122 protein-coding genes and 1 other RNA gene (1 of these 123 running past the window's edge) are annotated in these 113891 nt (G+C 42.6%); 50 read left to right on the top strand and 73 right to left on the bottom strand.

Translation table 11 applies throughout. From position 1 onward, the window contains the following. Window positions 1-4049, bottom strand: the 5' portion of a protein-coding gene (gene gltB / locus GVN16_RS17265; RefSeq protein ID WP_166565179.1) for a glutamate synthase large subunit. It extends 508 nt beyond the left edge of the window; only the first 4049 of its 4557 coding nucleotides appear in the window; the start codon lies at window positions 4047-4049; the stop codon falls past the left edge of the window. A 668-nt stretch (window positions 4050-4717) separates the two neighbouring features. On the opposite strand from gltB, the gene glgB reads away from it, so the two are divergent. Continuing rightward, on the top strand, window positions 4718-6667 hold the full coding sequence (gene glgB, locus GVN16_RS17260) for a 1,4-alpha-glucan branching protein GlgB (RefSeq protein WP_166565178.1): 1950 nt from the start codon (window positions 4718-4720) through the stop codon (window positions 6665-6667). 137 nt (window positions 6668-6804) lie between these two features. Further along, complete coding sequence (locus tag GVN16_RS17255; protein ID WP_166565177.1) at window positions 6805-7380, top strand: ribonuclease HII; 576 nt, start codon at window positions 6805-6807, stop codon at window positions 7378-7380. Between the two features lies 1 nt (window position 7381). Here GVN16_RS17255 and GVN16_RS17250 read toward each other — a convergent pair whose 3' ends face one another. The 6 genes from GVN16_RS17250 to GVN16_RS17225 all read right to left on the bottom strand — a co-directional run bounded on the left by GVN16_RS17250 (window position 7382) and on the right by GVN16_RS17225 (window position 15391). Further along, on the bottom strand, window positions 7382-8539 hold the full coding sequence (locus GVN16_RS17250; protein WP_166565176.1) for a glycosyltransferase family 4 protein: 1158 nt from the start codon (window positions 8537-8539) through the stop codon (window positions 7382-7384). 1 nt (window position 8540) lies between these two features. Continuing rightward, a complete protein-coding gene (locus GVN16_RS17245) occupies window positions 8541-9620 on the bottom strand; it encodes a DegT/DnrJ/EryC1/StrS aminotransferase family protein (protein ID WP_166565175.1) in 1080 nt (359 codons plus the stop codon). A 75-nt stretch (window positions 9621-9695) separates the two neighbouring features. Further along, window positions 9696-10937 carry an ABC transporter ATP-binding protein gene (locus GVN16_RS17240; protein WP_166565174.1) on the bottom strand — a complete coding sequence of 414 codons (1242 nt, stop codon included), beginning with the start codon at window positions 10935-10937 and terminating at the stop codon, window positions 9696-9698. Between the two features lie 12 nt (window positions 10938-10949). After that, a complete protein-coding gene (locus tag GVN16_RS17235) occupies window positions 10950-11786 on the bottom strand; it encodes an ABC transporter permease (protein ID WP_166565173.1) in 837 nt (278 codons plus the stop codon). A 16-nt stretch (window positions 11787-11802) separates the two neighbouring features. Further along, on the bottom strand, window positions 11803-12888 hold the full coding sequence (locus tag GVN16_RS17230; RefSeq protein ID WP_166565172.1) for a hypothetical protein: 1086 nt from the start codon (window positions 12886-12888) through the stop codon (window positions 11803-11805). A gap of 7 nt (window positions 12889-12895) precedes the next feature. Further along, complete coding sequence (locus GVN16_RS17225) at window positions 12896-15391, bottom strand: SLBB domain-containing protein (RefSeq protein WP_166565171.1); 2496 nt, start codon at window positions 15389-15391, stop codon at window positions 12896-12898. Window positions 15392-15585: 194 nt separating this feature from the next. Between GVN16_RS17225 and GVN16_RS17220 the strand changes: the two genes are divergently transcribed. Further along, complete coding sequence (locus tag GVN16_RS17220) at window positions 15586-17466, top strand: DNA topoisomerase IV subunit B (protein ID WP_166565170.1); 1881 nt, start codon at window positions 15586-15588, stop codon at window positions 17464-17466. Window positions 17467-17547: 81 nt separating this feature from the next. Further along, window positions 17548-18621, top strand: a complete 1074-nt coding sequence (pheA, locus tag GVN16_RS17215) for a prephenate dehydratase (RefSeq protein WP_166565169.1) — start codon at window positions 17548-17550, stop codon at window positions 18619-18621. On the opposite strand, the gene GVN16_RS17210 is transcribed toward pheA, so the two are convergent. From GVN16_RS17210 to GVN16_RS17160, 11 genes are all read right to left on the bottom strand, one after another. Then, window positions 18618-20339 (bottom strand): hypothetical protein, encoded by a 1722-nt coding sequence (locus GVN16_RS17210; protein WP_166565168.1) that lies wholly within the window; start codon window positions 20337-20339, stop codon window positions 18618-18620. The genes pheA and GVN16_RS17210 overlap by 4 nt on opposite strands. Beyond that, the gene (locus GVN16_RS17205) at window positions 20329-21264 is read right to left on the bottom strand and encodes a bifunctional riboflavin kinase/FAD synthetase (RefSeq protein WP_166565167.1); all 936 of its coding nucleotides are present in this window, start codon (window positions 21262-21264) and stop codon (window positions 20329-20331) included. The genes GVN16_RS17210 and GVN16_RS17205 overlap by 11 nt, the downstream gene beginning before the upstream one ends. Beyond that, the gene (gene truB, locus GVN16_RS17200) at window positions 21248-21952 is read right to left on the bottom strand and encodes a tRNA pseudouridine(55) synthase TruB (RefSeq protein WP_166565166.1); all 705 of its coding nucleotides are present in this window, start codon (window positions 21950-21952) and stop codon (window positions 21248-21250) included. Before truB ends, GVN16_RS17205 begins: the two co-directional genes overlap by 17 nt. Further along, a complete protein-coding gene (locus tag GVN16_RS17195) occupies window positions 21952-22737 on the bottom strand; it encodes an undecaprenyl-diphosphate phosphatase (RefSeq protein WP_166565165.1) in 786 nt (261 codons plus the stop codon). The genes truB and GVN16_RS17195 overlap by 1 nt, the downstream gene beginning before the upstream one ends. Before the next feature lie 7 nt (window positions 22738-22744). Continuing rightward, the gene (locus GVN16_RS17190) at window positions 22745-23002 is read right to left on the bottom strand and encodes a DUF3098 domain-containing protein (RefSeq protein WP_166565164.1); all 258 of its coding nucleotides are present in this window, start codon (window positions 23000-23002) and stop codon (window positions 22745-22747) included. Between the two features lie 10 nt (window positions 23003-23012). After that, entirely contained in the window at window positions 23013-23891 is an 879-nt protein-coding gene (locus GVN16_RS17185; protein WP_166565163.1) for an ABC transporter permease, read from the bottom strand. Between the two features lie 75 nt (window positions 23892-23966). Further along, window positions 23967-24815: a 1-acyl-sn-glycerol-3-phosphate acyltransferase gene (locus GVN16_RS17180; RefSeq protein WP_166565162.1), complete on the bottom strand. Its 849-nt coding sequence runs from the start codon at window positions 24813-24815 to the stop codon at window positions 23967-23969. An 83-nt stretch (window positions 24816-24898) separates the two neighbouring features. Next, window positions 24899-25483 (bottom strand): bifunctional nuclease family protein, encoded by a 585-nt coding sequence (locus GVN16_RS17175; RefSeq protein ID WP_166565161.1) that lies wholly within the window; start codon window positions 25481-25483, stop codon window positions 24899-24901. A 46-nt stretch (window positions 25484-25529) separates the two neighbouring features. Beyond that, window positions 25530-26402, bottom strand: coding sequence for an aldose 1-epimerase (locus GVN16_RS17170; protein WP_166565160.1), 873 nt, complete (start codon window positions 26400-26402; stop codon window positions 25530-25532). 100 nt (window positions 26403-26502) lie between these two features. Further along, window positions 26503-27279 (bottom strand): TIGR02757 family protein, encoded by a 777-nt coding sequence (locus GVN16_RS17165; protein ID WP_166565159.1) that lies wholly within the window; start codon window positions 27277-27279, stop codon window positions 26503-26505. 30 nt (window positions 27280-27309) lie between these two features. Then, a complete protein-coding gene (locus GVN16_RS17160; RefSeq protein WP_166565158.1) occupies window positions 27310-28203 on the bottom strand; it encodes a LysM peptidoglycan-binding domain-containing protein in 894 nt (297 codons plus the stop codon). Window positions 28204-28340: 137 nt separating this feature from the next. Between GVN16_RS17160 and kdsB the strand changes: the two genes are divergently transcribed. From kdsB to GVN16_RS17145, 3 genes are all read left to right on the top strand, one after another. After that, window positions 28341-29090, top strand: a complete 750-nt coding sequence (gene kdsB / locus GVN16_RS17155) for a 3-deoxy-manno-octulosonate cytidylyltransferase (RefSeq protein ID WP_166565157.1) — start codon at window positions 28341-28343, stop codon at window positions 29088-29090. Between the two features lie 90 nt (window positions 29091-29180). Next, window positions 29181-30746 carry a PglZ domain-containing protein gene (locus GVN16_RS17150; protein ID WP_166565156.1) on the top strand — a complete coding sequence of 522 codons (1566 nt, stop codon included), beginning with the start codon at window positions 29181-29183 and terminating at the stop codon, window positions 30744-30746. A 1-nt stretch (window position 30747) separates the two neighbouring features. Beyond that, complete coding sequence (locus GVN16_RS17145) at window positions 30748-31458, top strand: hypothetical protein (protein ID WP_166565155.1); 711 nt, start codon at window positions 30748-30750, stop codon at window positions 31456-31458. On the opposite strand, the gene GVN16_RS17140 is transcribed toward GVN16_RS17145, so the two are convergent. From GVN16_RS17140 to ffs, 3 genes are all read right to left on the bottom strand, one after another. After that, window positions 31442-32125: a cell division ATP-binding protein FtsE gene (locus GVN16_RS17140; protein WP_166565154.1), complete on the bottom strand. Its 684-nt coding sequence runs from the start codon at window positions 32123-32125 to the stop codon at window positions 31442-31444. The genes GVN16_RS17145 and GVN16_RS17140 overlap by 17 nt on opposite strands. A gap of 47 nt (window positions 32126-32172) precedes the next feature. Beyond that, entirely contained in the window at window positions 32173-32829 is a 657-nt protein-coding gene (gene fsa, locus GVN16_RS17135; protein WP_166565153.1) for a fructose-6-phosphate aldolase, read from the bottom strand. Window positions 32830-32869: 40 nt separating this feature from the next. Further along, an RNA gene (ffs, locus tag GVN16_RS17130) (signal recognition particle sRNA small type) lies at window positions 32870-32956 on the bottom strand. A 126-nt stretch (window positions 32957-33082) separates the two neighbouring features. On the opposite strand from ffs, the gene GVN16_RS17125 reads away from it, so the two are divergent. After that, on the top strand, window positions 33083-33421 hold the full coding sequence (locus GVN16_RS17125) for a transmembrane 220 family protein (RefSeq protein ID WP_166565152.1): 339 nt from the start codon (window positions 33083-33085) through the stop codon (window positions 33419-33421). Between the two features lie 6 nt (window positions 33422-33427). Here the strand turns inward: GVN16_RS17125 and thrC are convergent, their stop codons facing one another. Next, the gene (gene thrC / locus GVN16_RS17120) at window positions 33428-34738 is read right to left on the bottom strand and encodes a threonine synthase (protein WP_166565151.1); all 1311 of its coding nucleotides are present in this window, start codon (window positions 34736-34738) and stop codon (window positions 33428-33430) included. 110 nt (window positions 34739-34848) lie between these two features. Here thrC and GVN16_RS17115 point away from each other — a divergent pair, with 110 nt between their 5' ends. Next, a complete protein-coding gene (locus GVN16_RS17115; protein ID WP_166565150.1) occupies window positions 34849-35994 on the top strand; it encodes a class I SAM-dependent RNA methyltransferase in 1146 nt (381 codons plus the stop codon). On the opposite strand, the gene carA is transcribed toward GVN16_RS17115, so the two are convergent. Further along, a complete protein-coding gene (gene carA, locus GVN16_RS17110) occupies window positions 35991-37118 on the bottom strand; it encodes a glutamine-hydrolyzing carbamoyl-phosphate synthase small subunit (RefSeq protein ID WP_409013176.1) in 1128 nt (375 codons plus the stop codon). The genes GVN16_RS17115 and carA overlap by 4 nt on opposite strands. A gap of 184 nt (window positions 37119-37302) precedes the next feature. On the opposite strand from carA, the gene GVN16_RS17105 reads away from it, so the two are divergent. Continuing rightward, window positions 37303-38121, top strand: a complete 819-nt coding sequence (locus GVN16_RS17105; protein ID WP_166565149.1) for a universal stress protein — start codon at window positions 37303-37305, stop codon at window positions 38119-38121. A gap of 56 nt (window positions 38122-38177) precedes the next feature. On the opposite strand, the gene rplQ is transcribed toward GVN16_RS17105, so the two are convergent. From rplQ to rplC, 29 genes are all read right to left on the bottom strand, one after another. After that, window positions 38178-38786, bottom strand: coding sequence for a 50S ribosomal protein L17 (gene rplQ / locus GVN16_RS17100; RefSeq protein WP_166565148.1), 609 nt, complete (start codon window positions 38784-38786; stop codon window positions 38178-38180). A gap of 103 nt (window positions 38787-38889) precedes the next feature. Then, entirely contained in the window at window positions 38890-39879 is a 990-nt protein-coding gene (locus GVN16_RS17095) for a DNA-directed RNA polymerase subunit alpha (protein WP_166565147.1), read from the bottom strand. A gap of 98 nt (window positions 39880-39977) precedes the next feature. Beyond that, a complete protein-coding gene (gene rpsD, locus GVN16_RS17090) occupies window positions 39978-40583 on the bottom strand; it encodes a 30S ribosomal protein S4 (RefSeq protein ID WP_166565146.1) in 606 nt (201 codons plus the stop codon). A 76-nt stretch (window positions 40584-40659) separates the two neighbouring features. Beyond that, window positions 40660-41055, bottom strand: coding sequence for a 30S ribosomal protein S11 (rpsK, locus tag GVN16_RS17085; protein WP_166565145.1), 396 nt, complete (start codon window positions 41053-41055; stop codon window positions 40660-40662). 64 nt (window positions 41056-41119) lie between these two features. Beyond that, window positions 41120-41494, bottom strand: coding sequence for a 30S ribosomal protein S13 (gene rpsM, locus GVN16_RS17080; RefSeq protein WP_166565144.1), 375 nt, complete (start codon window positions 41492-41494; stop codon window positions 41120-41122). Window positions 41495-41499: 5 nt separating this feature from the next. Further along, window positions 41500-41616, bottom strand: a complete 117-nt coding sequence (gene rpmJ / locus GVN16_RS17075; protein ID WP_096194912.1) for a 50S ribosomal protein L36 — start codon at window positions 41614-41616, stop codon at window positions 41500-41502. Between the two features lie 35 nt (window positions 41617-41651). Next, complete coding sequence (infA, locus tag GVN16_RS17070; protein WP_166565143.1) at window positions 41652-41870, bottom strand: translation initiation factor IF-1; 219 nt, start codon at window positions 41868-41870, stop codon at window positions 41652-41654. Between the two features lie 2 nt (window positions 41871-41872). Further along, window positions 41873-42676, bottom strand: coding sequence for a type I methionyl aminopeptidase (map, locus tag GVN16_RS17065; RefSeq protein WP_166565142.1), 804 nt, complete (start codon window positions 42674-42676; stop codon window positions 41873-41875). Window positions 42677-42682: 6 nt separating this feature from the next. Further along, window positions 42683-44008 carry a preprotein translocase subunit SecY gene (gene secY / locus GVN16_RS17060; RefSeq protein WP_166565141.1) on the bottom strand — a complete coding sequence of 442 codons (1326 nt, stop codon included), beginning with the start codon at window positions 44006-44008 and terminating at the stop codon, window positions 42683-42685. 100 nt (window positions 44009-44108) lie between these two features. Beyond that, complete coding sequence (gene rplO / locus GVN16_RS17055; RefSeq protein ID WP_166565401.1) at window positions 44109-44573, bottom strand: 50S ribosomal protein L15; 465 nt, start codon at window positions 44571-44573, stop codon at window positions 44109-44111. A gap of 54 nt (window positions 44574-44627) precedes the next feature. Then, complete coding sequence (gene rpmD / locus GVN16_RS17050) at window positions 44628-44807, bottom strand: 50S ribosomal protein L30 (protein ID WP_166565140.1); 180 nt, start codon at window positions 44805-44807, stop codon at window positions 44628-44630. Between the two features lie 25 nt (window positions 44808-44832). Next, complete coding sequence (rpsE, locus tag GVN16_RS17045) at window positions 44833-45339, bottom strand: 30S ribosomal protein S5 (protein ID WP_166565139.1); 507 nt, start codon at window positions 45337-45339, stop codon at window positions 44833-44835. 19 nt (window positions 45340-45358) lie between these two features. Then, window positions 45359-45706, bottom strand: coding sequence for a 50S ribosomal protein L18 (gene rplR / locus GVN16_RS17040; protein WP_166565138.1), 348 nt, complete (start codon window positions 45704-45706; stop codon window positions 45359-45361). A 29-nt stretch (window positions 45707-45735) separates the two neighbouring features. Continuing rightward, window positions 45736-46293 (bottom strand): 50S ribosomal protein L6, encoded by a 558-nt coding sequence (rplF, locus tag GVN16_RS17035; RefSeq protein WP_166565137.1) that lies wholly within the window; start codon window positions 46291-46293, stop codon window positions 45736-45738. A 47-nt stretch (window positions 46294-46340) separates the two neighbouring features. Then, window positions 46341-46742 carry a 30S ribosomal protein S8 gene (gene rpsH / locus GVN16_RS17030; protein ID WP_205748897.1) on the bottom strand — a complete coding sequence of 134 codons (402 nt, stop codon included), beginning with the start codon at window positions 46740-46742 and terminating at the stop codon, window positions 46341-46343. A gap of 112 nt (window positions 46743-46854) precedes the next feature. Further along, window positions 46855-47124, bottom strand: a complete 270-nt coding sequence (rpsN, locus tag GVN16_RS17025; protein ID WP_166565136.1) for a 30S ribosomal protein S14 — start codon at window positions 47122-47124, stop codon at window positions 46855-46857. Between the two features lie 26 nt (window positions 47125-47150). Continuing rightward, window positions 47151-47696 carry a 50S ribosomal protein L5 gene (gene rplE / locus GVN16_RS17020; RefSeq protein ID WP_166565135.1) on the bottom strand — a complete coding sequence of 182 codons (546 nt, stop codon included), beginning with the start codon at window positions 47694-47696 and terminating at the stop codon, window positions 47151-47153. 39 nt (window positions 47697-47735) lie between these two features. Then, the gene (gene rplX, locus GVN16_RS17015) at window positions 47736-48074 is read right to left on the bottom strand and encodes a 50S ribosomal protein L24 (protein ID WP_166565134.1); all 339 of its coding nucleotides are present in this window, start codon (window positions 48072-48074) and stop codon (window positions 47736-47738) included. Window positions 48075-48105: 31 nt separating this feature from the next. After that, window positions 48106-48474: a 50S ribosomal protein L14 gene (gene rplN, locus GVN16_RS17010; RefSeq protein ID WP_166565133.1), complete on the bottom strand. Its 369-nt coding sequence runs from the start codon at window positions 48472-48474 to the stop codon at window positions 48106-48108. 39 nt (window positions 48475-48513) lie between these two features. Further along, a complete protein-coding gene (gene rpsQ / locus GVN16_RS17005) occupies window positions 48514-48771 on the bottom strand; it encodes a 30S ribosomal protein S17 (protein ID WP_166565132.1) in 258 nt (85 codons plus the stop codon). A gap of 63 nt (window positions 48772-48834) precedes the next feature. Next, window positions 48835-49017, bottom strand: a complete 183-nt coding sequence (gene rpmC / locus GVN16_RS17000; RefSeq protein WP_166565131.1) for a 50S ribosomal protein L29 — start codon at window positions 49015-49017, stop codon at window positions 48835-48837. A 31-nt stretch (window positions 49018-49048) separates the two neighbouring features. Beyond that, on the bottom strand, window positions 49049-49468 hold the full coding sequence (gene rplP / locus GVN16_RS16995) for a 50S ribosomal protein L16 (protein ID WP_166565130.1): 420 nt from the start codon (window positions 49466-49468) through the stop codon (window positions 49049-49051). A 32-nt stretch (window positions 49469-49500) separates the two neighbouring features. Then, window positions 49501-50298, bottom strand: coding sequence for a 30S ribosomal protein S3 (rpsC, locus tag GVN16_RS16990; protein ID WP_166565129.1), 798 nt, complete (start codon window positions 50296-50298; stop codon window positions 49501-49503). 48 nt (window positions 50299-50346) lie between these two features. Next, the gene (rplV, locus tag GVN16_RS16985) at window positions 50347-50706 is read right to left on the bottom strand and encodes a 50S ribosomal protein L22 (RefSeq protein WP_166565128.1); all 360 of its coding nucleotides are present in this window, start codon (window positions 50704-50706) and stop codon (window positions 50347-50349) included. A 36-nt stretch (window positions 50707-50742) separates the two neighbouring features. Then, window positions 50743-51021, bottom strand: a complete 279-nt coding sequence (gene rpsS / locus GVN16_RS16980; RefSeq protein WP_166565127.1) for a 30S ribosomal protein S19 — start codon at window positions 51019-51021, stop codon at window positions 50743-50745. A gap of 10 nt (window positions 51022-51031) precedes the next feature. After that, window positions 51032-51856 (bottom strand): 50S ribosomal protein L2, encoded by an 825-nt coding sequence (gene rplB, locus GVN16_RS16975; protein WP_166565126.1) that lies wholly within the window; start codon window positions 51854-51856, stop codon window positions 51032-51034. Between the two features lie 60 nt (window positions 51857-51916). Continuing rightward, a complete protein-coding gene (rplW, locus tag GVN16_RS16970) occupies window positions 51917-52204 on the bottom strand; it encodes a 50S ribosomal protein L23 (RefSeq protein WP_166565125.1) in 288 nt (95 codons plus the stop codon). Between the two features lie 22 nt (window positions 52205-52226). Continuing rightward, window positions 52227-52856: a 50S ribosomal protein L4 gene (gene rplD / locus GVN16_RS16965; protein WP_166565124.1), complete on the bottom strand. Its 630-nt coding sequence runs from the start codon at window positions 52854-52856 to the stop codon at window positions 52227-52229. A 44-nt stretch (window positions 52857-52900) separates the two neighbouring features. Beyond that, window positions 52901-53518, bottom strand: coding sequence for a 50S ribosomal protein L3 (rplC, locus tag GVN16_RS16960; protein ID WP_166565123.1), 618 nt, complete (start codon window positions 53516-53518; stop codon window positions 52901-52903). A 687-nt stretch (window positions 53519-54205) separates the two neighbouring features. Between rplC and GVN16_RS16955 the strand changes: the two genes are divergently transcribed. The 5 genes from GVN16_RS16955 (at window position 54206) to GVN16_RS16935 (ending at window position 60521) form a co-directional block, all read left to right on the top strand. Next, window positions 54206-55255 carry an agmatine/peptidylarginine deiminase gene (locus GVN16_RS16955; RefSeq protein WP_166565122.1) on the top strand — a complete coding sequence of 350 codons (1050 nt, stop codon included), beginning with the start codon at window positions 54206-54208 and terminating at the stop codon, window positions 55253-55255. 75 nt (window positions 55256-55330) lie between these two features. After that, complete coding sequence (locus GVN16_RS16950) at window positions 55331-57667, top strand: peptidylprolyl isomerase (RefSeq protein ID WP_166565121.1); 2337 nt, start codon at window positions 55331-55333, stop codon at window positions 57665-57667. Between the two features lie 37 nt (window positions 57668-57704). Continuing rightward, the gene (locus tag GVN16_RS16945) at window positions 57705-59030 is read left to right on the top strand and encodes a peptidylprolyl isomerase (protein WP_166565120.1); all 1326 of its coding nucleotides are present in this window, start codon (window positions 57705-57707) and stop codon (window positions 59028-59030) included. A gap of 12 nt (window positions 59031-59042) precedes the next feature. Then, a complete protein-coding gene (locus GVN16_RS16940; RefSeq protein ID WP_166565119.1) occupies window positions 59043-60014 on the top strand; it encodes a MoxR family ATPase in 972 nt (323 codons plus the stop codon). Window positions 60015-60161: 147 nt separating this feature from the next. Then, window positions 60162-60521 carry a hypothetical protein gene (locus GVN16_RS16935; RefSeq protein WP_166565118.1) on the top strand — a complete coding sequence of 120 codons (360 nt, stop codon included), beginning with the start codon at window positions 60162-60164 and terminating at the stop codon, window positions 60519-60521. A gap of 9 nt (window positions 60522-60530) precedes the next feature. Here GVN16_RS16935 and GVN16_RS16930 read toward each other — a convergent pair whose 3' ends face one another. Further along, window positions 60531-62219: a DNA polymerase/3'-5' exonuclease PolX gene (locus GVN16_RS16930; protein WP_166565117.1), complete on the bottom strand. Its 1689-nt coding sequence runs from the start codon at window positions 62217-62219 to the stop codon at window positions 60531-60533. 144 nt (window positions 62220-62363) lie between these two features. Here GVN16_RS16930 and GVN16_RS16925 point away from each other — a divergent pair, with 144 nt between their 5' ends. The 21 genes from GVN16_RS16925 (at window position 62364) to GVN16_RS16825 (ending at window position 82765) form a co-directional block, all read left to right on the top strand. Further along, the gene (locus GVN16_RS16925) at window positions 62364-64028 is read left to right on the top strand and encodes an amino acid permease (RefSeq protein ID WP_166565116.1); all 1665 of its coding nucleotides are present in this window, start codon (window positions 62364-62366) and stop codon (window positions 64026-64028) included. Window positions 64029-64108: 80 nt separating this feature from the next. Next, complete coding sequence (locus GVN16_RS16920; RefSeq protein ID WP_166565115.1) at window positions 64109-65488, top strand: MATE family efflux transporter; 1380 nt, start codon at window positions 64109-64111, stop codon at window positions 65486-65488. A gap of 5 nt (window positions 65489-65493) precedes the next feature. Continuing rightward, on the top strand, window positions 65494-66000 hold the full coding sequence (gene lspA, locus GVN16_RS16915; protein WP_166565114.1) for a signal peptidase II: 507 nt from the start codon (window positions 65494-65496) through the stop codon (window positions 65998-66000). 123 nt (window positions 66001-66123) lie between these two features. Beyond that, complete coding sequence (locus tag GVN16_RS16910) at window positions 66124-67272, top strand: FAD-dependent monooxygenase (protein ID WP_166565113.1); 1149 nt, start codon at window positions 66124-66126, stop codon at window positions 67270-67272. 3 nt (window positions 67273-67275) lie between these two features. Next, a complete protein-coding gene (locus tag GVN16_RS16905; RefSeq protein ID WP_166565112.1) occupies window positions 67276-67881 on the top strand; it encodes a TetR/AcrR family transcriptional regulator in 606 nt (201 codons plus the stop codon). A gap of 76 nt (window positions 67882-67957) precedes the next feature. Beyond that, window positions 67958-69232: a TolC family protein gene (locus tag GVN16_RS16900; RefSeq protein WP_166565111.1), complete on the top strand. Its 1275-nt coding sequence runs from the start codon at window positions 67958-67960 to the stop codon at window positions 69230-69232. A 14-nt stretch (window positions 69233-69246) separates the two neighbouring features. Further along, entirely contained in the window at window positions 69247-70197 is a 951-nt protein-coding gene (locus tag GVN16_RS16895; RefSeq protein WP_166565110.1) for an HlyD family secretion protein, read from the top strand. Window positions 70198-70274: 77 nt separating this feature from the next. Then, window positions 70275-71246, top strand: coding sequence for an ABC transporter ATP-binding protein (locus GVN16_RS16890; RefSeq protein ID WP_166565109.1), 972 nt, complete (start codon window positions 70275-70277; stop codon window positions 71244-71246). Continuing rightward, window positions 71243-71986, top strand: coding sequence for an ABC transporter ATP-binding protein (locus tag GVN16_RS16885; protein ID WP_166565108.1), 744 nt, complete (start codon window positions 71243-71245; stop codon window positions 71984-71986). Before GVN16_RS16890 ends, GVN16_RS16885 begins: the two co-directional genes overlap by 4 nt. A gap of 36 nt (window positions 71987-72022) precedes the next feature. After that, the gene (locus tag GVN16_RS16880; protein WP_166565107.1) at window positions 72023-73129 is read left to right on the top strand and encodes an ABC transporter permease; all 1107 of its coding nucleotides are present in this window, start codon (window positions 72023-72025) and stop codon (window positions 73127-73129) included. Window positions 73130-73155: 26 nt separating this feature from the next. Beyond that, window positions 73156-74274, top strand: coding sequence for an ABC transporter permease (locus GVN16_RS16875; RefSeq protein WP_166565106.1), 1119 nt, complete (start codon window positions 73156-73158; stop codon window positions 74272-74274). Then, window positions 74274-74747, top strand: coding sequence for a GNAT family N-acetyltransferase (locus tag GVN16_RS16870; RefSeq protein WP_166565105.1), 474 nt, complete (start codon window positions 74274-74276; stop codon window positions 74745-74747). Before GVN16_RS16875 ends, GVN16_RS16870 begins: the two co-directional genes overlap by 1 nt. Window positions 74748-74826: 79 nt before the next feature. Beyond that, window positions 74827-75450 carry a GyrI-like domain-containing protein gene (locus GVN16_RS16865; RefSeq protein WP_166565104.1) on the top strand — a complete coding sequence of 208 codons (624 nt, stop codon included), beginning with the start codon at window positions 74827-74829 and terminating at the stop codon, window positions 75448-75450. Between the two features lie 75 nt (window positions 75451-75525). Next, complete coding sequence (locus GVN16_RS16860) at window positions 75526-77079, top strand: serine hydrolase (protein ID WP_166565103.1); 1554 nt, start codon at window positions 75526-75528, stop codon at window positions 77077-77079. Window positions 77080-77142: 63 nt separating this feature from the next. Then, on the top strand, window positions 77143-77571 hold the full coding sequence (locus GVN16_RS16855; protein ID WP_166565102.1) for an antitoxin Xre/MbcA/ParS toxin-binding domain-containing protein: 429 nt from the start codon (window positions 77143-77145) through the stop codon (window positions 77569-77571). Then, on the top strand, window positions 77568-78041 hold the full coding sequence (locus GVN16_RS16850) for an RES family NAD+ phosphorylase (RefSeq protein WP_166565101.1): 474 nt from the start codon (window positions 77568-77570) through the stop codon (window positions 78039-78041). The genes GVN16_RS16855 and GVN16_RS16850 overlap by 4 nt, the downstream gene beginning before the upstream one ends. 106 nt (window positions 78042-78147) lie before the next feature. Further along, the gene (locus tag GVN16_RS16845; RefSeq protein ID WP_229244220.1) at window positions 78148-78612 is read left to right on the top strand and encodes a YciI family protein; all 465 of its coding nucleotides are present in this window, start codon (window positions 78148-78150) and stop codon (window positions 78610-78612) included. 60 nt (window positions 78613-78672) lie between these two features. Continuing rightward, a complete protein-coding gene (locus GVN16_RS16840; RefSeq protein ID WP_166565100.1) occupies window positions 78673-79218 on the top strand; it encodes an adenylate kinase in 546 nt (181 codons plus the stop codon). Window positions 79219-79240: 22 nt separating this feature from the next. Beyond that, on the top strand, window positions 79241-80233 hold the full coding sequence (locus GVN16_RS16835; protein WP_166565099.1) for a phosphotransferase: 993 nt from the start codon (window positions 79241-79243) through the stop codon (window positions 80231-80233). 101 nt (window positions 80234-80334) lie between these two features. Further along, window positions 80335-81105, top strand: a complete 771-nt coding sequence (locus GVN16_RS16830; protein ID WP_166565098.1) for a TSUP family transporter — start codon at window positions 80335-80337, stop codon at window positions 81103-81105. Between the two features lie 67 nt (window positions 81106-81172). After that, entirely contained in the window at window positions 81173-82765 is a 1593-nt protein-coding gene (locus GVN16_RS16825) for a M1 family metallopeptidase (protein WP_166565097.1), read from the top strand. Between the two features lie 20 nt (window positions 82766-82785). Here GVN16_RS16825 and GVN16_RS16820 read toward each other — a convergent pair whose 3' ends face one another. The 7 genes from GVN16_RS16820 to GVN16_RS16790 form a co-directional block, all read right to left on the bottom strand. Beyond that, window positions 82786-84168, bottom strand: coding sequence for an alkaline phosphatase family protein (locus tag GVN16_RS16820; protein WP_166565096.1), 1383 nt, complete (start codon window positions 84166-84168; stop codon window positions 82786-82788). Further along, window positions 84168-85364 carry a metabolite traffic protein EboE gene (gene eboE, locus GVN16_RS16815; protein ID WP_166565095.1) on the bottom strand — a complete coding sequence of 399 codons (1197 nt, stop codon included), beginning with the start codon at window positions 85362-85364 and terminating at the stop codon, window positions 84168-84170. The genes GVN16_RS16820 and eboE overlap by 1 nt, the downstream gene beginning before the upstream one ends. Then, window positions 85361-86521 carry a 3-dehydroquinate synthase gene (locus GVN16_RS16810; RefSeq protein ID WP_166565094.1) on the bottom strand — a complete coding sequence of 387 codons (1161 nt, stop codon included), beginning with the start codon at window positions 86519-86521 and terminating at the stop codon, window positions 85361-85363. Before GVN16_RS16810 ends, eboE begins: the two co-directional genes overlap by 4 nt. A gap of 38 nt (window positions 86522-86559) precedes the next feature. Then, entirely contained in the window at window positions 86560-87444 is an 885-nt protein-coding gene (gene eboC / locus GVN16_RS16805; protein WP_229244219.1) for a UbiA-like protein EboC, read from the bottom strand. Between the two features lie 3 nt (window positions 87445-87447). Next, window positions 87448-88464 carry a TatD family hydrolase gene (locus tag GVN16_RS16800; protein WP_166565093.1) on the bottom strand — a complete coding sequence of 339 codons (1017 nt, stop codon included), beginning with the start codon at window positions 88462-88464 and terminating at the stop codon, window positions 87448-87450. A gap of 86 nt (window positions 88465-88550) precedes the next feature. Further along, the gene (locus tag GVN16_RS16795) at window positions 88551-89369 is read right to left on the bottom strand and encodes an EboA domain-containing protein (RefSeq protein ID WP_166565092.1); all 819 of its coding nucleotides are present in this window, start codon (window positions 89367-89369) and stop codon (window positions 88551-88553) included. A gap of 87 nt (window positions 89370-89456) precedes the next feature. After that, the gene (locus GVN16_RS16790; protein WP_166565091.1) at window positions 89457-92096 is read right to left on the bottom strand and encodes a T9SS type A sorting domain-containing protein; all 2640 of its coding nucleotides are present in this window, start codon (window positions 92094-92096) and stop codon (window positions 89457-89459) included. A 148-nt stretch (window positions 92097-92244) separates the two neighbouring features. Here GVN16_RS16790 and GVN16_RS16785 point away from each other — a divergent pair, with 148 nt between their 5' ends. From GVN16_RS16785 to GVN16_RS16765, 5 genes are all read left to right on the top strand, one after another. Further along, a complete protein-coding gene (locus GVN16_RS16785) occupies window positions 92245-94125 on the top strand; it encodes an ATP-dependent DNA helicase RecQ (RefSeq protein WP_229244218.1) in 1881 nt (626 codons plus the stop codon). Window positions 94126-94325: 200 nt separating this feature from the next. Continuing rightward, a complete protein-coding gene (locus tag GVN16_RS16780; RefSeq protein ID WP_166565089.1) occupies window positions 94326-94661 on the top strand; it encodes a hypothetical protein in 336 nt (111 codons plus the stop codon). Next, window positions 94651-95409 (top strand): geranylgeranylglyceryl/heptaprenylglyceryl phosphate synthase, encoded by a 759-nt coding sequence (locus GVN16_RS16775; protein WP_166565088.1) that lies wholly within the window; start codon window positions 94651-94653, stop codon window positions 95407-95409. Before GVN16_RS16780 ends, GVN16_RS16775 begins: the two co-directional genes overlap by 11 nt. Window position 95410: 1 nt before the next feature. Further along, window positions 95411-95890 carry a 2-amino-4-hydroxy-6-hydroxymethyldihydropteridine diphosphokinase gene (folK, locus tag GVN16_RS16770; RefSeq protein WP_166565087.1) on the top strand — a complete coding sequence of 160 codons (480 nt, stop codon included), beginning with the start codon at window positions 95411-95413 and terminating at the stop codon, window positions 95888-95890. Beyond that, on the top strand, window positions 95841-96275 hold the full coding sequence (locus tag GVN16_RS16765; RefSeq protein ID WP_166565086.1) for a DUF2141 domain-containing protein: 435 nt from the start codon (window positions 95841-95843) through the stop codon (window positions 96273-96275). Before folK ends, GVN16_RS16765 begins: the two co-directional genes overlap by 50 nt. Before the next feature lie 11 nt (window positions 96276-96286). Here GVN16_RS16765 and GVN16_RS16760 read toward each other — a convergent pair whose 3' ends face one another. The 7 genes from GVN16_RS16760 to GVN16_RS16730 all read right to left on the bottom strand — a co-directional run bounded on the left by GVN16_RS16760 (window position 96287) and on the right by GVN16_RS16730 (window position 101436). Further along, complete coding sequence (locus GVN16_RS16760) at window positions 96287-97081, bottom strand: thymidylate synthase (protein ID WP_166565085.1); 795 nt, start codon at window positions 97079-97081, stop codon at window positions 96287-96289. A 42-nt stretch (window positions 97082-97123) separates the two neighbouring features. Next, window positions 97124-97300: a hypothetical protein gene (locus tag GVN16_RS16755; protein WP_166565084.1), complete on the bottom strand. Its 177-nt coding sequence runs from the start codon at window positions 97298-97300 to the stop codon at window positions 97124-97126. A 37-nt stretch (window positions 97301-97337) separates the two neighbouring features. After that, window positions 97338-97757, bottom strand: a complete 420-nt coding sequence (locus GVN16_RS16750; protein ID WP_166565083.1) for an OsmC family protein — start codon at window positions 97755-97757, stop codon at window positions 97338-97340. Between the two features lie 93 nt (window positions 97758-97850). After that, a complete protein-coding gene (locus GVN16_RS16745) occupies window positions 97851-98204 on the bottom strand; it encodes a heavy-metal-associated domain-containing protein (protein ID WP_166565082.1) in 354 nt (117 codons plus the stop codon). A 19-nt stretch (window positions 98205-98223) separates the two neighbouring features. Further along, window positions 98224-98784 (bottom strand): AraC family transcriptional regulator, encoded by a 561-nt coding sequence (locus GVN16_RS16740; RefSeq protein ID WP_166565081.1) that lies wholly within the window; start codon window positions 98782-98784, stop codon window positions 98224-98226. Between the two features lies 1 nt (window position 98785). Beyond that, window positions 98786-100984, bottom strand: coding sequence for a TonB-dependent receptor (locus tag GVN16_RS16735; RefSeq protein WP_166565080.1), 2199 nt, complete (start codon window positions 100982-100984; stop codon window positions 98786-98788). Between the two features lie 47 nt (window positions 100985-101031). Then, window positions 101032-101436, bottom strand: coding sequence for an HYC_CC_PP family protein (locus GVN16_RS16730; protein ID WP_166565079.1), 405 nt, complete (start codon window positions 101434-101436; stop codon window positions 101032-101034). 151 nt (window positions 101437-101587) lie between these two features. Here GVN16_RS16730 and GVN16_RS16725 point away from each other — a divergent pair, with 151 nt between their 5' ends. From GVN16_RS16725 to GVN16_RS16695, 7 genes are all read left to right on the top strand, one after another. Then, window positions 101588-102538: a Fic family protein gene (locus GVN16_RS16725; protein WP_166565078.1), complete on the top strand. Its 951-nt coding sequence runs from the start codon at window positions 101588-101590 to the stop codon at window positions 102536-102538. 146 nt (window positions 102539-102684) lie between these two features. Beyond that, entirely contained in the window at window positions 102685-103269 is a 585-nt protein-coding gene (locus GVN16_RS16720; RefSeq protein WP_166565077.1) for a hypothetical protein, read from the top strand. Continuing rightward, window positions 103266-104003 (top strand): hypothetical protein, encoded by a 738-nt coding sequence (locus tag GVN16_RS16715; RefSeq protein ID WP_166565076.1) that lies wholly within the window; start codon window positions 103266-103268, stop codon window positions 104001-104003. Before GVN16_RS16720 ends, GVN16_RS16715 begins: the two co-directional genes overlap by 4 nt. Beyond that, the gene (locus GVN16_RS16710) at window positions 104000-104761 is read left to right on the top strand and encodes a hypothetical protein (protein WP_166565075.1); all 762 of its coding nucleotides are present in this window, start codon (window positions 104000-104002) and stop codon (window positions 104759-104761) included. Before GVN16_RS16715 ends, GVN16_RS16710 begins: the two co-directional genes overlap by 4 nt. Next, on the top strand, window positions 104758-105030 hold the full coding sequence (locus GVN16_RS16705) for a hypothetical protein (RefSeq protein ID WP_166565074.1): 273 nt from the start codon (window positions 104758-104760) through the stop codon (window positions 105028-105030). Before GVN16_RS16710 ends, GVN16_RS16705 begins: the two co-directional genes overlap by 4 nt. Continuing rightward, window positions 105015-105710 (top strand): DUF2306 domain-containing protein, encoded by a 696-nt coding sequence (locus GVN16_RS16700; protein WP_229244216.1) that lies wholly within the window; start codon window positions 105015-105017, stop codon window positions 105708-105710. The genes GVN16_RS16705 and GVN16_RS16700 overlap by 16 nt, the downstream gene beginning before the upstream one ends. A 73-nt stretch (window positions 105711-105783) precedes the next feature. Next, a complete protein-coding gene (locus tag GVN16_RS16695; RefSeq protein ID WP_166565073.1) occupies window positions 105784-106641 on the top strand; it encodes a hypothetical protein in 858 nt (285 codons plus the stop codon). A gap of 4 nt (window positions 106642-106645) precedes the next feature. On the opposite strand, the gene GVN16_RS16690 is transcribed toward GVN16_RS16695, so the two are convergent. Further along, window positions 106646-107215, bottom strand: coding sequence for an NADPH-dependent FMN reductase (locus GVN16_RS16690; protein WP_166565072.1), 570 nt, complete (start codon window positions 107213-107215; stop codon window positions 106646-106648). Window positions 107216-107459: 244 nt separating this feature from the next. Between GVN16_RS16690 and GVN16_RS16685 the strand changes: the two genes are divergently transcribed. Beyond that, entirely contained in the window at window positions 107460-107849 is a 390-nt protein-coding gene (locus GVN16_RS16685) for an RDD family protein (protein WP_166565071.1), read from the top strand. Window positions 107850-107863: 14 nt separating this feature from the next. On the opposite strand, the gene GVN16_RS16680 is transcribed toward GVN16_RS16685, so the two are convergent. From GVN16_RS16680 to GVN16_RS16670, 3 genes are read right to left on the bottom strand one after another with little or no spacing between them, the layout of a single operon-like run. Continuing rightward, window positions 107864-108352 (bottom strand): YdeI/OmpD-associated family protein, encoded by a 489-nt coding sequence (locus GVN16_RS16680; protein ID WP_166565070.1) that lies wholly within the window; start codon window positions 108350-108352, stop codon window positions 107864-107866. A 3-nt stretch (window positions 108353-108355) separates the two neighbouring features. Further along, window positions 108356-108805 (bottom strand): GNAT family N-acetyltransferase, encoded by a 450-nt coding sequence (locus GVN16_RS16675; RefSeq protein ID WP_166565069.1) that lies wholly within the window; start codon window positions 108803-108805, stop codon window positions 108356-108358. Between the two features lie 4 nt (window positions 108806-108809). Continuing rightward, window positions 108810-109844, bottom strand: coding sequence for an RluA family pseudouridine synthase (locus GVN16_RS16670; protein WP_166565068.1), 1035 nt, complete (start codon window positions 109842-109844; stop codon window positions 108810-108812). A 32-nt stretch (window positions 109845-109876) separates the two neighbouring features. Here GVN16_RS16670 and GVN16_RS16665 point away from each other — a divergent pair, with 32 nt between their 5' ends. After that, on the top strand, window positions 109877-110770 hold the full coding sequence (locus tag GVN16_RS16665; RefSeq protein ID WP_166565067.1) for a 1-aminocyclopropane-1-carboxylate deaminase/D-cysteine desulfhydrase: 894 nt from the start codon (window positions 109877-109879) through the stop codon (window positions 110768-110770). A 45-nt stretch (window positions 110771-110815) separates the two neighbouring features. On the opposite strand, the gene GVN16_RS16660 is transcribed toward GVN16_RS16665, so the two are convergent. Together GVN16_RS16660 and GVN16_RS16655 are read right to left on the bottom strand one after the other, a co-directional pair. Further along, window positions 110816-112039: a WG repeat-containing protein gene (locus GVN16_RS16660; RefSeq protein ID WP_166565066.1), complete on the bottom strand. Its 1224-nt coding sequence runs from the start codon at window positions 112037-112039 to the stop codon at window positions 110816-110818. Window positions 112040-112482: 443 nt separating this feature from the next. Then, window positions 112483-113703: a WG repeat-containing protein gene (locus GVN16_RS16655; RefSeq protein ID WP_166565065.1), complete on the bottom strand. Its 1221-nt coding sequence runs from the start codon at window positions 113701-113703 to the stop codon at window positions 112483-112485. Window positions 113704-113891: the final 188 nt, after the last annotated feature.

The following is a 113891-nucleotide window of genomic DNA, read 5'->3' as shown; positions in this document are numbered from 1 at the left end:
GGATAAACTATCAGTTCAGCACCGCAAAGGCCTTTTCCGAAGTAATCGTTGGCATCGCCTTCCAGTTCGAATTTCAAACCTTTGGTTGAGAACGCTCCGAAAGATTGTCCGGCCGTACCCCTGAATTTATTGTGAATGGTTCCTGCAGGCAGGCCTTCTCCGTTATAAACCTTAGAGATTTCGTTAGACAACATCGCACCGATAGACCTGTTCAGGTTATTTACCACGTATTCAGAAGAAACTTTAGTCTGATTTTCAAGGGCCGCCTTAGCGTCCTCAATCATCCGGAAGTCAAGCACGCCGTCGATGCCGTGATCCTGTTCTTCCTGCTTGTATTGTGCCACATCCAGGTCAGAGGCTTCTCTGTGCAGGATTCTTGACAAATCAAGGCTCTTATACTTCCAGTTATTGATATCTGTTCTCTTCTCAAGCATCTGAACCTGCCCTACCATTTCATTGATGGTTCTGAATCCAAGTTCTGCCATGATTTCTCTTACTTCCCTGGCCAGGTACTGGAACATGTTCACCACGTGCTCAGGTTTTCCGCTGAACAGGGCTCTTAGTTCTTTGTTCTGTGTAGCCACACCCACCGGACAGGTATTCAGGTGGCATTTTCTCATCATGATACAACCCACGGCCACCAAAGCAGCTGTAGCCACCCCGAATTCCTCAGCTCCCAGAAGGGCCGCAATAACGATATCGCGTCCTGTCCTGATCTGACCGTCTGATTGTACAGTGATTCTGCCTCTCAGTTTGTTTTTAACCAAAGTCTGGTGCGTTTCAGCCAGTCCAAGCTCCCATGGTAAACCTGCGTGACGGATAGACGATAAAGGAGAAGCTCCCGTACCCCCGTCGTGTCCTGCAATAAGCACCACGTCCGCATGAGCCTTGGCCACACCGGTTGCTACAGTACCCACACCTGCTTCTGATACCAGTTTAACAGAAATACGGGCTGCACGGTTAGCGTTTTTAAGGTCAAAGATCAGCTGGGCCAGGTCCTCAATAGAATAAATGTCATGGTGAGGAGGTGGTGAGATCAGACCTACACCCGGTGTAGAGTGTCTTACCCTTCCGATCCAGTCGTCTACTTTATGTCCCGGCAGCTGTCCACCTTCACCAGGCTTGGCTCCCTGTGCCATTTTAATCTGAAGTTCTTTGGCATTGGTCAGGTAGTAAGAAGTTACCCCGAACCTGCCTGAAGCCACCTGTTTGATGCTTGAAGAAAGATTATCTCCGTTTTCCCTGACCTGGTACCTGATTTCATCTTCCCCGCCTTCGCCTGAATTCGATCTTCCGCCGATACGGTTCATCGCAATAGCCAGCGTGGTGTGAGCTTCCCATGAAATCGAACCGAATGACATCGCACCGGTGGCAAATCTCTTAAGGATCGATTCAATCGGTTCTACCTCGTCAATCGAAACAGGGTTTCCTTTTTTAAACTGAAGTAAACTACGCAAAGTCAGAGCATGCTCGCTTTGTTCGTTCATCAGTTTAGAATATTTTTTAAATATTTCGTATCCTTTTTCCTGGTCTTTTTCACCCACGCGGCTTGACTGCTGCAAAAGGTGTATCGAATCCGGGTTGAAAAGGTGCTTCTCTCCTCTTTGTTTCCATTGGTAAACCCCACCTACTTCCAGTCTTTTCACACTTTCCACAGGCACTTTAGGGTAAGCCACAAAATGTCTGACAAGACACTCTTTCGCGATATCACCCAATCCAAGGCCACCGATTCTTGAAACCGTTCCGGTAAAGAACTTATCTACCACCGTCTGGTTCAGACCGATACATTCGAAGATCTGAGCTCCCTGGTATGACTGAAGCGTCGAAATTCCCATTTTAGAGAAGATCTTCAGCAATTCTTTGTCTACCGCTTTGATATAGTTTTTGTGTAATACTTCATCTTTAAGCTCTTCACCTTCGATCAGGCCTCTTTTGTTCATGTCCGAAATGGTCTCGAAAGCCATGTAAGGACAGATTCCGGAAGCACCATAACCGATCAGCGTAGCAAAATGATGGGTTTCCCATACATCGCCTGACTCTACGAGGATACCGACTTTACCTCTCAGACCTTTTTTGATCAGGTAGTGATGAACGGCCGCAGTAGCCAGCAATGAAGGCACCGGAGCATGGTCAGAGTCAATAGCCCTGTCAGAAAGTATCAGGATTTCAAAACCATCATAAATGGCATCTGCAGCATACCTGCAAATCCTTTCCAAAGCAAATTCAAGTGATTTGCCCGGATTTTCATGATGAGCATTGAAGTAAGTATTGATCGTTTTGGCCTGGAAACCCTGGTGATCCACAAATCTGAGTTTATCAAACTCTTTGATGGTCAGTACAGGTTGCTCCAGCTGCACCTGGCGGCAGTGCAATGGCGATTCTGTCAGGATGTTCTCAGCCGAACCCACGAATGAGATCAGCGACATGATAGAACGCTCTCTGATCGAATCGATCGGCGGGTTGGTTACCTGGGCAAACAACTGCTTAAAATAATAGGAGATATGCTGGCTTTGCTCAGAAAGGATGGCCAGAGGGGTATCAATACCCATAGAGCCGATCGCTTCTTTACCTGATGAGGCCATTGGTCCGAGAATCATCCTCAGGTCTTCTGAAGTGTATCCGTTGGTAATCTGGCGTTTCAAAAGGGCCGCACTGTCATATTTGGTATATGGCCTGATAGAATCAGGCAATTCTGCAATCTTAATTTTGTATTCGTCTAACCATTCCTGATAAGGTTGTCTTGAGCAAATTTCAGCTTTTAATTCTTCATCGGGGATGATTCTTCCCTGTTCCATGTCAACCACGAACATTTTGCCCGGTTGCAAACGGCCTTTTGATACGACTTTCGACTGATCAACATCCAATACCCCGGCTTCAGAAGCCATGATCACCGTGTCGTCATTCAGAACCCAGTATCTTGACGGACGCAAACCGTTCCTGTCCAGTGTGGCACCCACAATCTTTCCGTCAGTGAAAGAAAGAGAAGCAGGACCATCCCACGGCTCCATTATGGCCGCATGGTATTCGTAGAATGCTTTTCTGTTCGGATCCATCTGGTCGTTACCGTCCCAGGCTTCGGGCACCAGCATCATCATCACATGCGGAAGCGATCTGCCCGACAGGTACAGAAGCTCAATGGCGTTATCCAGCTGAGCTGAATCAGAATTGCCTTTATCACAGATCGGAAGAATCATGTTCATTTCTTCTTCCGTAAAAAACTCAGAGTAGAAAGTACTTTCAGCCGCCCTGATCCAGTTCACGTTACCCTTTACGGTGTTGATCTCACCATTGTGAGCGATATATCTGAAAGGTTGGGCCAGTTTCCAGGATGGGAAAGTGTTGGTTGAGAATCTTGAGTGTACAATGGCGAATGCAGAAACCACATTCTTGTTGGTAAGATCAGGGAAATAATATTTCAACTGATTGGTAGTCAACTGTCCTTTATAGGATACAGTACGACAGGAAAGTGAGGAGAAATAAAAATGCTCTACGGCTCCCAAAACAGACTCCCTGATGATCCTGGTGGCATATTGCCTTAAGACATAAAGCTTTCTTTCAAAGCTGATGTCGTCCGTCAGGTCAAAAGGTTTTTTAATAAACACCTGCTCAACCCACGGCTCAACAGAACCGGATCCTTCGCCCAGTGTTTCGTTTTGAGTAGGAACCTTACGATAACCCAGCAACTCCATGCCGAATTTCTCAATTTTGCGGTTCAGAATCTCTCTGCACTCTTCTCTTTCTTTCTCATCATGAGGAAAAAAGATCATCCCCAAACCATAATTACCCAGGGCCGGAAGCTTGAATCCGGTCTTCCTGCATTCGTCTAAAAGGTATTCATGGGGAATTTGTATAAGAATTCCCGCTCCGTCACCAGTGTTCGGGTCACAACCGCATGCTCCGCGGTGATCCATCCTCTCGAGCATCACGATAGCATCCGCTACAATCTGATGTGATTTTCTTCCCTTGAGATGAGCTCTGAATCCGATGCCACAGGCATCATGCTCGAAGTCTGGATGGTAAAGGCCAGGATTTTCTTGAATTTCAATCATTTTTTTACCTTTTAAATGATAATTATATTGTACTCTTTTGTTTTGCAAGATTCTTCTTTTGTATAATCAGAAATCACTTACAAAAAATTCTGATTTTCGCTATTTTTAAGTATATTATAAAAGTAGCCTCGCAATTTAATAATAATTTTAAATGGTTAATACACAATAAACCAAATTTTATGCAAGCGGCGAAAACTTGTGAATTAAATAATAAATTCTATTGAAATTATACAATTCAAAAGTGTTTTACGGCTCAATAGTGCAAAAAAAATCAGGCCGTTTGTTAAGTTTTTGTGCAGTCTGTATCAACATTTTGTCATCATATGTTCACACTCACCAAATATAATCAATTTAACAATCAAAATCCATAAAAAATACGTTGAAAAATGTCAGAAAACCTGCCAATCCCCTCTTCTGAGACTGAATTTCATCCGCTCATAAAAGGCCCCGCTGATCTTAAAAGCATGAAAGACAACGATCTGTCCGAAATTCACCGGACCTCTTTATTTCAACGCGAATCAACCCTTTATCATTCAGTAAATATAATTTCATTTGAACCATTACTTTTTGTTTCATTTTTCTTAATTTGCCTCCGGTTGCATCAGCGTACTTTGGAGAACGACAATCAAACCATTAATTAAATCAACCTTTAACATCTACTTTACCCTATGAGTAAGAAACAGACAACCGGGCCTGAAGCACAGATTTCTTTTATGAATGTTGAACCTTATTCACTTTTCACCGATTTCGATATCAGTCTTTTCAAATCCGGAAAACACTATCGTCTTTATGAAAAACTGGGCTCGCATGTACTTGAAAATCAAGGGGTAATCGGCACGTACTTTGCGGTTTGGGCTCCCAATGCCAATTCGGTTTCTGTAATAGGTAACTTCAACGGATGGGAAAAAGGCTCACATCCGCTCAAGCCGCGGTGGGACGGTTCGGGCATCTGGGAAGGCTGGGTTGCCAATATAGGCAACGGAGAGGTATATAAATATTTCATCAAATCAAATATCGGAGGTCAGGAACTGGAAAAAGGTGACCCTTTTGCCCTTAGATGGGAAGAGTCCCCGAAAACCGCCTCTGTCATCTGGGATACCTGGTATGAATGGACAGATTCAGACTGGCTTGGCAAACGCAAAAAGCACAATGCCCTGAATGCACCTATGTCCGTATATGAAATACATCTCGGTTCATGGAAACGTGATCCGTCTGATAATGAAAGAAGGCTGAGTTACCGCGAAATCGCGGAAACGCTTGTACCATATATCAAAGAAACCGGCTTTACGCACGTCGAGTTTATGCCGGTCATGCAGCACCCTTACGAACCCTCATGGGGATATCAGATCACCGGGTATTTTGCGGCCAGCAGCCGTTTCGGCACCCCTCAGGATTTCATGTACCTGGTAGAAGAACTGCATAAGAATGACATCGGGGTGATCCTGGACTGGGTTCCTTCTCACTACCCTGGAGATGCCCACGGACTGTACCGTTTTGACGGGTCGGCCCTTTATGAGCATGAAGATCCGAGGGAAGGCTATCACCCGGACTGGAAAAGTTACATCTTTAACTACGGCCGTTTTGAAGTACGTTCATTTCTGATCAGCAATGCCCTTTTCTGGCTTGACAGGTTCCATGTCGACGGCTTACGTGTAGATGCCGTAGCTTCGATGCTCTATCGCGATTATTCAAGAAATCATGGCGAATGGGTACCCAATGTCTTCGGAGGACGCGAAAACCTCGAAGTTATTTCCCTTTTCAAAGAATTAAATGAGGAGATTTATAAGAACTATCCTGATGTTCAGACCATTGCAGAGGAATCAACGGCATTTCCGGGGGTTTCAAGACCGGTTTATACCGGAGGTCTTGGTTTCGGCATGAAATGGATGATGGGCTGGATGAACGACACCCTTCGCTATTTTGCGAAAGACCCGATGTACAGAAGATGGCACCAGGACGACCTGACCTTCAGTACTGTTTATGCTTTTTCTGAGAACTTTATGCTGCCGCTGTCGCATGATGAAGTAGTGTACGGCAAAGGCTCTCTTCTGGACAAAATGCCAGGCGACGACTGGAAAAAATTCGCCAACCTCCGGTTGCTTTATACCTATATGTATACCCATCCCGGCACAAAACTGCTGTTTATGGGGGCCGAATTCGGTCAGAGGGCTGAGTGGAACTTCAAACAAAGCCTTGACTGGAATTTACTGGAACACGACAGCCACAGAGGCGTAAAATCGATGGTTTCAGACATCAACAGGGTTTACAGATCAGAGCCGGCCTTATCCGACAAACAATTCAGTCCTGAAGGGTTCCAGTGGCTTGATACTTCGGACCGTGAAAACTGCGTATTGTATTATACCAGGAAAGGGCTCAACAGCAAGGAAAACCTTCTGGTCCTTCTTAATCTCACGCCTTTGCCGCGTCATCAGTACAGGATTGGTGTGCCTGAAAAAGGAAGCTACCAGGAAATCTTTAACTCTGACCTGGGTCAGTACTGGGGTTCAGGGATTTCGAACCCTGTATTGCACACCTCTGATGTGCCTTGCCATGGTTTTGCTCAATCTGTAGAAGTAACCCTTCCTCCCCTGGCAGGTGTTATCCTGAAACTGGCCTGATTGTCAGATCTATATTAAAAAAGCAGGCTTTTCAGAAGCGTGCTTTTTTTGTCTTTAAAATTTTCCGTTTTCTCTCCGGCTGATCCGGAATAAACACAGGAAAACTTACGATTTTTGTGTCAACTATTTCTTATTTTATGTTATTACCTTTCTTTAACCGGGATTTTGTAGAAGCCGGGCTTGATGAAGCCGGCAGAGGCTGCCTGGCAGGCCCTGTGGTAGCAGCGGCTGTAATTTTACCACCTGGCTACGAAAACCCTGCCCTGAACGATTCCAAGCAACTTCTGAAGTCGGAAAGAAATCAACTGAGAGAAGAAATCATGAGAGACGCTATTGCCTGGGCTGTGGGCTCTGCCAGTAATCATGAGATTGACCAGATCAACATTCTGAAAGCCAGCATTCTGGCCATGCACCGGGCAGTGGAACTTCTGCACACCTGTCCTGAACATTTGCTGGTAGACGGCAACCGCTTTTACCCTTATCAGCAAATCCCGCATACCTGTATCATCAAAGGAGACACCAAATACCAGTCTATCGCCGCGGCGTCCATACTGGCCAAAACCCACAGGGATGAGTTGATGGAGCAGCTTTCTTCAGAATTTCCGGTTTATGGCTGGCAAACCAACGCAGGATACCCCACCATTTTCCACAGAAAAGCCATCAGGGAATACGGCACGACCCAACATCACAGAATGACGTTCAGGATGTTATAAATCATAGGTTATCAACCAGAATGGTTTTGATTTTATTGACAGAAACCTCAAAATTGTAGGAGTTCTGCACTTTTGCCCTGGCATTCTGACCCATTTTAAGCTGGTCTTCAGGAGAATTTTTAATAGCCAGTATCTGATCGGCAATGCGATCAATGTCCAGATAAGGAGCAAGCAGACCACAATCATCTTCTATGAATTCAGCAGCCCCTCCGGTGTTTTCAAACCCGACGATAGGCTTCGCACACAAAGAGGCCTCCAGCATCACCAGCGGAAACGGATCTTCACGCGAGCTCACCAGGAAAATATCGGAAGCATTAATGATTTCTATGGATTTATCAGTCGGAGGAATCAGCGTAACCTGCTCACCAATCCCCATTCTTTCGATATCAAAAATAATATGGTTATAAAGGTCACCTTCATTCTTGGCCCCTACCCAGACGAAATGCACACCAGGGTCATTTCTCAGCACCTGGTTGGCTATGAGAATAAAGATATCCAGTCCCTTACGCCAGTCGGCATTTCCGCAGGCAGCCACAATAAACTTGTCTTCAGGAATTTCAAAGTTCTTCCGGATTTCGGCTGAGTCAGAATTCTCACTGATTTCTGTCACCGCCCAGTTGTTCACAAAAGAATGAACGACCTCAATCTTGTCTTCATCAATGCTGTATTTATTATGAAGGTTTTCGCCTACCGCTTTTGAACAGGCAATGATCCTGCGGGAATTGGCATCCAGTTTCTCAAAATCCTCTTTTGTAGAATAAAGGCTGAGTGAATAAGACAACTCATGGATGTGAGAAATAATCGGTTTATTGATCTTTTCCCTGACTTCATCAAGCACACAGGCTGAAGCTATGGTGTTGGCATAGACAATGTCTATCGAATGTTGGTCTGCCAGCAGAGAAATTACATCCACCCACTTGCTTTCTTTTTTCAGCAAAGACGAAAATCTCCCTTTGGTATCCTCTTTCTTTTTTGAATAATAAAAAACCTCAAATTCTTCATTAAACTCAGCAGTTAACGGCCCCCAGCTGTTGACCAGGAGTAATTTAATACCAAAACCATCGGCCTTAAAATACCGCATAATATTCAGTAAAAACAGCTGAGCCCCCGCCCTGTTGGCATCGTGGCTGATAAATAATATGGTGGGTTTATTATTCAACTTAAGCGTATTGATTGATAATTTCTGAAACCTTGGTCACGACTTCCGGTTCAAGTTCCGGATGCAATGGAAGTGAAATTACTTTAAGAGAAATTTCTTCTGAGACCGGGCAGCTGGCCTGGTCGGTCAGATATGGCAATTTGTTAAGTGATGGATAAAAATACCTGCGGGGATAAATATTCTCCTTGTTCAAGGCCTCTATCACCTGCAAAGTAGTGGCTTCATCTTTCAAAACCACCGGGTAGTATGCATAGTTATATTCAAAATCCTCACTTTCAAAGCGGGGACGATACATTTTATCAAAATCAAGCTGGGCATCATACCCATTGAAAACCTGCTTCCTGCCTTCAATAATCTCACTCAGATGAGGAAGGTTAGCCAGCCCCATAGCTGCATGGAACTCAGAGTTTTTGCCGTTAATACCGACAGAAAAATACTCATCGCCCAGGTGTCCGAAACTCCTGTACAACAACATTTTTTCGTGTAGTGCCGCATCTTTTGAGATGATACAGCCGCCTTCAATCGTATGAAAGACCTTAGTAGCATGAAAACTGCAGGTAGAAACATCACCGTAATCAAGCAGCGACTTGTTCTTATATTTCACGCCAAAGGCATGGGCAGCATCATATATAACCCTGAGGTTGTATTTGTTCGCAATTTCTTCTATCCTCTCCACATCACACGGCAGTCCGTACACATGGGTAGCCATAATCGCCGTCGTTTTTTCAGTAATGGCTTCCTCTATCAGATTCACATTGATATTGGAATCTGAAGCATTGATATCCACAAAAACAGGCTGACAGTTTTCCCAGAGAATAGAAGTCGTGGTGGCACAGTAGGAAAATGGTGTGGTAATGATCTCACCTTTCAACTCCATGGCTTTGATCGCAATCTGCAGGGCGATCGTGCCGTTTCCGACAAATAACAAATTCTCAGTATTGAGATATTCTTTTAATTTGTCTTCAAGCTCCAGCAAAAGCGGCCCGTTGTTGGTAAGCCACTTATTATCCCAGATTTTTAAAAGGTATTGTTGGTATTCCTCTATAGGAGGTAAAAAAGACTGTGTTACGTTTATTCTCACTAAATATGGTTTTGAAATATTTTCTCAAATTTAGTCGAATTGAGGTATTCTTACAATGAAAACTTGAAATTAGAATTATTCAAGTTCCAATTGTGAAGATTTTATGATCAGATTCTTAGGCCTTACCGCACCAGGCCATTTGCCGTACCAATCTGTCCCTTCCCGAAAATCCTGGATATCAAATACCAGGGCATCTTCAAAGAAAAACGCAGGGGCAACACCGTCTTTCACAACCATTACCGATATATAATAGGAACCGTCATTCAGGAAATCGCCCGGAATAAGGCATTCCGATCTTACGATACCTTTCTTGAAAGTCTGCAATTCATTGGCGATATTGAAGATACACTCACCGGCCATAGAATAAAGGAACAAACTGATATTCAGATTGGCTTCTTCGTACATGTTCCAGTAATCAAAGCAGATCTTAAAAGGGGTTCTGGTGTCAAAAATCTTATTGCCAAGATCGTTCATTGAGTTAAGCTCAATGCTCTTGATCCTTATGTTATCGTTTCCGGGTGCATCTTCCGGTCTGTCCCAGGATTGCTGCAGCTGAAACTTGGCTACGTTCTTGATGTATTCATTGATTACAGAGTCCATCTCACCAAACTTGATCAGCTGACCGTTTCTCAGGTAAGCCCCGTTATTACAAAGCCCCTGTACAGCCGTCAGGTTATGACTTACGAAAATGATGGTTCTGCCGCTTCTCGACACATCCTTCATTTTCCCAATGCTTTTTTTCTGAAAATCTGCATCCCCTACAGCAAGTACCTCATCTACGACAAGTATTTCCGGTTCAAGATGGGCCGCAATCGCAAAACCAAGGCGGACATACATCCCTGAGGAGTACCTTTTAACGGGCGTATCCAGGAACTTTTCAATCCCTGCAAAATCAACGATGGCGTCGAAATGCTTCGTAATTTCGTGATTCTTCATTCCCAGAATGGCTCCGTTAAGAAAGATGTTCTCTCTTCCGGTCAGTTCCGGGTGAAAACCCGTACCCACTTCAAGCAGACTGGCCATACGGCCTCTGACCCTGATAGAACCATGGGTAGGTTCTGTAATGCGGCTTAAAACTTTAAGAAGTGTTGATTTACCGGCTCCATTAGATCCGATAAGGCCGATTCTGTCACCTTGCTGAACGTCAAAAGTGACATCCTTCAAAGCCCAGAACGTTTCGCTGGTACTTTTTTGTTTTCCGGAGAAAAAGCCACCTTCCGAAAAATCAAACATATCACGCACAGAGTTTACCTTCTGTGCATTATGTTTCAGAATATATTTTTTTGAGACATTTTCAATCTTCAGTGCTGCTGACATGAAACGGGGATTTTAGATGTGATCGACAAATGAGTTTTCGTGCTTGCGGAAAAACCTGATAGACACAAAAAAGGTAAGTAAAATAAACACCAGCATGGGTATAAAGCTGATCCAGTTGAATTTGGCGAAATCACCCAGCATAGCCCATCTCATGGCATCGATAACTCCCGTTACCGGGTTAAGAATAAAAGGATAGTAATACCATTTTCCAGCCGCCAGGTCAGTTACATAGGCTACCGGAGAAATAAAATATCCGAATTGTATGATAAAAGGTACAATCTGACCAATATCCCTGTATTTCACATTGAGTACAGCGGCCATAAGCCCCACACCAAACACTGATAAATAACACAGGACAATAAAAAGGGGTACAAATACAATCTTCCAGTCAGGGACAAAATGAAACCAGAAACACAGGCCTACAAAAAGAAGCATGGCTATCGCCATGTCTATCAAACCGAGTAATATGGTCGAAAAAGGAATGATCAGCCTGGGGAAATAGACTTTCGTCACCAGGTTTGAGTTCAGTACCATGCTTAAGCTGAGCTGCTGAAGCGACTGGGAGAAAAACAGCCAGATGATCACACCCGGCATCACCACCAGTATATAAGGAATCGGTGTATCAACTTCAAGTTTCGCAAGCTTACCAAATGCAAAACCCATGACCATAGCCGTAATCAAAGGCCTGATAATACTCCAGGCAACACCCAGAATGGTCTGCTTATATCTTACAATAACATCTCTCTTCGCCAGAATCCAGAACAATTCCCTGGCCTCCCAAATCTCCTTCCAATAGTCTTTCGATGACCTTCCGGATCCAATTACTTTTTCCTTCTCAGCTTCTAACATCAAAATTTTCCTTAATTTAATCGTTCATTACTTCTCTGTAGTAGTTCTTAATCACCACGTAAACTATGGCGAGTAACAACCCTACCAAACTTCCCAGTTTATCCTTAAGACCGGCCTCAACGCCTGTAAACAAAGGCAGTCTGATCGGCTCGACGATCGTAAAGATAGGAGTTTGCTCTAAAACCACGCGATGTAAGTTTTCCACAGTGGCGAGCTGAGTAAGATATTGTTGTGAATAATATGAGTTATTTCTATTTACCTGTTGCTGTTGCAATGCCCCGTTAGGGTCTACAACATTAGGATTGTCAAACGCCAGTCTTGATAATTTCCTGTCAGAACTCTGCATCAGGCCTCTCAGACTATCCAGTCGTGCTTCCTGGATCGCCAGCATTTGTCTTGATTTTTTTGTTTTTGATTCCCTGTAAAAATCTTCGGTAGCACTCAGCAAAGTTTCTACCCATACCTTGGTCAGTTTTTCATTGGTTGTAGTAGTAAACACCTCAATGAAAGATGACTTTTCTACAGGCTTGATCTCAGACATCCCTACAATTTTATTGTATACATCCAGGATAATCTCGTTTTCTCTCGGGGTAAAATCCTCAGGCCTTTTCTTTGTAAACTCGTAGTCGGCGTATGGTGAAGCATCTTTGAAGACTGTAGCAGCCCACTCATTGGTTTTGATGTCGCTGCTGTCTATGAAATAATTGATAAAGAGCATTTTCTTGCCATCCACTTCGACTTCTTTCATGAAAGCCATTTCGTGTACTGCACGTGATTTGATGATCAAGGGGAAGTTCGTCCTGCTGAACAGGTCTCCTCCCACTGAAGTCATTCCCGGTAAACCGAGCTGGGACGCAAATCCTCCCAACTGACCACCGCCACCACCTTCAGCACCCAGCTCAAGGTTAAAAGTCATCCTGGCAATAAAGGTCTGTGCTTTTTTAACCGTTACTCTTTCGACCAACTCAAAAGTAAAACCTAACAATAAACCTATAAGAAGTATCCTCCAGTTTCTGCCTAATAAATCAAAAAATTTAAATATACCCTTTAAAAAATCTTTTGTAGAAACCTGTGTTTCAATTTCTTTACTGCTGTTTTCCATTTAACTGTTATCTTTTTGAAAGTTGTAAAATCCCAACAATGGTAACAATAGTGGCTAACGTAGAGCTGATCGTTGTAACCAAAGTCGAAAGTTGAGAAAGTTGCTGCTGGGCATTTTGCGACTTAGCCGGAATAATGATCTCTGAGCCTGGTTCAATTTTAGGATAAATATTCACAAAAAGGAATCTTCTGGTCCTGTCGATTGAGCCGTTAGGATACAATACAAATGACTTGTTTTTCAATGACCTGCGGGTGTACCCACCGGATTTTGAGATATAATCAATGAATTTAAACCCTGGTAAAAACTTGACGGTGGTAGGATATAAAACCTCGCCCTGGATTCTCACGGTCTGAAGTCTTTTAGGAATGCTGATCACATCACCATCACGAAGGATAATATCATCAATAGAATTCGGGTTCTTCATGATCTTTTCAAGGTCAATCCCGATAGACTCTTCTTTGATCTGAGCTGTAGGAGCAGTATCGGTCATAGGAGCGATGGTAGCGATATCTTCAATGAGTTCCTGTCTTTGCTGGATTTCATAGTCGCTCAGTTGTACCTTTCTTAGCAAAGTGGCTCCTGAAGTGTAAGCAATCGCTGTCAGGCCTCCTGCTCTTTCAATAAGATTGGAAATCTTCTCATCTTTGTTTTTAATCCCGTAAATGCCCGGATAAATCACTTCACCCTGTAGTGTTACATAAGTCTGCTTCTCATAATTTGGTGATGTTCTTACAAAGATCTCATCAAAAGGGAGCAAAGTAAAATTAGAGAGTTTGGCCTCAACACTAAAATCCGCATTGATATTGAACTCAAAAATATCAGCTACCTGGGCATTGGCCTGCGTAGGGTCAACATTACGTTTTCTTCTCACCACCTCTATTCTTGAAAGCGAGGCCGCTTCAGTAAGTCCCCCTACCCTGACAATGACATCTTCAATAGTCATGTTCTTGATATACGGAATTTCCACGCCGGCTTCAGCATCAGGGTTATTAATGGCCCCCTGGATTCGGACGGTTGAGACCTCTGTAAGATCAAAAATAGAAGGGATAATAATACGGTCCTCTCTTTTCAGCTCTAAATTCGGGCTTTTCCCGGTTTTGATGTTGTCAAGACTGACAGAAAGGTTTCCTACAGAAAGGTCCTCGTTAGTTCTGATGATGATGATCCTTCCTGAAAGGGCATCGCCTCTTAGTCCTTCTGCATTTTTTATAAGTGATAACAGATCCTGATTAGAGTCAAGGGAATATTCTCCCGGCCTGAAAACAGCCCCTTCGATAGACACGAGGTTTTCAAACCGGTCAAGAAGTTTTTCAACCACAACAGAGTCACCGCTTTGAATCAGGAAAGATTTGAAATTGCGGTTTTCAATATCAAGGATCTTTCTTTCTTTGGTTGTATTTCTGTAAACTTTTATCCTGTCTGTATAAGCATACTGATCAAACCCGCCTGCAAAATTAAGGGTTTGCTCAAGGCTTTCGGTAGGTAAAACCTCAAAAAGGCCTTTTCTTTTAAGGTTGCCTTCTGCAGCAACCCTGGATACGAACGGCGGCACCTGGATAATGTCCTGGTCACGCAACAAAACGTTATCTTTTGAATGACCTTTAACAATTATATCATACAAATCGAGGGTACTTATCACCCTGTTTCCCCTAATTATTTTAATGTTACGGTAAGAACCGATTTCGTTAGGACCACCACAGGCATAAAGGGCGTTCAGAACAGAAGTTAATGAGGTTACGGTGTAGGTTCCCGGAGCAATGACTTCACCGGTGATGTTGACTTTGATGGCTCTGACACTTGCCAGTGATATTTTAAGGAAAGTATTCTGCGGAAATCCGTCGGTTCCTTTCAAACCAAGGAAAATCTTTGAGAAAGCGTTCTTAATTTTAGCTTCTGCCTCTTCGATGGTCAGACCGGAAACTTTGACAAGTCCCGCTTTATATAAGGTAACATATCCGTCCGGATTAACTGTTACATCCTGGGTGTACTGCGAATATCCGTAGATATCCAGGACAAGTTTATCGTTAGCCCCCAATACATAATTATTCGGAGTAGGAATGTTGAGCGTAGCATTCGGATCAAATTTAACGTTAGAGAACAAGGTATAGCCGAATATTCTCTTACGGATACTGCTTTTTCTCAGGTCTTCTGCCAGTTCGGCTTCTTTAGCCATCCTGATTGAATCTTCTTTTGTGATCGCCCTGATTTCTCCCTGGGTCAGACCGGCTGTCCTGGTTGTGTTGATGTCCACACCCGGAACTCTGTTTACTTTTGGTTCTGTGTTAATTCCGGTTGGTACTGCTGCTGCATTGTTTTTGTTAACAGGCGTTTGCTGTTTGGGGGTGTTGTCCGTATTTTCTTTTTCTTTCTGGGTTGTCCCTCCTGTCGGGGTCGTTGTAGGTGTGGTTTGAGAAAAAGAGAAAGTAAAAACGAAATTAATTAATATTATTGTAAGGAGAATTTTCTGTATTCGCCCTGAATTCCTAAATTTGGAAAAATTCATAAATGAAAAATATTTGTTAGTTTTTACAAGTGTTTTATTATTGGTTCTCATTTTTTTACAAAGTAACGGAAGTTTTTTCATTTAATTTCTTTTAGGATTTATTTTCTATCCAAAAGAACTTTGTAATGCAAAGTAAGTAAATAGTTATTGTTTTTCATAATTTTTTCAATTTTTTACAAGGAGGATTTTCTAAAATGGCAGATGAAAGTGCAATCAGGTATGATGAAGACAGTATAAAATCTTTGGATTGGAAAGAACATATCAGGCTTAGGCCGGGTATGTACATCGGTAAATTGGGAGACGGTACCTCTCCTGACGATGGGATTTACGTACTGTTAAAAGAGGTTTTGGATAATTGCATTGACGAATTTGCAATGGGACATGGTAAGTCTATCGAGATTTCCATGGACGAGGGGGTCGTCACCATCCGTGACTATGGCCGCGGAATTCCGCTCGGAAAGCTCGTGGACGTGGTTTCAAAGATAAATACTGGGGCAAAATATGATAGCAAGGCCTTCCAGAAGTCGGTCGGACTAAATGGTGTCGGTACAAAAGCAGTCAACGCCCTGTCTTCCTATTTTAAGGTCCAGTCGTTTAGAGAAGGCGAGTCCAGATGGGCTGAATTCAATAAAGGTGAGCTGACCGCACAATCAGAAACTGAAAAAACAAACGAGAAGAACGGTACCCTCGTCATTTTTGAACCTGACAATACGGTTTTCAAAAACTACCACTATATTCCTCAGTATGTCGAAAACATGATCTGGAATTACTGTTACCTGAATGCCGGACTTACCCTGAATTTCAATAAAAAGAAATTTATCTCTCAAAACGGACTTCTGGACCTTCTGCAAAGAAAAACCGACGAAGAAAGCCTGAGATACCGTATCATCCATCTGAAAGGCTATGACATTGAGCTGGCCATGTCACATGGTAACCAATACGGCGAAGAATATTATTCTTTTGTGAATGGTCAGAATACGACACAGGGGGGTACTCACCTTTCGGCTTTTAAAGAAGCCATCGTAAAGACAGTGAGAGATCACTTCGGAAAGGACTATGCCCCGGAAGATATCAGGCAGTCGGTCATCGGAGCCATTTCTGTCAGGATACAGGAACCTGTTTTCGAATCCCAGACCAAAACCAAGCTGGGTTCCGTCACTATTTCTCCTGAGGATAACTCAACAACGGTCAGAACATTTGTCAATGACTTTGTCAAAGAACACCTGGATAATTTCCTGCACATGCACCCGGACATCAAGGACGCCATTAAAAAGCGTATCGAGCAGTCGGAAAGGGAAAGGAAAGAACTGGCCGGAGTCAAAAAACTGGCCAACGAAAGGGCAAAAAAAGCCAATCTTCATAATAAAAAACTGAGAGACTGCCGTTTTCATCTCGGCGACGAAAAGTTCGAAGACAGGCTGGAGACCATGCTGTTCATTACAGAAGGAGACTCTGCCAGCGGGTCCATCACCAAAGCCCGCAGCCCGGAAACACAGGCGGTTTTCAGCTTAAGAGGTAAACCGCTGAACTGTTTCGGACTAAGCAAAAAAGTGGTTTATGAAAACGAAGAATTCAACCTCCTTCAGCACGCCCTTGATATCGAAAACGGAATCGAAGGACTGAGATTCAACCACATCATTATTGCCACTGATGCGGATGTTGACGGTTCCCACATCCGTTTACTCCTGCTTACCTTCTTCCTGCAGTTTTTCCCGGACGTCGTCAGGGAGGGACACCTTTTCATTCTTCAGACCCCGCTTTTCAGGGTCAGGAATAAAAAAGAGACCATTTATTGCTATTCTGATGAGGAAAAAAGGAATGCCATCACCAAACTGGGCGGAAAACCGGAAATAACGCGATTTAAAGGACTGGGAGAAATTTCTCCTCACGAGTTTGAGAACTTTATCGGGAAAGATATCCGTCTTGACCCTGTAATTTTGGAAAAAGAGTCGTCTATTCCGAAAATCCTTACCTATTATATGGGTAAAAACACGATGGAGCGACAGCTGTTTATCATCGACAACCTCATCATTGAAAAAGACATCGTCAGTGAACCTGTGGTGCTGGAAGATTAACAAATTCCGGATTATGGTTTTTTATTTTTGTTAAATTCTGGATATTTGCCGGAATATTAATTCCCGTTAAACATAAAAAAAGTGACTTTAGAAGAAGTTAGAATTGAAATAGATAAAATTGACGACCAGTTGCTTTCGCTGATCAACCAGAGAATGACCTGGGTTCAAACCGTAGGGGAAATCAAAAAACAGTCAAAAGCAGTTATTTACCGCCCGGAAAGGGAAAAACAAATCCTGGACAGGATGCAAGCCCAAAACCACGGCCCTTTAAACCGTCAGGCCATTGAAGCCATTTACCTGGAAATATTCGCGGCGGCCAGGAATATCGAACTGCCGGAAAGGATCGCTTTTCTGGGTCCTGAAGGAAGTTTTACCCACCAGGCTGCAGAAAGCCGTTTCGGGGCTGTCAGTGAATACATGACTTTACCGACCATCAAATCGGTCTTTGAAGCAGTTGACACCAGTCGTGCCAAGTTTGGGGTCATTCCGATTGAGAACAACCAGGAGGGGATTGTATACGAGACCGTCGATTTACTCAACGAAATGAATGTCAATATCGCTGCGGAGTTGAAAATACCGGTTCATTTCACGTTGGCTACAGAAGCAGAAAATCCTTCTAAGATCAAAAGGATCTATTCTAAAGACATCGCCTTCCGCCAATGCCGCGGATTTCTTAATAAGTATTTTGAACAAACCCAACCGGAGGAAATCCAGGTGGAATCAACTTCCAAGGCTGCAAAACTGGCTTCAGAAGATCCTGAGGCAGCAGCCATCTGCAGTGAGATTGCAGCCAAGTTGTTCAGAATTCCTATTTTGTTCAATAACATCGAAGACAACAGCAACAACAGAACGCGTTTCTTTATACTTTCGAAAAACTTCGAGAATCAGCCCTCAGGCAATGACAAGACCACGATCATAGCCAGGCTTCCGGATACGGATAAGCCGGGTATTCTTGCGGGTTTTCTGCAGGATTTTAAAAAGGTGGGCATTAACCTGACCAAAATTGAAAGCAGGCCTTTCAAAGGAGATGAAGACTTTAACTTCTGGTTCTTTATTGAACTTCTGGGTTATCATAAAGATGAAAACTTCCAGAAGATCATTAAAAAACACCGTGATTATATTAAGGTATTGGGAAGCTACGTCAGAAACGCTTAGTTTTTGGCGTCAGCTCCGTAATTCTTGTTATCGTAGAATTGACCGGTCTTCGTTTTCAGCAATTGTCCTTTCTTATAATCAACCCTGATGATCTCATACTTTTCGTTAGGAACAAGTTGGGTACTCAGGTTTGATTTCACCACTCCGGAATAATATTTCCCTGATGTCAGAAAATTCAGAAAACCATTCTTAAGGTGAAAACCGGGAATGATAAAACTGTGTTTCTCATTCTCAAAAAGATAATATATTCCCGATTCATTGTCCAATGTCCACGGATCCTGCTCGGTGTCCACTATCCCCAGGGCAAAGCCATCAAAACTCGTCTGCACAGGAGCTATCTTATTGGAATAAACAGCAGTATTTAACCTGTCAAGGCCACTTTCAGGGAAAAAATACATTTTCTCATCATAGGGTTTGTCCAGCAGGTGATTCAGGTTTTTCGTGTGTTCAGAACTGAAATACTGATTCGTCCACATCCTGTTTTTCTCCCAGTTTATACCGTCAGTAATGCCCAGCTTCCGTTTCTGGATGGCCAGGTCCCAGTTGTTATAATAACTCAGGAACAGATAAGAAATGCCTATCAGGGTGAAAACATTGAACAAAACTTTTTTGCCCTTTGCAGAAGCATGATAGACCATGTACATGTAAACCACAGCCACCATAAGTGCTGAGTTAATAGTGTACCGGCTCATGATCGGGAACCCCGTGCGGTGTGCAGCCAGAATAACGCCAGTAAACAAGAAAAAGAAGATACAAGCCAATACGAACAATTCCAGACGGGATTGACCCAGTTTTTTCAGCTGTGCGTCTATCTGACGCAGATTGAACTTAAGTGGATTTTTAAGAAAGAAAACATAAATAAACCAGCCTGAGATCAAAAAGCCCAGAACGGTCGGGAATATTTTCTTGAGAGACGAATTCAGCAATGTTGTCGACATCTCAACATAAGTCAGACCGAAAGAGCCGAGGAATTCAAAAAAGTAAAAGAAAGACTCAACAGGACGCTCCAGCGGCGAAGAGCTCGCATTCCAGTCCGGTTTTTTATAATGGTAAAAATAAGAAAGTATAGCCAATGTTGAGAAAATCACCCAAAGAATGAAATGCTTTCTGGGAGCAGTCAGGAAGATAATAATAGCACAGATGATGAACACAAAAACACCGTTTCCATGGGTATAAAAGGCCAGTGCAGAAAGGAAGAAGGCCAGAGGGTATGAAAACTTATTCTTGTAAATGACAAGGTAAAAAGCCAGAAACGCATAAAATATTACTGAAAAGTTCTGAAAAGGAACCATCAGCGACTGCAGACTCTCAAAATACTGAGGCTGAAACAAAAAGAAAAGCGGCGGGATCAGAAAGAACAAAGACACTTTCTCGTTCTGAAATACCTTGATAAATATCCAGAATATGCCTATCAGGTTCAGAAACCCGAGCAAAGCCATAAAACGCATGTCAAAATTGCCTTTGATCAGGTAAACCAGCCACATGAAAAGGCGGTCGTTGGCAATCCGGTGCTCATTGTTCTGAGAAAAAAGAGCCACCAGCTTATCATAAAGGGGAATATCCGACAGCATATCATATACCGGCAGGATAATCCCATGAAAATCATCCCAGAAAGGAACATTGACAAGAATCAGCGATTGGAAATACCATAATGCCCCGATGATTATCGCAGACAAAATGAAAAAAAAACTCTTCTTGTAAATAGTATCAGTCAGCATGATTTAATCTTTTTTTTACTTCGTTACAGTCCGTTTCGATTTGTTGAATCAGGTCTTTGATGGAATCGAACTTTTGTTCATCTCTGATAAAAAACAACAATTCCACCTCAAGGTTTTCACCATAAATATCGTCATCAAAATCAAAGATATGAACTTCCTGTGTTCTGCCAACCCCGTCAACGGTGGGCCGGTTACCGATATTCATGATTCCCTGGTAGTCACGGCCTCTCAAATGGGTTTTAACCCCATAAACACCGTTCTTGGGCAATAACTTATAATTCTTCGACAATTGTACGTTGGCAGTAGGAAAACCGATGGTTCTTCCCAGTTGGCGGCCTTTTACCACCACCCCCGAAAACGAATAATTACGTCCCAGCAATTCATTCGCCGCCTCAATCTCTCCATCTGCCACAGCATTTCTGACTTTGGTAGAACTGATGGTAATATTCTCAATTTCCTGGCGGGGAATTTCCTCGATCTGGATTTTAAAACGGTTCGAATTCTTCACCAAGTAATCCATCCCCCCTTCCCTGTTCTTTCCGAATCTGTGGTCGTAGCCAATCACCAGAATCTTGGTACCGATCCCGTTGATCAGAATATCTTCGATGTATTGCTCAGAACTCAGCTCCGAAAACTCGCGGGTAAACGGCAGGATCAGCAAATGATTGATGCCCATACCCTCAAGCAAGGCTATTTTTTCATCTATGGTATTGAGCAGCTTAAAATCTTCAGCGTTCGGAGAAATCACCAGCCTCGGATGTGGCCAGAAAGTAATCACCACGGTCTCGCAATGATTAGCCTGAGCTATTTCATTCAGCCTGTTGATGATCTTCTGATGGCCCAGATGGACACCATCGAAAGTGCCGCTGGTTACAGCAGCATTACCCAAAGGTTTAAAGTCGGAAATTTTATAATAAACTTTCACTGTCTTTCAATTCGTTAACAAAGTCTTCTACAGATTTAGCTTCTGTAACAAGAAAATCACCGATTTTGGTTCTTCTCAGGCTACTTAAGTGTGCTCCCGATCCAAGAGCAGTCCCAAAATCATAGGCCAGGGAGCGGATGTAGGTTCCTTTGGAGCATACTACCCTGAAGTCTACTTCAGGCAACGCCACCCTTGTAATTTCAAATTCGTAAATGGTGGTTTTCCTGGAGGCTATTTCCACTTCAGTGCCTTTTCTGGCGTGTTCGTAAAGCCTCACGCCATCTTTCTTGATCGCAGAAAACACAGGAGGTTTCTGATCTATTTCCCCCATAAATTGCCGGGTGGTATCAAGTATCAGTTCTTCCTTGATATGGTCAACCGGGAAAACCTGGTCAACTTCAGTTTCAAGATCATATGAAGGCGTTGTGGCTCCGATCGTAAAGGTACCGGTATATTCCTTCGGCATTCCCTGAAGCTCTTCTATCCTCTTCGTGAATTTACCTGTGCATACTATCAATAAGCCCGTGGCAAGAGGATCAAGCGTTCCGGCGTGACCGATTTTCAGTTTATTAAGTCCTTTGTATTTCTTAAGACTCCATTTAAGCTTATTAACCAGTTGAAATGAAGACCAGGTCAATGGTTTGTCGAGCAGTAAAACCTGCCCTTCCAGATATTCCTCGGCTGTCATTAAATGATGGTTAGCTTTTGCACAAAGAAGTGAATCAGAAGAATGGCGATGCCGGCAATGATTCTATAGTATCCGAATATCCTGAAACCATTCCTGTTAAGATAACCGATAAAGGTCTTAATGGCGAGCATGGCTACTAAAAAGGCCACTACATTACCAATAATCAGTATATTCACTTCTTCAGAAGACAAAACAAGGCCGGCTTTATAGTAATCATATACTTTTTTCGCCGTAGCTCCCAGCATGGTCGGAACAGCCAGGAAGAAAGAAAACTCGGCGGCGGTTGTCCTTGATAAATTCTGAGACATCCCCCCCACTATACTGGCACCGCTCCTGGATACCCCCGGAATCATAGCCAGACATTGGAAAAAGCCGATTTTCAAAGCCGTAAGGTATGAAATCTCCGTTTCTTTAGAATCTTTAAACCAGTCGTCTACTTTCAGCAGCAACAAACCTCCCAAAACAAGAGAGATAGCCACCGTTACCGGGTTTTCAAGCAAAGCATCGATATAATCGCTTAACAATAAACCTAAAACGACCGCCGGAACAAAAGCCACAATCAGCTTGAAATAAAAATCCAGGGTCTGAAAGAAACGCTTGAAGTACAAAATAACAACAGAAAGAATGGCTCCTAACTGGATTACAATCGTAAAGAGTTTCGTGAAGTCATCATGGGCAATTCCGAAGAAAGATGAAGCGATGATCATATGTCCTGTAGACGATACAGGTAAAAACTCGGTTAAGCCCTCAATGATGGCCAGAATAATAGCTTGAACTATGTTCATATGTTAATCAGGATTTCTTTTTCAGGATGGCATAAAATTCAACAACAAAGCCCAGGAAGGTAATGACAGGCCCTAATGTTATTCCTAAAAAACCAAATCCGAATTCTTCTTTGTCAAGGGTCATGATAAAATAACCGGCAATGATCATTGCAAGACCTGCCAGCATGACTGTATAGTTACTTTTTCCAAATGGCAAAGCCTGCTGATCTGCTGCATTGCTTTCAACCGAAGCCGTACCTTCAGAATTTTTCTTAGTTTCTTTCATTTTTGATATATTAATAAAGTTCGTCCAAATCCATTTTTAAATACCTGATAATCGACTGAAAAGTGCTTGAAACACCAATCACCGGCCCTAAAACAACTAAAATGCCACCTAGGATAAGCATTGAATAATTATTCTGGATCAGCGAAAGCCCTTCAATCTGGGAAACAGCTATTTTCTGTGTAATAAAAACCAGCACAATCGCCACCAGGCTGGCCACCAGCCCCTGCACCATGCCTTTGAGGATAAAAGGCTTCTGAATAAATCCGTTGGTAGCCCCTACCAGCTGCATGGTCCTGATGATAAACCGCTGGGAATACAAAGCGAGTTTGATGGTGTTATTGATAAGCAGAATAGTCGCTACAAAGAAAATGATCACCACAATAGCCAGCAGCGTGTACACCTTATTGACATTGCTGATGATTCCTTTTACAAAATCCCGGGCATAGTCTACTTCAAAAACACCCTTTATTTTCTCTACCTCCGTTTTCACCTTTTTGAGATTGGCTTCTCCGAAACTGGCCTCATTGACCTTAAAAGAATAAGCGTCCCTGAAAGGATTATCGCCCAAAATGTCCTGGTAGCTTTCTTTAGTTTCTTCAAAAAATGCTTTCGCCGCGGCTTCTTTAGTGATAAAACTGACCGCCGGCTTACCGTTAATAATTTCTACAAAACCTGTTTTCAGAATTTCATCCCTGATTTTATTGGTTTCTGCCGGGTCAAGGCCCTTTTCAAGATATACCTGAACCTCTATATTTTGCTTGACAAATTTGATGAGTTCTTTTGAAGTCAGAGCAATCCATCCACAGAAACCTATCAGGAAAAGTGCAACACTTAAACTTATTGTTATAAGAGTTCCGGGATAATTGCCCAGATTTCTGTTAAAATTCATGATCTATGCTTCTATTTAATGCAAATATAGATATTTATTAATTATTCGGATTTCAATTAAACAATTTTAACTATTTCAGCCCTCCGGTGCGTTTGACTTCCATTCCGCTATTCTCTCAGGCATATTCTGCTCTATGATGTTCTTAACGATCTCCGTGATCTCTTCAAGGCTCTGGTCAGGCCTGAAATAGATAGGCTCCTTGAACTTTACGCTTAACTCCGTATTTCTTTTCTTATAGGAAAGCCCGGTTTTATTAAACGCCCTCCTGAATCCGTTGATCACCACGGGAACTACAATCGGGTTATTAGCCATAATAATGTGGGCAGTGCCTTTTCTTACCGGAGCATAAGGGCTGGTAGTTCCCTGAGGAAAGCTGATGACCCAGCCGAATTTAAGTCCTTTTGCCACATTGATTCCTGCAGAATTATCCACATCCCTTTTGACATTCTCCCCTTCGGCACGCCAGCTTCTTTCCACAAGAATGGCACCGGCCAGACTGAAGATTTTAGGAATCAGACCCGATTTCATCGTTTCTTTTGCGGCAATATAAAAAGTACGGGCACGGGGAGAAAACAGGTAGACCGGTATAAGACGGTTTCCGAAACCCCATTTTACCGAACAGAAAATGTGGTAAAACGTGATTACATCCGCAAAATAAGTCTGATGATTGGAAATAAAGAAAACATTGGTATTGGGCAGGTCCTTGAGATATTCTGTGCCTTCCACCTTAAGCTTGTTGGCTACGGCTATTCTCCAGAAAGTAGGCCATCCGGCTACGAAAACGACTAAACGTTTTAATATTAACCAATTACCAAAAGGGTCCTTCTCAAAAATACCTAAAATGTCGAACTTTGAGAGCGTTCTCAAAAAAACATTCGGGGAATTATTGGCAATTGGAATAAAGTTTTTTAGCGTTTTAATCATCTAGGTTATTGGTATCTCAAAAAGCTAATATATTAATTTGAAATACAAAAAAGAAGAATTTGTGAATTTATTTATACGCAGTTTTAATTCCTTCTGTCTATTTCATCCCTGATTTTAGCCGCTTTTTCATACTCTTCACTGGCAAGGGCCTCCTCAAGCATTTTCTTCAGTTCGTCGAGGCCGTAGTTTACCAGGTCTTGTTTTGACTTGACGTTCACGATCTTCGGCTCTTCAGGTTCTTCGTCTGAGGCTTTCACGTCATCTGTGCTGATCCCAGCTTCTTTCAATACATAATCCGTAGTGTAAAGCGGTGCGTTAAAACGCAGGGCAATCGCAATGGCGTCAGAAGGTCTGGCGTCAATGTTTTTCTGCCTGATGCCGTCTGTACACACTATTTTGGAATAAAAGACACCTTCAGAAATATCAGAAATCTGAATCTCTTCCACCATAAAATCAAATGATTTGGAAAATGACTTGAATAAGTCATGCGTCAGGGGTCTGGTCGGAGTAATGTTCTCCATCTCTATGGCAATAGCCTGAGCCTCAAACATCCCGATGATAATCGGAAGTCTGCGGTTGCCATGTTCTTCTGAAAGAATTAAAGTAAATGATCCTGCCTGAACCTGGCTGGGAGACAAATCTAATATTTCGAGTTTTATTTTTTCCACTTTGCAAATATAATATAAAATCGTCAATGCTTAAGCCTGAGGCTTATTAAAAAGAAATTCTGATCACAAAACTGCGGCTTTTTCCTGCCTCAAGAACCATGAGTCCCTGCAAGTTATTCAAAGCATCGATATTTGACGTCTGGGGGCCGATAGAGATACAGGTCCTGTTCGGTGGTGTATATAGAACGAAATAATTCAGGCTTTGTTCATTCACCTCCTGTTCTATTTTAAGAACTTTATTTTCATACTTCAGAAGTATCTCTGAAAAACCCGATTGGTCTGTCAGTTCAAAAACATTATCCATCAGCGTATTACGGAGCGACACTTCTTCTTTTTCACAAAAAGTGCCCGTACCTGAGGGAAGTTTTCTTTCATCCAGGTCAATACTTCTCCTGGCCGGAAGTTCCACACTCATCTTGCCGATTTGCTCATTGTCAAAACCAAAATAAGGCTGCCAGCCAAAACTTGCAGGCATTGACTTATGCCCTGTATTCTTTACCCCTATCCGGACAGTCAGGGAATGCTTCTCCAGCGTATATTCCACACCAAATTTAAACTGAAACGGGAATCCTTTTTTGTTTCCTTCATATTCATAGACCAGGAAAACACTGTTATCGGTTTGTGAAACTACTTCAAATTTTTCAAATGCAATCAGGCCGTGTATCGCATTGTTCCGCTCGAGGTCGTTTATTTCAAGGCTGTATGACTGGGAATTAAATACAAACCTGCCGTCTTTCACCCTGTTCGCAAACGGAAACAAAAAAGCAGAGGGATACCCCTTTTTAGGGTCGTCTTCTTTTATAGGATATTTGAGCAAGGATTGTCCGTTTAATACGAGCCGGGTAAGTTGAGCTCCGAAATCAGGATCTACCTGAATCAGATCCGAGTTCTCAGGATTTGAGAGTTCAATTAAGTTCATAGATTCCTTTAATGGATAGTTTTTTGGTTCTAGTGTGTATGAGAAATGGGTTTATGATCAACCAAAAATACAAACATTAACCAAAAGACAAGGAAGTGAATCAGAAAAATTTTTCAATTCCCAACCCAAAAAGGGCAAAATCATACTTAACGGGGTCATTTTCATCCATGATGGCGAGGTTGGCAGTGAGTTCTTCAGCCATTTGCCAGTCAGCTTTCGGCCTGCTTACCAGGTTCAGTCTTCTTGCCACCCTTTCCACATGCACATCACACGGGCAGATCAGTTGTGAGGGTTTGATTTCAGACCAGATCCCGAAGTCCACGCCCAGGTCGTCTTTCCTGACCATCCACCTCAGGTACATGTTGATTCTTTTACAGGCAGAGTTTTTATCAGGAGTAGAGATGTGCTTTTTTGTTCTCTGCGGATAATTTTCAAGACTGAAAAACATATTGTAAAACCCTGAAAGCGATTTTTTGACATGTACATCTTCAGGGCTCATGCCTTTCAGAAAGGCGTTTTCAAGCGAATCATATTGCTGATAATATTGCTTCAGAAACTCAACGAAATATAATGTGTCCGTACTGTTGAAAGTCCTGTGCTTAAATTTTTCGAGGTTCTTAAGATCATGATCTGAATGATGAAGGACAAAGTCATACGGGCTGTTATCCATCAGATGCAGCAACTCACTTGTCTTGGCTATGATGGTCTTTCTTTGTCCCCAGGCAAAAACAGAAGCAAAAAGGCCGCTGATTTCAATATCCTGCTTTAAAGAAAACCGGTGAGGGATGCTCACCGGGTCATTTTCTATAAAATCAATATGGTTAAATTGCAGGTATTTCCGTTCTAAGAGCTCCCTCGTTCCTTCAAAATTATACATTAGCCAATCAAATAGATGATATCCCGGATGTTACCTGGGAATATTATAGGAAACCGCAGCCCTGATCCTGGAGTCGCGGGGTTTTAATTTACTGAAAGCCGAAGGGGAAATTTTCACGAGTATGTCCTGGTCAGAGCCTACTTCATTCATATTTCCGACCACTTTGACCTGGACGCTGTCTCCCGTGGCTTCGTTGGTTACCGTCAGAAAGGAGCCTATCGGGGCCGTTCTGTGTAAAGCCAGGTGTTTGTTGCTTTTGTTACCCGTGTTAATCACTTCCGCGATGCCTATTTCCTTTACTTTTTTCAACCTGATGGTCGACGGAATCGTGGTGGCAATCACTTTAGGCTTATTTTCCCCGGTCTTTATTTCATTGACATTTACACTCTTCTTAACCGCAGCGTAAGATTTATCGATCAGAAGTTTCTGTTCCGGAATAATTCTCAGGTCTGTTATGTTATTGATCCTGATGAGGTCTTCCTGTGATATATTATGAGTGCGGGAGATCGAATAGACGGTTTCACCATCTTTCACCACATGAAAAACATGGGCATTCATCAATCCCGGATCTGCTTCTTCCACCTGCCCTACCTTCTGTGTTTCGGATATAACCCTCACTTCTTTGGCTTTGGGTTCTGCAGCTTTTACCTGGCTTCCGTTCTTAATATAAGGGAAACTGATCTGTTGTCCGGATTTTATTGCAAAATCGCCATTCAGTTCAGCATTCAGGGCGATCACCTCGCTGATATTACATTTGTATCTTTTGGACAGGCTATAGAGGGTTTGCCCTGCCTCAACTTTATGCAGTATAAATACAAGGCCGTTTTTAGTTTCAAGGCCCACAGAATCAACAGGATGGTAATTCCGACCGTATGAATGTACGATCGAGGCCATAAATATGGCCAGTGTCAGGAACTTCTTCATTATATTTTTTGGGTTATCAGGAAAACAATGACACAAATTTAACATTTTTATCGATTAGTTGAGGATTTTATTCATGAAAACGACTCAAAATTTCTTTTCTTATATAATTTTGCCTTTCAAATTTTAAAATTCTAAAAATGAAAATTATCGGCATTATTCCGGCCCGTTTTGAATCAACAAGGTTTCCAGGCAAACCTTTGGTAGAAATCGGAGGAAAGACAATCATCCAGAGGGTATATGAGCAATGTTCACAGGCAAAATCTCTCAAAAAAGTGGTTGTGGCAACCGATGACCAGAGGATATACGATCATGTCGTTTCTTTTGGCGGAGAAGTGACAATGACAGATACTTCACATCCGAGCGGTACAGACCGCTGTGCCGAGGTATTGAAGCTGTACGGAGGCGAAACGGAGTTCGATTATGCCATCAATATCCAGGGTGATGAACCTTTTATTCAGCCGGATGTGATTGATGCCCTGTCCAATTTTCTGGATTTTAAGACTGAAATTGCTACTTCAGCAAAAAAAATTACCGATATTGAAGAACTAACCAACCCGAATGTAGTTAAGGTAGTATTGACCATGCGTAGGCAGGCACTTTATTTCAGCCGGCAGACGATCCCTTATGTCAGGGGTAAGGAACTGGAAGAATGGATGAATTTCTGTGATTTCTTTAAGCACATCGGAATTTACGCTTTCAGGTCGGATGTTCTGGAACAAATAGTAAAAATCCCGGTTTCGCCTCTGGAAAATACTGAAAAACTGGAACAGCTCAGGTGGCTGGGTTATGGCTACAAAATACAGGTCAAGGAAACAGAATATGAGAGTTTCGGAGTAGACACTCCGGAAGATCTGATTAAAATCAAAGCGTTATTTGACAATAAATGAGGGTTTGGAACATTAGTATAACAGGAGTACTTCCTTTAATTAATGACAGGTAGCCATAAAATAAATCATTTTAACTAACAAACGTAATTTATGCAACGATATTCGATACTCTGGGCAGACGATGAAATTGATCTGCTGAAACCATATATTTTATTTCTGGAAGGCAAAGGCTATGATGTGACACCCGTACCCAGCGGTGCCGACGCCCTTGACCTTGTGGAAAAACAAAATTTTGACCTTATTTTCCTGGATGAGATGATGGCCGGTATGACCGGACTGGATACCCTGGCACAGATAAAAGTCATCAAACCTTCCATACCGGTAGTGATGATCACCAAGTCTGAAGAAGAGCACATCATGGAAGATGCCATCGGTTCGAAAATCGCCGATTACCTGATCAAGCCCATCAATCCGAAGCAGATTTTACTTTCTGCCAAAAAAATCCTGGATAACAAAAGGCTGGTTTCTGAAAAGACGAACCTGAATTACATGCAGGATTTCAGAAACATCACCATGCAGTATAACGACCACATCAATTTTGAAGAGTGGGCCGATATCTATAAAAAACTGGTTTACTGGGAGCTTGAGCTTGACAAATCTGTGGACAACTCGATGGATGAAGTATTCAACATGCAGAAATCCGAAGCCAATAATAAATTCTGCAGGTTCATTGAAGAAAACTATGCTTCGTGGATGTCGGATCCCAATGCGGAAAGACCGTTGTTGTCTCATAATTTATTAAAAAAGAAAGTTTTCCCTTTACTGGAAGACAACTCTCCCCTTTTCTTTATCCTTATTGATAATTTCAGGCTGGATCAGTGGAAACTGATGCAGGAACTGATCTCGGACCTTTTTGTGATAGAAGAAGATGATACTTACTATTCTATCCTCCCAACAGCCACTTCTTATGCCCGTAATGCTATTTTCTCAGGGCTAACCCCTTATGATATGGCCAAACAACATCCTGACCTGTGGGTCAATGATGAGGGGGACAACGAAGAAGGGCTGAATAAGAATGAAGACGAGTTTTTGAGACGTCAGCTCAAAAAAATGAACAAAAACACCAAGTTTTCATACCATAAAATCCTCAACAACAACCAGGGGAAATCATTGGTAGATAACTTCAACAACCTGCTCAAAGACGACCTGATTGTTGTGGTTTATAACTTCGTGGATATGCTTTCTCATGCCCGTACAGACATGAACATGATTAAAGAGCTTGCTCCCGACGAAGCGGCCTACAGATCCATTACCCGCTCGTGGATAGAGCACTCCCCGATGCTGGACCTGCTGAAGAGCATTGCTTCCAAAAACGGAAGACTGGTCATTACAACCGACCACGGTATGGTGAAAGTCAAAAACCCGAAGAGGATTGTCGGGGACAGGAACGTCAACACCAACCTGAGATACAAACAAGGTAAAAACCTGAACCTGGATGACAAAAACGACCACGTTCTGGAAGTAAGGAGGCCTGAACAGTTCAAATTACCGAGTCCGAATGTTTCGACGGCATACTTCTTTACCACCTCCGATTATTTTTTCGCGTATCCGAATAATTACAATCATTATGTAAGTCATTATAAGGATACTTTTCAGCACGGAGGTATCTCACTTGAAGAAATTATTGTGCCTGTGGCATATTTAAAGGCAAAATAGGATGAAAAAACTGCTGAGGGTCATGATGGCCCTGATGATCTTTTCTGGGGCTTATGGACAGGCGGAAACCACTGAAGGTTTCGACAAAGCGTCTTATACCATAAGCCTCATGAAAGGCTACCCTACCGGTTCTTATAAAAACTACTTAAAATCTATTGACGACCCGGCTTCCACTTTTGGTGTAACGATGGTTTACCTCGTCAATCCCTTCAAAAAACAGATGAGAAGCTCCAGGCTTTTTACCGGAGGCGAATTTGGCTATCAGGGCAACAAACAAAAAGACATCATCAACCAGTACGGAGGTAACTTTTATGTGTCTTATTCAGAATTCTGGCTCAACTTGTACGTGAGATACAGGCCTGTCCTGTGGTCTTCCAAAATAAACCCTTACGTTGATGTGTTTTCAGGACCAAAGCTTTATAATGCCAGGATCATGGAAAATGTATCTGACGAAGAGCAGTACAAGATCGATAAAATGAACTCTGTGGCATTGAACTATGGTGCAGGTGCCGGCATAGGCATCAAGGCGTCACGCGAAGGTCAGGCGGCTAAATATATTGATATCGGTATTTATGTAAACGGATCAAATCCTGTCAGACAAATGGACAGGAAAAGTGTTTTGGTCAACTCTGCTGCTGAAGTGTATTTTGAGAAGAAAGTGGTTGTCCCGAACCAGTTCCAGGTAAAAGTAGGCTTTACGGGGTTTCTGTAAGGTCCTTGATCTGACCGTTGTCACAGTATAAAGTCCTCTTTGGGAAACGCTCTATCAGATCAAGCCCATGAGTAGCCATCAGCACAGAAGTCTGTGACACTTCATTGATCTTGAAAAACAACTTTAATATCTCAATAGACTTCTCAGGATCAAGGTTGCCGGTTGGTTCGTCAGCCAGGATAATGTCCGGGTTGTTCAGTAAAGCCCTTGCAATAGCAATTCTCTGCTGTTCCCCGCCCGAAAGCTGGTGAGGCATCTTGGTCAGTACATCAGGCAAACCTACCAGCACCAGCACCTCGCTGATACGCTGATCGATTTCAGAGGCCACTGTCCAGCCCATGGCTTTCATAAAGAAACGGAGATTCTGAACAATATTACGGTCAGACAATAACTGAAAATCCTGGAAAACGATCCCGATCTTGCGTCTTAAAAAAGGAATGTCCTTTGATTTGATTTCGTGAAGTTTGAAGCCTACCACGTCTGCTTTGCCTTTTTCAAGCCATAAGTCAGCGTAGAGCGTTCTGAGGAGTGAAGATTTACCACTGCCGGTTTTGCCGATCAGGTAAACAAATTCGCCTTTGGGTATTTCAAAATTGACATCTGAAAGGACCAACTTTTCCTTTTGGTAAATAAAAGCATGTTGAAGCGATATGACGGCCTGTTCCATGAAGCGAAAGAAAAACGGGTATTGAATTGCTCCAATACCCGGTAATATTATTTATTTACTTTAGCGTGATCAGCTAAAAACTTAGCCAATCCGATATCTGTAAGCGGATGATTCAACAATGATAAGATGGCTGAAAGAGGCCCTGTCATAACATCGGCTCCCAATTTAGCACAGCTAAGAATATGCATAGAGTGACGAACTGAAGCGGCAAGTATCTGGGTTTCGTAGCCGTAGTTGTCATAAATAGTCCTGATGTCTTCAATAAGGATCAGACCATCAGTAGAAACGTCATCCAGACGGCCGATGAACGGCGAAACATAGGTAGCACCCGCTTTGGCAGCCAAAAGAGCCTGACCTGCAGAGAACACCAATGTACAGTTGGTCTTGATACCTCTTTCTGAAAAATATCTGATGGCTTTAACACCGTCTCTGATCATAGGGATTTTCACTACGATCTGATCACTCAATTTAACCAACTCCTCTCCTTCTCTGATCATACCTTCGTAGTCAGTTGAGATTACCTCAGCACTTACGTCACCGTCAACAATTTTGCAGATGGCTTTGTAGTGATCCTTAACATTCTGGTCTCCACCAATACCCTCTTTCGCCATTAACGACGGGTTGGTAGTTACACCATCTAAAACGCCAAGATCCTGTGCTTCCTGTATTTCTTTCAGACTGGCAGTATCAATAAAAAATTTCATGATCGGGAAAAATTTGGGATTAAAGTAAAAATTGAAGAAAAAAAAAGGCAAATTCACCGCTACGACCGCCTACCCTTGCTACCTTCCGGTCCTGGGGGAATTCAGCAGGAGCTGGTAATTTGCCGACACAAAAGTAGTACTTTTTTGTGGTTCTGCAACCCGCTTTCAATATTTTTTCAATAAAAAATCAAGTAATTCAAAAAGTTCGTATCATTGCAAAGCTAAATGTTTGAAACCAAAACCATTAAAGAAGATGACCTTCAAAAAAATAATTTACTACATCATGATCTTGTTCCTTGTGTATGCGGCGGGCGTCCAGTATAACGACCCTGATCCCTACATCTGGATACCGGTTTACCTGATTCCTGTCTATTTACTGTACAGAAGTATGAACGGGCAGGGAAGTAAAATTCATTACTTTGTACTGGGTCTGGTTTACCTTTTATGGTCTGCCAACCAGTTTCCGCCCGAATGGGAAGGCCTCATGGTAGATTCCATGAAAATGAAGACCCTTAATATTGAATTAGGGCGTGAGTCGCTCGGACTGGGCATCTGCACAGTCTTTATCTGGTTAAGTATCCTGCTTGACTGAGAAACCTCAACTCAAATGATCTGACAGATAGGTCTTGAACTCCTGATATTCTGTTGAAAGGCTTTCGGCAACTTTGGTTTTACTTAGTAACCCCTGAAGCCTTTCCGGAATATCCGGTTTCATCTGCAGCACAGCTTCCATTTCCGGTAAAAACTTGGCATAATGAGCCGTTGACAAAAATACCCCGGAGAATTCCTCCTTCTCAGTTTTCTGGTATTCTTTTAATCCCCTGTAGGCAATAGCTGTATGCGGGCAGGCTAAATACTGATGATGATCGTAGAGGTCTTTGATGGAAGCTTTCGTTTGCTCGTCGTCATAATAAGTGCTGTACACATGAGCACGCATCACCTCTATATTCCGGTCAAACAATTCGTACATTCTTGGGAAATTGCTCGGGTTTCCGACATCCATGGCATTGGAAATGGTAGATACCGACGGGCTTATCGGGCGATACTCTCCGGTCGATAAATATTCAGGTACCACTTTATTCAGGTTCGTAGCGGCAATAAATTTCTTAACGGGCATACCCATTTTCCAGGCCAGTATTCCTGCACAAAGGTTACCGAAATTACCGGAAGGAACAGAAAATACGAGAGGCAAGCCCAGCTTTTTAAGAGAAGCATAAGCCTGGGCATAGTAAAATGACTGTGGAATCAGTCGTGCAATATTGATAGAATTGGCCGAAGCCAGGTTGAATTTACTCCTCAGGTCTTCATCCAGGAACGCCTGCTTAACCAGGGCCTGGCAGTCATCAAAAGTGCCGTCAATCTCCAGGGCTCTTACGTTATTACCTAAAGTAGTCAGCTGTTTCTCCTGGATATCGCTTACTTTGCCTTTGGGGTAAAGTATCGTCACCGTAATATTGGGTACTCCGAAAAACCCCTGGGCCACTGCCCCACCCGTGTCACCTGAGGTGGCTACCAGGATGTTGATTTTGCGATTGGACTTTTGCAGGAAATATGACATTGTAGCCGCCATGAAACGGGCTCCGAAATCCTTAAAGGCCATCGAAGTGCCATGGAAAAGTTCAAGACAATAAATATTCTCTTCAACCCTGACAAGCGGTGCCGGAAAATTAATGGCCTGATCAACAATACTTTTCAGATCAGCAGCAGGTACTTCATCACTTAAAAGAGCATTGGCCATTTCAAAGGCAATTTCCTGAAAACTCAACTGGTCTGCTCCATCCCAGAAATCCTTGCCGAGCACAGGTATGTGATCTGGCATGTAGAGTCCGTTGTCTGGTGGTAAACCCCTGAAAATCGCTTCTTCAAATCCTACTTCAGGACTTTCTCTTTTGGTACTGAATAACTGCATCAACAAAAAAATAATGATTGAAACGCAAATTAACGGACTTTTAATTAGATAATACAGCAATTTGAAGATATTTTGCGACTTAATTTTTTAGAAAAAATCCGGTTGTATTTATGGAAGGTTTCCCTGTAATTGTCAAAACTCTTTTTGGTCTTGAATCTGTATTAGCCCAGGAAATGGAGGCTTTAGGTCTTCAGAATGTTAAAATTCTAAACCGGGCAGTCAGGTTTGAAGGAACCATGGATGACATTTACCTCAGCAATCTCAGCCTCAGAACCGCCCTGAATATACTGGTACCCATTGATGAGTTTGAAGCTTTTGACGAGCAGGAGCTGTACTATAATATTAAAATGATTCCCTGGTTTGATTACCTGGAAGTTGATCAGACTTTTTCCATCTCGGCCACCACCAGCAGTGATACCTTTAAACACTCAAAATACGTATCTTTAAAATCAAAAGATGCCATTGTCGACAAATTCCGGGACAAGTTTGACCAAAGACCATCTGTTGATACCCAAAACCCGGACATTGAGATCAACATCCATATTTATAACAACAAGGTAACGGTCTCACTTGACAGCACCGGCCCTTCGCTCGACAGACGCGGATACCGGCTTTCAAAAAATGAAGCCCCCATCAACGAAGTTCTTGCCGCTGGCATCTTGCTGACCAGCGAGGTAAAAAACCACAGTGTTATTTACGACCCGATGTGCGGTTCCGGTACATTTTCTATCGAAGCGGCGATGATTGTCACCAATACTGCTCCCGGGCTCAACAGGAGTTTTTCTTTTCAGAACTGGAGCAATTATGAACCTGAGGTGTTTGAAGCCATAAAAAATGGTCTCATTGAAAAACAAACCGCACCTACCGCTAAAATACTGGCCAGGGATACAGACCGGAAAGCTCTGGATATTACGGCAGAAAATGCAGAAAGGGCAAATATGGATGAGTTCATTTCCCTGAAACAGGAAGATTTCTTTGAGTCTGTCCCCGTGGATTCCGCCGGCATCATCATCCTTAACCCGCCTTATGGGGAAAGATTAAACCCGCAGAAAATAGAGGAGTTTTATAAATCAATCGGGGATGTCTTAAAACAAAAATACCTTGGCCATGAAATGTGGATCATCAGCTCCAACTTTAACGGTTTACGAGCTTTAGGATTGAAACCCACTTCAAAGAAGGTATTGTTTAACGGATCTCTGGAATGTAAACTCCAGAAATATGAAATGTATGAAGGCTCAAGAAGAGCCTTCAATTAAAGCATTGCTACAAAGTCATCAAAAAGATACCTCGAGTCATGAGGACCTGGGGCAGCTTCCGGGTGATATTGCACTGAGAACGCCTTTTTATCTTTCAGCCTGATGCCTTCAATGGTATTATCATTGAGGTTCATGTGCGTTATTTCGATATTGGGATGAGCTTTGGCCTCTTCAGGGTTAACCGCAAAACCATGGTTTTGAGAAGTAATCTCACACTTACCGGTAATCAGGTTTTTCACCGGATGATTCAGCCCCCTGTGGCCATTGTGCATCTTGTAAGTTGATATACCTACCGCTTCACTCAGCAACTGGTGGCCCAAACAGATACCAAACAGAGGCTTTCCGGTTTCAAGCAGGTCTTTTACCGTGTCTACTGCATATTCCATAGCACCGGGATCGCCAGGGCCGTTAGAAATGAAGTAACCGTCTGCTCCCCACGCCAGAATATCTTCCGTAGGTGTTTTGGCATTGAAAACCTTCACATAACAATCTCTTTCTACAAAATTTCTCAGGATGTTGGTCTTGCAGCCATAATCCATCACCGCCAGTTTATGCTTGGCGTTTTCATCCCCCATGAAAAACGGCTCAGGCGTACTCACCACTGACGACAACTCAAGACCATCCATAGACGGGCATTTGTCCAGTTCAGCTTTGAGTTCGTCAAGATCCAGTATTTCTGAAGAAATGATACAGTTCATTACCCCCGCATTTCTGATGTGCCTTACGATCTGGCGGGTATCAATGTCGTAGATGCCGACAATACCTGATTTTTCGAAGTATTCCTGCAGAGAGTAGTCAGCCGTCAGTCTTGAAAAGTAATGATTGGCATAAGAATTACAAATCATCCCTTTGATCTTGATGCTGTTTGATTCTTCTTCTTCCACCAGTTTTACTCCATAATTTCCAATGTGAGATGTTGTATTCACAACAATCTGTCCATAGTACGAAGGATCAGTATAGATTTCCTGATAGCCTGTCATCCCGGTATTAAAACATATTTCTCCGGCTGATGTCCCTATTTTCCCTAAAGCTTTTCCTTTAAAATAAGTGCCGTCCTGAAGCAGTAAGATCGCTTCCTTAGAAGATTGATTCATGTAGAAGATATTTTCCGAATTAAGTTTCATTATCGGAATGCAAAGTTAGCTTAATTTTATCAATTAGAAAACTAAAACCTTTCTAAAAGAGCATTTTACAAATTAATGTACTTTTTAAAACGTTAATAGTGATATAGTTATTAACAAAAGCATAACGCGAAATTATTTCCGGTCACACGACTAATCACTAGTTTTAAACTAAAATATTTCAACCATGAAAAAAATACTTCTGTCCACTGATTTTTCAGAAGGATCAGTCGCTGCCAATCACCAGGCCATAAAGCTGGCCGCTATGTGCGGATCAGACATTCTTTATTTTCACGCTTATACTCCCCCATTCCAGGATCCCAACACCCCGGTTACTGTAATGGAAGATATTTATGAGGCTGCCAGCGAACACATCAAGGCCTCGCTCAAAGAGTTGGTGGTTTCAGCCAAATCACAAGGCATCAGAAGCACCTACAACCTTGGATTCGGGGATCTTTCGACCGGCATTTCAGAACTCATTGAAGAAGAAAATGTGGACCTGGTCGTTGTCGGAAAAACAGAAGACCCCGGTTTGCTGGAGAGGATCCTGGGTTCAACGGCCACTCACCTGATCCACAAATTCAGCAAGCCCTTGCTGATCATACCGGCTCATCATGAAGGTCCTGTTTTTGATCATCTGATGTATGCCTCAAAACTCGAGTATGATGAGACGGAGATCCTTCGCCAGGTTTTCGGAATCAAAAAGCTGACGTCTTCGAAGCTGACCATCGCTAAAGTGGATGTCAGTCACGAGCCCGACATTCATCGTGACCAGGATTTTATAGATGATATTTTTGAGCAATTTGCAGAGGAAGAGTTTTCATTTGTGCATGAAAAACATACTTCCTTTGTTGAAGGCATACAGCTCCTGGCTGAGCAATCGGGGGCTACATTGATTGTGGTCGCCACCAATCACAGGAACCTCATTGAAGGCATTGTGGACCCGAGCCTTTCCAAGAAACTGGTATCGGGAAGTCATCTTCCTGTTTTGGTCTATAACTTTTAACACAAAAAAAGGAGGCACCTGCGTGTCTCCTTTCTTCAAATATTCTCAGAGAATAATTACTTGGTTTCTTCTGTCGATTCTTCGTCAGATGCTTTTGGCTCTTCCGGGGCAGCTTCTTCAGCAGCAGGAGCGGCTTCAGCAACCACTTCTTCCACCACAGTAGCTTCAGCTTCAACAACCGCAGGCTCAACTTCAGCAGCAGCAACAGCAGCCACTTCAGGAGTATCCGATTTTTTGGTTGTTTTACCTCTTCTGCTTCTTTTGGTTTTGGTAGCAGATTCTTCAGTAGCAGCAGTAAGCAATACTTCATTGAAATCAACCAGTTCGATCAATGCCACTTCAGCGTTGTCACCTTGTCTTGATCCAAGTTTGATGATTCTGGTGTAACCACCATTTCTTTCTGCAACTTTCTCAGCGATTTCGCCAAAAAGAGATTTGATAGACTCTTTATCCTGAAGATAAGAGAAGATCACCCTTCTTGAGTGAGTAGTATCCAGTTTCGCCTTTGTAATCAAAGGTTCAACATACTTTCTCAATTCTTTGGCTTTTGCAAGAGTAGTGCTGATTCTTTTTGATTTGATCAAAGAATTAGCCATGTTGCTTAACAAGGCGTCACGATGTGACTTTGTTCTACTTAAATGATTAACTTTTTTTCCGTGTCTCATTGTTTTAAAATCGTAAGTAGCGGTTAAAGACAAATCCGCAGCACATTGTCTTCACCTATTACGATGATTAAGTTATTAAATTAACTGCGATAAAAATTTAAATTCAATCCTCGTCAAGCTTGTATTTCGAAACATCCATTCCGAAATGCAATTGTTTGTCAGCGATAAGCTGCTCAAGCTCTGTTAGTGATTTCTTTCCAAAGTTTCTGAACTTCATCATGTCAGCTACCTCTAATCTCGCAAGATCACCCAAAGTGCGGATCTCTGCTGATTTAAGACAGTTATATGCTCTGACAGAAAGATCAAGATCCTGCAATGAGGTTTTCAATAGTTTTCTCATGTGAAGGAATTCTTCATCCACCATATTATCTTCATCATCTTTTTTAGAATCGAAGACCATGTTTTCGTCAGTGAATTTCAGGAAGTGTTGAATCAGGATATGTGCTGATTCCTGTAAAGCTCTTTCCGGGTGAATTGAACCGTCTGTTTTGATTTCAAGAAGTAATTTCTCGTAGTCAGTCCTTTGTTCAACCCTTGTATTTTCTACGTTAAACTTTACGTTTTTAATCGGTGTGTAGATGGAGTCGATAGAAATAAAACCAATCGGCAAATCATTGTGCTTATGGTCCTCGCTCGGAACATAACCACGGCCCTTGTCAACAATGATTTCAAATTCTATTTCCTTTTTTGAATCTAATCTTGCTATAACCAAATCAGGGTTCAAAATCTCAAAACTCTGAGTAAACTTACCAATTTCTCCGGCAGTCAGCTCAGTTTGATTTTTGATTTTAACAGTGATCTTATTATCTATATAATCCGATACTTTCTTAAATCTTACTTGCTTCAGATTCAATATTATTTCGGTTACATCATCCACAACACCTTCAATTGATGAGAACTCATGAAGAACACCAGGAAATCTCACTGCGGTAATTGCATAACCTTCTAATGAGGATAACAAAATACGACGTAGTGAATTACCGATGGTTACTCCATATCCTTTTTCAAGCGGCTTAAACTCAAAAAAACCATGGAAGTCGTCAGCTTTTTCCATGACGACTTTATCGGGCATTTGAAATGCTAAAATTGACATACTGTGCTGTATTATTTTCGTTAACGAAAGTAAAAAGGGACAATCCCTATTTATAAAAGTGATTAGCCATCCCTATCAGATAGGGATGGCGAATAAGATTACTTGTTGTACAATTCGACAACTGCCTGATCGTTGAAGTTCTCAGGAACCTGATCCCTCTCAGGGTAGTTAACAAATTGGCCAACCATATCTGTGGCAGTCCAGTCAATCCAGCTGAATTTCTTAGCTGTATTCAATGAAACGCTGGTTTTAATCGCTTCCAGGGCTTTAGACTTTTCTCTTACTCCGATACTCTGACCAGGTTTGATCAACAGTGAAGGAATGTTTGCGATATCACCGTCAACAACAATGTGATTGTGTGATACCAGCTGTCTTGCAGCTCTTCTTGTAGGGGCTATACCCATACGGTAAACTATATTATCTAATCTGGATTCACAAAGTTTGATAAGGTTTTCACCTGTCTGACCTTGTTTTACTGAAGCCAAATGAAAAATACGTGCAAATTGTCTTTCAAGCATTCCGTAAGTATATTTTACTTTCTGCTTTTCCTGCAATTGAAGTGCATATTCAGATTTCTTTCCTCTTCTGCCTTTACCATGTTGGCCCGGAGGATAATTCTTTTTTTGTAACGCTTTGCTCGGACCCATTACTGGTTCTCCAAACCTTCTTGAAATCTTTGATCTCGGACCTGTATATCTTGCCATTTTATAAAATAATTATACTTACAAAATAAATAGCCCCAATGTCCAAACTATTATTTTGCAAGTATGTAAATGAAAATTAAACTCTTCTTCTTTTAGGGGGACGACATCCATTGTGAGGAAGTGGAGTAACGTCAACAATGTTGACAACCTCGATACCTACACTCTGAATAGTTCTGATCGCAGATTCTCTTCCTGAACCCGGACCTTTAACGAAAACGTCTGCTTTACGCATTCCGGCTTCGTAAGCTACCTGACAGCAGTTTTGTGCTGATGTTTGAGCTGCGTATGGTGTATTCTTTTTAGAACCTCTGAAACCCATTTTACCGGCTGAGGCCCATGAAATTACTTGTCCAGTACTATTAGTAACTGAAATAATGATGTTATTGAATGAAGCTTTAATGTGAACTTGTCCATAAGGCTCAACAATAACTACTCTCTTTTTTGCTTTGTCTTTTCTCTTAGCTTGTGCCATTTTTTAGCAAATTATTAAAATAAAGGCAGGATAAAAATAATTATCCCCTGATCTGTAAAATTAATTACTTGGTAGCTTTCTTTTTGTTAGCTATTGTCTTACGTTTACCTTTTCTGGTTCTTGAGTTGTTCTTGGTTTTTTGTCCTCTTAAAGGTAAACCTTTTCTGTGACGCAAACCTCTGTAACAACCAATATCCATAAGGCGTTTAATACTCAACTGAATCTCAGAACGAAGGGCACCTTCAACTGGGAATTCGTTAGTAATAATGGCACGAATAGCGTTAGCTTCTTCGTCAGACCACTCACCGGCTTTCTTATCGAAAGAAATTTCGGCGTCACCTAAGATTTTTTTAGCAGAGCTACGACCTATACCGTAAATATAGGTAAGGGCGATTTCGCCTCTTTTTTTGTCCGGAATATCAACACCTGAGATCCTCATAAATATTAACCTTGTCTTTGTTTAAATTTAGGATTTTTCTTATTAATAACGTAAACTTTACCTTTACGTCTTATGACTTTGCAGTCAACACTTCTCTTTTTTACTGATGCCTTTACTTTCATGATATTTAAAATAATTATTCCCGTTTAAATGTCTTTTATTTGTATCTGTAAACGATACGTGCTTTTGACAAATCGTAGGGAGACATTTCTAGTTTAACTTTATCGCCTGGAAGAATTCTGATATAATTCATCCTCATTTTTCCTGATATATGAGCTATAACCTCATGTTTGTTCTCTAACTCTACTCTGAACATAGCATTAGACAACGCTTCTGTTATAATTCCGTCAACCTGGATACTTGTTTGTTTTGCCATTCCTATAAGACAACTAAGTTGTTTTGTTCTAAAACTTCTTCTATGAATTCAAATGTGGTTAAAATCTCATAACCTGTTTTACTCACGAGAACAGTATGTTCAAAATGTGCCGCTGCTTTCCTGTCTTCAGTCCTGATCGTCCAGTTATCGTTCTCCTGAACTACAAAACGCTTACCCAGAGTAATCATCGGCTCAATTGCAATCACCATTCCTGCCTGCAATCTCGGACCGTTTCCACGCTTTCCGAAGTTGGGTACTTCCGGAGCCTCATGTAAAAATTTACCGACTCCATGTCCCACAAGCTCCCTTACTACACCATAATTGTGACCTTCTGTCAGACTTTGTATCGCATAACTCACGTCACCTATCCTGTTGCCGGGTTTCACCTGCTTTATTCCTTCGTAAAGGGATTGCTTAGTTACTCTGAGCAGTTCCACCACTTCACTTTTAACTTCCCCTACCATGTAGGTATAAGCACTGTCAGCGTGATAACCTCCTTTGTAAACACCACAATCTATAGAAACAACATCCCCATCTTTAAGTTCCCTGCCTCCCGGAATTCCGTGTACTACCACTTCATTTACTGAAATACACAAAGTGGCCGGAAATCCATTATAGTTCTTAAAAGAAGGTTTACCACCGTTGTCGAGAATAAACTCTTCTGCTACTTTATCCAATGCTCTGGTCGTAATCCCCGGTGCGATCTTCTTCGCTACTTCAGCCTGAGCCTTTCCAAGGATAATCCCATTTTGCTTAATAACTTCAACGTCTTCAGGAGATTTCAGATATATTACTTTTTTCCCCATCTGGACTTATTGACTAATTACTGGTGACTGACGTCCTTCCAATCTGCCTGACTGCATCAAACCTTCGTATCTCTTCATCAACAGGTAACTTTCAATCTGCTGCAGTGTGTCTAATACAACACCCACAAGGATCAGCAATGAAGTACCTCCAAAGAATGAGGCAAAAATCTGAGTCATTCCGAACAAACTGGCGATTGACGGGAATATCGCAATACCGGCTAATAAAATAGCACCCGGTAATGTAATTCTGTCTAAAATATTGGCTACAAAATCTGAAGTAGGCTGACCCGGCTTAACACCCGGTATAAATCCTCCCCCACGTTTCATATCATCTGCAATCTGATTAGGATTGATTGATATCGCCGTATAGAAAAACGTAAATGCAATAATCAAAAGAACATATAACAGGTTATACTGCCATGAAGTCACATTACTGAACGTCTGAGCTATACTTTGTGCAACATCACTCTTCTCAGCAAATAAAGAGGCAACAGCTGAAGGGATAAACATCAGGGCCTGACCAAATATGATCGGCATTACACCGGAGATATTCAGTTTTAAGGGCAGATATTGTCTCTGGCCTGTTACTACTTTGTTTCCTACGATTTGTTTCGCATACTGAACAGGGATTCTTCTAACCGCCTGAGTCATGGCTACTGCAAACAAAACAACAAGGAACAAAGCAACAATCTCTAAAACAAAGAAAAGAATTTCACCATTTGATCCTCTTGACTTAGCTTCACCGATGATAGCACCAGGGAATCTTGAAACAATACCGATCATGATGATCATTGAAATTCCGTTACCAATACCTTTTTCAGTCATTCTTTCACCTAACCACATGGCCATCATAGTACCGGCTACCAGCATTAAAACACCTGAGAAGTAAAACAATCCCTGATCTATGGTGATAGCGTCAGTAGGAATGGTTGTTCTCAGATACGTAAAACCTTGCGTAGCAGTCACCGCGATAGTTAACCATCTTGTGATCTGGTTCAATTTCCTTCTGCCAGACTCGCCTTCTTTCTGCAATTTGCTGAAATAAGGAAGAGCAAGACCCAGCAACTGAATCGCGATGGAAGCCGAGATATACGGCATAATTCCCAAAGCCATGATTGAGGCATTACTAAAAGCACCACCAACCAATGTATCCAGCAAACCTAAAAGGCCATTACCACCAGTCAAATCCTGTAGTTTCGTCGGGTCAATCCCTGGTAAAACAATATACGATCCAATTCTGAAAATAATTATGATCATTATCGAAGCAAGAATTCTGTTTCTCAGCTCTTCAATTGACCAAATATTTTTAAAAGTGGTAATAAGTTTTTTCATAGTAAAATAAACTATTTAATATTCCGGCGAGGCCGTTTTATTTCTCTTGTATTGTTATAAAAACAATGAACCCGAAGAAAAGAATTCTTCGAGTTAAATGTTATGCTGAAACTTTAGCTGTATCAACTGAAGCTTTACCACCAGCTTTCTCAATTGCTTCAACAGCAGTTTTAGAGAACGCGTTGATTTTAATTTCAACAGCTGCTGTGATTTCACCTCTGCCAAGAATCTTAACCAGGTCAGTTTTAGCGATCAGACCGTTGTTGTAAAGAACAGAGATGTCTATTACATTAACACCGGTTTTGTCAACCAAAGCCTGGATTGTATCAAGGTTGATAGCTTTGTATTCAACACGGTTAATATTTTTGAAACCAAACTTAGGTACTCTTCTTTGCAATGGCATCTGACCACCTTCAAAGCCTCTCTTCTGGCTGTAACCAGATCTTGATTTCGCTCCTTTGTGACCTCTTTTAGCTGTACCACCACCGCCAGAACCCTGACCTCTACCTAATCTGGTGTTGTTTCTTACTGAACCTTCCGCAGGTTTTAAAGTTTCTAAAGTTATCATTATGATTTTATTTACGCAATCCCGTCCGGCGGGATCACTCGGTTTACCCTATTATAAATTTTCTACAGTAACTAAATGCTGTATTTTTCTAACCATACCGTCGATAGCCGGGTTAGTTTCTTTTTCTACAGACTTTCCAATCTTTCCAAGTCCGAGAGCTTTGATAGTCAACTTTTGATTGTTGGGTCTGTCAATTAAGCTTCTCACCTGAGTGATTTTAATCTTTGCCATTGAAATATATCTTTAAATGCTATAATTAGCCGTTATATACTTTATTAAGTTTAACTCTTCTTTGTATAGCCACTTCATGAGGAGCCCTCATTTTAGTAAGAGCATCAATAGTAGCTTTAACCACGTTGTGCGGGTTAGAAGATCCTTTTGATTTGGCTAATACATTGTGCACTCCGGCAGCCTCTAATACGGCACGCATCGCACCACCAGCGATAACACCGGTACCCGGAGCAGCTGGTTTTACAAATACATAACCTCCAGAGTATTTACCATGCATTTCGTGAGGTACAGTGCTGTTAATGATCGGCACGTTCACAAGATTTTTCCTGGCATCTTCAATGGCTTTAGAGATGGCGTCAGTAACTTCATTGGCTTTTCCAAGCCCGTGACCTACTGCACCTTGTCCATCACCCAATACAACTATCGCAGAGAAGCTGAAACGACGTCCACCTTTAACAACTTTGGCAACTCTATTGATGGCAACGACCTTTTCTTTAAGTTCAGATTCGTTTACTTTTAATACTTTACTCATTTTGTCTAAAATTCAAAAATTAAAATTTAAGGCCTCCTTCTCTCGCTCCCTCTGCCAAAGATTTCACATTGCCATGATACAAATATCCACTTCTATCAAAAACACAAGTTGAAATCCCTCCTTCGATAGCTTTTTTTGCTAAAGCTATTCCTACTTGTTTCGAATTATCTACACTCAGGGATTTAAGTCCAAGTTCTTTGCTTGACAAAGAAGCTAGGGTTAAACCATTAATATCATCTATTAATTGAGCATAAATACCTGTATTGCTACGAAAAACAGAAAGTCTCGGACGAGCAGAAGTTCCACTAAGTTTCCTTCTGATTCTCCATTTTACTTTTTGTCTTCTTTCAGTCTTAACGCTTGACATATCTATTTAAAATTATTAAGATTCTTTACTTATTTCTTACCTGCAGTCTTACCAGCTTTACGTCTGATAACCTCACCAACAAAACGAATACCTTTACCTTTGTACGGCTCAGATTTTCTCAGAGACTTAATCTTTGCAGAAACTAGTCCAAGTAATTGTTTATCAACAGTTTCTAAAATAACGATAGGGTTTTTACCTTTCTCCATTTTAGTTTCAACTTTGATTTCAGAAGGTACAATCAGATAAATGTTGTGAGAGTATCCTAAAGAGAAGTCGATGATATTACCATTGTTGGTGGCTTTGTAACCTACCCCTACAAGTTCAAGTTCGTTTTTGTAACCCTGACTAACCCCGATAATAAGGTTATTCAATAAAGATCTGTAAAGACCGTGTAGTGCTTTGTGTCTTTTTTGCTCTGAAGGTCTTTCTACTGTAAGTACGCCGTCTTCAAGAGTTAATTTCATGTCAGAATCAATTTTCTGACTAAGTTTACCTTTCGGCCCGTTGGCTGTTACAAGGTTACCGTCTCCGATCGTGATTGTAACGCCTGCAGGTATAGTAATTGGTTTTTTACCTATTCTTGACATTTTGAAACGTTTAAGGCTTAATTGAATAAGCGGTCAACAAAAATAAATTAATATATATAACAAAGAACTTCACCACCGATATTCAGTGTTCTGGCTTCTTTGTCAGTAACAACACCCTTAGAAGTAGAAAGGATGGCGATACCTAAACCGTTAAGAACACGCGGTAATTCATCAGCTTTAGCATATTTTCTCAAACCCGGTTTTGAAACCCTGGTTAAGTTAACGATAGCCGACTGTTTGGTGAGGGTGTTATATTTCAAGGCAATTTTGATTGACCCCTGAGCGGTTTCGTCTTCAAATTTGTAGCTCTGAATGTAGCCTTTTTCGTATAACACTTTTGTAAGTTCCTTCTTTAAATTTGAGGCAGGAATTTCAACAACTCTGTGTCTTGCTTTAATAGCATTTCTGATTCTCGTAAGAAAATCTGCTATTGGATCCGTTGTTATCATTTTTAAAATTTTTATTAATTGGATACCTTAAGCCAACATTAAGTAGTATCACGGGAGTGACTTACTTAACTGGGCTGCAAAGATAGTAATTCTAATTTAGAAAAAAAATATTTTACCAAGAAGATTTTGTAACACCTGGAATAAAACCGCTACCAGCCATTTCTCTGAAAGTAACACGGTTGATTCCGAACTTACGCATATACCCTTTAGGTCTGCCGGTAAGTTTACATCTGTTATGAAGTCTTACTGAAGATGAGTTCTTCGGAAGAGCATCAAGGCCCTGCCAGTCACCCGCAGCTTTCAAAGTAGCTCTTTTATCAGCATACTTTGCCACAAGTCTTTCTCTCTTTCTTTCTCTTGCTTTTATTGACTCTTTTGCCATTGCTTAGCGTATTTATCTAAAGTGTATTATTTTTTATTTGAAAAAGGTAAGCCCAGAGCTTTAAGCAATTCGTAGCTTTCAGCATCCGTTTTAGCCGTAGTTACGAAAGTGATGTCCATACCCTGAATTTTAGAAATCTTGTCGATTGAAATTTCAGGGAAGATGATCTGTTCAGTAACACCGAAAGTATAATTTCCTCTGCCATCAAATCCTTTGTCGCTGATCCCCTGGAAGTCTCTTACACGCGGCAGAGCCACTGAAGTAAGACGATCAAGGAATTCATACATGATCTCAGATCTAAGGGTAACCTTTGCTCCGATCGGCATGTTTTCACGAAGTTTGAAGTTTGATACCGCTTTCTTAGAAAGGGTAGCGATCGCTCTCTGACCGGTGATGGTTGAAAGTTCTTCAACACTGCTGTCAACCAGTTTTTTGTCGCCTGTTGCGGCTCCTACTCCACGGTTTACAACGATTTTAAGAAGTTTAGGAACCTGCATGATTGATTTGTAACCAAATTTCTCCTGTAGTCCTCCTACGATTTCCGATCTATATTTATCTTTTAGCCTTGCCATATGATTAAATTGTGGATTACCGACCCACGATTATAATAATTAAATAAATTTACCTGATGCTTTTGAATACCTCTGAAGTTTTCCGGCATCATTAACTTTTCTGCCAGTTCTTGTAGCTTTGCCTGTTGAGGCATCTACCACCTGAACGTTACTGATATGAATTGATCCTTCAAGCTCTTTGATTTCGCCTTGTGGATTCTGAGCGTTAGGTTTGATATGTTTCTTGATCATATTCACCCCTTCAACGATCACACGGTTTTTCTTTACGATAACCTCAGTAATCTTGCCACGTTTTCCTTTGGCGTTACCTGCAATAACTTCAACAGTATCACCTGAGCGTACGTGCAGTTTTGGTTGTTTATTAAACTTTCTTTCCATTTTTGTATAGTGTTTATAATAAAACCAACTCTTAAAGTACTTCAGGAGCCAGTGATACGATTTTCATAAACTGTTTTTCTCTAAGCTCTCTGGCAACAGGTCCGAAAATCCTTGTACCTCTTGGCTCGTTCTGGTTGTTCAAAAGAACTACCGCGTTTTCCTCGAATCTGATATAAGAACCATCCTTTCTACGGATTTCTTTTTTAGTTCTTACAACAACAGCCTTGGAAACTGTTCCTTTTTTCATATTGGAAGAAGATACAGCGTGCTTTACAGTAACGACTACCTTGTCTCCAATACTGGCGTATCTTTTGCGTGTTCCGCCTAACACTCGTATAACTAAAACCTCTTTAGCACCACTATTGTCGGCTACATTGGCTCTTGATTCTTGCTGTAACATCTTTTTTAGTTATTAACTATTGTTTATAAATCAATTGAATTACTTGGCTTTCTCTAGGATCTCAACCAATCTCCAATTTTTGTTTTTGCTCAAAGGTCTTGTTTCCATGATCTTTACAGTATCACCGATACCGGCCTCACCATTTTCATCATGAAACATGAATTTTTTGGTTTTGAGCATGAACTTACCATATTTCGGGTGTTTCACCTTACGGACAACCTGGATAACTCCTGATTTGTCCATTTTGTTACTGGTGACTACCCCAACTCTTTCTTTTCTTACTTGTCTTTCTTCCATCTTGAGTAAAGATTAATGGCTGTTGTTAGCAGACCATGTAAAATTTAGGTAAAATTAATTTAGTTACTTACTACTCAATTGGGTTAGTAAGCGGGCGATAGATTTCCGGGATTCAGTAATTCTTTTAGGATTTTCTATCGGCGTAATTGCATGAGCAAATTTTAATTTTACCAATCTATCCTTTTCCTCAGATATCTGTTGCTGTAATTGTTCAACGGTTAAACCGCTAATGTCATTTTTTTTCATCTTCTTGTCAGTTCAAAGTCCATTAAAGGAATTATGCTTCAAAATCCCTACGTACTACAAATTTTGTCTTTACAGGTAACTTTTGAGCCGCTAATCTTAAAGCTTCTTTGGCTACTTCTAAAGATACTCCGGTTGCTTCAAATAATATGGTTCCCGGATAAATGTTAGCTACCCAGTATTCAGGAGCTCCTTTACCTTTACCCATACGTACTTCCTGAGGTTTCTTAGTGATAGGATTGTCCGGGAAAATACGGATCCAAACCTGTCCTTCACGTTTCATAGCACGCGTAACACCAATACGTGCTGCCTCAATTTGTCTTGCGGTGATTCTACCCGGTTCAAGAGATTTAATGGCAAAAGAACCAAATGCAATCTCATGACCTCTTGTAGCCACACCCTTTATCCTGCCTTTCTGTTGTTTACGAAATTTCGTTCTTCTCGGTTGTAACATAACTTAAATATTTTTAGGCTTTTGACCAATTATCAATTTCTTCTAGGGCCGTTATTCTTATTGTTATTATTCCTTCTCTTTTTACCGCCTCTGTCTTTATCGTCCTGACCGCCTCTGCTATTGTTATAGTTATTCGAGCCGCTGGCGTTCTTTTTGTTGTCATTGGTTTCAGTTGCTAAAGAAGCTACTGAAGTAAGATCTCTTTTACCAAAAACTTCGCCTTTGAATACCCAAACTTTAATTCCAATCAGACCGTAAACAGTCAACGCTTCAGAAACTGCATAATCGATATCAGCCCTAAGTGTATGAAGAGGAATACGTCCTTCCTTGTACATTTCAGTACGGGCCATTTCAGCTCCACCCAAACGTCCGGAAAGTTTAATTTTGATTCCCTGAGCACCTACTCTTACCGCAGCCTGAATAGCTTGTTTCATAGCCCTACGGTATGAAATTCTGGCTTTCAATTGCTGAGCAACTGCTTCTCCAACTAATTTAGCATCAATTTCAGGTCTTTTGATTTCAAAAATGTTGATTTGAACATCTTTACCTGTCAATTTTTTAAGCTCTTCTCTTAACTTATCAACCTCACTACCAGCTTTACCGATAACGACACCTGGTCTCGCTGTATGAATTGTAAGGGTGATTCTCTTCAAGGTTCTTTCAATGACTACTCTTGAGATTGAACCTTTAGGAATACGAGCAGAAATATATTTTCTTATCTTTTCGTCTTCAACAAGTTTCTCGGCAAAGTTTTTACCACCGTACCAATTAGATTCCCAACCTCTGATATAACCGAGTCTAAAACCTACAGGATTGACTTTTTGTCCCATGTTTTTTTATAATAATATATCCTTTAAATTAATATAGATCAAAAGTACTTAGGCACTAACCGGAGTACTTACGTTATCAACTACTATTGTTACGTGATGAGAACGTTTTCTAACGCGGTAAGCCCTTCCCTGAGGTGCAGGTCTAAGTCTTTTCAGCATTCTGCCACCATCAATCATGATAGTTTTTACATATAAATCAGCATCTTCGATTTTAAGATCCTCATTTTTATTCTGCCAGTTTGCAATCGCAGACAATAACACCTTTTTAATAACCGGTGCTGCCGCCTGTGGCTGATAAGTTAAGATACCGAGAGCCTGACTTACTTTTTTTCCTCTGATTAAGTCCGCAACCAATCTCACTTTACGTGGTGAGGTCGGGAAATCATTTAATTTTGCTACTGCTTCCATTTTATTACTTATTTCAAAGAGTAATACCCTCTAAGATTATCTTTTACCTTTATCTTTTTTATTAACGTGGCCTCTGAAGTTTCTGGTAGGTGCAAACTCACCTAACTTGTGACCAACCATATTATCAGTTACATAAACCGGAATAAACTTATTTCCGTTGTGTACTGCAAAAGTGTGTCCAATAAAATCAGGTATTATCATTGACCTACGTGACCAGGTTTTGATGACAGATTTTTTACCTGAATCATTCATTGTATCGACCTTTTTTTCAAGACGAAAATCTACGTAAGGTCCTTTTTTTAGCGAACGAGCCATTTATTGAATATTATTTAGTTCTACGTGAAACAATTAGACGATTAGAATACTTATTTTTAGATCTGGTTTTCTTGCCTTTAGCGATCAAACCTTTTCTAGAACGTGGGTGACCTCCTGAGGCACGACCTTCACCACCACCCATCGGGTGATCAACCGGGTTCATCGCCACACCTCTTACTCTTGGTGTACGACCCAACCATCTGTTACGGCCGGCTTTACCTAGTCTTACGTTCATGTGATCCGGGTTTGAAACCGATCCCACAGTCGCAACGCAAACACCCAATACCATTCTCATTTCACCAGAAGGCATTTTAAGGGTGACAAACTTTCCGTCTTTCGCCAGCAACTGAGCATAAGTACCCGCACTTCTGGCTAATTGTGCACCTTTACCAGGGGTTAGTTCAATGTTGTGAACAATAGTACCCAGTGGCATATTCTTTAAAGGAAGTGAATTACCTACTTCAGGGGCGATGTCAAGACCTGCAATGATGCTTTGTCCGACCTGAAGACCCTGAGGAGCGATGATATATCTTTTTTCACCATCTGTATATTGAACCAATGCAATTCTTGATGTACGGTTCGGATCGTATTCGATAGTCAATACTTCAGCAGCGATGTCAAGTTTATCTCTTCTGAAATCTATGATACGGTATTTTCTTTTGTGGCCACCACCAATATATCTGGCAGTACGGTGACCTTCATTATTTCTACCACCGGTTTTTTTGATCGCTTCTGTCAGGCTTTTCTCTGGCTTTGAGGCAGTGATGTCTGAAAAGTTAGGAGCAATTCTATGTCTTTGACCCGGAGTAGTTGGTTTTAACTTCTTAATCGCCATTTTTTTAAAATTTGCAGCCCTCTGAGTGGCTATACTTTAACTTAATTTTTTAAGTATTAATTAAATTTCTGCGTAAAAATCTATCAATTCGCCTTCTTTAAGGGTCACGATAGCCTTTTTAAACGTTGAGGTACGACCTGAAGAAACTTTAGTTTTTGTCATTCTTGATTTCTTCTTACCGAACTGAGTGATAGTAGCTACTTCAGCAACAGTTACGCCGTACATATTCTCGACTGCCTTAGCAATCTGAATTTTATTTGCATTCAGATTAACCTCGAAGGTATATTTACCTTTGGTGTTCAAACCTTGAGATTTTTCAGAAATTATTGGTCTTTTTAAAACGCTCATGTCTTTAATTTTTGAATTTTTCTTAATCCTTCAAATTGGTTTCAATAAAACTTAAAGCACTTTCTGAAATCAGAATTGTTTCGGCGTTAACCAAATCGTAAGAGTTCACAAGGCCTTTTTCTGAAACTTTAGTCTTAGGTATGTTTCTGCTTGAAAGGAACAAGTTGTTTTCGTTGCCGTCTACGATAAAAATGGTCTTTTTACCGGTAAGATTAAGGGCATTCAAAAACGCCAAGTATTGTTTTGTTTTCGGAGCATCGAAAGCGAAGTCTTCGATCACCAGGATTTTGTTCTCAGTTGCTCTGGCAGAAAGGATTGATTTTCTGGCAAGGCTCTTAACTTTTTTGTTAAGTTTGAAATCGTAGTTTCTCGGACGAGGACCGAATACTCTACCACCACCCACAAAAATAGGGGCTTTGGTTGAACCGTGTCTTGCTCCTCCTGAACCTTTCTGACGCAAGATTTTCTTGGTCGAACGACGGATCTCTGCTCTTTCTTTTGATTTCGCAGTTCCTTGTCTCTGATTAGCCAGGTAGTGTTTCACATCCAGCCAAACTACGTGTTGGTTAGGCTCAATTCCGAAAACCTCCGGATCAAGGGATACTTGTTTCCCTGTTTCTTTGCCTTCTTTGTTTAAAACTTTTACTTCCATTGTTTTTACCCCTTTTTTCGGTGTCGTCGGGTCTCGACCTTAGATTATTTATGTAATGTAACCAGTGAGTTTTTAGGTCCCGGAACTGATCCTGAAACCACGATAAGATTCTTATCGGCAATCACTTTTAAAACTTTAAGGTTTTGAATTGTAGCCTGAGTATTACCCATTCTACCACCCATTTTAATACCTTTGAATACACGTGCAGGATATGAACAGGCACCGATTGAACCCGGGTGACGGGCACGGTTGTGCTGACCGTGGGTAGTTTCACCCACACCGGCAAATCCATGTCTCTTTACAACACCCTGAAAACCTCTACCTTTCGTTTTACCAGAAATATCAAGGAATTCACCTTCTTCGAAAACATCTTCAACTCTGATGGTTTCGCCTAAGCTGAACTCTTTTTCAAACTCCTTAAACTCTGCTAATTTTCTTTTAGGCGTAGTGTTTGCCTTTTTGAAGTGGCCTTGTAGGGCTTTCGTGGTTCTTTTCTCTTTTTTCTCGCCAAATCCTAACTGAATAGCTGTATAGCCATCATTTTCCAATGTACGGATTTGAGTTACCACACATGGACCTGCTTCGATAAGAGTGCAAGGTACCGCCTCACCGTTAGTAAAAACGGTGGTCATTCCAATTTTCTTTCCAATAATTCCAGACATTGTCTTGTTTTTTTTATCGCTTAAAAAATAACCGCATTTGAATCGGGGTGCAAAATTCTGAATTTCAACCCATAAATCCAAATATGGCCTTAACTTTTTCTAAATCAGAGGTTGGCGAACCAACGTGAACATTGCATTACAAACCCATTAGGTAAGGCAAAAAATTGCAGGAATATGCCTTGTTTCCTTGTAATGATTCCAAAAAAATGCGAATCGGAGACTGTCTAAAAAATTCAAACTCACAGTCGAAATTAGTACGGTTTCGTGAAGAAATACGACTTCGTCTAATTTATGATAGGGAGATTACTCCGTCGAATCGAGGTGCAAATGTACAGGATTATTTTTATAAAAAAAATTTATCCTGTTTATTTTTCGAAAAAATATCTAAAAATCAGACATTTATGATTTATTTTCAGACATCTCATCAGGTTTTTCGTACTATGATCCTTAAATCATAAAACAAAAGAAAAAAACAGCCAATATAATCAGCTGTTTTTAAACCTATCATTTATTCAACCACTCTTTAAAAACTTATCAGTCTAAAGAGATATCTTATATCTTATTCAAAAGTTCTGCAACAAAAATAGTATGTTTGCAGAATATTATGCAAAATTATATTTTTTTTGATTCAGTTCATATTATCGAAGTGAAAAAATTATTTTTGCAAAAAACATTATTGATTTATATATGATTATTTCTCCAAAAGAGTCTGGTTTTTATTTTCCCCCTGAATGGCACCCGCACAGAGCAACGTGGCTCAGCTTCCCCAGGAACACTGATACCTGGGAAGACCGTTTCGAAAAGATTTATCCTTCTTACCTTGAATTTATAAAAGTATTGTCGCGTCATGAAGAGGTTTGTATCAATGCCCATGACGATGTTCTGACGACCAAAATAAGGGGCCTTTTTGAACAATATGACGTCAGTCAAGACAACATCAGGCTTTACCAGCATAAAACAAACGACTCCTGGTGCAGGGATCACGGCCCCGCTTTTCTGATCAATAAAAATAATCAGGACAAAATGATCGTTAATTGGGAATACAACGCATGGGGCGGGAAATATCCTCCTTTTGACGATGACAACAACATACCGGTGAAAATAGCTGAAGCCCTGGGGCTTCCTTATGTAACTCCGGGCATTGTTATGGAGGGTGGTTCGGTGGAATTTAACGGTAAAGGTACGGTGATGACGAGTAAGTCATGCCTGCTGAACAAAAACAGGAACCCGCATCTGAGCCAGAAGGAAATCGAGCAATACCTGCATGATTACTATGGCATGGACCAGGTTTTATGGGTGACAGACGGAATAGTGGGTGATGATACGGACGGACATATTGACGATACAATCAGGTTTGTTAACGAGGATACGGTTATTTCAGTAATAGAAAACAACAAAAGCGACGATAACTTTATCCCTTTAAAGGAAAATCTGGAGGATCTTAAAAAGATGAGATTGCTTAATGGTAAGCAACTTAATATTATTGAACTTCCGATGCCTGATCCTGTCATTGACAACGGAGTCCGTTTACCGGCATCATACGCTAATTTCTACATCGCCAACTCGGTCGTTATTGTTCCAACCTATCGTTGTAAACAGGATGAAACGGCCTTATCGATTATCCAGGACAGTTTCAAAGACAGACAGGTCATAGGTATTGATTCGACCGACATCATCTGGGGGCTCGGAAGTTTCCACTGTTTATCGCAGCAGGAACCTTTGCCCTCAAAAATTTAATTTTTGTTAAAATTTTCTTAAAAAATAACTTATTTTGTATTCTTGCCCTCTTGGTCATGACTACAAAGTCTTATTATGAAATTTACTAAAATTTACGTCCCTATATTTATCGTCTCTTTTTTATTTGGTTGTGCAACAAAATCTCCTCAGATAGTCGAATCAAAAAAGAGCCTGGCACCGGTGGGTCAGGTAGCTGAAGAAAAGATCGTCCTGACCGTCGGTGATATGAAACTGAGCGAAAAGGAAATTGAGTCGGACCTGAAGAATATACCCGAAATAGATTCTGCTGCTTTCGACGATCTTCTTACACAGATCATCAATACCAAGCTTCTCGTGCTTGAAGCCAGAAAAACCGGAGTGGATAAAGAAAAGGACCTCGTTGAAGAACTTGACACCTATAATTCGATCCTGTCGAAGGCTTATCTGACAGACAGTGCCTCACTTGTGAAGATCATGCAGTCGACCTACAGCAATTACCAGAAAGAGATCAACGCTTCTCATATATTTATCCCGGTATCTAAATACGCTTCTCCTGATGACACATTAAAGATCTACAATGATCTTGTTTCCCTGAGATCGACGATCTTAAAGGAAAACAACTTTGAGGAGATGGTCGCGAAAGTATCCAAAGATCCGAAAACCAGCCAGAACGGCGGCAAGATGGGATGGTTTTCTACCTATCAGCTGATCTACCCCCTTGAGATGGCCGCTTACACCACGCCTAAGGGCTCTGTATCAATGCCGGTCAGGACGGCCTCAGGATATCATCTTGTGAAGGTAAACGACACCAGGAAAAATTCCGGAAGGGTTAAAGTCCAGCACATCTTCAAATACATCAATCCTGCCCATATTGCCCGTGATTCGGTCATGGCGAAAAATCTCATGGACTCGTTACACAAAGAACTGGTCAATGGGGCCGATTTTAATGAACTGTGTGTAAAATACTCAGACGACCAGACTTCAAAAAGTACCTATGGTGAACTTCCGGTTTTCGGTATCGGCACCCGTGAAGAGGAAGCTTTTGAAGAAGCAGCCTTCAGCCTTAAGGAAGGAGCGATCTCCGCCCCTATCCGGTCATCAAGTGGCTTTCACATCATCAAGCTGATCAGTAAACTGCCTCCCGAATCAAAGGAAGAGTTTTTTGAAAGAACAAAATACAAGTTGACCACAGATTCAAGGGGTGAAATCCTGACGAAAAGTGCGGTTGGTAAACTAAAGCAAAGTTACGGATACACACTGAACGAAGAGGTACTCAACAAATGCCTTCAGACCGCCAATAAAGACCTGCTGACCAAAAAATGGAAATATACAGGAACAGATCTAACGGACCTGGGTCTTTTCAGGATCGAAGACAAGACCATTACGGTCAAGGAGTTTTTCAACTATGTCATGGACAGGCAGCTTTACGAGCACATCAATACCAATTTTACGCCGGTGATGGTGATGAAGCAATTCTTTGATACTTTCGAACAAAAGGTCATTCTTGATTACGGCGAACAGAAAATAAAGACTTCGAACCCGGAACTGAAAGGCCTGATGAAAAATCATGAAGAAGAATTGCTTGCTTCAAGAATTCTGAATGACCGCATTTATGAAAAGTCTGTGGCTGACACCCTTGGCCAGCGTAAATATTATAATGAACACAGAGCCCTTTTCAATTTCCCGGAACGTGCCGCTGTAGAAACCTTCACATTTGCAGACAGTGCCAATTACCTCAGTTTCCAGAGCTACCGTCAAAAGGAAAAGCCTTATCAGCTGATGAGGGGTATACAACCGATCTATTATACCAAAAATATTTCTGATCTGAGCCTGGAAGACCAGAGGAAGCTCATGGGGCTGATCCTTATCATGGAAAAGAACCCGGACTATATTGTGGAAGTAGGCGGACACGCCGACAACAACGAAAGCACGGAAGTTTCTGCGGCAAGGATCCAGAAGGTGGTGGCCTACCTGGTCTCAAACAAACTGTCGATTACCAGGATCCGGGAATTCGATTATCAGAAAAGCAAACAGGCAGACCGGTTTGACTGGAGCAAAAATCAGAGGGTGAGTTTCCAGTTTTTCAGTAACAAAGAAAAAGACCTGATCAAGATCTTTAATGAGAGAACACCGAATGCTATTGAAAACCGTCAGGAGGTGATTGTTAAAGATGACCTGGTCAAATTTCCGTGGATACAGTGGAAAGAAGGAACTTATTCTGTGAAGAAAGCCAACAAAATCATTGAAACGCACGTAGTAAGGATTGTACCGAAGCTTCCGAAAACACTGAGAGAGGCAAGAGTAGAGGTAATTAACGGTTATCAAAAACAGCTGGAAAAACAACTTTTCGCCGATCTGGCCGTTAAATATCCGATTAATCTGAAAAAAGAGGATATTCTTAAAATTTATAAAGACATTAAATCAAATAATTAACCAAATATTGCCATTTTTGCGAATTATATATAAAATCATGCTTAAAAAATTAGTTCTATTACTTTTTGTTCCCTTACTGGGATGGTCTCAGGATACACTTAATGTAGACAAGATTGTCGCCAAGATAGATAACTACTATATTCTCAGGTCGGAAGTGGAGTCTTTGATCGTCAGATCCAAACAACAACAGGAGCAGTCAAAACCTATTAATAAATGTCAGGCTCTTGAATCCCTTGCGGTTCAGAAACTCCTTGTCGCCAAAGCAGAAATTGACTCGGTGATTGTAGAACCGGATGTGATCGACAATCAGCTGACCGCCAGGATGCAGGAGATGGTCAGAATTTACGGAAGCGAGAAAAATATTGTTGAGCAGTTCAACAAGTCACTTGAAACCTTGAAATCTGAAGTGAGACAATCTGTGAAAGAGCAGATGACTGCTCAGAAAATGCAGCAGACCATTACTGAAAAGATAAAAATCACTCCTGAAGAGGTCAGGAAGTTTTTCAATAAAATCCCGAAAGACAGTATTCCGCTTTTCCCGAGCGAAGTCATGCTGGCCCAGATCGTAAAGCTGGCCAAAGTCACCAAAGCCCAGAAAGATGAGCTGATTGAGAGGCTGAATGATTATAAAAAGCGTGTTGAGCTGGGTGAGAAATTCGAAACACTGGCGAAGGAATTTTCGGAAGATCAGGGTTCAAAACAATTCGGCGGCGACCTGGGCTGGGCCAAGAGAGGCCAGATGGTTCCGGAGTTTGAAGCTGCCGCGATGAAAATGGAGCCTAACCAGATCTCTGATGTGATTGAATCTGAATTCGGATATCACCTGATCCAGACCCTGGAAATCCGTGGACAGGAATATCACGCCAGACACATCCTGTTAAGACCGGATTACAACCGTCTTGACCTGACTGAGCCTAAGAAATTCCTGGACAGCCTGAGACTTGAGATCCAGAAAGACAGCATCAAGTTTGAAAAAGCTGCAAAATTATATTCAGAAGATAAAAGTACACAAGATACAGGTGGTCTGCTTACTGATCCGGAAAGCGGTACTTCAAAACTTCCTTTGGATGTTTCAATGGAACCCAACCTTTATTTTACAGTGGATACCATGAAAGTTGGCATGATAACTGCCCCACTTTCCTACAGGTCTCCGGATGGAAAAACAGGTATGAGAATCATCGTCCTTAAAAAGAAATTTGAACCCCACCGGGCTAATCTCACCGATGATTTTGAAAAGATCAAATCATATGCTTTGAATGAAAAACATGGGGTTTCGATTGATAAATGGTTCAGAGAAGCCGTTGCTGAAGTATATATCAAAATTGATCCGGAGTATGCAGTGTGCAAATTATTTGAACAATAAAATTTGATTGAAGTGGCGAACAAAAGTTTTACCTCAGATGTGGAAGCAGCAGATGCTCTAAAAAAATCTTACGAAGAATTAAAAAGTGAAATAGGAAAGGTAATTGTTGGCCAGGATGAAACAGTAAGGCTGTTATTGACCGCTATTTTTTGTCAGGGCCACTGCCTGCTGGTAGGTGTGCCGGGGTTGGCAAAAACACTTCTGGTACAAACCATCGCCTCTGCTCTTGACCTTGATTTCAACAGGATCCAGTTTACCCCCGATTTAATGCCCTCTGACATTGTCGGATCAGAAACGCTGGACAATGAAAGAAACTTTAAGTTTGTAAAAGGGCCTGTGTTTGCCAATATTATCCTCGCGGATGAGATTAACAGGACGCCTCCTAAAACCCAGTCAGCCCTGCTGGAAGCCATGCAGGAATATGCTGTGACGGTAGCCGGACAAAAGCATTCTTTGTCAAAGCCGTTCTTTGTACTGGCCACTCAGAACCCGATCGAGCAGGAAGGAACTTATCCCCTGCCGGAAGCCCAGCTTGACCGTTTTATGTTTATGGTGAGTTTAGGTTATCCGAGTTACAAACAAGAGCTTGAGATTGTCAAAAACACGACCAGCAATATTAAGACACAGGTGAATAAGGTGCTGGGGGCTGATGAGATACTGGCGTTTCAGCAACTGATCAGAAAAGTGCCGGTGGCTGACAATGTGATAGAATATGCCGTAACGCTTGTTCACAAAACCCGTCCTGAAACCGAAGGGGCAGCACCAGAAAGCAATGAGTTTTTAGAATGGGGAGCAGGCCCTAGGGCCTCTCAGAACCTTATTCTCGCAGCCAAATGCAACGCCATCCTGACCGGTAAATACTCTCCGGATATTGAAGATGTAAAAGCTGTGGCCTTCCCTATCCTGAGACACAGGATTGTCAGGAATTTCAAAGCAGAAGCAGAAGGCGTGAGTGTTGAGAATATCATCAGGAAGTTATTGTAAACAATCAGTTTTTCATAAAGAAATTAAAGAAGGTGATCAGCAATGTTCACCTTCTTTGTTTTTGGTCCTTTGCAACTTAAACCACAAAACCAGAATCTTATGTAAAACGGAGTATAAAGAACCCAGTTATTTTAACCAACCTTGATTATGAAAAACCTCTTTACCTCAATCCTTTTGATTGCTGTTCTTGCCTCGTGTACTAAAAAAGAAGACGTAAATCTGAACATTTGCGGGGCTGCAAATCCTGTTCAGGAACTACCCTGGCTTGCTGAATTTACCACGAAAATGCAGAACGGCGATTTAGGTGATTGCCGACGATGTATCATGTATGCAGAAAAGTATCAAAACAGGGATGTATTGGTGGTGCTCAATTTCCCGGATAACTGTGTCCTATGCGAAGTAAGGGAATGTAACGGGACTTATTCCAAATTTGAGAACATCGAAGAACTCAATCAGTTCATGAACCAGATGAAAAAAGAAAGGCTCGTATGGAAATACAAGCCTTAAGTGAATTATTTAAACAGTGATTCCTCTTTTCATTAATAAATAGGCCTCCATGTCTCTTAAAGACAGGGCATTGAAGGTTTTCTGCCAGGTTAGGCCGCCTTTTCTGGCTACAGCTACTCCATAGTTCATATCGTAGAACCCGGCAGTTTCGTGGGCATCCGGGTTGATGCTGAGCATGACTTCTTTCTCAAGGCAATAGCTGATCCACCTCCAGTCCAGGTCAAGTCTGTAAGGGCTGGCGTTGATCTCCATCACTACCTGGTTGGCCGCACAGGCATCAATGATCTTTTTGAAATGAAGCGGATAACCACTTCTTGACAACAGCAACCTTCCGGTGGGGTGCCCCAATATGGTGGTGTAAGGGTTCTCAATAGCTTTGATAAGCCTGGCGGTTGCCTTTTCAATATCCATACCGAGCACTGCGTGCACCGACGCCACCACATAGTCGAAAGTAGCGAGGATTTCCGGTTCATAATCCAGGTCACCATTGATCAGGATATCCGACTCAATGCCTTTCAATATCTTAAAAGGGGCCAGTCCTGCATTCAGTTTGTCAATTTCTTCCTGCTGTTTTACCACATCCCCGGCTGTCAGGCCCTGGGCATAAGTGGCAGTCTGGCTATGGTCAGCTATCCCGAAATATTCAAGCCCCAGGGAACGGCAAAATTCGGCCATTTCCCTCAGTGTATGCCTGCCGTCAGAATAAGTGGAGTGATTGTGTAAAGAGCCTTTCAGGTGACTCCACGTAATGAGGTCTTCATTTTTATTGTTGGCTGCCCATTCAAATTCGCCGTTCCCTTCCCTCATTTCGGGAACGATATACGGCATACCGAAAGTACTGTAAGCTTGCTCTTCGGATTCAAAAACACCGGATTGAAGATGCTTCAACAGGAACTGTCCTTCGGCATTGGTCAGCTGCAGGTGCTTTTCAGAAGCGTTGAAGAGGATGCTTTTACTGACCAGTTCAGCATTTTTAACGGTCAGTATTTCGATCTTCACTTTATTTTCCGCATAATTACCACGCCAGACACCGGGCGAGGATATCTTGAAATTCTGGACGAAGGTATCCTTAGGGAGGCTCAGGATAACTCTCTGGTCTGATGGAATCATGAACTGCAGGCAATCAACCGTTTCACAGTTCCTTTTTACCTGCCCTACTTCAATGGCTTGCGGAAACAGCTTCTGTATTTCCGAAAGAATCTCCCGGCTGAGGTAGGCCGCTTTATCCATCCTGAGCTTACCTTCCTGCGACTGCAGAAAAACCAGGGCTTCAAGGATACTTTGCTGGGTCTTTTCTCCAAACCCTTTTATTCCTGCTATTTTACCGTTGGTACAGGCTATTTTCAATTCATTAAGATTATCAATGCCCAGCTCCGTCCAGAGCACTTTGATCTTCTTAACGCCGAGTCCTTTCACCTTGAACATCTCAAAAACGCCCGGAGGGGTCTGGGCAATGAGGTTTTCCAGCTCAGTTAATTTTCCGGTTCTGACGATTTCAAGGATGTTCGAAGCCATCAGTTTGCCGATTCCACGGATTTTGAGCAACTCCGTCTCAGTCATTTCAGCCAGGTTCTCATCCAGCCGCTCAAGGTTATAAACCGAACCCGCGTATGTTTTGGCCCGGGCCTCATCCTGATCATGAAGTTCCAGTAATTTACCGGCCAACTCAATGATTTCTGCTATATCTACATTATTCATATTTCTTCTTCAATTTCGACAAAATTAAGCGACTCTTTTTAATTTTTAATTGATTTAAGTGGAATTGATATGCGTTTTTTTCATAGATTTGAAAAATAGTAGAAAACCAAGAGAATAACAAACTAAAGAAAACCCTATTTAATAATGCAAAAGAACCCACTTTTTAGAAGAAAGGATGTGTCTCAGACTTTACATGAAATTTCAGAGTCAAACAGTTTAGTCAAAACACTCGGACTTAAAGATCTTGTATCATTTGGAATAGCGGCTATCATCGGTGCGGGTATTTTCAGTACTATCGGCCTGGCCAGTTTTAACGGTGGTCCGGCGGTTTCGCTTCTGTTTGTCTTTGTGGCTATCGCCTGTATTTTCACAGCCCTTTGTTATGCCCAGTTTGCATCCATGGTGCCTGTCAGCGGTAGTGCCTACACCTATGCTTATGTGTCTTTCGGCGAGTTGTTCGCCTGGATCATCGGCTGGGCCTTAATCCTTGAATATGCGGTTTCTAATATGGTAGTGGCCATTTCCTGGTCTGAATATTTTGTTTCCATGCTGGCCGGATTCGGCATTCACTGGCCTGACTGGCTGGCTATTGATCCATTGACCGCCAAATCTGCCTTTGCGGAAGTTCAGAAAGCAACGGCAGCCGGCACCCTGGCTGAGGTACCGCAGCGAACCATTACTGCCGCCAAAGCCTATGAAAGTGCTCCTGATCTGGGTCTTTTTAAGCTGGCATTTGATTTGCCTGCCGGCCTGGTGACCTTGTTCATTACTTCGTTGGTCTATGTAGGTATCAAAGAATCCAAAAGAGCCAGTAATTTTCTGGTGATATTAAAACTTGCGGTTATACTCCTGGTGATCATTGCCGGGGCTTTTTATGTGAAGCCGGAAAACTGGTCGCCTTTTGCACCTAACGGCATCCAGGGGGTTCTGGGAGGTGTGGCAGCGGTGTTCTTTGCTTTCATCGGTTTTGACTCCATCTCTACTACCGCTGAGGAATGTAAAGACCCGCAAAGAGATTTGCCAAGGGCCATGATCATCACCTTGCTTGTATGTACAGTATTATATGTTGCTATAGCGTTAGTATTGACCGGAATGGTTAATTACAAAGAACTGAATGTGGATGATCCTTTGTCTTATGTATTCAGCCTGGTGGGTATGGATTTCATTGCGGGGGTAATTTCGATCAGTGCCGTAGTGGCCATCACGAGTGCCTTGCTGGTTTATCAGCTGGGTCAGCCGAGGATCTGGATGACCATGAGCCGTGACGGCTTGCTGGGAAAAAGGTTCTCCAAAATACACCCGAAATACAAAACACCGTCTTTCAGCACCATCATCACCGGTATCCTGGTAGGTGTGCCGGCCTTGTTTCTTAACCTCGAGTTGTTTGTCGACCTGACCAGTGTGGGTACTTTCTTTGCTTTTATCCTGGTGTGTGCGGGTATCCTGTACCTGGATTATACCGGTGAAAGCCAGAAAGCCAAATTCAAGATCACTTACATCAACGGAAAATACCTGATCGGGATTGTTTTCGTACTGGCCCTCGGTTATACCATTTATGCCGGGCATTTTATGGACCATGTGTATTCAAAACCATTGCTGATGGTATTCTGGGCCGTTTGGCTGGGATTATCCGTCTTTGGCTTCAAATATAACTTTTCCGTGTTGCCTGTTATGGGTATCCTGACCAACCTTTACCTGATGACCGAATTGGGCTGGTCAAACTGGGCGATGTTCCTGGCCTGGCTGGCGATAGGGCTGGTAATCTATTTTGCTTATGGCATTAAAAACTCCAAGCTGGCAAAATCTTAATTTTTTTGATTAAAATAAAATAACCTGGTAATCCTCCGGATCTGATTCCGGGGGATTATTTTTGCATTTTTAAAATATATATGAAAAAGTCCTTACGTTTATTGTGGGAGGCGATCAGGGGAGACGAAGACAGGGATTACACTTCCTTAAGTATCAACAAAGCTCTTTTCCTTTTATCTGTTCCGATGGTCATTGAAATGCTCTTTGAGTCAACCTTTGCGTTGGTGGATGCATTTTTTGTAGCCAAATATGTGGGTATCAACGGCATGGCCACTGTAGGTCTGACCGAGTCTGTACTTACCATTATCTATTCACTGGCCTGGGGGCTGAGTACAGCGGCCACAGCCATTATTTCCAGGAGAATCGGGGAAAAGAACCCGGAAGACGCCTCCAAGACGCTGAACCAGATCATCAATATCTCGCTGATCCTTGGTATAGCCATTGCCATTCCGGGCTATTTCTTCTCGGCGGACATCCTAAGACTGATGGGCGGTTCGGAGGAACTGATCAAGGAAGGGGTGATTTACACCCAGATACAGTTTCTGAGTTCGCCGATCATCATCCTGCTATTCACCCTCGGCGGGGCTTTGAGAGGGGCCGGTAATGCCTCCACGGCCATGAACGCCATGATTGTTGCCAACCTGATCAACATCCTCATTGATACGATCCTGATCCCTTTCCTTCATTTCGGAGTAGAAGGAGCGGCCATAGCCACGCTGATCGGCCGGAGCGTCGGGGTAGGTATACAGATGAATGCGTTTCTTTCCGGTAAGATCAATCTTAAACTGCAGCTTAACAAGCTGGTCTGGGAAGCAAAACTCGTGATGGATATCCTGAGACTTACCGCCGGAGGAGCCGGTCAGTTTATCATACAATCTGCCAGCTGGGTGTTTCTAACCAGGATTCTTTCTGATTTTGGCAGTGAGATCGTGGCAGGTTACACCATCGCGATCAGGATCATTGTCTTTACGATACTGCCCTCCTGGGGACTGGCCAATGCGGCCTCTACACTGGTGGGTCAGAACCTCGGGGCCCAGCAACCTGAACGGGCAGAAAAATCTGCCTGGCGGGCAGGTTTATTCAATATGCTGTTTTTAGGCATTGTGGCCATTTTCTTCTTTATCTATGCTGAAAACCTGGTGATGTATTTCAATGACAATGTTCATGTGGTAAGAACAGCCACCATGTGTCTGAAGATTCTTTGCGGCGGATACATCTTCTTTGGATTCGGGATGGTGATGTCACAGGCCATTAACGGAGCCGGAGATACCCTCACTCCTACCGTGATCAACATCATCTGTTTCTGGATCATGGAAATTCCGCTGGCCTACTATCTGGCTAAAGTTCAGAAATGGAATGAAGACGGTGTGTTCTGGTCCATCGTCATCAGCGAATCATTTCTGGCCTTGCTGGCTATACTATATTTCAGAACCGGTCGTTGGAAAAAGAACATCGTCTAGATCAAATGAATAAATTACTGAGATTATTCCTGATTTTTGCTATCCTGATCCTCAACATCAGTTGTGACCAGGTCTCCAAACACTATGTCAGGAATAATTTCAGTTATCATGATGCCATCCGCCTGGTATCTAACCACGTGACGTTCACCAAGGTAGAAAACACCGGTGCCTTTCTCAGCCTGGGAGCTGACATGAGCAGACCTTTGAAATTTATTTTTCTCGAATTTCTTCCCGTTGCATTTCTGGTCGGAGGTTTGGTCTACATGGTCATGAAAAGGAAGCTCGATCAATTAACCCTCACAGGATTGTGTTTCGTCATCGGCGGCGGTGCCGGAAACCTCTTCGACCGTCTTTACTACGGATCCGTTACGGATTTTATGCACATCGATTTCGTCATTTTTCAAACCGGGGTCTTCAACATGGCCGATGTCTCTATTGTCGTGGGTCTGATGATTCTGCTCGCAAAGGAATACATCTTCAAACCGAAAATGCCTGCTTCCGGTTTTCATTGACTCAGATTCTTTGATCAGAAACAATCGGACTCTGTTTTGAATTTATTTTTTTTAATCATTTGATTAAAAAATTTGTTTAACTCAATTTCGTCTGCTACTTTTGTCCCATTCAAAGTTTAATAAATGGAAAAAAGAGTTGCAATAACCGGGGCTGGAATTGCCGGACTATCGGCTGCCATAGCCTTAAAAAACATCGGGATTGAAGCAGTGGTATTCGAATCTGCTCCTGTACTCAAGCCCCTGGGAGCCGGACTGGCCCTGGCAGCCAATGCCGTAAAAGCCTTCGATTATTTAGGCATCGCCAAAGAGGTAGTCAGAAACGGGAAGGTGCTACCCTCTTTCACTATATATGACCAGCAAGGAAAGGTCATCACCAAAAATGAAAGCCTGCAGCTGAATGAAAAATATGGAACGAGCAATCTGACCATTCACCGGGCGGATCTTCATAAAGTGTTACTTTCCAAATTAGACAAAAGCTCTATTCAGCTCAACAAGAAGGCCGTTGATTATGTCAAAAATGGTGATGAGGTCAGTATCAGATTCCAGGACGGCACTTCATATGAAACCGACTACCTGATTGTGGCAGACGGGATCCATTCCCCACTCCGTAAAAAACTTCTTCCTGATTCCCTGCCGAGATTTGCGGGATATACCTGCTGGAGGGCCATCATTGAAAATGTGGAGCCTGGTGTAGTGGAAGCGTCGGAAACCTGGGGTACAGACGGACGCTTCGGGATTGTACCGTTGGCCAATAATAAAATTTACTGGTTTGCGTGCCTCAACTCTACCCAGGACAACGAGGTTTATAAGAATTACACCATCGAAGATCTGAGGCTACATTTTAAAGATTTCCACGGGTCGATCCCGGCCATTCTTAAAAAGACCAGGAATGAAAACCTGATCTGGAATGATATCATTGACATCAAACCCATTCATCAATATGCCTTTGACAACATCCTGTTTATAGGCGATGCGGCTCATGCCACCACTCCGAATATGGGACAGGGAGCCAGCCAGGCCATTGAAGATGCGGCATTTCTTTTATCGGAAATTAAGAAAACCAGCGACTTCACCGTAGCATTCAAAAGGTTTGAAGAACGAAGACTGGAAAGGACACATTACATTACCAATACTTCCTGGAAAATCGGCCGGGCGGCACAGATTGAGAATAAGGTGCTGGCTGCAATCCGGAATATGGTATTCCGTTTAATTCCTGACGGCCTCAATGAAAGACAATTCAAATTACTTTATAATGTAAGTTTTGACAACTAAATCATGGCGAAAAAAAGAGAAACGGATCTGTCAACTGAAGAAAAAATCATAGAAGCGGCACGTAAGGTGTTTACTCAGAAAGGCTATGCCGCCACACGGACAAGGGACATTGCAGAAGAAGCGGGCATTAACCTTGCATTGCTCAATTACTATTTCAGAAGCAAGGAGAAACTGTTCGAAAAAGTAATGTTTGAGAAAGTGCACAAACTTTTCGGGGCGATAGCACCGGTACTGAATGACGAAAACAGCGACCTGACGGAGAAAATAGAGAAGATAGTTGAAAACTACATCAACATGCTGGTAATGAATCCGGACCTGCCGCTTTTTGTTTTAAGTGAAATCAAAAATAATTCAGAGCAGTTCGGCGATAAGTTCAACATGGGCAAACTGATGCTGGAGTCTGTTTTTGCGAGACAGATACGTAAAAGGAGACCTGACATTTCACCGCTCCATATCATCATGAGTGTCCTGGGGCTCGTCTTATTTCCTTTTATAGGAAGACCCGTGCTGAGGGCCATCGGTGCCGTGGATGAGGCGTCTTTTATGGGACTGATGGAAGAAAGAAAGAAACTTGTGCCTCACTGGGTGGCGGCTATTCTGAATTCGTAATCAAAATTCCGGAGTTGAAACTCCTTTTTTTTGGCAGCTATATTAAACAAATGATTAAAACAATTAATTAACTCAAATGAAAACCAGGTTTAAATATGCGACTTTATGTTGCCTTTTGTTAGCAGGTTTTATGGTGAGGGCACAGAATCTCACCCTGGAAGCCTGCTATGAGCTGGCCCGGCAGCACTATCCCATGACAAAACAAAGAGAGCTGATCAGCAAAAGCAAAGAATTCTCTGTGTTGAATGCTTCGAAAGGTTATCTGCCCCAGATCAGCATCAACGGCCAGGCTACGTACCAGTCGGAGGTAACCAGGGTGCCCATCTCTGTTCCGGGCGTAAACATTCCGACGCCTGGCAAAGACCAATACAAAATCTATGGAGATATCAACCAGACCATTTTTGACGGAGGCATCATCAAACAACAGAAAGAAGCCCTCAACGCCAATGCTGAGATAGAAGAGCAGAAACTGGAAACAGAATTATACAAACTCAGAGAGCGGATCAACCAACTTTATTTTGGTATCCTGATGCTGGACGAACAACTGGTACAGGTTACTTTACTAAAAAAGGACATTGATTCGGGCATCAAAAAAACGCAGGCAGGCATTGACAATGGCGTGATGCTGAAAAGCAGCCTGGACAACCTGAAAGCGGAACTTCTCAGGGCAGACCAAAGGACCATTGAACTGACCGCGACTAAAAATGCCTATCTGGATGTGCTGGGATTATTTATCAACCAAACCCTGGGAGCAGGCACCATGCTGAGTAAACCCGCTGCCATTACCAACGACTTCAGGAACCTGAGTACCATAAACAGACCGGAACTGCTGGTTTATGAAAGCCAGAACAAAAGTCTGGACATTCAGAATAAAATGCTGGACGCCAGGAAAGCCCCCAAAGTCAGTTTGTTTCTTCAAACAGGTTTCGGACGCCCGGCACTCAACATGCTCAGTAATAGTTTCGAGCCTTACTACCTGGGTGGCATCAGGCTGAACTGGGCCTTATCTGCCTTCTATACCCAGAAAAACGATAAAGAGCTGATCAACCTTAACAGGATGGGCATTGCTCTGCAAAAAGAGACTTTTTTGTTCAATAATAATTTCACGGCCAGACAACAGAATTCGGAAGTTACCAAATTCAGGGATTTACTGACCTCTGACCAGGAAATCGTAGACCTGAGAAATAAAATCAAGAATACATCGATGGCACAATTGGAAAACGGGGTCATCAATACAACGGATTACCTCAGGGAAGTCAATGCCGAAGACCAGGCAAGGCAGAATAAGATCCTCCACGAGATCCAGCTGCTGATGGCCCAATACAATTTAAAAACGACAATCGGACAATAACCAATTTCTATATCATGAAAAGAATATATCAATATAAAGGCTTCATCCTTATGGCCTGCTGCGGTCTCGTGATGAGCTCATGTAACAAGAACAAAGTAACTTACGACGCCTCGGGTACTTTTGAGGCGGTTGAAACCATTATCTCTTCAGAATCAGCCGGAACGATCAAAGCCCTGGATGTTGAGGAAGGTCAAAACCTGCAGGCAGGGGCTGTGGTAGGGTATGTAGACAGTACCCAGCTGTTCCTTAAAAAGAAGCAATTACTGGCCCAGATCAAGGCTTTGGGAAGCAGGCTGCCAGATGTGGGTGCACAAACCGATTTTTACAAACAGCAGATCGCGGTTTCCCAAACCCGTCTCAACTACCTGCTGAATGAACAAAAAAGGATACAAAACCTCGTTAAAGCAGATGCGGCCACACCCAAGCAACTCGACGACATCACGGCCCAGATTGACGAATTAAAGAAACAGTTGCTCGTAATCGGAAAACAGGATGCAGCCCAGGTTTCCGCTTTAAAAACCCAGACTTCCGGTTTGAAAAGTGATGTTTTGCCGCTGTACGTACAGGTAGAACAACTGAACGATCAGCTGGCGAAATCGAAGATCATTAATCCGGTAAATGGAACCGTGCTGACCAAATATGCCGAAAGCAACGAAATGGCTGCTCCGGGCAAGGCCCTTTACAAAATTGCAGACTTGTCAACGATTGTTTTAAGAGCCTATATCACCGGCGACCAGTTTACCAAAGTGAAACTGAATCAGAAAGTGAAGGTATTGACAGATGCCGAAGGCGGCACCTACAAAACGCACGAAGGGACGATTGACTGGATCAGCAGCAAAGCGGAATTTACCCCGAAAACGATCCAGACGAAAGACGAAAGGGCTAACCTGGTATATGCCGTCAAAATCAAGGTCAAAAATGACGGACTTTTGAAAATCGGGATGTATGGGGAAGTGGTTCTTTGATCTTCAGAGAAGAAGGGAGTAAGGAAAACGAAGAGCCGTGTCATGAAAAGAAGGCACAGGCATCAAAGTATGATTTTATGAATGTTTCAATAAATAAAACCGGGCCGGCGGTCATCTGTGATTCATTAACGAAAGTTTATGGAAAAGAGAAAACCCTGGCGGTAGACAAAGTATCCTTCACGGTGAATCCGGGCGAGCTTTTCGGCCTGATAGGACCCGACGGGGCCGGGAAAACCAGTATTTTCAGAATGCTGACCACTTTGCTGCTGCCGGATGGTGGTTCTGCCAAAGTTGACGGGCTCGATGTCGTTAAAGATTATAAAGCCATCAGAAATACCGTAGGATACATGCCCGGGAAGTTCTCGCTTTACCAGGACCTGAGCATTGAAGAAAATCTCAACTTTTTCGCGACGGTCTTTAACACTACCGTAGAAGAAAACTACCACTTGATCAAGGATATCTATGTTCAGATTGAGCCGTTCAAAAAAAGAAGGGCCGGGAAGCTTTCCGGCGGGATGAAACAAAAACTGGCCCTGTGCTGTGCTTTGATCCATAAACCGACGGTGCTGTTCCTTGATGAACCTACCACCGGGGTCGATCCTGTTTCCCGCAAGGAATTCTGGGAAATGCTGAAAAGACTGAAGGCCCAGAACATTACCATAGTGGTTTCAACCCCTTATATGGACGAAGCCACGCTTTGTGACAGGATTGCCCTTATTCAGAACGGAAAAATACTTTCGATTGACACGCCGGATCAGATTGTGAAGGATTATCCTTCAGACCTGTTTGCTGTTAAATCAGAGCATATTTATCAACTCAAAAATGACCTGGCGGCGTTTCCGGTGGCTTTAAGTTCTTATTCTTTCGGAGAGTATCTGCACGTGTCTGCCGCCCGGGAAGGGCAGCCGGAAAAAACAAGCCGGATGATTCAGGTATACCTTTCTGAAAAGGGACATAAAGACATTGTCATCAAAGAAATTGAACCTACCATAGAAGATTGTTTTATCAGATTCCTGGCAGGAGATGAAACTGAAATAGTAAAATCATGAAAGAGACCGTCATCAAAACAGACAAACTGACCAAACGCTTCGGTGATTTTATTGCCACGAACGAAATCAGTTTTGAGGTTTATAAAGGAGAAATATTCGGATTCCTGGGTGCCAACGGAGCCGGGAAAACCACCGCCATGCGGATGCTTTGTGGCTTGTCAACCCCTTCTTCAGGGAAGGCCGAAATCGCAGGGTTTGATGTTTACAAACAGACGGAGCAGATCAAAAAGAACATCGGGTACATGAGCCAGAAGTTTTCTTTGTATGAAGACCTCACGGTACTTGAGAATATCCGTTTTTTTGGGGGTATCTATGGGCTGACGGACCTTCAGCTCAAAACCAAAAGCGAAGAACTCATCACCCAGCTGGGTCTGGCTTCTGAAGCCAAAAAACTGGTGGCTTCTCTGCCTTTAGGCTGGAAACAGAAGCTTTCGTTTTCGGTAGCGATTCTTCATGAGCCTAAAATCGTTTTCCTGGATGAACCGACCGGCGGCGTGGACCCGATCACCAGGCGGCAGTTCTGGGACATGATCTATGAGGCTTCCAACCGTGGCATTACGATTTTTGTGACGACCCACTACATGGACGAAGCCGAATATTGTAACCGGGTTTCGATCATGGTAGACGGAAAAATAGAAGCCCTGGATACCCCCCACCGGTTGAAAGAACAGTTTAAATCCGACTCGATGGATGACGTGTTTTACCAGCTGGCCCGTAAAGCAACACGAAGTGATAATTAAAATAAAAGCCGTGGCTAACGGCTGCAAAAAGAACTTATGAAACAGTTTATCACCTTTGTCAGAAAAGAGTTCCTGCATGTTTTGCGGGACCGGAAGACTCTGCTGATTCTTTTTGGTATGCCGGTCGTACAAATCCTGATCTTCGGATTTGCACTGACCAACGAGGTAAAAAACGCGACGATCATTGTCGCAGACCAGGCCAATGACGATATGAGCCGCGAGCTGATCTCTAAGATTGAGGCCAGCCGTTATTTTGAGATCGAGCGATCCGTTTCTGATCCTCATCAGATCGTCGAGGCTTTTAAGAGAGGTAAAATAAAACTCGGTGTGATTTTCCCGGCAGGTTTTACCCATGATTTGCTGCACCAGAACCAGGCCCAGATCAGGATACTGGCTGATGCCTCTGATCCCAATACCGCCAACATGCTGACCAATTACCTGTCGTCGATCGTCCAGGATTACCAATCCGAGCTGAACAAAACGATGACGGTGCCCTACAGGATCGTTCCGGAAACCAGGATGATGTACAATCCGCAACTGAAAGGCGTGCATAATTTTGTGCCGGGTGTGATGGCGTTGGTGTTAATGCTGGTCAGCGTCATGATGACGGCCATTGCCATTGTCAAGGAAAAAGAGACAGGGACCATGGAGATTCTATTGGTGTCCCCATTCAAACCATTCCTGGTTATTTTGTCAAAAGCGGCTCCTTACCTGATTTTGTCCTTAATTAATGTAAGCAGTATCCTCTTGCTGAGTGTTTTTGTGCTGGACTTACCCGTCAACGGAAGCATACTGCTTTTGTTTGCAGAAAGTACCCTGTTTATCATTACCTGCTTATCTTTGGGTATTTTCATTTCCATTAAAACAGAGTCGCAGCAGGTAGCTATGCTGATTTCACTGATGGGTATGCTTTTGCCGACCATGCTGTTCAGCGGGTTTATGTTCCCGATTGAAAACATGCCGCTACCCTTGCAGGTCATCTCGAACATTGTTCCGGCCAAATGGTTTTACATCATTGTCAAGTCGATCATGATCAAAGGGCTGGGCATACAAGCCATCTGGAAAGAAACCCTGATATTGGGCGGAATGACCTTGTTTTTCCTGTTTATCAGCCTGAAGAATTTCAAAATCAGGTTGAGTTAATTTATCATCATTTTAAGACTCCGGCAATGAGGACCATTAAATTTTTATTACAAAAAGAATTCAGGCAGATATTCAGGAACAGGGCTATCGTCTCGATGATCGTTTTTATGCCCGTCATGCAGCTGATCGTGATGCCGATGGCGGCAGACTACGAGGTAAAAAACATCAATTTATCCGTGGTAGATCATGACCATTCGACTTACTCCCGCAGCCTGATCAATAAAATAACGGCCTCGGGATACTTCAGACTAGCGGGTTACAACCCTTCTTTTAAAGATGCATTCCATCTGATAGAAAGCGACAAAGCCGACCTGATCCTGGAAATTCCGCACGGTTTTGAAAAGAACCTGATCAGGGAAAATGAGCAGAAACTTTTTGTGGCTGTAAATGCGATCAACGGCACAAAAGCCAATCTCGGCGGAGCCTATCTGGGCAACATCATCCGTAATTACAACATGGACCTGCGACTGGAACTGATTCAGCCAAGCAGGTTAAACCCGATGCCTTCCATTGATATCAGTTCTACGAACTGGTTTAATCCACTGATGAATTACAAAGTGTTTATGGTACCCGGCATTCTGGCCATTTTGGTCACTATGGTCGGTGGTTTCCTGACAGCTCTGAATATCGTCAAGGAAAAAGAAGTAGGCACTATAGAGCAGATCAACGTAACTCCCATTAAAAAACATCATTTTATATTAGGTAAGCTGATTCCTTTCTGGGTGTTGGGAAACATTGTTTTTACGGTGGGCTTATGCGTTTCCTACATTATTTACGGCATCATTCCCCTGGGCCATTTGATTGTTTTGTATAGCTTTGTCTGGGTTTACCTCCTTGTCGTCATGGGTTTCGGCTTGCTGATTTCCACTTTCTGCGATACCCAGCAGCAGGCCATGTTTATCATGTTCTTCTTTATGATGGTGTTCATTTTGATGGGTGGGCTCTTCACGTCCATTGAGAGTATGCCGGGATGGGCACAGGTTGTTACGAGGTTCAACCCCGTGAGCTACCTGATAGCTGTTATGCGGATGGTGATTCTGAAGGGAAGCGGGTTTTCTGATATCCTCCCCCACCTGGCCAGTGTTGGCGTTTTTGCTATCATATTGAACGGCTGGGCCATCCTTAATTACAAAAAAACTTCCTGATGGAAACACGGAGAGCAACATTTCAGGACCTCGGCGAAATCCTGCAGTTATTTGCAGGAACCATTCAAACGGTCAATGCTGCTGACTACACAGAAGACCAGCTCAATGCCTGGTCGTCCGGAGCTTCTAACCAGGAAGGCTGGAAAAACAGGATAACAGAACAATACTTTCTGGTCGCAGAAATCAATGGTGTGATAGCCGGCTTTGCTTCCATCAGTTTTGAAGGCTATATTGACCTGATATTTGTACATAAAGATTATCAACGCCTGGGTGTGGCTAAACGGCTGATGCATGAGATGGAAATCTTTGCAACAAAAAAAGCCCTTCCCGAAATCTGGTCAGACGTAAGTATAACGGCGGTACCCTTTTTCCTTAAAAGTGGTTTTGAAACCGACCATCAATATGAGAAAACCTTCAACGGTGTTACCTTCAGGAATACCATCATGAGAAAAAAATCAGTACTGCCTCTCTGAAATTTTTAAACATGACTGACATAGGGTTGTCAGTAGCGTCTTTTTTATTTGCTATTTTTAATGGTAAATAAACTCAGAAATGGAAAAATTAGATCTATCAAAAAAGTACAAAGCCTACTATACAGCGAAAACCAAACCAGAATTGGTCCATATCGAAAAGGCACAGTTTCTCTCCGTCAGAGGCAAGGGCGACCCTTCAGGCGAAGATTACAGCCAACGCATCCAGGCCCTTTATTCAACGGCTTATACGCTCAAATTTATATTGAAATCACTGGGTCATGATTTTGTCGTGGCTAAACTCGAAGGACTCTGGTGGTTTGACGAAGAACGGTTCGGCAATACAACCATGGATGAGTCGCCCGTAGCCGTGCCGAGAAGTGAGTGGGAATACCGTTTACTGATACGCATGCCGGAATTTGTGAAAGAAAACGAGGTCAGTACGGCCATCAATGCCGTGGTGTCACGGAAAAACCTGCAACTGGCAGATGAAGTGGAACTTTTCGAAATGAACGAAGGGCAATGTGTGCAGATGTTGCATAAAGGTCCCTTCTCAACAGAACCCGAAAGCCTGAAGCTGATACTGGCGTTTTGTGAGCAAAACAATTTATCCAGGAATGGCCTGCATCATGAAATCTACCTGTCTGATTTCAGAAAAACACCCTCAGACCAATTAAAAACTATCCTGAGAGAACCTGTGAAATGATTTCTGACCGGGATTTTATTGTTATATTTGAAACCAGCGACTCAGTGTTTCACTCATCACAAAAATCAAGCGGTTATGCCATCGTTTTCTAAGCTCAGACTCATTTGTTTGTTCACCATTTTCCAGGTCAGTGTAAAACTTTCTGCCCAAAGTCACATTACTTACGGCGGCTACTTTTTTGAAGACAGCGAACGTCTGCAGAAAATTCAGAAAGCTTTGCCCCAACTCGACAAAATCATCGAGGAATATGCCGCTAAAAACCATTTCCCGGGCACAGTATATGGTTTGATGGTGGACGGCAAAGTGATTCATACCGGAAACCTGGGTTTTACAGAACTCTCATCAAAAACCCCTGCAACTTCCCAGTCGGGATTCAGGATCGCTTCAATGAGCAAAAGCTTTACCTCCATGGCCATCCTCAAACTTCGCGATGAAGGTAAACTGAAGCTCGATGATCCGGTTTACCTGTATATCCCTGAAATGAAAGGCCAGCCCTATCCTACCCTGGATGCCCCGGTGGCTACGGTAAGGCATCTGCTTACCCATGCGGCAGGATTTCCTGAAGATAATCCCTGGGGAGACAGACACCTGGGCGATACAGACAAACAACTGACCGATCTCATCAAAAATAAACTTTCGTTTTCCAATGATCCGGGTATAGCTTACGAATACAGCAACCTGGGCTTTGCCATGCTGGGGCTGATCATCAAAAAAGTATCCGGAGAATCTTACCAGTCGTACATTAATAAGAACATCCTGCAGCCATTGGGCATGAACAATACTTACTGGGAATACACCAAAGTGCCGGCAAAACAACTGGCTCATGGCTACCGATGGCTCAATGAGGCCTGGGTGGAGCAACCCCTTTTGCACGACGGTTCGTGGGGTTCTATGGGCGGGTTGATTACTTCCATTGATGATTTCGGTAAATATATGGCCTTTCACCTGTCTGCCTGGCCCCCTTCCGACCTGAAAGAAACAGGTCCTGTCAGACGCAGCTCTGTGAGAGAAATGCAGTTTCCATGGAACTTCAACAATATCAACGCAAAATACAAATACCCTGACGGCAAAGCCACTCCCCTGGTTTCAGCCTACGGATATGGTTTAAGATGGACTAAAGACGGCGATGGCCGTACCACCGTCGGGCACAGTGGTGGTTTACCTGGCTTTGGCAGTAACTGGGCTATTTTACCGGATTATGGCGTGGGGATTATGCTGTTTGCCAATTCAACCTATGCTTCCACTTCAGCACTTAACACCATCGTCCTGGATAAACTGATTACCCTGGCTGAACTGAAACCACGCCAGATGCAGCCTTCCTCCATTCTTAACCAACGTAAAAATGATCTGGTCAAACTTTTGCCGGATTGGAACAATGCAGAAAAAAGCGGACTTTTTGCTGACAACTTCTTCCTGGATTATTTCACTGAAACACTGAGAAAAGAAGCCCTGGAAGTCTATAACAAGGCCGGAAAGATCGTAAAAGTCAGAGAACTGATCCCTGAAAACGGTCTGAGAGGTTCCTTTATCCTGGAAGGTGAAAAAGCCAATATCAAAATCAGCTTTACCCTTACCGCTGAAAACCCCGGACTGATCCAGGAGTATCATATCTGGAGTGCTGAAAAATAATCAGACAAATGACTGATTATTTAAGACAAATTTCTTAATTTTGTAATAGAAGTAAAGAAATATATGAAGAATGTAAATCTGTTCGGCCCCAAAGTTACTCCCAATGCATTGGAAGACATGAATGTACTGACGCTGATCTCTATGGTCAGGAAAGGCATTAAATTTAATCTTTTTGATGAATTTGCAGAGCAGAGCCCCTTTAGCATGCATGAATGGTCCGGTTTTTTGCACCTTTCGGAGCGGACCATGCTCAGATACAAAAATGAGCAGAAGACTTTTGATGTACCGCAATCAGAAAAAATTGTCGAGATCTATATTCTTTACAAAAAGGGCATAGAAGTATTTGGTGACAGCAAGAAATTCAACTCATGGCTCGAAACCGAAAACCTCGCCCTGGGAGGCGTTAAACCCAAAACACTTCTGGACAGCAGTTTTGGCATTAACCTCCTGGATGACGAATTGGGACGGATCGAATATGGCGTGCTGGCATGATAGTTTACCGCTTAAGTAAAGCTAAATATTCATCAGACCTTTCAGGCCGCGGAGCAGAAAAAAGCGGCGGCCGCTGGAACAGCAAAGGAGTGGCTTTGGTTTACACCAGTCAGTCCAGGGCTTTGTGTACAGCAGAGATAGCTGTTCATACTCCTCTAGGCCTGCTTCCGGAAGGCTATGAGCTCATTTCTATCTTCATTCCGGACGATGCTTCTGTTCTTGAGATGCCGTTTGATAAATTGCCGAAAGACTGGAAAGCTTTCTCCCACTCGCGTACCACGCAACAAATCGGTGATGTATTTGCCTATGAACGTAAACACCTGGTTTTCAAAGTACCTTCCGTGGTGGTTCAGGGAGAATTCAATTACCTCATCAATCCCGATCACCGTGATTTTGAAGATGTCAGAATCGAAAGTATTGAGCCGTTCAGCTTTGACGAGAGGTTGTTTGTACGCTCTTTAGGGATATAGCTCCCGGCTGTAAGCCCCCAACCTTATAATATTATCAACCGGTTAATCAGATTCTCATTTTTTCCTGATATATTTCACTGCGTTTTGTCAACCATAAACCATCCCGATGATGAAAAAATACCTGGTTACTTTAACAATACTGATGAGCATTCTGGGAACCGTAAAAGGTCAGAAAGATAACCCTGTCTACAATAAAACCCTGGCTGATTCGCTTGGTGGTGATGATTACGGCATGAAGATGTACACAATGGTGATATTGAAAACCGGCTCAAACACTTCTCTGGACAAAGCAAAAACAGACAGTCTTTTCAGAGGACACCTGGATAATATCGGCCGCCTGGCATCTTCCGGCAAACTTATCGTGGCCGGTCCGCTCAGAAAAAATGATAAAAGCTACCGCGGGATATTTATCCTGAATGTCAAAACCAATGAAGAAGCCCTGGCCCTGCTGGAAACCGACCCGGCCATTAAAGAGAAATTGCTTGAAGCCGAGATATTCGGTTGGTATGGGTCTGCTGCTTTACCAATGTATCTCAAATACCATGACCAGGTAGAAAAGAAGAAACCCTGACCATCATTTTAATATCTGCTTTTCCTGACTACCTTTGCGATCCCAAAATCAGGCAAAGTCATGAAAATACATATTTTTGGAGCTTCCGGCTCCGGGGTAAGCACTTTGGGAGAAAAGCTCTCCGGTCATTTACAAATACCGTATTTCGATACTGATTTTTATTACTGGGAGAAATCCGAGCCTCCGTTTACCGTGAGACGAAACCCGCAGGTGCGAAATGAAATGATCATTTCAGACATGAGGCGGCACGAGGGCTGGATACTCGGTGGCTCAGTGATCAGCTGGGGCGACCACTTATTTCCGACCTTCGACCTGGCTGTTTTTCTGTGGATTCCGACCGAAATCAGGATAGAAAGGCTCAAAAAAAGAGAATTTGAAAGGTATGGAAACATCATTTATACCGATCCGGCCAGAAATCAGCAATACCTGGATTTTATCAACTGGGCTTCAGGATATGACACCACCAGTCTGACAGGAAGAACCATAGCCTCCCATGAAAAATGGCTTTCTGCATTAGACGTTCCGGTTCTGCAAATCAGGGGAGACGTAACGGTAGAGCAGCGTTTCAGGCTGGTATTGGACGAAATATCCAGGATTTCAGATTAATCACTTCATAAACCCTAAAAAAATGAGCCATTTCGCGGTTTCAAACTCGACTTTATCAGCAAACGAGCTCGGCATCTTTCTAAAACAGCGATTTGCTCTTCCTGAAAATACCACCTGCAAACTTCTCAAAACCGGGATCAACCACACCTATCTTGTGGATGCGGGTCATCAAAAATTCATTTATCGCGTCTACAGTTACCAGTGGAGAACTGAAATGGAAATCCTGGAAGAAATCAGACTCCTTGAAGAGCTTAAGGCCCACGACATCCCCGTTTCTTATGCTTTAAAAGATGCTGAAGGCCAGTATATCCAAATTCTTGACGCTCCCGAAGGCCAGAGGTCCGGCGTAATGTTTTCTTACGCTGCGGGAGAAAAACTACTTAATTTCCCGAAAGAACTGCATGAAAAGATCGGGGAAATCATGGCTCAAATGCATAAGGTAACCCATGATCTTTCATTGAAAAGGGTTAATTACGGCACTGAAACCCTGCTTTCTGAACCGTTAAAGTACATCAGCCAATTCCTGTCTGCTGAAGCGGATGAAATGGGCTTTTTGCTTTCAACACGCGAAGTTCTTTTGAAGCATATCCGCGAAGCCAACACCGATGAAATCAGGAAAGGAATCATTCATACAGACATCTGGTGCGACAACCTGAATATCCTCAACAATGAAGAGGTAACGCTCTTTGATTTTGATTTTTGCGGAAACGGCTGGCTGGTACAGGATGTGGCGTATTACATTCTCCAGATCAAAAGCACAGAAAAAGTCAACGAAGAGTATAAAGAAAAGAAAGCCTGGTTTTTAAAGGGTTATGAATCTGTAACTCCGTTAACTGCAACAGAAAAAAGCCTGATCCCGACCCTGGCCATGAGTTGTTATTACTTTTACCTGGGCATTCAGTGCAGGCGTTACGACAACTGGTCGAATGTGTTCCTGAATGAAAATTACCTGAAAAGATTCATCAGCATTCTGCTCAAAGGCTGGTTTGATTACAATGAAATGGACAAAAAATAGCATGGTGAATATGAAAAATTAAAATAATCCATGAACATGAATTATTTTAAACCATATTTAACACAGCTGATCCTATATTTAAGTACCTATTTTAAACCTGAGTGGACGAAATAACCATTTTCCTTCTTTGCCTGGCAGCTTTTTCTGCCGGATTTGTCGACGCTATTGTGGGTGGTGGCGGACTTATCCAGATGCCTGCAGGTCTCATTCTTCTTCCTTACCTGCCCGTATCAAAGGTAATAGGCTCACTGAAAGTGCCCGCCTTCAGCGGAACGAGCGTGGCCACCTTTCAATACCTCAAAAAAGTCAGACTCGATCTGAAACTGGCCTTACTCATGATGCTCATTGCCCTGGTATCGGCTTACGCAGGTTCTGAACTGCTTACCCATGTCAGCAATGCTTTCATGAAACCTCTTTTGCTGGCTATCCTGGTGGCTTTAGCCATTTATACATTTCTCAAAAAAGACTTTGGTCAATACAAACCCGTCACCATTTCAAAAAAGAAACAATACCGAGTCGCTGTTCTGATCAGCCTCATCATCGGGTTTTATGACGGGTTCATTGGTCCTGGCACCGGCAGCTTTCTCATTATTGCTTTTATCACGCTGATGGGCTTTGATTTTTTACACGCTTCAGCCAATGCTAAACTGGTGAACCTGTCCACCAACGTCGGGTCCATCATCCTCTTTATCCTCAAAGGTCAGATCATATGGGCTGTTGCCTTGCCCATGGCAGCCAGCAATGCCGTCGGCGGCTGGCTGGGAGCCAAACTCGCCATCAGCAAAGGCAATGATTTTATCCGGATATTCTTCCTGATTGTCATCTGTGGCACGATCCTGAGGTTTGCCTATGATGTATTTTTCAGGTCATAAACTCCTGTTCCTGTTTTCAACTCCGCCGGCTTTTCATTACATTTACCTTAACTTAAACTAGATAATAATGAATAAAAAACTACTCGTTCTCTTCCTTTCCCTTCTCATTACCTATGCCAGGGCCCAGAACCTGAAATCAGGGGGTATCCTCAAACCTGAACAGGCACTAATGGACATCAGGCATTACACTGTGGCTCTTGACGTTGACCCGGCCGCCAAAAGCATTGCCGGTTACACAGAAATAGACCTGATTACTTCAAAAAGTACAGACGTTTTATTATTCGACCTTGTAAGAGGATTCACTGTTGAAAAAGTATGGGTAAATACCAAAGAAGAGGCTTTTCTGTATGACAATGATTTTGTAAAAATCAACCTGAAGGCTCCGCTTGCTCCGGGCAGTATTAAAGTTAAAATTCAATACTATGGCCTTCCTATCATCGCAAAAAGACCGCCCTGGACAGGAGGTTTCACCTGGACAACCGACGGTGCGGGCAACCCCTGGGTAGCCATCACCTGCCAATCCGAAGGTGCAAAACTGTATTTCCCCTGCAAAGACCATCCGAGTGATGAACCGAATGAAGGTGCAGACATGATCATTACTGTACCGGAAGGATTATATGTAGCCGGACCGGGTTTGCTGATCAAACAGACCACCAAGAAGAAGAAAACCACTTTTCACTGGAAGACCAGCTATACCATCAATAATTACAGCATCCTTTTCAATGTCGGTAAATACAAAGTGGTGAGCAGGAATTATAAAACAGTAGACGGAAACACTGTTCCGATGCAGTTCTATGTGCTTGAAGAACATGCCGACAAAGCTGAAAAGCATCTGGATATCTTTGAGAAAATCGCCAGGACACAAGAAAAGTATTTTGGAGAATATCCGTGGGTAAAAGAAAAACTTGCCATTGTCGAAACCCCACACCTGGGCATGGAACACCAGACACTGAATGCCTACGGAAACAAATTCAGATATACCAAAGTAGCCGGAGAAGATTTCGACTGGCTCATGCACCACGAGTTCGGACATGAATGGTGGGGCAATAAAGTGACAGGCGTGGACTGGGCCGATATGTGGGTACAGGAGGGCATCTGTACGTTTGGTGATGCTCTTTATGTGCTGGAACACGCAGGCGAAGAGGCCTACCTGAAACGCATGGAGGCGACAGCCAGGAGTACAAGGAATGAACTACCCGTTGTTTTAGGGGAATTTATGGATTCTGACACGGTTTATCACCCGGACATCTATGGGAAAGGAGCCTTCTTTATGCATACCATGCGGTATGTGATCGGCGACGAAGTATTTTTTCCGACCCTGAAAAAACTGTCTACAGATTCAAAATATACTTACAATAACCTGGTGAGCACCAATGACGTACAAAAACTCTTCAGTGATGCTTCAGGGCAAGATTTAAAGCCTCTGTTCGATCTGTTTCTGAGAACCACCAAAAAGCTGGAAATCGGTATCAAAAAAACAGACGAAGATGAATACCTGGTCAAATTGCTGAATTACAACGCTAAGTTGCCTGTAGACATCCAGACCTCATTCGGTGTGGAAAGAAAAATCATTGATAAAGAAGGAATTACCATCCAGAGCAGTTCTGTTCCGGTGGCCGATCCGAAGGTTTATTATCTGAAAAGAGTTATTCTCGATTAAAACATAAAGGGTCAGGAAGTTCAATCCGGATTTTCTGACCCGAACACCGACTTCCAGATGATGCCGTAAACATCAATGGCTTCAATTTCGCCTTCCGTAAATTTCTGATCTGAAATCAGCACAGGATAATATTCCTTTCCGATCTGAGTACTTCCGTGCGATCCTTTGACCAAAGTAGCATCCAGTGGAATCACGTCCATCAGATACCTGAATCCCAACAGTTTTCTGGCCAGTTTATAAGCGGCTCTCAACTTGATGAACGGATTTTTAGGGTTCATGAACATCTCGACAGGATCGTAACCCGGCTTCCGGTGAATATCCACCAACCTGGCATAATCAGGGGCCTTGCTGTCGTCGTTCCAGTAATAATAAGTAAACCAGCTGTCTGACTTCGCCATCACGACTATATCTCCGGCTCTCTCATGGTTGAGTTTAAATTTTTTCTTGCCGTCTTCGTCAAGGATAAAGGCGATGCCTTCAACAGTATCTAGTATTTTCTTCACTTCTTCTATCCTGGACTTGTCTTTGACGTAGATATGGGCAATCTGGTGATCAGCCGAAGCAAAAGCCTCAGAAGCCCCCGCATCAAGCAATTCAAGTCCTTTTTCCTCCCTGATTGCAATCAGACCGTGTTCTCTGAAAATCCTGTTAAGGTGAATGGGCTTGCTGACATCGTTAATGCCATATTCTGACAATAAAATAACATTGGCTCCCTTGCTTTGGTAGTGATTGACCAGCATTTCGACCAGCTCATCCACTTCTTTCAGTTCCTTGTGGATCTTGCTGAAGTCTACGCCGAATTTCTGCAGGCAGTAATCCAGGTGAGGCAGATAAATCAGTGAGAGTGTAGGATCATGGGCCTTATCTACCCAGACAGAAGCATCTGCTATCCATTTCGAAGATTTGATATTGGCATTTGGCCCCCAGAAATTGAACAAAGGAAAAGTGCCCAGGTCTTTTTGCAGTTCATCGCGAAGACTCCCGGGATGGGAATAACAATCCGGTGCTTTTACGCCGTCAGCGTGATATTGCGGCCTGGGAGTCACCGAAAAATCAGCAGAAGTATACATGTTGTACCACCAGAACATCACGGAGCTTGTAAAAGCCGGATTTTTCTTTTTGGCCCTTTCCCAGATCTTCTCATTTTCAATCAGGGCGTTGGATTGCTTCCAGAATTTCACCTCGTTGTCCTGGCGGTCATACCAGCCGTTTCCGACAATTCCATGTTCATCGGGGTTCTTACCGGTAATATAACAAGCCTGCGAAGTGGTAGTAACAGCCGGAAAAACAGGTTTAATATGGGTCAGATAGTTCTTTTTCAGAAATCCTTCTATAAAAGGAGTATACTCCCCGATCACACTCTGACTTAAACCTACAATGTCTATTACTACTGTTTTCTTCATTATAATAATTGCTTTACAAACTGCATTTCCCTGACAATAGAATCATTTAATGGGGCTTGTACTTCTGAAGGCAAAACACCCCAGGTATAAGTTTCCACTTCCATGTGTTCTGTGAAAGGCGTATTTCTCTGCACAGTCAGCGTCTTGATGATTTCGGATTGCGTAGAAGCCAGGGAGCCGTAGTTTTCGATAAACAAAGGTACATGGAAATGGACCCTCCATTCCTCATGTTTATTTTCTTCAAAGTCAGCAATGGCCTCATTCAGGTCTTTGTAACTTTCAAATTTCCCGTCGGATTTCCTGGCTACCACCTGGTGCAGATAGCTTGGCTCGTCGAATCCGGCGAGGGCTTTGACTTTCTCCGCGGCATCCGAAGTAAGATCAACCTTCAACGCCGAACTGATCTGAATTTTACCGATCTTGATATTTTCCGATTCAAATTTCCTGATGACAGTTTCAGGTTCTTCATAACCGACTGCAAAATGACAGACATCATAGCAAAGCTGGATATGCGTTCTCAGGATTTTCTCCGCGATTTCGGCAGAAATGCCTTTCAATGCCATGATTTCGATACCCACCGGCAGAAGCCAGTCATTGTACCAGGAGATAAACTCAAATGAATTCTCAAGTATACCATCCGGTTCAGGTTCAATATCAAGGTGCAGGGTTTTCCCTGTCCTGATCTTTATGTCGTTCAGTTCCTCGGCCACAGCCACCATATTTTCAGTAGCTTTCCTGATGGCCTGCTGAAGTTCGTCCTCTGTTTTCCACCAGAATCGATAAGAAAGCGGAGAAGTGGAAATCCCTCCTGAAGACATATCTTCAGGCAATAATCTCACCAGGATACCAAACATTCTTAAGGTATAGTCCAGTCTTTCCGTTGTTGTCCAGTCAGGGGCATGCACCTGGTCTTTGACCACCACATCATGAAAACCTCCGTAAGGGAAGCCGTTCATCGTAAAGACATAAAAATCGTTTTCATCCAGCCAGTTTTTAAAAGCACTGAAATGATCTTCATGGGTCAGGTCAATGCTGGCTTTATTGGCCAACCTCAAACCTACACCCATAGGTTTTTCAGGCGAAATCTGTTCTTTGATAACTGGCAGGCTGGATTGCAGGATTTCAAAATGTTTCGCCCAGTCTTCTCCCGGGTGAATGTTGCTGCAATAAGTAAGATGTCCGGAATCTATTTTCATGGATAAGAAATTTCAAATTTGTTTTCAAGATAATCTACCGCTTCTTTAACGAATTCGAAGTCGATCTCATGTACTTCCAGTCCTTTACCTAAATCCTGAAGCAGGGTAATGGTCAGTTCGCCGCCCAGGTGTTCTCTGAACTCATTCAGGCCTTTCCACAGGTTGATCTTATTGTCTTCTGCCAAAGCAAGGTGGAAAAGGTTAAATCCGAGGTTTTTAAGCAAGGCCAGTATTCTTTCCAAAGCACTTTCACTGATCATTCCTTTTAAATGGGAATAAACAGAATCAAGGGCAATGCCGATGGCCACTGCCTCACCATGACGGATCTTAAAGTCAGTCAGGTATTCAAGTTTATGAGCAGCCCAGTGACCAAAATCAAGCGGACGTGCAGAACCGGACTCAAACGGGTCACCGCTTGAAATATGCTGCATATGCAATTCAGCACATCTGAATATCTGCGTATTCATGGCCTCCATATCCCTGGCTGCCAGAAGTTCTGCGTTGGCTTCCAGCCATTCGAAAAACGGGAGATCTTTGATCAGAGCTACTTTTACGGCCTCAGAAATTCCGGAAATCCAATCTCTTTCTTCCAGGGTGGTCAGGAACTCAGAGTCGTTAAACACAGCCACCGGAGGGGCGAATGTTCCGAGGAAGTTCTTCTTTCCGTAATAATTGATGCTGTTTTTTACCCCTACTCCGGAATCATTCTGAGATAACACAGTCGTCGGAATCCTGATGTGTTTAACGCCACGATGAGCCACAGCCGCTACATAGCCGACCATATCCAACACCGCACCGCCGCCGATAGCCGCCACAAAAGAATGGCGGTCAATACCGAATTCGTTGATGGCGTTCATTACCTGGTCAAAATAAACCTGGTTGTTTTTTACCTGCTCACCACCGGGTATCACCAACAGTTCAGGTACCAGATGGATATCTTTTGATTCCGAAAAATAATTCCTGATGCTCTCCGCCAGGTATTGATGACTTTTAAAAACGCCTTCATCTACCACAAAAAGTATCTTCTTCTGATACTTTCTGTCACCAAAATCACTCAGGAAATTTCTGAACTCAGGGTTCCCTTCACCAAAAAGATGCCGGGTAAAAATAACATTATATTCAAACTTGACCTCAAAAGACTGTTTTATGCGTTTCATGAAATACTTAGTGATTAAAAAAATTATAGGGTGTGTGATCAGGTAACGGCAAACAATTTAGCCAGCCAGATGGAGACGGGCAATAAAGCTAAAACTAAGAGAGCGTTAAGGTAGTTCCCTCCTACGCCGACCCAAACGGCATCCATGACGATTAAAGCGAGCACTCCACCCTTTACGGCCTTTCCGATGTTAGGCCCCACAGGGTTCTCAATGGCTTTAAGCAAAGGTTTGAATACCAGATACAGATGCAATAAAACAAAAGGCAGGGCTATGTAAAAATTCCCGGACCTGAAAGCCATCAACAGCTGGAATGCGTCTACCAGGATGTACAAAAACCCGGCAAACCAAAGCGTCTGTTTGCTTCCTCCGTGCACTTCTCCCCTGCTCACCATCGTGATGGCAGCAATGTATACGACCGGAACGATTCCCAGCCACCAGGCCTCTTCAAGGGTCGGGTTAATGATGCTCACCCCCAGTAACAAGTTACCTCCTCTGCACAAACCCATGTTCAGCGGGCCAAAGAACGAATGATGTTTACCGAATTTATTATAAAACAAAGCCAGAACGGCCACAGCAAAGGCAATGAGCCCACTGATGACGCTTACCGCAAAAGCAGCAGCTATGCCTGCGGCAAACAAAACCAGGGCATATGCAGTGGCCTGCGAAACCGATATTATCCCTTTTGGAATAGCTCTCTCCGGTCTTTCAATGGCATCAATTTCTGCATCAAAGACATCGTTAAAAACAATACCTCCGCCATACAAGCCTATCGTTGCCAGGCTAAGCCACGCAATGGAAACAGGATCAGGCTGATGCTGAAAATGATCAATAAAACCGGCTATAGAAATCCCTGCCATGATATCTGCAACAGCAGTGACCAGGTTAGCCGGGCGGGACATCTGTAAATAATATCTTAATTTCAAGGCTTACCGGATGATTATGGCGTTTTTGTCAATTCTTGGCTGCTGGCCTCCCCTGAGAATGGTGTTGCCGTTGAATTTCTGACTCTGGTCAATTTCCTGCACAATCTCAAAATCCTGCTGGGTGATTTGTCCGCTCTGGGCAAATGCGTCAATCGCATTCTGATACGTCACTTTGATAATATCTTCCTCTGAAATTCCTTTGATTTTCATCAAAGCAGCCGTTTTAGGCACAGCCAGCGGGTCGCTGATGCCCCAGTCTGCAGCGGAATTGACCATGATCCTTTCCGATCCGTATTTTCTGACGATCTCCACCATCCTCTCATTTCCCATTTTGGTAAACGGATAAATGGTAAAAGCAGCCCAGAAGCCCTGTTCAAGCACACTTTCGACCGTTTCTTCATTGTTATGATCAATGATGACCATGCCCGGATCAATGCCGTGCTCAAGAGCAATCGACATGCTCAGCAAGGTTCCCTTTTTCTTGTCCCTGTGAGGCGTATGCACCTGCACAGGCAGGTTGGCTTCTTTAGACAGTTCGAGCTGAAGCCTGTAATATTTTTCTTCGGCGGCAGTCTGGTCATCAAAACCGATCTCCCCTACCCCCACCACGCCTTCTTTGTAAACATACAAGGGAAGAATTTCCATCACCTGCTCAGCCAGAGCCTCGTTGTTCGCTTCTCTGGAGTTAAGGCCAATGGTACAATAATGTTTGATGCCAAACTGGGAAGATCTGAACCTTTCCCAGCCTATAAGACTGTTGTAATAATCTTTGAAAGTCGATAAGCCCGTTCTCGGCTGACCCAGCCAGAATGCAGGTTCAATAATAGCCTTCACCCCGGCATCGGCCAAAGCCTGATAGTCATCAGTGGTCCTGGACGTCATATGGATATGCGGATCAAAGAACTTCATGTCTTTGATGTAGTCCATAAAGTTAAGTTCTATGCTCTGAGCCAGAACTTTCTCTTCCTGACTTCCTTCAAAATGCGAAGGGTTACTGCTGGTATGGTTATTTTGACACATTTGAATACCTTTTGATTGAATAAAGTAGTAATTTATAAAAAGCAGTGGGAACAATTCATTACATCCCGGAAACGGTGCATGAATTTTTATACCTCAAGTACTTCCCAGGTCAGTTCGCCTTTCTGTACTTTGGCTGATAAATCAGGATACAAATTTAACAGTTCTTTGGCCTTTTCAAAAGAACATTCGTGACATACCAGGGCTGCGGCATAATTATCAGAAATATCCCCGGATAAAAAAAGCTTTTGAAGGTCATTTGTTATCTTCTCATCTGTAAATTTAATTACCAGCCGCCATACCTGGGCAGGCACTGTGCGGCCTGCTGCCCAGCGTTCATGAGCAAAATTGGAAATAGAATCAGCCAATTCCCGGTTGGTTCTTTTGTCAAGCCCCTCAATCAGATGAATAGGTTTGTCATTGAAGATACATTTCAATACCAGCTGGTTCCACTCCAGGTCTGAAAAATGTACTGCCGGATAAGGATTTCCGAAAGCCAGTGCATCAAACACCGGCCCGATGTTGGACCTGACAGCTTCTGTAGCTTTGAATTTCCAATACTCAGGATATGGCAGAAAAGGCAAAGCACTGTACAGGGCAACAGCCTCGTTCACTTCGGCAGTCTCAAAAAGAGATTCGATTACTGAGGTGTATTTATCTTTTGAAGCATTATCGATCTTAAGCAGCAGAAAGCCCCTGGCGAGCTTATCGAGGGCCCAGGTCCTTATTTTTGAATCCTCAAAAAGAACAGAGACATCTACCGGATTTTTTGAAATAAAGCGGGGAGCAGCCACAAAGGCGGACGGAAGTTTTTCAATATCAGCAGCGATCTTTGAATTAATCCAGTCTGACTCTTTCGGAGAACTATTTTCTGATAACAGTCTAAAAATTTTATCTGCAACACTCACTTCAGGCACACTTTTATTTAAATAATTTTAAGGCAGATACAAAAATAAAAAAGGCTCAGGATATCTGAGCCTTTTTTGTATAATTTATTACTTTCTAACTATAAATCTCTTTGTTATCTGTCCTTTATCGAGCGTCACCCTCGCCAGATATGTCCCGACGACGTAGTTTTTGACATTGAGTTGTTTCTCCAGCTCAGGCCCGTCTACCTGGATTTCTTCGCTGTACATACTTTCACCTTTCAGTGAGAATACCTCCAGTTTTATTTTCTGAGGGATAGTCACCGGCAATTTCAGGTTTACATAATCAGTAGAAGGATTAGGCGATATAGAAAAAATACTTTTTCTGTCAATGTTGTTTTCATTAGCCAAAGCTTTTGGTGCTGGCTTCTGCACAGCCAGGTTGTCAATAGACCATCCCCAGCCGTTTACAAACTGATCAGAATACAAACGGAATCTGAGCAGGAACGGAGAACCATCGTCATCTACCGTCAGATCATCACCCAATATCTCTATTTTGCGGGTTTTGTATAAAGACGGAGCACCTTTTCCGGTTGAGTTAGGGGCAGTACCTGTAGTAGAACCACTGTTGAAAACCCTTTCCCAGTTAGTGTCAGCACGGCTATCGTATCCGTCCTGCAAAGGGAACCAGAAACCGTTACCCAAAGAAGCTTCCACCACTACATAGTCATAAAAATCTTCATCACCATAAACCGAACCGCTTTCACCCGGTTCAACCAAAACCACTTCATCATAAGTGATGTTGGCAGAATCTTTTTTCAAGATGATCGGCACTCTCAGCATGGCCATTTCATTTCCTGCAAAATCAAGGTAGGTACCTCCTGACACCGGATCAAGCAAACCTTTCCCGTTTTTGTAAGGATTAGAACTATGCAATGAGTTGGAAGCAAATCCGTCAGGTTTCGAAATTCCGAATCCTATGGTTGCAAAATCATCATTTGATGCTTCAAAATCAGTGAAATACTGACTAACAGGCGTTTTTAGATTGGTAGCCACAAATTCATAAGTCGTTTCCACGGGCTTATCAGTCTGGTTGGTTCCGGCATAATAAGTAGGTATAACCGTCTTGTTTTTTGCCTTATCAATGGCTACTACCTGGTATTGAACTTTATCTCCTGCGGCAAGTTTCGCAATCCCGAATTCAGCCAGATAGGCATTCTCATCAGAACGGCCCTGAGAAAAATCAGTATTGTCTACATTGAGGTCAAACTTCTTTAAACCGAAAGGAGCCTTTGCCTGCCCGTTAACCGTATAATTGACATAAACGGTGTCAATTCCCGCCTGGTAATCATCGATTACATTGGCCAGGAAACTAACCGGCTGGTCTGTCGGATAAAAATCAGGCGGATAGTGTTCGATCACCGGTCCGAAAGTATCTTTTGTGCCGACATTAAATGCCCAGATATATCTTGGGGCACTCGGAGGGCTTGTTGCTGAATTTTTAAAATTATCCTGTACACTAAGATAATACACCACCACCGACTGTGGGTTAGTGATCGGGATAGTAGCGGTATGCATCCCTGTTTTGGCATCAAGCACCAATGGCAATTCAATCGCGTCTTTCAGCAAGTCCCCTTCAGGCGGGTTGATGGTATAGATCAATTTGGCAGAATTGGCAACCAACGTGGTGTCAGAAAGGATTTTCGCTTCAATTTTAACGCTGGTAGCCGTCTCAAGGTCTTTGATAGGCGTATGAACAATCGACGAACGTTTCCATCCCATGTCGGCAAACATGTTCATTGTGGCAGGACCGGGATTCCTGTTGACCTCTCTCAGCCTTGCTGTCGGGGTCATCAGGGAGTTGATGGTCCCGGAAGGATATTTTTTATCATCCAGGTGAGAAATACTCGACCCCGGCTCAAAAACCGTCGGGGCGTATAATTTCACCTTATCATCCAAAACAGGAGCGGTGGTTCTTGGCGAGTCAAAATACAAACTGTTACTGATCAGCTCGTTTCTCAGAGCTACCGTTGAGTTCTTAAATGAAACGGTATCAGTAAGGTTCTTAGCAGCCTCATTCTGAATGTAGGTATCGAAAATAAAAGGACTTCCTGATCCGTAACCATAAGACCCGTTACTTCCCGAAACCGTCATCGAACCTACAAACCCCAAACCGTGACACATTTCATGCAATACCACAGAGGTAAAATCAAACTGACCTACAGCCGGAGTACCGGTTTGTCCGTAATACCAGGGAGAATCACTGCTGAATTCCGCCACAATATCGAAATCATTGACAGAGTTCAGTTCCTTGCCAGCCAGTTTTTCAGCGATGGCGATAGGATACCAGGTGTTGGCAATAACAGAGCCCGGGAAATTCCTCAGGTAATCAGCGGATGAAGCTGAGCCGAGTACGTTCCTTCCGAGCGGACTCCATAATGCGGCAATCCTGATCGGCACCGGAGAGCTCAGCAATTCTGCCCATATATCAATAGCCCTTTGAAATGCCGCTTTGGCATTGGTCGGGAAATCACTGTCATAGGTAACAATAAAAGTAGCTTTCTGTGTAGATTGTATTCTTAGCTTTTTGTTCTCAAGGGCATTCTTAACGTCTGCAGGCATATCGACAAAAGTATTGGCGTCAATGTAGGTGGCAGGACAGACAACTTTTATCCCCTTCATTTTGTCCGTTTTCTTTTGAAACGGAATCTGTGCAAAGCTTTTTATGGAAAAAGCGATCAATAAAACTGAAAGTATTCTTATTTTCATATTTGTATGTAAGGTTCAAAAATTGTCATCTGTAAATATAAATTAAATATTAAATAGGATTGTTTAGATTAGTAAAATTTAATTTAAATAGTTTTACATAATAATACGCAAGTGACCTATAAAAAGTATGGTTTCTCCTCACGAAATATTGAAAAAATTTTGGAATTACGACAATTTCAGGCCTTTACAACTGGAAATCATCGAAAGTATAACAAAAGGACATGACACGCTGGCATTGCTGCCTACAGGCGGTGGAAAATCTGTTTGCTTCCAGGTGCCTGGTTTGATGCTGGACGGGGTGTGTATTGTAGTCTCTCCTTTGATTGCTTTGATGAAAGACCAGATGGAACAGCTGAAAGCAAGGGGTGTAAAAGCCTCCACGATTTATTCCGGAATGACCTATCGTGAAATTGACTATACGCTGGATAATTTTGTATACGGTGATCAGAAATTCTTATACGTATCGCCGGAACGTCTGCATACAGAGATCTTTATTGAAAGGGTCAAAAAAATGAAAGTGGGGCTTCTGGCCATTGACGAAGCCCACTGCGTTTCCAAGTGGGGTTACGACTTCCGCCCTTCTTATCTGAAAATCCAGGAATTCAGGGAGTATATCCCGTCTGTGCCGGCCATTGCCCTGACGGCCACCGCGACCAACCAGGTCAGGAAAGACATCACAGAAAAACTGGGCATGAAAAAGCCCTCGGTCTTTGTCCAGAGTTTTGCCCGTAAAAACCTCTCCTATTCCGTATTCGAGGTCGAAAACAAAGAAGCCAAACTCCTGAATATCGTTAAGAGTGTCGGCGGTACTTCCATCGTCTATACCAAAACCCGCAAAAGGGCGGTTGAAGTTTCGAGGTTTTTGCAGCAAAACAAAATCTCCGCTAATTTTTACCATGCCGGGCTCCCGATGACCGAGAGAACAGCCAGACAGGATGCCTGGATCAATAACCAGACAAGAATTATTGTGTCAACCAATGCCTTCGGGATGGGTATTGATAAGCCAGATGTAAGAACGGTGGTGCACCTGGATATCTGTGAGAACCTTGAGGCCTATTACCAAGAATCAGGAAGAGCGGGCAGAGACCAGCAAAAGGCTTACGCAGTTCAGCTTTTTAATCAGAGTGATGTCGAGGAATCAAAAAAGAACCTCGATTTGAAATATCCTCCTGCTGAATTCCTTAAAAAAGTTTATCAGAGTTTATGCAATTACTACAAACTGGCCGTCGGGGCTGAGTTTATTCCCGCTTTCGACTTTGATTTGCAGGACTTCGCGACTACTTTCGGTCTGCAGCCCAGGGAAACGCATTTTGCCCTGAAACTGCTGGAAGACCAGGGGTTTATCACCTTGAGTGATGCCTATTTTAACCCTACCAGGATAAAGATCATAGCCAGTCCCAAGGAATTTTACGGTTTCCAGGTACGTAATGAATCGATAGAAAACTTCTCGAAGACCCTTCTCCGTATTTACGGCGGCGAAATGTACTCCGGCTATGTCAATATCTCAGAATCGGAAATTGCCAATGCTTATTTCTCCAACCAGGCCGAGGTAACGCAGCTGCTGGAGTATCTGAGTAAATCAGGTATGATTGAGTATGTTCCTCAAAAAAACAAACCCCAGCTCACTTTTCTGACCGTCAGGTTTGATGCGGCTACTTTACCGTTGGACTACAAGGAACTGGAGAAAAGGAAAATAAAAGATAAAAAAGCCCTGGAATCGGTTCATAAATATGTGCTCAACAAGGGAAAATGTCGGATGCTGATCCTCCAGGACTATTTTGACGAAGAAACCAAAGTACGTTGTGGTTTGTGCGATAATTGCATTGCCCTGAAGAACCTGGAAATCGCAGAAGACCTGTATGATGAATACTTCGAACAGCTCAAAAACATGCTTCCTGTTTCGGTTTCCAAACTGGAAAGCACAGAGGTTTTCAAAAAACCGGACATCCTCATGAAAATGATCCGTCATAAAATGGATTCCGAAGAAATAGGCATGGACAGCCAGGGGCTTTTGTTTCTGAAAGACTAACATCTTTGAAATAATAAGCCCTGAAAGCCGGTTAAGTTTAAAGAACCAGAAGTGTGGATAAGAGGAGACAAAAAAGAAAACCGGGTAAAATGATGGTTTTTAAAGGCCGTTTTTATATTTTAGAAGCATAGAAATTCTGTGAAAACACTAAGAAAATAAATCATTAGCCTTATTTTTGTAAAATATAAATCAAATCAACTATGTCAGAGATAAACAAAGATCGTAAAGCTGCTTTACAAAATACCATCCAGTCTGCATCTGACTCTATTGAAAGGCAAATAGGCGGTTATAAAAGTATTGGCAAAAATGCCCTTATTATCGGAGGTATTGTGTTGGGTGGATATGCTTTAAGCCGGATTTTCTCTTCGAATGACAAAGAAGATGATGAGGACGCTCTGTTGGCTGAGCCCAAAAAAGAGGAATCTTCGTTTGTCGGAGCAGCGATCAAAGGAATGGCCACTACCCTGTTACTTACCCTAATAAAAGACAAACTTCTGGATTTCATCGAACAGCAAACTAACAGAAATGAGCCATAACATTCTCAACATACTTAAAACGAATCAACAACTGGGCAAAAAAAGCCTGGCCGTGCTATTAGATCCTGATAAACTCAACGAAAGTAAACTCGCTCATTTTATCACCCTGATCAACCAGATGGAGGTTGATTTCATTTTTGTGGGTGGAAGCCTCATTTCTTCCGACAACATGGAAATGGTTTTGTCGGAGTTAAGTGCCAAGACTTTTGTACCTAAGGTCATTTTTCCCGGCAATGGCCTTCATATTTATAAGCAAGCTGACGGAATCCTGCTTTTATCCCTTATTTCGGGACGCAATGCCGAGTTCCTGATCGGTCAGCATGTCGTGGCTGCTCCTGCCTTGAAAAGAAGCGGACTTGAAATTCTTCCGACTGCTTACATTCTGGTAGATGGCGGCAGGCAAACTACGGTATCCTATATCAGCAATACTACGCCGGTGCCCAATGACAAACCGGATGTGGCCGCCTGTACGGCCATGGCCGGAGAAATGCTGGGTATGCAACTTACCTACCTGGATGCCGGAAGCGGGGCACAGCAACCTGTCAGCAAGGAAATCATCAAAGAAGTCAGGAAAAACATAGCAGCTCCGCTGATTGTAGGCGGCGGTATCAATTCTACCCAGAAAGCTTCGGAGGCTCTGTCGGCCGGTGCCGATGTGATCGTCATAGGCAATGCCCTTGAAAAAGACCCCTCTTTCCTTGCAGAGCTTTCCCAAATCGTCAAAAACTACAATTACTCACTGGTTTGAGATGAAAATAGCTTATTTAGGCTTAGGCTCAAATCTGGGTGACCGCAAAAAATACCTTGATGCTGCAACAGAGATGATCGGTCAGCAGGTTGGAGAGATTCTTCAATGTTCCGGTCTTTATGAAACTGCCGCCTGGGGTGTTGACGATCAGCCGAATTATTACAACCAGGTCATTAAAATTCAAACAAATCTTTATCCGCTGGCGTTGTTAAAACAAATTCTGTCGATTGAAACAGCGTTGGGAAGGGAACGCATCATCAAATGGGGCCCGCGGACCATCGATATAGATTTTCTTTTTTACGAAGATTACTATTTCTCCACCCCTGAGCTTACCCTGCCCCACCCCTGGATCAGCAGCAGAAATTTTGTTTTGGCTCCGTTAACAGAAATTTCCCCGGATTTCATACATCCGGTTCTTAAGAAAAACATTTATGAATTATCCTTGCAATGTACCGACCAGGCTGAAATCCGTAAAATATAAGCTGGTTTTCTCCCTGTTCTTCCTTTCTCACCTGCTTATCGCCGGTCAGCCACCCGTTTTGCACATCAAAGGTTTTAAAAACGAAAAAGGCAATGCTTTTATCAGGATCACCAATAAAGAAGGAAAAGTGGTAGAGTCTCTCGTCAAACCCATCCTGAACAATGAAGTGAAGTTTGAAGCAGCTTCACTAAAAGAGGAATACTACGCTATCGAAGTTTTTCACGATGAAAACAACAACCAGAAGATGGATACGGCAGTTTTAGGCTATCCGACGGAAGCCTGGGGCGTAAGTAACAACGTCAGGCCGAAGTTCAGAGCTCCGGCACTGAGCGAAATGCTGATCAATGTCGTCAAAAACAAGACAGTGAGCATTACCGTAAAATAAAAGCAGTTTTTTTAAACAGCTACCGGGGCCTTGATGGCCGGGTGCGGGTGATAATCCCGAAGCTCAAAGTCTTCAAATTTAAAATCAAAAACAGATTTCACTTCAGGATTAAGTTTCATTTTCGGCAAATCCCTCGGTTCTCTTGACAACTGGATATTGACCTGTTCAAGGTGATTGGAATAGATGTGGGTATCACCGCCGGTCCAGATAAATTCACCCGGTTTAAGACCGCACTCCTGGGCAATCATGAGGGTAAAGAGGGCATATGAAGCAATATTGAAAGGCACGCCTAGGAACACATCCGCACTACGCTGATAAAGCTGGCAGGACAATTTACCATCAGCCACATAAAACTGAAAAAATGCATGACAGGGCATCAGGGCCATTTCGGATAATTCACCTACATTCCAGGCAGAAACAATGATTCTTCTCGAATCCGGAGATGATTTAAGTTGCTTAAGGGCTTCTTTGAGCTGGTCAATCTCTTTGCCGGTGCTGCTCACCCACGAACGCCACTGCTTACCATAGACAGGCCCGAGATCGCCGTTTTCATCTGCCCACTCATCCCAGATCTTTACGCCATGTTCTTTTAGATAGCCGATGTTGGTTTCTCCTTTGATAAACCAGAGCAATTCATGAATAATTGATTTCAAATGGACTTTTTTGGTGGTCACCAACGGAAAACCTTCTTCGAGATTGAATCTCATCTGGTACCCGAAAACACTGATGGTACCTGTGCCGGTACGGTCTGTTTTTTCAGTTCCGTTTTCAAGAATATGTCTGAGCAGATCGTGATATTGTTTCATCCAGATATAATAGCAAAGTGAATAAACCGAAACTCTTTAGTCTCAGTGTTTTCCTGCAACGCCGCAGGCCTTAACATATTTCTTTTTTTCTTTTTTACCTTCTTTTTCGGTGTTCTCCTTTTTCTTTTTACGTCTTTCCTTGTTGACGGGCTCGTCAAAAGCAAAAGATGAAAACATGATTCCGAAGACCAGGGCAAAGATTGAAATTGTTTTTTTCATGATTTCTTAAATTAAATATATCATAGGTTAATAAAAATCAGAGAATCTCAAATGAATGTGTAATTTCTGTCGAAGTCCTCAACTGGGCCGTTGCAGAGCAATATTTCTCCATAGACAAGGCAATGGCCTTTTCTACTTTTTTAGGATCCAGTTGTCCTTTCAGGATAAAATGGACATTGATTTTGGTGAAGGGGGACATTTCTGTTCCCGGAATTTTCTCCCGGTCCCCTTCCACCACCAGTTTAATATCTTCAAGAACCTGTTTTTGTTTTTTAAGGATCAGGATCACATCAATAGAGGTACATCCACCCAAACCCATGAGCAGCAGCTCCATCGGTCTAGCACCTGCGTTATGTCCTCCTATATTTTCAGCGGCGTCGATATTGACCGCTACAGTTGAATTGCCTCTTGCTTCAAAATGAAAATCCTGATCAACTCTGTTAAGTTCTACCTTCATGTTTATTTCTAATTGGGTTCAAATATAAAAAAGATACCCGTAAAATCACAGGTATCTTTAAAACATAGTTGTTAAACTTAAAATTCAAATTTCTTAGTCAACATGTGCCTTGGCTGTCTTCTGACAGCAATCCGGCAACGCATCGTGTGATTTCTGGTTGGCTACTACTTCGTCAGCATCATACCCGATTTTGGAGATCTGCTGCTTGATTTTAGCTGCATTGGTCTTCTTCGGGTTAAATTTTACGGTAACCACTTTATCATCCAGGTTGAGATTGGCTGACTCTATGCCTTTTGTTAATCCTAAATCTCTTTCAATGCGTTTTTTGCACATGCCGCATACAGCCGAAGTCTTGATTTCAACCTGGTCGGCCACTGAAGCTTTCTGAGCATTTGATCCGAAGCTGATCAGACCAAACATAACGAATAAAACTGCGATCTTTTTCATGAGTTTGTTATTTGATTGTTTAAAATTTGTCCAAAGCCACCCGCTTTGATTTGTTGTTTTTATATTCCTTTGGTGTAATTCCCGTTACTTTTTTGAATTGCTTGGTCAGATGCGACGGACTGCTGTAATTAAAAGTATCCGATATCTGGCTCAGACTCATTTCATCATAATCGATCAGTTCTTTTACTTTTTCGATCTTGACCTGTCCGTAATACTGGCCAATGGTGTGAGATTCTGTGGCAGAAAAAACAGCACTCAGGGTCTTATAATCTGTCCATAAGGCTTTCGACAAATAATCCGACAGGTTTTCTTTCGGCTTATCGGTCAGTTCTCCTGAAATGTAGTCGATCACCAGGCCTTTGATTTGTTCTACCAGGCCCGTTTTTTTGTCTGTGATGAGTTCGAATCCAAGATCTTTCAGCTTTCCTGTCAACTCCTGCAGTTGCTCATCATTAAGCTGGTTGTTTACCACAGCTTTACCCAGCTCAATGCCCTCTGCTTGTAATCCGGCTTCACTGATCACTGATTTCACCGCCAGAATGCAGCGGTCACAAACCATATTTTTAATGTATAGCTCCATTTTATCTGATTTTATATCTGACACCTGAATAAACCGTTATCCCTACCACCGGCCCCCACGCCATACCGGCATCAAAATTCCCTCCAAAAGGATTACCCGGATCGAAAATCGGGTTTTTCTGCTTGAAATTGGTCAGGTTCTCTCCCCCAAGGTAAATGTCCCAGTTGACAAAAGTACGGGTAATCTGCCCGTTCAGATTAGCAAACGCCGGTGCGGTCTCATAAGGCATGTTCTGATAAGACATATGGTCATAAGTCGGTGAAGCATTCGGAATTCTCCGCTTTCCGTTCCATTGTAATGTTAAATCAAATTTCCATTTATCGTAAGGCAGGGCGTAGGCGGCATTCAGCAACACGCGGTCCCTGTTTAAAAACATTTTTTCTACGAGTACATTTTCTCCGTTGGGTTTCCCCAAAGTTTGTTTGCTGTCAATAAAACGGTAGGCGGCTTTAAACTCCCAGTTATTGGAAGGTCCGTAGTTCAGTTCGATCAGGGCACTGGTGGTTCTTGATTTACCGTCCAGCCCATAGAAATAAATATAACCGGGATGTTCCATGTCGGCGATTTGCTGTTTCTCAAACCTGGTATGATACAGCTCTCCGGAAATGGTATATTTTCCCATGTTTTTGATCCAGCTCGTACCCAGGCTCCATGACACCTCGGGAGCAATCGGGTCCACAAATACCACCTGTCTGCTGCTGACCAGGTTACCAAAATATTCAGCCAGCGGATTTGGCACCCGGAATCCTTTACCGAAAGAAACCCTCCAGGTATCATTTTTACCGACTTCCTGCTTGAAGTGAATTCTTGGAGAAATCTGGTTGCCGAAGATAGAATGATAATCTGAGCGGATACCGGCTACCAAAACCGTTTTATCAAGGTAATTGTAGGTGTATTCAAAGAAGGCTCCCGGAATCAGCTCGTTTCTTTTCAACAAAATCGCCCCGTATTTTTCGTCATAATTGTCAGCCTGAAAGCTCAGCCCCGTCTTATAAGTATGCATCGTAGTACCGAAAATATCCTGGTAAATCAGGTTGGAATAGAAGCTCTTCTGGGTAGCCAGGTAAGGCTTAAACCCGAAATAAGATTCAGAATCATGCCAGGTGCCGTTCAGGATCAGACCGAGCCCCCTGTAAGGTTTTTCTGGAAACAACTTTGCAGTTTTGGAGAAAAACTCCACCCGGTTGGTCTTGTTGGTAAATCCATACAAACCGGGAGTGGATCCACGGCTTTCAAAACCTTTCTGGCCGCCCATCCTGGTGTCACGCAGCATTTTGACGCCAAACTGGGCCATAAACCTTTCGCCGGAATACTTCCAGCGATTCAAAATATTGACCTGGTCATATTTAGGTAAATCAAGGAACCCATCCCCGTTATTGTCAATGTTTGTCTTTAAAGCCGAACCGTGAGTCAGCAAACCTACTGACCACTTAGGAGTCAGTTTTCTCGAAAGATTAAGGTTCACCTCCCCTCTTCCAAGATGATTGGCATATATGTTCAGATACAATTTCTCAGAATTATCCGGTTTCTGCAGTTCCACATTCATGGCCCCGATCATCGACTCAAAACCATTGACCACCGATCCCGTACCCTTAACGAGGTCAATGGACTGTATCCAGGTGCCCGGAACGAAATTCAGGCCGAAAGTAGATGCCAGGCCGCGAATCGATGGGATGTTTTCTATATTGGACTGGACATATAAGCCCGAAAGACCAAGTAACTGAATTTGTTTTGACCCGGTTACGGCATCAGCATAATTGACGCTTACGGAAGCATTGGTCTCAAAGCTTTCGGACAGATTGCAGCAGGCGGCTTTGGCCAGTGTTTTGGCATTGATGATTTCAGTATGTAAAGGAGAAAGGGCATCAATAGAGGAAGCCCGGGTTTTTACCACTACTTCGTTCAGGTCGGAAGTTTCTTCTTTGAGAATAATCGTCAGGGGTCCGTCACCTGAAACCAGGACAGTATCCGGGCTGTAACCCAGCATTTTGAAAACAAGAAATTGATTATCAGTCTTTTTTGCGATAGAAAACTGTCCTTTTTCGTCAGAAAAAACAGTTCCGGCGGTTTCACCTTTCCAATGAACCATTACGCCCGGCAATCCGGCCGATGATTTATCTCTGACGGTTCCCTGAACATTTTGTGCCATCAGGTCTGCACTGGCCAACAGTATAAATACTAATATTTTTATATTCTTCATGATAGATTTATTTAATTAAAACACTAACTACTAGCACTTTAATTAAATCAAATCCTGAATACACCGAATAGAATATACAAGGTCTGGTTTTGAGCAGGCGGTGAACTATCGGCGTAGTCGCGGACAAGATCATCTGAAACCAGTAAAAGACCGGAAGGAAAATTAAAAATCTGTGGTGCCGGAAGGATAAATGCCGAAAGCAGGTTTCCCATTTTCAGAAAACCGTCTGTGGCTACATTGACTTTATGATAGGATATGGATACCTCGCAGCAGGAATCCTGGTCGAAACACGTTTTATCGCTGTGTTGCCTAGGCGGTTTCGGGGCGTCTTTCTCACAATCAGACGGGCTGAGAGAGAAACTTTTCTGAAACGTGAACTTACATAAATGCTCATACAAAGCAAAGCCATGTGTGCTTACCAGCACATTGATGGCCATGAGTACAATAAGCATTTTACTTAACTTTAATTTCATAATGCAAAAATACTAAATTAAAAACAAATAACATTAGCAGGAAATTCTATTTTTCTGGTACTTTTTTCGGGGAATATAAAAAATCGGATGAAAGCTTTTTATACCATATCCGATATTGTATCTTTGTGGGATGTGGAAGATAGATTTAAGTGATACAGAAGAACTCCGCCCGGGCTATGAGCGGTTATTCCAGAAAAAAACTTTACTGGAAAGCGGAAGACCTTTACCCTCCATCGCCCTTCAAAAGATCAGGGAGAATCTTTCGCTGGAGTGGACTTACAACTCAAACAGCATAGAAGGGAACAGCCTCAGTCTCAGAGAAACCCAGATGATCCTGGAAGAAGGTGTTACAATCAAAGGCAAGTCGTTAAGAGAACATTTTGAGGCTCATAACCACGACAAAGCCATCGATTACCTCTACACCCTGATTGACAGGAATTATGAACTGAGAGGAATCGATATCCTCAACCTTCACGGACTGGTGCTGAGAAGCATAGAAGATGATTTTGCAGGGAGAATAAGAAACGGAGGGGTGAGAATCAACGGGGCCAATTTTGTGCCGCCCAATGCTCAGAAAGTTTCAGGGCTGCTTGATGAACTGATCGACTATGTCAATCGCAACCCCGACCATCTGAATGACATTGAACTCGCTACCATTTTCCATCACAAGTTTGTGTGGATACATCCTTTTTTTGACGGAAACGGCAGAACGGTAAGATTGGCAATGAATTTGCTATTGATGCGTAAAGGGTTTCCGCCTGCGATTATCCTGAAGACAGACCGTAAGAAATACTACGAAGCCCTTAACCAGGCCAATAATGGTAAATATTACAAACTGGCCCTGCTGATGACCCAGGCCCTGGAAAGAACCCTGAACATTTATATCGGGGCTATGCCCGGCAGCAGTTATGACTATACCGACATTTCAAATATCGTCATGGAGCCTGATGTTCCTTACGGACAGGAGTATGTCAGTTTACTGGCCAGAAGCGGGAAAATCGACGCCCATAAAGAAGGTAAAAAATGGCTTACGACTAAAGAAGCGGTAATAAGTTATGCCCGAAAGAAGAACAAGAAGTAAATGTCCCGCGTGTCATTTACTTCTTTTCATCCGATTTATGAGGACTGTTGCTATAATAACTAATAATTTATCGGGTAAAACCTGCATCAGGAATACTTTTTCGGCACTTAACGACGTTTTTGATCTCGAATGCAATTAAACTAACTATGATAAAAGCTGCAGCAGCAACACTCCTGATCATGTGTCTGGGATGTCAGAAATTTGAAGATTTCAGGTCTTCTGACTCACTTTCAAAAAACGAAGGCTATTTTATTAAAACAGTCATTACTGACAATGAGCTGCAAAATATATTGGTAAAACCTCCTCAGCCTGTCGGAGAAATCGGAAGTCTTTTCACAGATAACCGCTATTTATACATCGGGGAATACCTCAAAGGAATTCACGTGTATGACAACAGAATACCTGCGGCTCCCAAACCTCTCCTGTTTCTCCAGGTACCGGCTATGCGTGAGTTTTTCATCAAAGACAAAACATTGGTTTGTGACAACGGGGGCGATCTCATATCGTTCAACGTGCAGGGGATTGACGAGGTGCTGGACAACAACGTAAGCATCAGCCAGATCAGCCAGGACCCAAATGCTTTTAAGCTTTTCAGAAGGGTTTCGAATGTGTTCAATTACCCTAATTATCCCCGTGTCCGGAACATCTATTTTGAATGCCCTGACTCTGTCGGGTATGTCATCGAGTGGGAAATCAGATCTTCAACTACTAACTTAAATTGCTACAGATGAGATTGCTGATACTATTTTTCGCTGCTTGTATGGCCTGGGGGTGCTCCAGGTCTGAAGACGTTAATTCGCTCAGAATTAAGGGGAGCAATACCAATTATAACCATTTTACTGAATCTGAGGACGGTAATTACCTGCTGCTTGAAAAGAACGAGCTCAGGATACTGGATGCCTCCAACCCTTCGTCTCTGATCCTGAAAGATTATGGTTTTGACAGCCTCGAAATAGAAAGAGCGGCAGGAAACTCCGATACGCTGCTGCTTCAGACCAAAAAACGCATTGTCGCCATTGACGCTGTAAACAAGAAAGCCGTTGAAAGTAAAATCCCGGAAACTTCTATCTGCGATTTGCTTGTCAAGGTCGGCAACCTTATGGTGTTAGCCACCGGAAATACGGATTGTGGCAGCACAGCCCAACCAGCCATTTCTGTTTATTCCCTGAAAGACCTGAATGACATAAAACTCCTGTCCACACTTCAGATCAGCGTTCCCGTGGACCTGGCAACTTACCATAACAATGTCTTCCTGGCTGAGAAAAACGGCACGGTCAAAGTTTTTTCGCTTTCCAGCTCGGGTGTCGCCTTAAAACATGAATACCCTGATGCTAAGGCTGAAGAGCTCCGGGTTTTTCCGTCGCAGAAAAGACTGTTGCTGAAAAGTAGCACAGGAATGGCTCAATATGAGATATCTGCTAATACAGAATTGAAATTATTAAGCGTTATTAATGAAACCCCATGACTAAATCATTAAAACATATCGTCATTTTTGTTCTTTTGGGCCATGTCGCTTTTGCCCAGCAAGCCGTTGTGGAAGAAGCCACCGAAAATAGAAATGTATCGGCAGCCAGAAAACCGGCCAGTTTTTCACATGTTCCTTTTTTGGTTCTGAAAATCACCCCCACGGCCGTTTTCGGGCAAGACAATGTGCTGCAATATGGTGCGGAAATTGCCCCGCCATTCGGAAAACTCAGTTTTGCTTTTGATTATGGAAAAGGCAAAGGATCATGGAATCTGAATAAATACATCAGACAAAACCAGGCAGAAAACACCACCACCATTTACAGAGGTGAAATCAGGGGATATTTTTCAGACTGGTACCCTTTTTACTCGATGGATAAAAAGCCTTTCGGAAGGTATTATGCCCTTGAATTTGTCCATAAAGACATGAACAGGACCAGAAATGTAGCAACAGCCTCAGGCGGTACTTCCCTGCCAGACTATGCACAGTTTGACAAAGTGGAAACCAAAGAAAAAGAACAGGCTCTTCATATCAAATTCGGCAAAGTCATTATCATCAACCGTTTTCTTTTCGTGGATGTTTATGCAGGAGTGGGTGCCGGGATGTACAAAAGTACTTCTCTGAACCCCGATCCTTCTGAAGAAAAGAAAGTTATACTTCACTCCGGCTTTATGTCCAACCGAAAAACAAGAGAACCTGACAGCAAGGGTTTCTTTTTCAGCCCGACCGCCGGAATTAAACTCGCTTTACCTATATGAAAAATATCATTTTGTTGCTTCTTATCCTGTTTTGTGTCACTTCCTGCTGGGCTCCGAGGTGCCCTATGAAAACCTGCAGGGTAAAACAGGAACACTTTCATGAAGACCAGGTCAGCGGTGTTTTTATGGGCCGGGGACTTTATCCTCCGAGAATTCATTATCTTTGGGATAAAGACAAAGGAGAAGCGAACCCGGATACTGAGTTTCAGCCTTCCACAGGGGTAAAAAGAAAAAAACTCCGAAAAAAATTCCCATGGGAAAGATGGTAAAGGCGGACAGCGGCCAAAGTATATTCCATTATTTTACTTATACTCTTGCCGTTCTGGTTATTGCTTTCGGGCTGGTGATGATCAGCCAGACCATTCCCTATCTCAGTTTTGAATTTGCTGTTAATTTCCTTGGTACGAAGTCTGATCCGGTCTTGCACCAATGGGATTTCAACCTCTTTTTCTATACCCACATTTGCAGCAGCCTGGTGGTTCTCCTGGCGGGAATAAGCCAGTTTTTACCAAAAGTAGTTGTTTCAAAGCCGGGATTACATCGTTTTCTGGGCAAAATCTATATTTTTCTTATTCTTTTGGTGGCAGCTCCTTCCGGGTTAGGCCTGAGCCTGTATGCCAACGGCGGCCTGCCTGCCAAAGCCGGCTTTTTTATGCAGTCCACCCTATGGTTCCTGGTGACGCTCAAAGCATTTCTGGAAATCAGGAAACGTAAAATCGAAAGCCACGTCATCTGGATGCTCAGAAGCTATGCCATCACCCTTGCTGCGATGAGCCTGAGAACGGAAAGTTACCTCATGAAATACTTTTTTCAGACCAAACCCTTCGAAACCTACCTGACTGTGGTCTGGGTATCATGGACCGGCAACCTCATTCTCTGTGAAATACTGATCACTTTTGGTTTTTCGAAATTTTTAGTACATTCGTTGAAAAATAAAAAAGCCTTGTAATTCAGCCTGTTATATACACTTTGTAATTACTCAACGCTTATTTGCCATAAAACCCGTTTAATATTAAACACCCATGAAAAACCTGATTTACGTGTTTGTTTTACTATCCGCCTTTGCCTGCTCAAGGTTTACGAAAGACAATCAAAAACCAAAACCGGTTTTACTCACCCATAAGGAAAGCGTGGATACTTTAAGAGGCAAAACGGATACATTAAAGAGCATTACTTACCAATTGCTGAAAAAAGATGAAGCAGATAAATTTTTAACCGAATTTGACCTGACACCGACGATATTTAACAAAGACCAGCTTGACCAGTACTTTAACCGGCATGACGGCTTCTTTGGAAAAAGTAATTACAGGATTGAGGTTTACTGGAGTCAGGTGGAGAAAGACAGCCTTCAGCCTAATGTTTATCATCTGACCGGCAAAACGAAGTTCAAGGAAAATATCAACAGCTATACCGGCACGATCACGATTGACACCATCTATAAATTCAAAGACCCGAATATCGCAGAAAGATACTACGAAGAAGGGGCCCTGATGAATGATAACCTGTATGAATTTATCGGTAAAATAGAACTCAACGAAGACTCTGCCCAATACGGCTCAGGCTCTTTCAAAGGCAGAATAGCCATTGATTTTGCCAAAAAGGACAAAACGGAGACTTTCCTGTGGTTTTATACTCCTGAAACCAAAACCAAAGGTGCGGGCTTTAAGGCAGATGGTACCTGGACAAGTTACACCTCAAAAAGCCAGAAACAATTTGTATTTGCGAAAGACCTTTTCGTGTTTGCCAACAGCATCCTGACGGACTTCAGCTATGGTGAAAGAGAGGTGGAGATCAACCCTAAATACAGACACCTGGGCTGGCAGAACTTCTGGGACATGAAAGAATGGTGGCACGACGAACCCGCAGTGGCCGTTCAATAATACCTTATTTATCCTCCTTAATAATTTTAAGGCCTTTGGTCCATCTTAAAAGCTCTTTGAGCATGGCATCAGCGGACTTAACCGTAATTTCATTAGGGTTCAATTCTCCGTTTTCATTGATGAAGTTCGTAAAGAAAGGAATATTAACCATTTGGTAAAGCGGCACTATACTGAACGTGGAAAGATCCGCTTTCAGGCTGTTGGCAGCCCTTGTTCCCGCCGAAACCCCTCCGTAGCTTACAATACCTGCAGCTTTGTAAGCCCATTCTTTGAAAAGATATTCCAGGGCGTTTCTTAACGGAGCGGGATAATTAAAATCGTACTCTGCCGTCACAAAGACAAAAGCATCGGCTTCATCTATCAACGCACTCCATTTTTTGGTGTGTTCATGCTGATAATCTTTTTTAGACGGGTGATTGGGCTCATTCATCATCGGCAGATTGATTTCTCCGAGGTCAAGAAGTTCAACTTCAAACTGCTCATATTTTTTAGCAACTTCAGTAATCCAGCGGGCAATCACAGGGCCTTTACGACCGGGTCTTACACTCGAAGAAATGATTTTTAATTTGTACATGGCTATTTTAAGTGTTTATGTTTAAATAACGATAAACATACTGAATACCGTTTAAAGGAGTTCAAAAATTACAGGGATATCAATAAACGCTCTTTTGTGTTAGCAAGAATTGAACCGTCCCGGTTGAAATATTTTCGTACATGCATCATAACAACTTGCAAAATCCACGTATATTGCGGCAATAAATGCCGGCAAGTTACACAGTGCGGTTAAAGACCCAAAACATTACAAACATTCAGTAAACATGAACACGGAAGATTTACCTCAGTTATGGAGACGATTTGGGGCATACATCGTTGACCTTTATTTCATTTTTATGCTTTATTACCTGATCAGTCTCATTTTACCTGAAAACCTGAATAGTAATTACAAAATATTCCTGTTTATTGTGGTAATGCTTTATGATCCGTTGTGCACCTCTCTGCTGGGCTTTACCTTTGGGGCATTTTTATTTAAAATCAGGGTAAAAGATATTTCTGACGGATCATCAAAACTAAATTTCCTGAAGGCTTTTTTCAGATATGTGGTTAAGTTGCTATTAGGCTGGTTGTCATTTCTGACGATTCATTCCAATGAAAAAAAACAAGCTATTCATGATTTCGTCGCTAATTCTGTTGTTGTCCGAAAGAATTAAACACATGATTTAAATTACTTGTCCGTCACCTTCTTCCCCGCCAGTAATTTAGGAATGATGGCTTCCAGCCTTGCCTTCCGGGTCTCCTCCCTTTTGGCGGAAGTGATCCAGACCATATACTCCTTCCTGTCGGTATAAGAAAGGCCTTCAAAGAATTTCCGGGCTTCCGGATGGAGATTCAGCAGGTTGCTCACTTCGTCCGGAATATCAACTTTTCTTTCCTCCAGGTCTTGCTCCAGCTCAACATGAACAGTATCATCAAATGTCTTACCCAATTGCTGCCTTACGGCTTTGGTCAGCCCCAGAACATGACAATCCTTCTTCATTTTGGCCAAACTGCCCCGGTAAGGCACATGACCGTCAAAAACTACTTTCACTTTTACCTGGCCTTTGACACCATATAACTCATATACATCATAAGGAAAAACAACAAAAGCAGCATCCATTCCTGAATGCTGCTCTATGACGGCTTCGAACCTTATTTTGTTATGCTCTGATGACATTTTTCAAAAATCAAGATGACAGTTTACCCAGCCTTCATCAAACCTCGCATTGTATTTCTTATAAAATTCTATGGCCGGTGTATTCCAGTCAAGCACCTGCCACATCATTCCGGAGCAATCTTCTTCCTTTGCTTTTTCAATGGTTTTGTCAAAAAGCAGTTTACCGATGCCTGATCCGCGTTTTGATTCATTAACGATGATGTCTTCCAGGTAAAGTCTTCTGCCTTTCCAGGTTGAATAGCGATAGTAGTAGAGCGACATGCCCACTACTTTCCCGTCTTCTTCAGCCAGAAAAGACCCGAATGCCGGGTTGTCACCAAATCCTTCCTTCAGCATCCTTTCTTCTGTATTGCTGACTTCTTCCGGGGCTTTTTCATAAAGAGCAAGCTCCCTCACCAGCTCCATGATCGCAGGAACGTCCTCACTCCTGCCCTCTCTGATCAAAATTGACATGTTCTTATTTATGTTGAAGATAATGTTCCCACTTGTCTATCACTCCCTGAAAATCGGCCGGAAGTTCGCTGTCAAACTGCATCCATTCCTTGGTTTTAGGGTGTTTAAAGCCCAGTGATTTGGCATGAAGAGCCTGTCTCGGCAGCATTTCAAAGCAATTGTCCACAAATTGTTTGTATTTTGAAAACAGGTCGCCTCTCAGTACCCTGTCCCCGCCATAGGTGGCATCATTAAACAAAGGATGACCCAGATGCTTCATGTGGGCCCTGATCTGGTGTGTACGGCCTGTTTCCAGGTTACATTTGATCAGCGAAACGTACCTCATCGGTTTGATCACTTCGTAATGGGTAATTGCCACACGGCCATGGTCTCCGTCAGGAAAAACGTCAGACAACCTGCGGTCCTTGAAGCCCCTGCCTATATTGGCATTGATGGTACCTTTCGGTTCTTTCAGCTCACCCCACACCAGGGCGTTGTAAGTTCTTTCCGTGGTATGGTCTGCAAATTGCTTGGCCAGGTATTGCATGGCATATTCTGTTTTGGCAATCACCAGCAGCCCGGACGTCCCTTTGTCAATCCTGTGTACCAGGCCCGGACGGATAACACCGTTTTGCGAAGTCGGAAGGTTGGCAAAGTGAAACACCAGGGCATTTACCAGCGTACCTGTCCAGTTACCATGTCCCGGGTGGACCACCATCTCCGGAGCCTTGTTGATGATCAGCACTTCGTCGTCTTCATAAACAATATTCAGAGGAATGTTCTCCGGCAATATCTCCGTAGGTTCTCTTGGCGGCTGAGCCATCGAAATCGTGATGACATCATGAGGCTTGACCTTATAGCTTGACTTTACTGTAGCATTATTAACTTTAACAGACTCTGTATCAATGGCATTCTGGATCCTGGTTCTTGAGGCATGCTTCAGATGATGGGATAAATACTTATCCAAACGCATGAGGGATTGTCCGGGATCTGCAGTGATGCGAAAATGTTCGTACAATTCGTCCTCGTCTTCTTCTAAAAATTCGTTATTTTGATCCATATTTTATAATTATGATACAAAGTTCGTTAAATATGATCGAATTCGAAAAAATAATACTGATACCCACACCATTAATCCCGGTTTATGACTCATCATTCGAAAAAAAGAAGGTGGAAGTATGGATAAAACGGGACGATCTTACCCATCCGGAGGTTTCCGGCAATAAATTCAGAAAACTGAAATATAACCTTATGGAAGCCCGTCGCAGTGATTCGGATCACCTGGTAACTTTCGGGGGGGCTTATTCCAACCATATTTTTGCGGTGGCAGCCGCAGGGCATTATTTTAATTTTAAAACCACCGCATTTATCCGGGGCGATGAACTGAACCCGGATTCCAGCCCCACATTAAGGTTTGCTTCTGAAAAAGGGATGACTCTCCGCTTTGTAAGCCGTGAAGCCTATCGCCATAAAGAAGAACTGGTTAAAAAAACTTCAAGCTCGGATTACCTCATCCCCGAAGGTGGCAGTAACCGCCTTGCCCTTGCGGGAGTGGCCGAAATGGCCGATGAAATTCTTGAAAAAACACAAGCTGATTTTATCTGCTGTGCGGCAGGTACAGGCGGGACGCTGGCGGGTATTCTCAGCAATACGAAATATAAAGGAAAAGTACTGGGAATTCCTGTCTTAAAAGGCGGAGAGTTTATCAGGCAGGAAGTAACGCAGCTTCTGGGATATGACCCCGGAGAACGCCTGATACTCAAAACCGGGTACCATTTCGGTGGATATGGCAAGACAAAACCGGAACTGTCGGCCTTTATCGAAAGCATTCAACACAACCACAATATCCCCTTGGAATATGTATACACCGGTAAACTCTTTTTTGCGGTCTATGACCTCATAAACCAGGGCTTCTTTCCCGAAGGGTCCGGCATTGTGATCGTCCACACCGGGGGCTTACAAAAAAATAGCCCGTCCAATAGCTGAACGGGTTATCTGCTTATTACTTAATTTTGAATTGATACCCTAAAATCATTTATCAGGAACATCGTTGGAACTGCTGGCCAGTACATTGACTTCCAGTGTATTCTTACCGTTCTGATTATTACCATTATTGACCGGCTGAGCAGACTTTTTCTCTATCAAAAAGTCAAATCTCTCGTTAGCTGCTTTATCCAGGTATTTAAACTCGTTGGCGGTTTTAACCACCGCAAGGCCGCTGGAGAAATCCGACGCCTTGTCATATGCTATCGCAATCACCACCTCTCCCCTGGTATTGATATATCCGAATTTCTTATTCAGACCCACCACAGCCATGCCTTCGGAAAAACCACCTGCTTTTTCAAACCTGGGAGCCACAACGACCTCGCCTTTGGCATTCATATAACCCCACATTTTGTTGCTTTTAAAAGCGTAAAGGCCTTCTGAAGCTTCTTCAATGTACTCTACCTCTGATTTGATTTCCTTTCCCTGTGCGTTAATCAAGCCAAAAGTATTTCCGGCGGTAAATACAGCCACCTGGTTGTCAAAAGCCGTGATGTTGTCATATTTGAAATCCACCACCAGTTTGTTCTGAGTGTTAATGATTCCGGTTTTGCCGTTTTCCTTAACAGAAGCAAGACTTCCTGTAAATGCCGAGGCCATTTCATATTTAAAGTCAATGACCACAGTCCCTTTTTTGTCAATATACCCGAATTTCTTGTCTTTCATCACAGCCGAAAGGCCTTCAGAAAAAGGAATTGCGAACTCATATTGAGGTTCTATTTTAAATGACCCGGTTTTGCTGATAAAACCAGCTTTACCATCCACCGTCACACTGGCCATGCCTTCAGAAAAGCTCATGGCAAAATCAAATTTAGCAGGAATAGCTTCTTCACCTTTTGTGTTTATAAACCCGTACTTATTATCTTTTCTGACCAAGGCCATGCCTTCTGAGAAATTCTCGATGTAATCATACTTAAAATCTGATACCGGCACGCCTTTGTTATTGATGATGGTATACTTGCCGCCGATTCTCACAATGGCATAGCCTTTATAAAAATCGTTTGAATAATCAAATGCACACGGTACCATCTGGATGCCATTCACATCTATAAAACCAAACTTACTTCCCACCGAGATTTTTGATAAGCCATCAGAAAATTTTGCAGCTGAAGTCAGTGAAGTGATTTGTTGCCCGAATACCGTCATGCTCACCATCAATCCCATCAGTAACAGGGTCAGGCCTTTGTTTATGAAACTTATTACGCTCTTCATCAGGTATCTTGTTTATCGTTAAGAGTATCATTCCAAAATTGATACCACAAAAATTATTTCAGGGAAAGAATTTTAATAAAAGAGGGGCTTTTAAGACTTACAAGGCGAGGAATATAACTATTCAAAAAAATGTACCCGTCTAATCATTTTTTACTTTTAAAGGAATCCGGATCTTTTTTTATTCAAAACTATACACATTAAACGCAGCAGAGGAATAAGAAAAATGGCACACTTATTGATAACGGCCATTTTTCTTAGTAAAATCCAAATAAATAATAATAATTTATTAAAAATATTAAATCTTCTATGGATTTTATTGCTACCGACAGATTCAGATGCCGGTCAGAAATGTAGAATTTTAAAAATTATGACGCTTTTTTGTCAGGAAAAAAGTGAGTCAGACACCGTTTATTATCTTTTAATTATGCAGAGGGTCGCACTGATCAGTTAGCTGCGTCGGCCACTAAAGTACCGTTTTCATACAGGTGTTGCACACTGTTAATTTTCACAACCAGATGATTGGGTCTTGAAGAACTGTTGTCCAGCACCAATTCGATTCTTTCTTTAGAAGACTTATCCAGGAACCTGAACGAATCACCATACTTTACAGCTCCGAAACCATCAGAATAGTCCGAGGCTTTGTCATAAATGATCGGAACCACCAGTTTGCCTTTGTTATCAATATATCCGAACCTGCTGTCAACACTTACCACGGCCATGCCATCTGAAAAACCTCTTACAGATCCGAAAATAGGCTCAACGATCACTTCTGCCTTGTTATTCATAAAACCCCATAAATTGAATTTCTTGAATGCAAACAAACCTTCAGAAGACTCTTCGGCATATTGAAGTCCTGTAACAATCTCCTGGCCTTTCGTATTAAGGATGCCGTATTTTCCTTCATTGCGGAAAACAGCCGTTCCGTTGGTAAAGCGGGTTACGTTCTCATATTTAGGCTCTACTACTATTTTGTTCTGAAACGTAATAACACCTGTTTTACCCTTTACTTTAACAGTAGCCATGTGCTCATTAAAAGCAGAAGCCATTTCATATTGGTAGTCGATCACCAGTTTGCCTTTGTTATTGATGTAACCGTATTTCTGGTCTTTCATCACCACCGCAAAGCCTTCAGAGAATGGAGAAGCATATTCAAATTCAGGCTGAATTTTAAGGGCCCCGGTTTTATCGATGAAACCAACTTTACCATTTACCGAAACATGAGCCAGGTTTTCAGAAAAACTCATGGCAAAGTCATACTTCAGTTCCACTACTTCTTTTCCTTTTGTGTCAATAAAACCGTATTTGTTGCCCGCTTTCACAAGTGCCAGGCCGTTGGAGTAGTTTTCAATAAAGTCATATTTAAAATCCGTCACTGGCAGGCCGTTCACTCCGATTATAGCATATTTCTGTCCTGTTCTTACAATAGCGAGGCTTTCTTCAAAGTCATTGGCATAATCAAAAATACATGGGATCGAAAGATTCGCATCCTTGTTGATGTAGCCGTACTTGCCGTTGATCAGTATTTTAGAGAACCCGTCTGAATATTTAAAACCCGCATTGAACGTAGTCTTATTCTGAGCCGTTGACGATAAACCTGAAATCATCAGGGAAATGATCAAAAGAGTTCTGGTAGCGATCTGAAGACTGTATTGTAAATTTTTCATGTTATAATACTTTTGTATTACCATATACTTACCAAAACATGTGCCAGAAACCCGTCAAAAAACCGGACGGGGCTCTTATTTTCAGATAAAAACCGGAATGCTACCATTCAATCATTTTTCCGGAAAATTTGCTACCGCTTAATCAAAAAAAATAAATTTAAAAACAGGAGCCTTAAAAAGCAGAAGAC

It is taken from the genome of Emticicia sp. CRIBPO, assembly GCF_009905725.1.
Lineage (GTDB): Bacteria > Bacteroidota > Bacteroidia > Cytophagales > Spirosomataceae > Leadbetterella.
Note: the sequence above shows the minus strand (reverse complement) of the source record. Positions and strands in the feature narration are given on the sequence as shown.

What these genes read in the sequence shown, in the direction of transcription:
- GVN16_RS16790 (WP_166565091.1), bottom strand. Translation starts at nt 92,096, where the DNA reads ATGAAAATAAGAATACTTTCAGTTTTATTGATCGCTTTTTCCATAAAA.
- GVN16_RS17195 (WP_166565165.1), bottom strand. Translation starts at nt 22,737, where the DNA reads ATGAACATAGTTCAAGCTATTATTCTGGCCATCATTGAGGGCTTAACC.
- rplW (WP_166565125.1), bottom strand. Translation starts at nt 52,204, where the DNA reads ATGAGCGTTTTAAAAAGACCAATAATTTCTGAAAAATCTCAAGGTTTG.
- GVN16_RS16655 (WP_166565065.1), bottom strand. Translation starts at nt 113,703, where the DNA reads ATGAAAAATTTACAATACAGTCTTCAGATCGCTACCAGAACTCTTTTG.
- rplV (WP_166565128.1), bottom strand. Translation starts at nt 50,706, where the DNA reads ATGGAAGCAGTAGCAAAATTAAATGATTTCCCGACCTCACCACGTAAA.
- GVN16_RS16735 (WP_166565080.1), bottom strand. Translation starts at nt 100,984, where the DNA reads ATGAAGAATATAAAAATATTAGTATTTATACTGTTGGCCAGTGCAGAC.
- GVN16_RS16920 (WP_166565115.1), top strand. Translation starts at nt 64,109, where the DNA reads ATGAAAAAGTCCTTACGTTTATTGTGGGAGGCGATCAGGGGAGACGAA.
- GVN16_RS16665 (WP_166565067.1), top strand. Translation starts at nt 109,877, where the DNA reads ATGATCGAATTCGAAAAAATAATACTGATACCCACACCATTAATCCCG.
- GVN16_RS16860 (WP_166565103.1), top strand. Translation starts at nt 75,526, where the DNA reads ATGCCATCGTTTTCTAAGCTCAGACTCATTTGTTTGTTCACCATTTTC.
- GVN16_RS16710 (WP_166565075.1), top strand. Translation starts at nt 104,000, where the DNA reads ATGACTAAATCATTAAAACATATCGTCATTTTTGTTCTTTTGGGCCAT.
- GVN16_RS17125 (WP_166565152.1), top strand. Translation starts at nt 33,083, where the DNA reads ATGACCTTCAAAAAAATAATTTACTACATCATGATCTTGTTCCTTGTG.
- GVN16_RS16660 (WP_166565066.1), bottom strand. Translation starts at nt 112,039, where the DNA reads ATGAAGAGCGTAATAAGTTTCATAAACAAAGGCCTGACCCTGTTACTG.
- rplN (WP_166565133.1), bottom strand. Translation starts at nt 48,474, where the DNA reads ATGTTACAGCAAGAATCAAGAGCCAATGTAGCCGACAATAGTGGTGCT.
- rpsQ (WP_166565132.1), bottom strand. Translation starts at nt 48,771, where the DNA reads ATGGAAGAAAGACAAGTAAGAAAAGAAAGAGTTGGGGTAGTCACCAGT.
- GVN16_RS16730 (WP_166565079.1), bottom strand. Translation starts at nt 101,436, where the DNA reads ATGCTTATTGTACTCATGGCCATCAATGTGCTGGTAAGCACACATGGC.
- rpsE (WP_166565139.1), bottom strand. Translation starts at nt 45,339, where the DNA reads ATGAGTAAAGTATTAAAAGTAAACGAATCTGAACTTAAAGAAAAGGTC.
- rpmJ (WP_096194912.1), bottom strand. Translation starts at nt 41,616, where the DNA reads ATGAAAGTAAAGGCATCAGTAAAAAAGAGAAGTGTTGACTGCAAAGTC.
- GVN16_RS17225 (WP_166565171.1), bottom strand. Translation starts at nt 15,391, where the DNA reads ATGAATTTTTCCAAATTTAGGAATTCAGGGCGAATACAGAAAATTCTC.
- GVN16_RS16905 (WP_166565112.1), top strand. Translation starts at nt 67,276, where the DNA reads ATGGCGAAAAAAAGAGAAACGGATCTGTCAACTGAAGAAAAAATCATA.
- GVN16_RS16945 (WP_166565120.1), top strand. Translation starts at nt 57,705, where the DNA reads ATGCTTAAAAAATTAGTTCTATTACTTTTTGTTCCCTTACTGGGATGG.
- rpsC (WP_166565129.1), bottom strand. Translation starts at nt 50,298, where the DNA reads ATGGGACAAAAAGTCAATCCTGTAGGTTTTAGACTCGGTTATATCAGA.
- carA (WP_409013176.1), bottom strand. Translation starts at nt 37,118, where the DNA reads ATGAAACTTAATTCGGAAAATATCTTCTACATGAATCAATCTTCTAAG.
- fsa (WP_166565153.1), bottom strand. Translation starts at nt 32,829, where the DNA reads ATGAAATTTTTTATTGATACTGCCAGTCTGAAAGAAATACAGGAAGCA.
- GVN16_RS16870 (WP_166565105.1), top strand. Translation starts at nt 74,274, where the DNA reads ATGGAAACACGGAGAGCAACATTTCAGGACCTCGGCGAAATCCTGCAG.
- GVN16_RS16825 (WP_166565097.1), top strand. Translation starts at nt 81,173, where the DNA reads ATGAATAAAAAACTACTCGTTCTCTTCCTTTCCCTTCTCATTACCTAT.
- GVN16_RS17165 (WP_166565159.1), bottom strand. Translation starts at nt 27,279, where the DNA reads ATGTATAATTTTGAAGGAACGAGGGAGCTCTTAGAACGGAAATACCTG.
- GVN16_RS17170 (WP_166565160.1), bottom strand. Translation starts at nt 26,402, where the DNA reads ATGAACTTAATTGAACTCTCAAATCCTGAGAACTCGGATCTGATTCAG.
- GVN16_RS17210 (WP_166565168.1), bottom strand. Translation starts at nt 20,339, where the DNA reads ATGCTGACTGATACTATTTACAAGAAGAGTTTTTTTTTCATTTTGTCT.
- GVN16_RS16840 (WP_166565100.1), top strand. Translation starts at nt 78,673, where the DNA reads ATGAAAATACATATTTTTGGAGCTTCCGGCTCCGGGGTAAGCACTTTG.
- rplF (WP_166565137.1), bottom strand. Translation starts at nt 46,293, where the DNA reads ATGTCAAGAATAGGTAAAAAACCAATTACTATACCTGCAGGCGTTACA.
- kdsB (WP_166565157.1), top strand. Translation starts at nt 28,341, where the DNA reads ATGAAAATTATCGGCATTATTCCGGCCCGTTTTGAATCAACAAGGTTT.
- GVN16_RS16765 (WP_166565086.1), top strand. Translation starts at nt 95,841, where the DNA reads ATGAATTATCCTTGCAATGTACCGACCAGGCTGAAATCCGTAAAATAT.
- GVN16_RS16800 (WP_166565093.1), bottom strand. Translation starts at nt 88,464, where the DNA reads ATGTGTCAAAATAACCATACCAGCAGTAACCCTTCGCATTTTGAAGGA.
- rpsD (WP_166565146.1), bottom strand. Translation starts at nt 40,583, where the DNA reads ATGGCAAGATATACAGGTCCGAGATCAAAGATTTCAAGAAGGTTTGGA.
- rplD (WP_166565124.1), bottom strand. Translation starts at nt 52,856, where the DNA reads ATGGAAGTAAAAGTTTTAAACAAAGAAGGCAAAGAAACAGGGAAACAA.
- folK (WP_166565087.1), top strand. Translation starts at nt 95,411, where the DNA reads ATGAAAATAGCTTATTTAGGCTTAGGCTCAAATCTGGGTGACCGCAAA.
- GVN16_RS17230 (WP_166565172.1), bottom strand. Translation starts at nt 12,888, where the DNA reads ATGGAAAACAGCAGTAAAGAAATTGAAACACAGGTTTCTACAAAAGAT.
- GVN16_RS17190 (WP_166565164.1), bottom strand. Translation starts at nt 23,002, where the DNA reads ATGAAAGAAACTAAGAAAAATTCTGAAGGTACGGCTTCGGTTGAAAGC.
- GVN16_RS16750 (WP_166565083.1), bottom strand. Translation starts at nt 97,757, where the DNA reads ATGAAGGTAGAACTTAACAGAGTTGATCAGGATTTTCATTTTGAAGCA.
- GVN16_RS17255 (WP_166565177.1), top strand. Translation starts at nt 6,805, where the DNA reads ATGTTATTACCTTTCTTTAACCGGGATTTTGTAGAAGCCGGGCTTGAT.
- GVN16_RS16670 (WP_166565068.1), bottom strand. Translation starts at nt 109,844, where the DNA reads ATGGATCAAAATAACGAATTTTTAGAAGAAGACGAGGACGAATTGTAC.
- GVN16_RS17180 (WP_166565162.1), bottom strand. Translation starts at nt 24,815, where the DNA reads ATGATTAAAACGCTAAAAAACTTTATTCCAATTGCCAATAATTCCCCG.
- GVN16_RS17150 (WP_166565156.1), top strand. Translation starts at nt 29,181, where the DNA reads ATGCAACGATATTCGATACTCTGGGCAGACGATGAAATTGATCTGCTG.
- GVN16_RS16855 (WP_166565102.1), top strand. Translation starts at nt 77,143, where the DNA reads ATGAAGAATGTAAATCTGTTCGGCCCCAAAGTTACTCCCAATGCATTG.
- GVN16_RS16680 (WP_166565070.1), bottom strand. Translation starts at nt 108,352, where the DNA reads ATGTCATCAGAGCATAACAAAATAAGGTTCGAAGCCGTCATAGAGCAG.
- rplC (WP_166565123.1), bottom strand. Translation starts at nt 53,518, where the DNA reads ATGTCTGGAATTATTGGAAAGAAAATTGGAATGACCACCGTTTTTACT.
- GVN16_RS16695 (WP_166565073.1), top strand. Translation starts at nt 105,784, where the DNA reads ATGAAAAACCTGATTTACGTGTTTGTTTTACTATCCGCCTTTGCCTGC.
- GVN16_RS16875 (WP_166565106.1), top strand. Translation starts at nt 73,156, where the DNA reads ATGAGGACCATTAAATTTTTATTACAAAAAGAATTCAGGCAGATATTC.
- GVN16_RS16700 (WP_229244216.1), top strand. Translation starts at nt 105,015, where the DNA reads ATGGGAAAGATGGTAAAGGCGGACAGCGGCCAAAGTATATTCCATTAT.
- GVN16_RS16955 (WP_166565122.1), top strand. Translation starts at nt 54,206, where the DNA reads ATGATTATTTCTCCAAAAGAGTCTGGTTTTTATTTTCCCCCTGAATGG.
- GVN16_RS16950 (WP_166565121.1), top strand. Translation starts at nt 55,331, where the DNA reads ATGAAATTTACTAAAATTTACGTCCCTATATTTATCGTCTCTTTTTTA.
- GVN16_RS17240 (WP_166565174.1), bottom strand. Translation starts at nt 10,937, where the DNA reads ATGTCAGCAGCACTGAAGATTGAAAATGTCTCAAAAAAATATATTCTG.
- GVN16_RS16930 (WP_166565117.1), bottom strand. Translation starts at nt 62,219, where the DNA reads ATGAATAATGTAGATATAGCAGAAATCATTGAGTTGGCCGGTAAATTA.
- GVN16_RS17095 (WP_166565147.1), bottom strand. Translation starts at nt 39,879, where the DNA reads ATGTCAATTTTAGCATTTCAAATGCCCGATAAAGTCGTCATGGAAAAA.
- GVN16_RS16745 (WP_166565082.1), bottom strand. Translation starts at nt 98,204, where the DNA reads ATGAAAAAGATCGCAGTTTTATTCGTTATGTTTGGTCTGATCAGCTTC.
- GVN16_RS16690 (WP_166565072.1), bottom strand. Translation starts at nt 107,215, where the DNA reads ATGTACAAATTAAAAATCATTTCTTCGAGTGTAAGACCCGGTCGTAAA.
- rpmD (WP_166565140.1), bottom strand. Translation starts at nt 44,807, where the DNA reads ATGGCAAAGATTAAAATCACTCAGGTGAGAAGCTTAATTGACAGACCC.
- GVN16_RS16685 (WP_166565071.1), top strand. Translation starts at nt 107,460, where the DNA reads ATGAACACGGAAGATTTACCTCAGTTATGGAGACGATTTGGGGCATAC.
- GVN16_RS16725 (WP_166565078.1), top strand. Translation starts at nt 101,588, where the DNA reads ATGTGGAAGATAGATTTAAGTGATACAGAAGAACTCCGCCCGGGCTAT.
- GVN16_RS17160 (WP_166565158.1), bottom strand. Translation starts at nt 28,203, where the DNA reads ATGAAGAAGTTCCTGACACTGGCCATATTTATGGCCTCGATCGTACAT.
- rplX (WP_166565134.1), bottom strand. Translation starts at nt 48,074, where the DNA reads ATGGAAAGAAAGTTTAATAAACAACCAAAACTGCACGTACGCTCAGGT.
- GVN16_RS16705 (WP_166565074.1), top strand. Translation starts at nt 104,758, where the DNA reads ATGAAAAATATCATTTTGTTGCTTCTTATCCTGTTTTGTGTCACTTCC.
- rpsN (WP_166565136.1), bottom strand. Translation starts at nt 47,124, where the DNA reads ATGGCAAAAGAGTCAATAAAAGCAAGAGAAAGAAAGAGAGAAAGACTT.
- rpmC (WP_166565131.1), bottom strand. Translation starts at nt 49,017, where the DNA reads ATGAAAAAAAATGACATTAGCGGTTTAACCGTTGAACAATTACAGCAA.
- thrC (WP_166565151.1), bottom strand. Translation starts at nt 34,738, where the DNA reads ATGCAGTTATTCAGTACCAAAAGAGAAAGTCCTGAAGTAGGATTTGAA.
- GVN16_RS16910 (WP_166565113.1), top strand. Translation starts at nt 66,124, where the DNA reads ATGGAAAAAAGAGTTGCAATAACCGGGGCTGGAATTGCCGGACTATCG.
- map (WP_166565142.1), bottom strand. Translation starts at nt 42,676, where the DNA reads ATGGGGAAAAAAGTAATATATCTGAAATCTCCTGAAGACGTTGAAGTT.
- rplP (WP_166565130.1), bottom strand. Translation starts at nt 49,468, where the DNA reads ATGTTACAACCGAGAAGAACGAAATTTCGTAAACAACAGAAAGGCAGG.
- GVN16_RS16900 (WP_166565111.1), top strand. Translation starts at nt 67,958, where the DNA reads ATGAAAACCAGGTTTAAATATGCGACTTTATGTTGCCTTTTGTTAGCA.
- GVN16_RS17140 (WP_166565154.1), bottom strand. Translation starts at nt 32,125, where the DNA reads ATGGAACAGGCCGTCATATCGCTTCAACATGCTTTTATTTACCAAAAG.
- glgB (WP_166565178.1), top strand. Translation starts at nt 4,718, where the DNA reads ATGAGTAAGAAACAGACAACCGGGCCTGAAGCACAGATTTCTTTTATG.
- GVN16_RS16845 (WP_229244220.1), top strand. Translation starts at nt 78,148, where the DNA reads ATGATGAAAAAATACCTGGTTACTTTAACAATACTGATGAGCATTCTG.
- infA (WP_166565143.1), bottom strand. Translation starts at nt 41,870, where the DNA reads ATGGCAAAACAAACAAGTATCCAGGTTGACGGAATTATAACAGAAGCG.
- GVN16_RS16755 (WP_166565084.1), bottom strand. Translation starts at nt 97,300, where the DNA reads ATGAAAAAAACAATTTCAATCTTTGCCCTGGTCTTCGGAATCATGTTT.
- GVN16_RS16935 (WP_166565118.1), top strand. Translation starts at nt 60,162, where the DNA reads ATGAAAAACCTCTTTACCTCAATCCTTTTGATTGCTGTTCTTGCCTCG.
- GVN16_RS16880 (WP_166565107.1), top strand. Translation starts at nt 72,023, where the DNA reads ATGAAACAGTTTATCACCTTTGTCAGAAAAGAGTTCCTGCATGTTTTG.
- GVN16_RS16780 (WP_166565089.1), top strand. Translation starts at nt 94,326, where the DNA reads ATGTCAGAGATAAACAAAGATCGTAAAGCTGCTTTACAAAATACCATC.
- rplB (WP_166565126.1), bottom strand. Translation starts at nt 51,856, where the DNA reads ATGGCGATTAAGAAGTTAAAACCAACTACTCCGGGTCAAAGACATAGA.
- GVN16_RS17185 (WP_166565163.1), bottom strand. Translation starts at nt 23,891, where the DNA reads ATGAATTTTAACAGAAATCTGGGCAATTATCCCGGAACTCTTATAACA.
- lspA (WP_166565114.1), top strand. Translation starts at nt 65,494, where the DNA reads ATGAATAAATTACTGAGATTATTCCTGATTTTTGCTATCCTGATCCTC.
- GVN16_RS16810 (WP_166565094.1), bottom strand. Translation starts at nt 86,521, where the DNA reads ATGAAACGCATAAAACAGTCTTTTGAGGTCAAGTTTGAATATAATGTT.
- rpsK (WP_166565145.1), bottom strand. Translation starts at nt 41,055, where the DNA reads ATGGCACAAGCTAAGAGAAAAGACAAAGCAAAAAAGAGAGTAGTTATT.
- GVN16_RS16895 (WP_166565110.1), top strand. Translation starts at nt 69,247, where the DNA reads ATGAAAAGAATATATCAATATAAAGGCTTCATCCTTATGGCCTGCTGC.
- GVN16_RS16760 (WP_166565085.1), bottom strand. Translation starts at nt 97,081, where the DNA reads ATGAAACAATATCACGATCTGCTCAGACATATTCTTGAAAACGGAACT.
- GVN16_RS17105 (WP_166565149.1), top strand. Translation starts at nt 37,303, where the DNA reads ATGAAAAAAATACTTCTGTCCACTGATTTTTCAGAAGGATCAGTCGCT.
- rpsM (WP_166565144.1), bottom strand. Translation starts at nt 41,494, where the DNA reads ATGAGGATCTCAGGTGTTGATATTCCGGACAAAAAAAGAGGCGAAATC.
- secY (WP_166565141.1), bottom strand. Translation starts at nt 44,008, where the DNA reads ATGAAAAAACTTATTACCACTTTTAAAAATATTTGGTCAATTGAAGAG.
- GVN16_RS16885 (WP_166565108.1), top strand. Translation starts at nt 71,243, where the DNA reads ATGAAAGAGACCGTCATCAAAACAGACAAACTGACCAAACGCTTCGGT.
- eboE (WP_166565095.1), bottom strand. Translation starts at nt 85,364, where the DNA reads ATGAAAATAGATTCCGGACATCTTACTTATTGCAGCAACATTCACCCG.
- rpsS (WP_166565127.1), bottom strand. Translation starts at nt 51,021, where the DNA reads ATGGCTCGTTCGCTAAAAAAAGGACCTTACGTAGATTTTCGTCTTGAA.
- rplR (WP_166565138.1), bottom strand. Translation starts at nt 45,706, where the DNA reads ATGTCAAGCGTTAAGACTGAAAGAAGACAAAAAGTAAAATGGAGAATC.
- GVN16_RS16865 (WP_166565104.1), top strand. Translation starts at nt 74,827, where the DNA reads ATGGAAAAATTAGATCTATCAAAAAAGTACAAAGCCTACTATACAGCG.
- rplE (WP_166565135.1), bottom strand. Translation starts at nt 47,696, where the DNA reads ATGGCAAGGCTAAAAGATAAATATAGATCGGAAATCGTAGGAGGACTA.
- GVN16_RS16835 (WP_166565099.1), top strand. Translation starts at nt 79,241, where the DNA reads ATGAGCCATTTCGCGGTTTCAAACTCGACTTTATCAGCAAACGAGCTC.
- GVN16_RS16675 (WP_166565069.1), bottom strand. Translation starts at nt 108,805, where the DNA reads ATGTCAATTTTGATCAGAGAGGGCAGGAGTGAGGACGTTCCTGCGATC.
- GVN16_RS16850 (WP_166565101.1), top strand. Translation starts at nt 77,568, where the DNA reads ATGATAGTTTACCGCTTAAGTAAAGCTAAATATTCATCAGACCTTTCA.
- GVN16_RS16890 (WP_166565109.1), top strand. Translation starts at nt 70,275, where the DNA reads ATGAATGTTTCAATAAATAAAACCGGGCCGGCGGTCATCTGTGATTCA.
- GVN16_RS17220 (WP_166565170.1), top strand. Translation starts at nt 15,586, where the DNA reads ATGGCAGATGAAAGTGCAATCAGGTATGATGAAGACAGTATAAAATCT.
- GVN16_RS16820 (WP_166565096.1), bottom strand. Translation starts at nt 84,168, where the DNA reads ATGAAGAAAACAGTAGTAATAGACATTGTAGGTTTAAGTCAGAGTGTG.
- rplQ (WP_166565148.1), bottom strand. Translation starts at nt 38,786, where the DNA reads ATGAGACACGGAAAAAAAGTTAATCATTTAAGTAGAACAAAGTCACAT.
- GVN16_RS17115 (WP_166565150.1), top strand. Translation starts at nt 34,849, where the DNA reads ATGGAAGGTTTCCCTGTAATTGTCAAAACTCTTTTTGGTCTTGAATCT.
- GVN16_RS16715 (WP_166565076.1), top strand. Translation starts at nt 103,266, where the DNA reads ATGAGATTGCTGATACTATTTTTCGCTGCTTGTATGGCCTGGGGGTGC.
- GVN16_RS16925 (WP_166565116.1), top strand. Translation starts at nt 62,364, where the DNA reads ATGCAAAAGAACCCACTTTTTAGAAGAAAGGATGTGTCTCAGACTTTA.
- GVN16_RS16775 (WP_166565088.1), top strand. Translation starts at nt 94,651, where the DNA reads ATGAGCCATAACATTCTCAACATACTTAAAACGAATCAACAACTGGGC.
- truB (WP_166565166.1), bottom strand. Translation starts at nt 21,952, where the DNA reads ATGACAGCCGAGGAATATCTGGAAGGGCAGGTTTTACTGCTCGACAAA.
- GVN16_RS16740 (WP_166565081.1), bottom strand. Translation starts at nt 98,784, where the DNA reads ATGGAGCTATACATTAAAAATATGGTTTGTGACCGCTGCATTCTGGCG.
- GVN16_RS17145 (WP_166565155.1), top strand. Translation starts at nt 30,748, where the DNA reads ATGAAAAAACTGCTGAGGGTCATGATGGCCCTGATGATCTTTTCTGGG.
- GVN16_RS17235 (WP_166565173.1), bottom strand. Translation starts at nt 11,786, where the DNA reads ATGTTAGAAGCTGAGAAGGAAAAAGTAATTGGATCCGGAAGGTCATCG.
- GVN16_RS16720 (WP_166565077.1), top strand. Translation starts at nt 102,685, where the DNA reads ATGATAAAAGCTGCAGCAGCAACACTCCTGATCATGTGTCTGGGATGT.
- rpsH (WP_205748897.1), bottom strand. Translation starts at nt 46,742, where the DNA reads ATGATAACAACGGATCCAATAGCAGATTTTCTTACGAGAATCAGAAAT.